The following is a 115343-nucleotide window of genomic DNA, read 5'->3' as shown; positions in this document are numbered from 1 at the left end:
AGAGTAGTAAACGAGTAAGCCAGAGAATAGAAAGGCCGTAAAAATAAGAACATATTTAATTGAAAATGTGATACTGATCCAAAAAACGAGTACGCAAAACAGAAGAAATAAAAGAAGTATAACGAGAGTCATCATAACAATGTCTGTCCTTTGTTTCCAATTTGCTCACGTGAAATTTTTATATCTCGGATTGCTTCAGCTGCAAGCCATTGCTCCATTTTTGGCTTTAGGCGGTTCATTACAATATCAGCACCAGCTTCATTTGTGTTTTGTAATAAAATAACTAGCGTATTATTATCATATTCAGCAGCAAGGTCAAAATCATTCCTTACGGTTTCAACTAATAAGGAAGCTACACGGTCCATAACACTTTCCTTCGTATATTTACTAAAGGAAGTGAAATCAAAGTAAACAATAAAGCCTGTTTCGTTACGACGATTCATTGCAGTCGTTAATAAAGCTTGGCGTCTCTCGAATTCTTGTCTCGTTAGTAATTTTGATTCTCCAATATATTGTTCCAACGTTCTCACACGCTCAGTCAAAGTTTTATTTTCATGAATCACTTTTTTCAATAGGTGAGTTGTTATGTATACAATGAAGAAGTTAGCTGCCATCAGGAAGTGGGTAATCATATATTGCCATTGAACTGATGTACTCCATAAATGAAGCCATGCTTCATAAAATAAATAAAATACGGAAATGATGGTTCCTAGTATGAAGAAAATAAATGCTGTTTTGTCAGCTAAAAATAAGAATAGTACATTTACGATTACGTATATTATTGTAAAAATGAGCGCATGCTCATAATTCGTCACATGTACAGTAGTAAAATAAAATACAATTTGTAGAATCCACATAGAGAGGATTTTATAGAACTTATCTTTCACAAAACTTTCCTCCTTAAAGCTATTTCATCCATAGATACTTGTAGTATGCGCAATTATTAAGAAATTGACTATGTCGTTAAATTCTTTTGAAGGGCAACAACAAGTAGTATTTCTATTTTCATCAGAAAAATAAAAAGATCTAAACATTATTGTATCATAATGTTCTTATATTTGGGATAAGGTGGTTGATAGATATATATAATACGTTTGGATTGCATGAAAAAAGTCTTCTCTTGGAGAAAGAGAAGACTCTATATAAGTTTATAGGAACATCATACCTGCAACTGCTGCGTTTAAGAAGTTCGCTAATGTACCAGCGATAACTGCTTTAATCCCTAATTGTGCAATTTGTTTACGGCGAGTAGGAGCTAAAGTTCCTGTTACACCTAATTGAATTGCGATAGAAGAGAAGTTTGCGAATCCACAGATTGCAAATGTTAAAATTAGATTTGTTTTGTCAGAGAACTCTGCCATGTGTGGCCCTAAGTTTGCGTATGCAACGAATTCGTTGATTGCAAGTTTTTGACCGATAAAGCTTGCTGCTTGTACAGCTTCACCTGGAGAAACACCGATTAAGATTGCAAATGGTGATAATAAGTAACCGAAGATTAAATCAAGGCTAAGTTTAATATCGAACCAAGAACCAACCCATCCTAATAATCCATTTAATAAAGCGATTAATGCGATGAAAGCCATTAACATTGCTGCTACGTTAATAACAAGTTGCATACCTTCAGATGCACCGCGTGCAGCTGCATCGATAACGTTTGCATCTTCACGTTCTGTAGAAAGTTCAACGTTATTATCTACTTTTTCTGTCTCTGGCATGATTAGTTTTGCAATTAATAAGCTTGATGGAGCTGCCATAATTGCAGCTGCTAATAAGTGCTCTAACGGAATACCCATTGCTGCATAGCCGACAAGAACGGATCCAGCAACAGCTGTCATACCGCTTACCATAATAGTGAAGAATTCACTATTTGTTAAGCGTGCTAAGTAAGGTTTAATTAAAATTGGAGCTTCAGTTTGTCCTAAAAATACAGTCGTTACTGAGTTTAAGCTTTCTGCTTTAGAAGTACCAAGAAGTTTACTTAATGCACCACCAACGACGCTAACAAATTTCTGCATAATACCGAAATGATATAAGATTGCTACTAATGAACTAATAAATACGATTGGAAGTAGTGCTTGAATAAAGAATACAAATCCCCAAGGTCCTTTTGCGTTGACTAAATCCCCAGCAACGAACTTAATTCCCTCGTAAGAAAAATTAATTAATCCTTGAACACCGTCAGCAGCGTGTTTTAAACCTGCTTTACCAGCATCCCATCGTAATACGATAAATGAAAATGACATTTGTAATGCTAGCGCAATTAAAATTGTGCGCCAATTAATAGCTTTGCGGTTGGAAGATAGTAAGAAAGCAATTGCTAATACTCCAATCACGCCGCCAATTCCCCATAAAAGATTCATGCAGTGTATGCTCCTTCCTCATAGTAAAAAAAGTGTATAAACCAGTTGTCTATACTTTTGCGAATATACATCTTAAGTAACTTATCATAATGGACATCGGAGGTCAAACGTCTAACGAAAAGTTTAAATAAAAAGAAAATTCTTCAAAAAAACACATATGAAATGAATGGACATGAAATAGGTTATGTTTTTTATGAGAATATATACATTATGATAACGTTATGGATTATTTTTGCAGAATAAAGTGTATGAAATGGAAGAATGGATACATTATTTTTATAGAGAGAAGGTAGGAGAAAGGGAGTAATATGTTGAACTCATAGCAAAAAGCCTTCTAGTAAACTAGAAGGCTTGGAAACTATTAATTAAGGTGCTTTCGTGTATCCTAAGAAGTGGCTCTTCCAATAAGAGTTACTTAATGAAGCGATTGCTACACCTTTATCTCCAGCTTGGATAAATGATCCGCCCCCAAGGTAAATACCCATGTGAGAAGGACCTGATTTATAAGTGTTTTGGAAATAAATTAAGTCACCTGGTTGTGGATTTGAAGTTTGTGGTAGGCTACTCCAATATCCCGCAACACTTTGACGGCTAATGTTATGACCAAATTTCTTAAATACGTGGTAGATGTAGCCACTGCAGTCTACGCCGTTAGCAGAAGTTCCGCCCCAAACGTATGGTACACCTTGCATTGATTTTGCATATGCAAGTACGGAAGAACTGTCGCCACTATTATTGCCTGTATTATTATTGTTGTTATTGTTTTGATTGTTATTTTGGTTATTGTTAGGCTTATTATCTACTGCGCCTCCAACTGGTGTTTTAGATAGGTAACGTGTTCCGATATAACCATTTTGACCGTTGTAGTTAATTTTGCTCCATCCAGAGTTTTCAGAGATTACTTGAACCTTCTGACCTTGTGGAAGTGCGCCTATGATTCTATAATTTGTACCTTCGCCGCTACGTACATTTAGTGCAGAAGCATTAATGTAATAGTCGCCAATTGCACCTTGGTTAGGTTTTTCAGGTTGTTTTGGTTGCTCAGGAGTAGTAGTGCCACCTTTAACGAATTTTACAAATTCGCTACTAACAAATCCTGTTTTTCCTTGGTAATTTACTTTAAACCAACCGTTTTCAGATCCAACTACGTTTAATGTTGTACCGTTTAAAACGCCACCAATTACACTATGGTAAGCGGCAGGGCCTGTACGAACACGTAAAGATGTAGCGTTAACTACGTAAGAACCACCAGTTTGAATAGTTCCATTATTATTGTTTTGCTCTTGTTTGTTGCCTTCTGTAACGTTTTCGTTAGAACCGCCTTTTGTTACGTAGTCTTTGCTTATATAAGCAGTTTGTCCTGCGTAATTGATTTTGAACCAATCTTGAACTTCGCCGACAACTTGTACTACTTGTCCTTTTTTGACAGAACCTACAGTTGTGTGAGAAGTGCTAGGACCTGTACGAACGCGAAGGGAAGATACATTTACTGTATAGTTTCCGCTTGCTGGTTTTACTTCTTGGTTGTTATTATTCGTATTGTTGTTTGAAGAACCCCCATTAGAAGAAACGCCAGATACGAATTCGCCACTTACATAACCTACTTGTCCATTATGGTTAATTTTCACCCAACCATTTTCTTGTCCAATTACGTTTAATGTTTGTCCTTCATATACACGTCCAGAAACAGAACTAGAAGTGTTAGGAGCTGTACGTACACGTAATACATCAGCAGTAACTTTATTGTTTCCACCTGTGCTTACATTGTTGTTTGCTGCTCCACTTTTTGATACAAATTCGCCACTAACAAAGCCTGTTTTTCCGTTAATGTTAATTTTGAACCAACCATTTTCTTCGCCAATCACGTTTAGTGATTGACCGCTATAAACGCGTGAGATGATGTCGTGAGAAGTGCTTGATCCTGCACGAACATGTAATACGCTCGCGTTTACCTTATAAGATGAGTCGTTTGATGCAGAAGCTTGGACAGTTGTAGCAGCTTTTTGTGTATTTTGTTCAGGTGCAGCTTGAACACTATCAAGTGTAGGTGCTGCTCCCCCTGCTACAGACACTGCCGCAAGACCGGCAAGGTACTTTTTCATAATTTGTCGATTCCTTTCTGTCTGTAATGTAGTGAAGAAATATTTACCAACTGTTAAAAATTCTAAAGAGCATGTCGATTACTGTCAAGACTTATATAGGAATCTGAATATGACAAAAAGATTACAAGAAAAAAATCAAGGCATAAAATTACACCTTGATTTCCATTTAAATGCATATATTGAATATGAAAGGACAGAAATTATTCGTGTTTAAGAAGATGCCATATTGGATTGTAACAAGATTTGATTAAAAGATTTTTGCAGTTTTTTGGTGATAGGTCCAACTTGCCCATCTTGAATCGCGGTTCCATCAAGGTGGGTCATTGGTAAAATTTCAATCGTTGTGCCTGTAAAAAAGCATTCATCTGCTTGATAAACGTCACGAACGCTGAAAAGTTCTTCCTGTACAGGAATGTGAAGAGTATTCGCTAAAGAAAGGACATATTGACGAATAATACCATTTAAAATAAGGTGATTGGCTGGATGTGTGTAAAGAGTTCCGTTTTTAATTAAGAAGAAGTTGGAATGGCTTCCTTCCGTTACAATACCATTCCTTACGAGAAGTGCCTCTTTACAGCCTTTCCGTTCAGCTTTCGTAGCAGCTAGTACGTTTGGTAATAAATTTAATGATTTAATGTCACAGCGTAGCCATCGTGTATCGGGTTCTGATATAGCGCGTATACCATATTCGATCCATAACGCTGGCCTTTCTTTTTTTGTAATATAGGCATAAATTGTCGGAGGGTTGTCATATGAAAATATATGTGTGCGAGCTTGTACACCGCGAGATACTTGCAAATAAATTGTGCCATCTTCGTGGAAATGGTTTCTTTCAATTAATTTGTAAAGTAAAGTGATGAGTTCAGCTTTTGAGAAAGGGAGCGATAATTCTATTTCTTCCATGGATCGATATAATCTCGTTATGTGCGGATCTAATAAGTGAAAGTTCCCTTTATATAGGCGAATAACCTCGTAGACACCATCTCCGAACTGCAAACCTCTTTCTTCAAGTTCTATGTACGTTTGTTGTTTTGTTGTATCAATAACTTCATCATTCCAAAGTACAAATTTTTCGTATGCCAATTTCCGTCCCATCCTTTCGTAAGTACGTAAGTAACGTGAAACTTTCATTCATGCGAGATAAGAATCACTATAGTAATTTTTATGTAAGTAATTCTCTACATATGCCCGTAAATGCCCGATTGGTGAGGGCTGATTAAAGTTTCACTTTACAGCATTTTGTATATACAAATTCGAAAATAAGAATGAGAATCCTGCTTTTAAATAAAAAAAAGCAACATTCTTATGGAATGCTGCACAAGGAGGGTAGCTATCTTTCGTAGGGACATTGTCTCGTTGAATGCTTTGTGTATGGAAACAAAACATGTTGAAAGACAATTATAAGAAAGTAGAAACAAAAGATTTACACATTTCTTTAAGGGATCTTACGAAAGATGAGAGATAAGAAATATGTAGAACCTTGTTTACATATTTTATTATAGAGATTCTCCATTAACACTATGTGAATATTTGGTAAAGGTTATGTAATTTTAAAGTTAATGAATATAAGTAGTTGTATGGAAGAAAATAAAAAAAGAGGCTGAGATTACTCAGCGCTCTTCTTTTCTTCTTTAATAGCTGTTTTTACTTCACCAGTTTTGATCTTATTACTTTCAGAGAAGCGAAGTAAGTCACCTTCAATGATTTTATCAGACATGTTCAATTCATTTTGGGCACGATCAATTAGTGGTTGAGATTCTTCTTTCGGTAATTGTACAACTTCGCCAGTAGCACGGTCGTAGAATGTACTGTTTGTGTACATGTATTTATCTGTAACGAAGCTACCGTCACGAAGAACAACAAATCCTTTATTATCAGGTGAGAATACATCATGACCGAATCGAACGTCATTTGTAGAATCTACACCAAGTAAGTTTAGAATAGTTGGTTTAATGTCAATTTCACCAGTTGGTTTCGAAATTGTTTTACCTTCTTTTTGACCTGGAACGTGAATAAACATCGGTGTTTTTTGTAAGTTCATATGGTCAAATGCAGTGATTTCTTCTTTTCCTAAGAACTGTGCCATTGCACGGTTATGGTTTTCAGAAATACCGTAGTGGTCACCGTAGAATACGATTACTGAGTTGTCGTAAATACCTTCTGCTTTTAGACGCTCAATAAAGTGTTTCATTGCTTCGTCTAAGTAACGAGCAGTTACCATGTAACGGTCAAATACTCCATCACCAGAATTATATTCGTCGATTAATTTTGTACTGTCATCGTAAGTGAATGGGTAATGATTCGTTAAAGTAAGGAAGCGAGTATAAAATGGTTGCTTCACTTCTTTCAACATATCAATAGATTGATCGAAGTATTCGATATCTTTTAATCCCCAGTTTAATTTTGTTTCCGGCGTAATCTTGTAATCAAGCTCGTTGTAGTAACGATCATAACCAAGTGCTGGATACATAATGTTACGGTTCCAGAATGTTGCGTTGTTTGCGTGGAATACCGACGTGTGATACCCTTGCTGACGTAAAATTTCTGGAGTTGCTGTATATTCATTGTTACCGTGTGTGAAGAATACAGCACCGCGGTCTAGTGGATATAAAGAAGTATCTACTAGGAATTCAGCATCAGATGTTTTACCTTGCCCAGTTTGATGGAAGAAGTTATCAAAGTAATAACTTTCTTTCGTAAATTGGTTTAAGAATGGTGTAACTTCTTGTCCGTTAACTGTTGCGCCAATTAAGAATGTTTGTAATGACTCAAGAGAGACAACAATTACGTTTTTCCCTTTTGCAGTACCGAACATATTTGGATCTGGTTTACTTTGTGTTGTTTTCACGTAGTTTTCTGTTTCTTGTAATTTACTACCGTCAGCGAATGCTTTTTGTGAACTTGATTTCGCTTGTAAGCCAAGATCGTATACTTGGTGTACATATAATCCTAAGTTTTTAACAAGCATAACGCGGTCGAATGAACGTGTTAATAGTTCTGGGCGTTCAGCTTCTGCAAGTCCTAAGTTTGCGAAGAAAATAGCAACTGTTGATACGAAGTATAGAGAACGCATCGGGCGTGCTACACGCTCTGTAGGTGCAAAGTTTTTCATTTTCTTCAATAGAACGAAGAATATGATAATGTCTGCAAATGCAAGAATAATTTTGTAGTTAAATAATTCTTTCACACTAGAACCTAAACTTCCGAAGTTAGATGTTTGTCCGAGTACTGGTAAAGTAACGAAGTCATTGTAGAATCCGTAGAACATTACGTTACCAACAAGAACGATTGTTAAGATAAAATTAATTCCAAGTGCTATATAGTTACGTTTTTTCCCTTTTGCAAATAATGCAAGACCAACAAGCAGTAATGATGCTGCTAATGGGCTAAGGAATAAAATGAATTCTTGCATGAAAGATTCAAGTTTTAAATCAAAGCTTGTGCGTGTAATAATGTAAGTTTTCAGCCATAAGGCTAATGCTACGAATACAGTGAAACGCACATTTTGAAATTGTGATTTCAAGGTTTCTTTCATTCATTTCCACCCTTTCTCTATCAGGCTTGGTCGATTTTGGAGCGAAAAATGCTAAAATAAAAAATACATAGTTTTCTTGGCCATAATTAAAGGTTCTATATTCACCCATATACGACTATAACTATGCATACCCTTTTGGTTTCTTTTGTTGCTCATAAGCATAACGTCATTTCTGTATTATACAACAAAATTCATTTCTGAGAAACACTATAACATTTTACATTTTTTGTATAAGATTTGTCACTACCAGAGAAAACTTTAACATTCGTTTATATGTCCGTCAACTAGAAAATATAACAAAGATAGAGCAGAATGTTAAGTAGAAGTGAAAATTTTCTTTGTTGAGAAATAAGAAACGAAGATGGGTAAGGGTTATCTAGAAATCTATTATATGAAGGAAATTGTGTAAAAATTAACGAACACTTGTTCTTTTTCGGTTTGTTTGTTACAATGAAAGTTCATTGATAGGTTTTGTGTAATTTCTATGAACTTTTACTGATAACATATTGTAGCTTATTTCTTTTTAAAAATAGGGAGGCTTTTACATGAAACAAAAATTTTCAGTTGAAGCGTTTTGGAAGAAAGTAAAACATGTTGCAAAGCAAGCAGGGCAGTCGGTCATTTATACAAGTTTATTACTGTTTTACGTTTTGCAAAGACCCGATGTTCCAAAACGAGTGAAAATTATTGTAATTGGAGCACTTGCTTATTTTATTGCACCGATTGATGCGATTCCAGATTTCATTGCTGGAATTGGCTATACGGATGATTTAGGGGCGTTAACGGCCGCACTAATACAGGTGTCGTTATACGTCAATGAAGATGTGAAAGATAAGGCACGAGTGAAGTTGGCAGAATGGTTTGGTTCGGATATAGACACAACATTTATCGATCAGAAATTAGGTCAATAGGTGAAACCTGTCATAAGGTGACAGGACGAACGTAAGCGAGGAAGTGCATTATGCCATCAGGAAGAACGCATACGAAAATAAACTTAATATCCCTTCCGGTTGTTTTGTTTTTGCTTTTTTCGTATGGATTAACAAATTTTGATTTTTTATTAACTTTTGCAATTGGTTTTTTAGTAGGTACTTCATTTTTAACACCGGATTTAGATACGTACAGTAATGCTTATAACAAATGGGGTTTCTTACGTATATTTTGGTATCCTTATAAAAAAGTAATGCCGCATCGATCTTTCTTTACGCATACGATTATACTTGGTGATGTGATTCGTATTGCGTACATGTTAATCGTCTTTTCTCCATTTTTATTCCTATTAAATGTAATCGCACTGGATGGTAATTTAATAGAAATTGCGAAGAAACATGAGGTTGAAATTGTAACGTTCTTAATGGGAATTGTTGTGGCAAGTACGCTCCACATTATAGCGGATAAAGTGAATACGCGCCGAAAGAAAATGATGAGAAAAAAGAAGAAACGCAGAAGATAAAGTGAACGGAAAAGGACCCTTGCAATTTGCAAGGGTCCTTTTTTAAACAAACGTTTGTTTAAAATTAAGCTTTCAGTACTTTAATTCCTTTTACAATGTTCCAGATGAAGTAGTATAAGCTGATGATTCCGCAAATAGCTAAGACAATCATTGATCCAATTCCAAGTGTTACATCTGGTTGATCAGATCCAAGACCCATAATTCCTAAAATAGTTAAGCCAATGAATGTAGCGATACTTGGAATGATGTGTGTCCATAGAGCACGTTTTGCATGTGGTTTTGTTTCAGCGTCTCCTACAATCCAAACGATAATAGGGAATAAGATAGGGGCAAATAGTACACTAAAGTATGATAACGCAGCTAATATTTTATTTCCGTTCATATATATCACCTCATGAATAATTTCTGTTGTTATACTATTATTATGCAATAATTTTGGCAAACTTCCTATCGATGAACATTACAAGAACGTGACGATTTTGTAAGATTTCCTGTTAAATAATAAAATTTTCAAAAAAATCTTTTTTAATAGAAATTGTTATGGTACAGTATAAATGGAAGTTTTTGAAAACGTTTTCTTAAATGTTTTTTTATTTTTAGACTTAAAGGTATGATGACCTGATAGTCTATTGATAAGGTTGTATTTATTTAAAAGGGGATTCTTTAGGGGGAGAGGACAATGAACACATGGACACAAGTTTATGATCCGTTCGGTAATATTTGGATTTCAGCAGCAGTAGCACTTATTCCGATTATCTTTTTTTTCTTAGCTTTAGCAGTTTTCCGCATGAAAGGGTATGTGGCAGGATTTATTACAGTTGTACTTACAGTTTTAGTAGCGTTATTCGCTTATAAAATGCCGTTCACGATGGCAATGGCAGCGACCGGATATGGTTTCTTATACGGATTATGGCCGATTGCTTGGATTATCATTATGTCGGTATTTTTATATAAAATTTCTGTAAAAACAGGTCAATTCGATGTGATTCGTGCATCGGTATTATCGATTACGAACGATCATCGTCTACTCGTTATTTTAATTGGATTTTCATTTGGAGCATTTTTAGAAGGAGCGGCAGGATTTGGAGCACCAGTAGCGATTACAGCAGCGCTTCTTGCGGGGCTTGGGTTAAATCCTTTATACGCAGCAGGTCTTTGTTTGATTGCAAATACTGCACCAGTGGCGTTCGGAGCGATGGGAATTCCGATTACAGTTGCTGGACAAGTAACGGGTATTGATCCACATAAAATTGGACAAATGGCTGGACATCAATTACCGTTCCTATCATTATTTGTTCCATTCTTTATCGTATTTTTAATGGATGGATTTAAAGGGATAAGACAAACGTGGCCTGCGTTACTTGTAGCGGGTAGTTCATTTGCAATTACGCAGTTCATTACAGCGACATTTTTAGGGCCGGAACTTCCGGATATTACATCGGCACTTGTAAGTTTAATTAGTTTAGCGCTGTTCTTAAAAGTTTGGCAGCCGAAAGAAATCTATCAATCCGAGCAAGCAAATAGTGAAGTAGCAGCAACAACGACAGCAGCATCGATGCCGAAATTAACGTTTGGAAAAGTAGTAAAAGCATGGTCTCCATTTATCGTATTAACGGTTATGGTAGTCATTTGGAGCCAAAGTTTCTTTAAGGCATTATTCGCTCCAGGAGGGGCTTTAGCAAGTCTTGTATTTAAGTTTGAAATTTCAGGTCTGCATAATCTAGTAATGAAAGCAGAGCCGATTGTAAATAAACCAACGCCTTACGAGGCAATTCTGAAGTTTGATGTATTATCAGCAACCGGAACGGCGATTTTAATTGCTTGTATCATTTCCATGTTTATTTTGAAAATGAATGTAAAAGATGCAGTAGTGACATTTAAAGAAACGTTAAGTGAATTAAAAATGCCAATTCTATCAATCGGATTCGTACTAGGGTTTGCATTTATCGCAAACTATTCTGGTCTATCTTCTACGTTAGCGTTAGCACTAGCAGGAACTGGCGGACTATTCCCGTTCTTCTCGCCTTTCTTAGGCTGGATTGGCGTATTCTTAACAGGGTCTGATACGTCTGCGAATGCACTGTTCTCGAATTTACAAGCCATTACAGCGCAGCAAGTCGGCGTATCTGAAGTGCTTCTTGTTGCAGCAAATACAACAGGCGGTGTAACAGGTAAAATGATTTCTCCGCAGTCGATTGCGATTGCTTGTGCAGCAGTTGGTCTTGCTGGAAAAGAATCGGATTTGTTCCGTTTTACAGTGAAGCATAGTTTGTTCTTCGTAATTATTGTTGGTATTATGACTTATGTTCAGGCTTATTATTTAACGTGGATGATTCCATAAACAACAAAAGAAATAAACTTTTATTTTTCCAAATTATGGTGTATGATGGAAAAGTATTGAAAATTAAATCAGTGATAAACTAGGGGTGCCTAACGTATGCGTAGGCTGAGAGAGAAGCGCGTGAACTTCTTAACCCCTTTGGACCTAATCTGGCTCGTACCAGCGTAGGGAAGTTAACGGCTTTACATAATGATGTCTTTATGAGCCAGGTCCTTATTTTTTTATGGACCTGGCTCTTTTTATGGAAGATGCGCAAATTGGGAATACCGACAGTAGTGGATAGGGTTGTTCAACAAGCAATCAGTCAAGTGCTTGGTTCAATATTTGAAAAACAATTTAGCGAATCTAGTTACGGCTTTAGACAAGGGCTCTTTTATGTTTGTATTTCGGAACTTCATCATATTTCTCTAAATAAGAAGCACGGTAAGTAGCTTCACGAAGTTGTACAGAGTTGGCAGCTTCAACCATGTAATAACGAAGATACTGGTTTCCCGTTCGTGTCATGGGTGTTCGTTCCGATTCAAAGTTTCCAGATTGCGATTTTTTCCAGTAAAGACCGGTGTATTTGGCCAATTGTGCTTCGTTCTCAAAGCGTTCAATTTGTCCAACTTCCGCAATGATTCCCGCGGCGTATACGACTCCAATGCCTGGAACACTTGTTAAATATCTCGCTTCTGGAATGGCTTCGAAAAAAGCAGTAATGCTTTTTTCTATTTCTTTGATTTGTTTTTTCAATGTTTGAATCAATCGTGCATAAGTGGCTAATACAACGTCCACAGAGTCTTGAACGACCTTACCTAGTCGGTAGGATTCACGTATGGCTTTCTTGATGGTTTTCGCTAAATCTTCCGGGTCGCTAAAGCGTCCTTTCCCCTTTTTCTGAAGAAGAGTAGCGAGTGCTTCTAGATCCATTTCTGCGATTTCATCCAACGAAAGGGAATCTGAGAGTATTTCCATCATCGTCGCACCAAAAACAGAGGTATTTAACTCTTTCGATAACGTATTACATTTGTAGTAAAGGTTCTTCAGAAAGTGTTGCTTACATTCTGTTTGCTGGTGAACGAGTTGATATCTAGATCGTGTTAAACGTTGAAGGGCAACGTATTTTTCCTCCTTGATAAGAAACTTATTATACCGTCCGATTCGTAAAAAATCGGCAATACGGAAAGCATCTATTTTATCGGTCTTATCTTCTTCAAAGAGTTTTTTATACCGATGGATGGCTTTTGGATTTTGTACGACCACTTCCACGTCTAAAGCCCTCAAATCCTTATCTTCCGTTAGGAACATGGAAGGATGGAAACTATAGACGGAAGTAGATTCCATGCCAATGACAATTTTTTTATAGTTGTACAACTGGTGAAAATGGAGAACATCCTCCTTAATGGCGTTGGCACCATTCACATCGTTTGAAAGACAAATTTCTTTCAAAACAGTGTCATGACTGTCAAGAAAACATACATCAAGTTTTTCAGAGCTTACATCAATAGCTACGAATAATCTCAAAGAAAGGACCTCCTTTCTTTGAATAGTATTTGGAATGAGCTTGGATACTGTGGGATCTTCCTAGAGTCCAAAACATAGCCACAACCTCGCGTATGAGTATTCAATGATTGCCTTCATCTAAGCTGCCCTCCCACCACTATGAGAGGTAAGTGAAGGAAACCGATACAGCTTGTGCGTATGCAGTGCATTTTGGTCTGGGTCACAGTCTTTTAACGTGGTCGAACTACAGGAGGAGTAAGCATATTCCCGATGGGTCCATTTCTGCACTTCCATTATCTGGAGAAATCCCCCAGTATCCAAGACTAAATTTTACCCATACATCATTTTTTTGATGTAGCTCTTGAAGATAAAAACTATTTAATTTTCAAGGAACAGTTATTAACTTAAAACTTATTATACGAGGAGGGTGTATCATGAAAAAAATATGCTTTGTATTAATTGTCGACGCTGGTATAAATTATGGTTCAATATTTTCTCTACCATTTTTAAGGAATCAGAATGATTTGAAGGAATATTTTTCTAAGTATTATGATGTTTCAATTAATTATATCAGGGATAAAAACTCAGTTGACTATTTGGTAGTTCCCAAACCGTGTCCAGCTTTTGATAATGAAAATAATCTTCCAATAATTGAAGTACCAGCAATCTTATTTATGGAAAAGAATTTTGAAAAAATAAAGACTTATATAGACAATTATTTTTCTAATAACTCATAAAGAAAATAAAAGTACAGTAAAAAGAAGTCCGATAAAAAACGAGTGGTGTAGAATATTTCTATTAATCATTCGTTTTTTATTATATTTACATATATTTTTTAAAAGAGGATTATAGACGTTCTGAAAAAAATTAATTATAACAAGAACAGTGTTCGTGCTACTATCTACGGTTATTTTTTGTACTAAGTACCCCTTTAACTAACAAGACAACAAAAAATAATTAACGTATTAAGGAAAAATGTTACAATAAATGTAAGAGTTTTTTCTTTGAGTTTTAGCTCTGAATAATAAAGGTAGTTAAATCACTAAATGGAGGAGCAGGTCAATTTTGTTCCTTGTATAGTAAATTGTTACCTATCTCTATTGCAGGTTGTATGGCAGGTAGCAGTTGTAGCGAAATGCAGTAGAGACAAAGGCTCTTTGTCAAACGGGACTGATGAATGTATTTGGCAAGTAAAAAATGGTTCTTTCCGGAGTTGGTTGAAAAGTCTCATTCTCTCCAAAAGTAGAATCTTTGTCCGCAATGTGGAGAATTTGCATCGACCATACATGATTCTTTTAATAAGCTTTAACTTGTTTATGCTCCCTTCGGCAAGACCATTATTATTCTCATAAGTTACCGCATTTCTGACAGCTTCAATATCCCCGGCTAATCCATTCGTAAAGCTCTTAAACTCTTGTATATTAGTATTCTTCATTTTCTCAATACAATGGTCGAAATTCTCAACACTCTTTGTGGTGAAGATGTTTTTAAACTCCCATGTTAAGTCATAAACTATTTTTACAATAGGGTGTTCTTCGTAATTATTGTTGGTATTATGACGTATGTTCAAGCATATTATTTAACGTGGATGATTCCATAAAGAGAAAAAGAAATAACCTTTGCATTTTTCAGATTATCGTGTATGATGGGAAAGTATTGAAAATTAAATCAGTGATAAACTAGGGGTGCCTAACGTATGCGTAGGCTGAGAGAGAAGCGCGTGAACTTCTTAACCCTTTGGACCTGATCTGGCTCGTACCAGCGTAGGGAAGTTAACGGCTTTACATAATGATGTCTTTATGAGCCAGGTCCTTATTTTTTTATGGACCTGGCTCTTTTTATTTTGGCATGCGCTGGCCATATCTCGTCCTTGTCACGAACAGGGGGGCAATAAAATTTATGAAACAATCTGTTTCAGCTGAGCAAATTGAATTGAAATCGAGTTTACCAGGGAGTAAGAAAGTATATGTGGGTGGACCACGAGAAGGCATGAAAGTACCGATGCGTGAGATTAAACAAAGCGAAACAAATGGCGTTCCAAATCCGCCAATTCGTGTGTATGATACGAGCGGACCTTATACGGATCCTGAGTATAAAGTGGAGTTAGAAAAGGGGATTCCAACGCCGCGCCATTCTTGGATTCTGGGGCGTGGTGATGTAGAAGCATACGAAGGGCGTGAAGTGAAACCAGAGGATGACGGTGTGAAAGTGGCTTCGAAACATACACCTGTTTTCCCGCAGATGGATCGCAAGCCACTTAGAGCAAAGCAAGGTGCAAACGTTACGCAAATGCACTATGCACGTAATGGCATTATTACGTCTGAGATGGAGTATGTTGCGATTCGTGAAGGGGTAGAGCCGGAGTTTGTTCGTAAGGAAATCGCAGAAGGCCGCGCTATTTTACCAGCGAATATTAATCATCCAGAAGCTGAACCGATGATCATCGGGCGTAATTTCCATGTGAAGGTAAACGCGAATATCGGAAACTCAGCTGTATCTTCTTCGATTGCAGAAGAAGTAGAGAAGATGACATGGGCAACGCGCTGGGGTGCAGATACGATTATGGATTTATCTACAGGTAAAAATATTCATACGACGCGTGAGTGGATTATTCGTAACGCGCCTGTACCAGTTGGAACTGTACCGATTTATCAAGCGCTGGAAAAAGTAAACGGAATTGCAGAAGATTTAACGTGGGAAGTATATCGTGATACGTTAATTGAGCAGGCGGAGCAAGGCGTTGATTACTTTACAATTCACGCTGGTGTATTGCTTCGTTACATTCCAATCACGGCAAAGCGTACGACAGGTATCGTTTCGCGCGGTGGTTCGATTATGGCGCAGTGGTGTCTATTCCATCATAAAGAAAACTTCCTATATACTCACTTTGAAGAGATTTGTGAAATTATGAAGCAGTACGATGTTTCGTTCTCTCTTGGAGATGGATTACGTCCAGGGTCTATTGCAGATGCAAATGACGAAGCACAGTTTTCTGAGCTTGAAACACTTGGCGAATTAACCAAAATTGCTTGGAAACATGATGTGCAAGTTATGATTGAAGGACCTGGACACGTACCGATGCACTTAATTAAAGAGAATATGGAGAAAGAGCTTGATATTTGTCAGGGCGCGCCGTTTTACACACTTGGGCCGCTAACGACAGATATTGCACCAGGTTATGACCATATTACATCTGCAATTGGAGCTGCTATGATTGGCTGGTTTGGAACAGCGATGCTTTGTTATGTAACGCCGAAAGAACATTTAGGTTTGCCAAACAAAGATGATGTACGCACGGGTGTTATTACGTATAAAATTGCAGCGCATGCGGCTGATCTTGCGAAAGGACATAAAACGGCTCATCAGCGTGATGATGCACTTTCAAAAGCACGCTTCGAATTCCGTTGGCGCGATCAATTTAATTTATCTTTAGATCCTGAACGTGCGATGGAATATCATGATGAAACGTTGCCGGCAGAAGGGGCAAAGACAGCTCACTTCTGTTCAATGTGTGGACCGAAGTTTTGTAGTATGAGAATTTCACATGATATTCGTGAGTATGCAAAAGAAAATGATTTAGAAACGACAGAAGCAATTGAAAAAGGAATGAAAGAGAAAGCAGAAGAATTTAAAGAAGCTGGTAGTCATTTATATCAATAATATGTTACACCTCTTTACTTGATTGATCACACTGTAGTACCTAACTTTATTATAGAAGAAGCCCCATTTGCTAAGACGGTAGCAAATGGGGCTTCTGTTGTTTATAAGGCGAAGAAGAGATGTACCCAGTAGAATAAGAGGAATAGTGTGACGACTGTTGTGAGCGGGATAACGATAAGGGATACACTTAAATAGTCTTTCCATTTTACTTTAATTTTGTTTTGTTTCAGAATATACATCCAAATGAGTGAAGCTAGTGTACCAATTGGTAGTAATAGTGAGCCGATGTCACTACCAATGATGTTTGCAAGATAGATTGTTTTTAATGTGACTGGATCTAGTCCCATTTCTGTTAATGTAATTGTACCAATCATAAGGGCAGGATGGTTATTGAAGACGTTAGAGAGGATGGATACAAGTCCACCCATTGCAAAGCTAGCATAGAGTAGATGCTGATTCACAATTGGCTCGAGCCATTGTACAAGTGCAGCTGTTAATCCTGCGTTGTGGAGTCCGTAAATAATGACGTACATAGAGAAGGCGAAAATTAAAATGTGCCATGGTGTCTTTTTCAAAATGTCGACAGGATTTGTTCGTAAGTAGTACCATCTCCAAATGAGAAGAACGAGTGAACCAAGTACTGCAACGATTTCAATTGGGATGGATAAGAAGGATGCAACGAATAGAAGACAGCGCATAAGGAAGACGAAACCTAATACTTTTAACATGAATCTTGTCCGTTTTTGTTTCGTATCAACAGAATTATTTCCTTTTAGTGGATGGAAGTTTTTCGTGAAGAAAATTTCTTCAATATCATATGAAGAAACAGGCAATTTTTTCGGAAGTTTTTTCTTCAAAACTGTATACATGAGCCATGACATAAATAATAAGCCTAATGTTGCAGGTACAAACATCATAGCAGTATGCATATAAAGAGTCATATTAACGATATTTAATGCGATTAAATTTACGATATTACTTACACCAATTGGTGCACTAGATGCCGTAGCGATTAAAGCACCACTTAATAAATAAGGAATTTGCTGATGAGGTTTTAATTGAAGATTTTTTAGAAGAAGAATTAAAATTGGAGTTGTAATTAAAATACTACCGTCGTTATTGAATAAAAGAGTCATGAGAAAACATAATAATTGAATATACCAGTATAAGCGGCGTCCAGAACCCTTTGCTAAATTTGCTAGTTTCGCTGCGGACCAATGGAAAAAGCCGAAGCTTTCTAATATAACTGCCATGACGATGGTCGCTAATATTGTTATGGAAGCACCGCCAATTTTACTTATAATATCCATGACGTCTGGTTTTGATACAAGTCCAGTAATTATGATGATACCAGCTCCGATTGCTGCTGGCCACGCCTCATTTAAACCTCGAGGCCGCCAAAAGATAACAATCATCGTTAAGAAGAATACAATAATAGTAATCCATATTTCAATGCTCATATTTTGCCTACCTTTCTATTTTCCCTTGAATAGATGTAGCTTGTCTCAAGGTTATATTGGTAGTATATTCAGCAAAAAATAAGAAGAACTAGACGTATAACGAGATGAAGCGAATATGTGTTTTTCATGCTAAAGGACAAGTGTCACTCGTAGTGAAATAACTATTGTGATAGGAGTCTATTAATTGATTGGGCAGTAAGGTAGTAAATGAGATTTATATCAGCGTAACTGAAAATATATCAGCGATTATTGAAATATATCGGCGTAACTCAAAATATATCAGCGATCATTGAAATATATCGGCGCAACTCAAAATATATCAGCGATTTTTAAAATATATCGACTTATCGACAAAACATGACAAAAGGAGCCCATCCCAAAATGCCTTTTGGAACAGACCCCAAGACTATATTATTTTTCCTTCAAAAAAGTACGATCCTTCAAGAATAAATTCCAGAAGAAAATAAATCCTGGTAATAAAATTGCAATCCCAATTGCGTATAGAATGAGCAGTGCATAGAACGTTTCTGTCGTTGTAAAGCTTGTAAATACAGTTACGTCAGGATAAATAATATAAGGTAAATGCGCGACGCCGTAAGCGTAGCTTGCAAATGCATATTGAGCGACGACAGCTAAAACGGCAATGCGAGGATATCCTAGTGTATTGTACTTTTTGTTTGTCCACCAAAGGGACGAGTATCCGATAACGAATAAAACAATAGAAACTGTAAACCACGGGAATTGCTTTATTAATCCTTGCATAAGCCAATGTGTTTCAGGATCCATTACAACGAGGGCGATGATTGCCGTAACGAGCGTTGCAGGACCAAGGATGATGGCATTTCTTCTATAAATTCTATACGTATCTTCTGAACTTTGTTCTCTCGCAAAATCAGCAAGAAAGAGAGAGGAGAGAAATAGTTCAGACGTTATTCCGAAGAGCATATAGCAATAGATAACCGGGCTAGAAAGAAGTTTTCCATACAGGAGTACTTCTTTCCCTTCAGACATTGTAATATAGGCTCCCTCTGTAACGGGTAAAACGGTAATTAATAGTGCTGGAATTAAGAGACCAGTAATACCTGAAATAACCCGAAGAAGGTACTGATATTTCGGCAAGGAGTAAGCAAACACCATAAATGTACTACGTACTGCAACGAGCACTAAAATTAACATAACTGGTACGAACATTACTGTCGCAAGGGTAAAGGCCGCTTTCGGAAAGAAGCCGAGAAATGCGACAACGACGAAGACGAGAAACGTATTTGTTACTTCCCAAGTTGGGGATAAGTACCGATTCGCAAGTTTGGCAGCGAGCGTTGGATGTTTTGCGTATACCATGCCCCAAAAACCAGCGCCAAAATCGATGGACCCTAATATACTGTATACGAAAATAAGGGCCCATAAGATGATGATTGCAATACTTTCCTCATGCATGAGAATCGCCTCCTTGGTGTTGTAAATCATTCTTTAATGGATGTCTTCTAAAGAATGTACGTAGAACAAAGACTGTTAAAATAGCGAGTCCAATATATAAAATGATGAACAAAACAAATAAAGGACCGACGAAATCAGCGCGTGTAGATGCATCGACGGTACGTTGCATACCATAAATTGTCCATGGTTGACGACCGCTACAACTGAAAATCCAGCCGAATTCAATACCGAGCATCATAATTGGTCCGCATGCAGCAGCTCCCCAAAGTAGCCACTTCGGTAGTTCTGTTCCCTTTTTTCGGTAAACGAAGTACCAATATAAGAGCGCAATTGCTGCAACTGCAAAGGTGAACGCAGCGGTGCCGACCATTAAGTTGAATAGTGTATGTGTATAAAATGGTGGCCATGTTTCTTGTGGGAATTCGTTTAGACCTTTTACGACAGTGCTAGGGTCTAGTCCCACTAATAAGCTAAGCATGTTTGGAATTTCAAGTGCATAGTTTAGTTCAAGTGTATTAGGATCCACAACTCCGCCAATGGATAGCGGTGCGTGTGATGTCGTTTCAAATAAAGCTTCAGCAGATGCAAGTTTTTCAGGTGAGTGTTTATGTAAGGCAATCGCTGATTCATGTCCTGAAAGCCACATCGTAGCGCCTGTAATAAATGTAACGACAAGCCCTAATAGTAGCCCTTTTTTATGATAAGCAATTTCACGTGTACTTAAATTTTTCTTCAATAATTTAAATCCAGCGATAGAAGCAATGACAGCCGCACCAGTTGCATAAGCCGTAATAACAACATGGAATGCACTTGTGCCAAAACTTGGATTAAAGAAAGCTTTCCACGGATCAACGTTAAAAACAGATCCATCTGGATTCATTGAAAAGCCTGCTGGTGTATTCATCCATGTATTTGCTGATGTAATAAGCACGGCGGATGCTGTGGCACCAAGCATGACGAAAAATAGCGAGATTAATCTCATAAATGGAGGAAGTTTATCGGCTGCATATACGTAAATCGACATGAATAAAGCTTCCAAAAAGAAGGCGAAAATCTCAATTTGGAAGGGAACAGAGATAACTTGCCCAACAATTTTGGCGAAACCAGGCCAAAGAAGTGAGATTTGCACACCAACAATTGTTCCAGTTGGAATTGCTACACCGAGAAGAATAGCAAACGCCTTTGTCCATCTTTTCGCCATAATGGCATAGTCGGAGTCTTTCTTCCAGTGATAGAGTATTTCGCTTATAAAAATCATCAATGAAAGTCCGACGCCAAGTGTTGCAAAGATAATGTGGAATGCTAATGAAGAACCAAAAAATGCTCTTGCTAATGTTACCGTATCCATATGTAAACTCCTCTTCTTTTTTGCCATTATTTTCTGATTGAATTGGAAGATTTATTCAAAAAAACTACCAAAAATATATATGTATTTAAAAAGTGAATATGATAATATAATGTTGTAATATTTTGAATAGAAAGAAATAAATAGTTGGTCATGTTTTGTTTGTTTTTTGCTCAGGAATCTTTTATAATCTTTTATGCGAACATAAGTTCTGTTTTTCGGAATCAAGAAGTTTATGTGAAATGGAGAGGGTGTTTTATGTATCCTGAAGTCATTAAAAAGATGGCATTTTCAAAAGAGCATAGAGATTTATTATTGAAGCTATATAATAAAGAAATTACGCGTCGTGAATATGATCGACTTGTACAATCGCTATATAAACCTTCTAAAGAGGTTTGCGGGGGATAGAAATGGGGGAGACAATCTAATAGATTGTCTTTTTTAAATTTATGTATGTTCTGATAAAATTAAGGTTAGCCTTACTAGGGAGGTGAAAAGATTGCGGAAACGTTTATATATAGGGATTGGAGTTATCTTCTTAATCGCTTTAGGTGGAATTGTATTTTGGTCAGCTTTACAAGGAAACCGTACAGAAAATTTTATTTTAAGACATATGGTGAATGACAATGGAACACTTGCCACGTATCGTTTGGTAGATACTAAGGCAGGTACGGGTGAAGCTAAGGGACGTGAAGCTTTATCAGAATCGGCGGGATTATGGTTACAGTATACACTTGATAAAGATGATCAGGCGTTATTTGATGAGCAAGTAAAGGTTATTCAAGATAATTTCATATATAAGAATCATATCGTTTTATGGAAACTCTCTGAAAAGGGAGAGAGGCAGTCAGCTACAAATGCACTTATAGATGATCTTCGTATTATAGAACAATTATATCGTGCTTATGAAATGTATAAGGAAGAGCGTTATAAAAACCTTGCCGATCAATTAAGTGATGCTGTACTTCGTTATAATAAAAAAGATAATTATTATGTTGATTATTATGATGCAGATGCAGGGAAACAAAATAATTTTGTAACAACATCATACATAAATCCGCGTGCATTCTCCTATATGAAGAAGTACGGCAAAGTTTCTGCTCAGCAATATCAGGAAGTTGTTCAATTTTTAGCAGATTATCCAAGGCATGGCTGGGCATTCCCAAAAGAGTATAAAGAAGATGGTACATTTACGTACGATAAAGAAGTGAATCTTATTGACCAATCATACGTTGCATATCATCGGAGTTTAGGAGGTCTTTCATCAGCTGCTTATTTGGAATTTATAAAGAAGAAGTTCCAAGCGGATGGAAAGCTATACGGTCGTTACAATTTAGAAACGGGAAAACAAACTGTGAATTATGAATCGCCAGCCGCTTACGGACTAACGATTTTGTACGTACTACAAACAGGTGATACAAAGTTTGCGAAGGAATTGTATGATCATATGTCCACATTCCGAAATGACAACGTATTTAGTAGATATTACGGTGGATATGTAACAGGTGAAAATAATAATACGCATATTTTTGATAATGTACTACCACTTTTAGCTGAAATGGAATTAAAAAAGAGTGAACAATAAAAAGTGCCACCATATGAGGGTGGCACCTTTTATTTGTTCATATAATTTTACGTCCTAATATTAGAGAAATAGTCAATCACGAATTCACGGAATTGCTGAGCTGTTTTTGATAAGTAGCGTTTTTTTGACCAACTTAATCCGATGGTTCGCTGACAAGTGGGTTCAATAATACGCAACTTGCTTGATGCTAAAGTAGAGTTTTTTAATAAAGTTAAACTTGGAACAAAAGCGATGCCGAGACCTTGCTTAATGAGGTCGCTAATCACGGTCGGTTCATCTACTTCAAAAGCAATATGCGGAGTGAAACCAGCTTCTTTACAAAATTCATCCGTTAAGTGCCGAAATCCGTAGCCAGTGTTCATACTAATAAACGGTTCGTCTTTTACTTCATGCAGGTGGATATTTTCTCGGCCGGATAAACGGTGGCCTGAAGGGACGACTAAGAAAATTTCTTCTGTAATAAGTGGTTCCCAAACAACCTCCTCACCTTCAATTGGCACAGAGGAGATACAAAAGTCAATTTCTATATTATCTAGTTGTCGTTTCATAGAAGGAGTGGATGCAAGAAATTGTTGGAACCGAACGTTAGGATGTTCTAGTAAAAAAGAGCCAAGTAGTTCTGGTAATATTCTCGGAATAGAAACGGCCAGTGTAATAGAGCTTTGTTGTAATTCGGCTAAATCTTTAATTTCTCGTTCCCCTTCACTTAATTCATGAAAAATACGCTCTACTCGTTTTAAAAATACTTTTCCGAAAGAATTTAAAGTAATCTGTCGGCCTTGGCGATCAAATAAAGGGACTCCTAAATCCTTTTCGAGTCTAGCGATTGTTTTGCTGAGTGAAGGTTGCGCGATATGCAATTCTTCAGCTGCCTTTGTCATATGTTCTAGTCGTGCAACTGTCTGAAAGTATTTTAACTGGAGCAGTTCCATTTCGAATCTCCTTTCTATAGACCAAAAGGAATGAATTGATAATTAAAGATGTATTATACAGTATGGAAAGTGACGTGTATAGTAAATCTGTTAAACCATTCTAATGGTGTTAAATTCGGAGAAGGAGTATGTTTCATGAAGGGAATTCAACTTATATTTAAAGATTGGAAAGCGATGTGGCACCATAAACATGGACGTATCGCTTTAATTTTTTTATTAATCGTTCCGTTAATTTATTCAGGATTCTTTTTAGCTGGATATTGGGATCCGTACGGAAGATTAGATAAATTACCTGTTGCAGTTGTGAACTTAGATAAGGGTGCTATGATGGATGAAAAAACAATTCATGCAGGAGACGATTTTGTTAAAAATTTAAAAGAGAATAAGGAACTAGCTTTTCATTTCGTATCAGAAAAAAATGCAGATGAAGGGTTAAAAGAAGATAAATATTATATGGTTGTTACGATTCCAGAGAATTTCTCTAAAAAGGTAAGTACACTTATGGATGAGAAACCAGAGCCGGCAAAGTTGCAGTACAAAGTAAATCCAGGTAAAAACTTTGTAGCAGCTCAAATTGGAACGACAGCTGTTGAAAATATGAAAACAAAAATCTCAAATAGTATTACGAAATCTTATACAGAAGGTGTCTTTTCAAAGTTCCAAGATTTGGCACAAGGATTGAGTGATGCAAGTAATGGTGCTGAGAAGTTACATGAAGGAACGACCGATGCAAAAAATGGAGCGAATCAGCTTGCGGATGGTATTGATCGTTTAAGTGATGGGACATCGAAATTGAAAGAAGGAAGTGACAAGCTTGCATCCAGTCAATCTGCTTTAACTGGGGGAGCAAATGAGCTGAGTCAAGGAGCGACATCACTTCATAGTGGTATGGAATTACTAGTACAAGGTGAAAAAACGTTACAATCAGGAATTAGTGAATTAAGTGCTGGTACAAATGAATGGGTGAATGGAAATGAAAAACTTGCTGAAGGGCAAGCGAAAGCGGACAATGCGGCAAATAGTGTAAAACAACAATTAGAAGAGTACGTGAAAAATCATCCAGAAGTGCAGCAAGATCCCGCTTTTCAAAAAATTGTTGCTACGTCTAATGGACTAGCTAAAGCAACAAGTACGTTAAATAATAGCCAACAACAATTGACACAAGGTGCGAAGAAGCTTACTGACGGTCAACATAAGATTGAAGAAGGCATAAATACATTCGGAGTTAAGTTAAATGAAGCTACTGCTGGAACGCAAAAGATAGCAGATGGTGCATCGAATTTGGCTGATGGATTTACGAAGTGGGGAAATGGATTTACATCATTGCAAGAAGGTGTAAACCAGCTTGCGAGTGGTGGAACGGAGCTGAATAACGGTGCTGGTAAATTAACAAATGGACTTGTTAAACTTGATGATGGTGCGAAAGAACTTTCTACGAAATTGGGAGAGGGTGCAGAGAAGATAGCGAATGTTCGTAATGATGATGCACGCAATACGATGTTCTCAGAGCCAGTTCAGTTAGTGAAGTCAACAGTTTCTGACGTTCCTAACTACGGTTCAGGCATTGCACCATATTTCTTATCGCTTGCATTTTATGTTGGCGGAATTATGGCATCGAATATTTTACCGCTTGGTCGTAGACAAAATATGAAGGTAAGTGGAACGGTACATTTTATTAATAAACTAGGATTGGTATATTTAATTGGACTTATTCAAGCGCTACTCGTAGATGTAGTTGTGCTAGGTGTTATGAAATTAGAAGTTGCCAGTGTACCACTTTTTGTTTTATCAAGTATTGTGATTTCCTTTACGTTCATGACATTTATTCTTATGTTAGTAACAGTATTTGGTCTTGTTGGAAAGTTCTTAGCAGTAACGCTTCTTGTCTTGCAATTAGCGACAAGCGGGGGGACTTTCCCAGGAGAATTAAACATAGCTATTCTTAGCAAAATTGGGCAGTTTCTCCCAATGTCTCATTCTCTTAGAGGATTACAAGATGTTATCTCTTTAGGAGATTGGTCGCAATTAAAAATACAAATTTTAATATTGTTATGTTATCTCATTGTTGCCGGTGGAATTGCTTGGATCACGAGCCATATACAGCATAGAGAAACGAATGTAGAACAAGTTTCTTAAAATGAAATAAGCTATCCGATTTTTTCGGATAGCTTATTTTTTATTTACGTTCCATTACTGCAAAGTAATTATTTTCATTATCAGCAAAGTTGAATGCTCTACCAGTAGGTAAATCTACAACCTGTCCAACTGTGACATTTTTCTCAGAAAGATCTTTATATAGACGGTCTAAGTCATTTGAGAAGAACATAAGTGAAGGTGTATTAAGGTTTAGTTCAGGTTGCATCTTCGCGATTAACGCTTTATCGTGAAGGACGATGCTTGTTCCTGCTTCTTTCGCCGGTGCAATTTCAATCCAGCGGAATCCGTTTCCGTTATTCTCTTCCGCAATGATTTGGAACCCTACTTTTTCTGTCCAAAATTGTACTGTTTCGTCTTGATTATTTACATATAGCATAATTTGTCCAACTTGATTAATCATAGGTGTCTCTCGCTTTCTTTTTATATGCGTATCATTATATCAAATATATGGCTTGAATAGTTTTTTATGATTTTTTCGGAATACAACCTTCGTCCATTTCATCTTTGTTGTAGGAGAAGGACCTGTAATCCAAGTATGAAATGGTATTGTGCTACAAATGAACATTGTTGAAATAGAGATAATAGCCGTTAACACAAATAGTAATAGGCTATATAATATAGTATTTTCTTGCAGTGTGAATAAAGAAAGAAACTTTGTGCATAGTTGCAAGAAGAATAAGTGAGCTAAATAAGCACCATACGTGTAATTTCCAATGAAACGTAACGTTTTATATAAGAAACCACGACGCTGTACTATCATAATAGATAACACATACAGTATGATAATTTCGCATACGATATATAAAAACATAGATGGTTTTAAATAGGTAGAAACAGTTAAATGAATAGAGTTTGCTCCGTAAAAACTAAACAACTCATAATTGATGAATAAAAATAAGATGAAAAATAATATTGTTATAAGCGGGATATGTTTCATGACGAATAGACGCCAAGTTTTTAGTGCTACAGCGGCAATGCCACCCATAACGAAATAGAATGAGTAGAATAGAAATGATCGATCTGTATAATGTAAAATTGTTGAACTTGTTAATTTTTCTCCATTAAAAATATAGTGAGAAGAGAACCACATTAATAGAAAATATAGGCAAGCGAAAAAGGTCATATATTTATATATGTCTTTTTTATTTTCTGTTCGTTTTTGAAACCAATAAAAAAGTGTGCATAGTAAAGGGAACAATAAGTGAATTTGGAACATCATAATAACGTACCAAAGATGGGGCGCGGCTGTTCCGAGTAATAAACTTTTTATTCCGCCTTGTAATGTAATAAGATCATTTGTTGTTAATAAGTAAAGAATAGACCAAAAGAAATAAGGAATGAGTAAGTGTGTCGCTTTTTCAGAAATATATTCTTTATATACTAATTGCTTCGTATAGTGACGAATTAAGTGAAATCCAACGATAAATATGAATGCTGGTGCTGAGAATTTTGCAAGATTAAATAGCATGCCCATAATGAGGGATTGCTCAAGTAAGACATTTCCTTGCTTCATTGTATATAATAAGGAACTTTGCAAAACGACAGCGAGAAATGCAATGCTTTGCAAAACTTTAAATTCAGGTGCGCTTTGTGTCATTATTTCCATCTCCTTTTCCATACATGATTATAGTACGGAGAATGGATAATGAATGTGGAATATTTGTGAAGATTTTAACAAATTTGTGGCGAGAGGAAATATCAACTTATCAACAAATAACGACAAAAAGAGGATGCTCGTTTAGAGCATCCTCTTTCTAGCTATTAAGCAAATTTGTTTTTGATCCAATTCTTACCTTCTACAAGGCGAGCTGTCATTACCGCACAAGCGTTATCTGCTGTTACGTTTAACATCGTTGCAGGTGGATCAATGATTGTACTAATTGCTGCGATAATTGGCAGTGCTTCTGGCGGGAAACCGTATAGAGATACGATTAACATTTCACCGATCATACCACCGCCTGGAATAGCACCCATTACTGTTCCTACTAATAGAGAAACAACAAGTGCGATTGCTAATGTTTTCGGTCCTTCGAATTCCATGTTGAAAATACCGAATAAGAAAGCAATTTTTAATACGCCACCTAAAACAGAGCCGTCTTTATGAAGTGTAGAACCAAGAAGGACAACTGTTTCACGAACGTCTGAAGAAATACCCATTTTCTTCGTTGCTTCTAAGTTCGCTGGAATACTTGCGGCACTACTACAAGTTGCAAGTGATGTAACTGTAGGAGAGACCATGTTCTTCCAAAATACTTGTACACCTTGTTTGCGACCTGCAAGGTATGCATAGAACGTGAAGAATACAAAGAAGTAGATAAGAGAAGCTGGATAGTATACCATTGCTGCTCGGAAGTAAGTTCCAAGAAGTTGTGGTCCGAATTCACCAACTAATGCTGCGAAGTAAGCAGCAAGTCCGATTGGAGCGTAGTACATAATGAAAGATACAACCTTCATTGAAATCTCTGCACCAGCTTGTAGGAATGTAGCGAATGGTTTTCCTTTTTCGCCAACTGCTGAAGTTGCAATCCCCATTAAGATAGAGAAGAAAATAAGAGCTAACATATTTTCACGAGATAGTAACTTCGAGAAGTCAGATACTGTTAAAATACCGACGATTTGATCTGCAACACTAACAGCTTTGCCGGCTTTGTCAGGTTGTGTTAGTTCTAGTACAACACCTTGTGCTGGCGGGAATACTTTCACGACAATAATCATAAAAATAGCAGCTAAAATACTTGTAAATAAGAAAGTCCCAGCCATACTAGACATAATTTTACCGAAACGTTTTAATCCATCCATATTAGCAATAGACGATGCGATGCTAAAGAACACTAGAGGTACAACAATCGTAAACATTAAGTTTAAGAAAATATCACCAAGCGGCTTTAAAGCAACTGCATCGGCACCCATGAAATAACCAATGAAACCACCAATTAGGATAGAAGATAATAAAATAAGTGGAAAGCGATATGCCTTCATAAATATATCCTCCTATCAATTAAAAAAATCATACTGAATCATTATAGCGAGTTAGAGTCCTCTTTACTAGGAGAATACGGATAAATGGAATAGCGTGAAAACCAAGAAATTTTTGTTTTTAAGCTCGGCATACAGCAGGAAATCTAGACATATATATTTGTAACCTAGTGGTGGCAAGGGATGCACCATAACTTAGGTTTAGAAAAAGGGGGAGGGAAGCGGAATGAATATTTTACTTTGCTGTGCAGCGGGAATGTCTTCCAGTTTGATTGTTACAAAGATGGAGAAAGCAGCAGAGGCAAGAGGGATAGAAGTGAAAATCTGGGCAGTATCAGGTTCTGAAGTGAATAGTCATATTGATAAAGCTGATGTACTTTTACTTGGACCGCAAGTACGTTATTTATTACCGAAAATGAAAGAATTATGTAAGGATAAAGGGATACCTGTTGATGTTATTCAATCCGTCCATTACGGACTTTGTAATGGGGAAGCTATCTTGCAAGCAGCTTTGTCAATGAAACCATGAGGAGAGTGGGATAGATGATACGGTTTTTAGAGAAGTACGTGATGCCAGTAGCAGGGAAGGTTGCAGAGCAGAGGCATTTACAAGCAATTCGAGATGGAATTATTTTAACGATGCCTTTCTTAATTATTGGATCGTTTTTCCTCATTATTAGTGCACTGCCGATACCCGGATATAACGAGTTTATGGCAGGTTTGTTTGGTGAGAATTGGCAGAGAGCTTTAGGGTATCCAGTTAGTGCAACTTTTAATATAATGGCTTTAATAGCTGTTTTTGGAATCGCTTACAGGCTTGGAGAGTATTATAAAGTGGATGCTTTAGCATCCGGGGCATTGTCGCTTGTGACGTTTTTACTTGCGACGCCATTTCAAGTTGCATATATTATACCAAGTACAAAAGAAAGTGTACTTGTAGAAGGCGCTATTCCAGCTGCATTAATGGGAAGCCAAGGGTTATTTGTAGCAATGATTATTGCACTTATATCTACTGAACTGTATCGATTTATTGTACAAAAAAAGATAATTATAAAGATGCCAGAGACAGTTCCACCAGCTGTCACGCGTTCATTTGCCGCACTTGTTCCAGGATTTATTGTTGTAACAGTTATTTGGATTTTACGCTTAATTATAGAAAATACTTCTTTTGGCAGTATCCATAATATTGTAGGACAAATTTTACAGGAACCACTTAGTGTACTTGGTGCTAGTCTTTGGGGCGCAATAATAGCAGTTATTCTCGTTCATGTTCTTTGGTCGTGTGGAATTCATGGTGCTACTATTGTTGGTGGTGTAATGAGCCCAGTTTGGTTGTCGTTAATGGATCAAAACCGAGTTGCTTTTCAAGCTGGGCAAGATGTACCAAATACAATTACGGCACAGTTTTTTGACTTATGGATTTATATGGGCGGTTCTGGAGCAACGCTTGCTCTAGTTGTCGGAATGTTACTATTTGCACGAAGTCAACAATTAAAAAGTTTAGGGAGATTGTCAATTGCACCTGGTATATTTAATATTAATGAGATGGTAACTTTTGGCATGCCGATTGTAATGAACCCACTTTTACTAATTCCATTTATATTAGTTCCAGTTGTGTTAACAATTGTTTCTTACTTTGCAATGGAATGGGGATGGGTCGCACGTCCGAGTGGGGCCGCTGTACCTTGGACGACACCTATTCTTTTTAGTGGATATTTAGGGTCGGGCGGGAAAATTTCAGGTGTTATTTTGCAACTTGTTAACTTTGCGCTAGCATTCTTCATTTATTTACCGTTCTTAAAAATATGGGATAAACAAAAACTGGCGGAAGAAAAGGGGGAGTAAAGAACTAAAATGGATACGATAGAGACGAAAGCTTTTCATTTAATCTTGCATGGAGGAAACGCGAGAAGTTGTTCAATGGAAGCAATTGATTGTGCGAAGCGTGGGGAGTTTACAGAAGCTGAAGCTAAATTACAAGAAGCACTAGAGGAATTAAAAGAGGCGCACCGTGTACAAACGGAGCTTATCCAGAAAGAAGCTGGTGGTGAAAAGACCGAAGTTACTCTTTTAATGGTACACGCACAAGACCATTTAATGAATGCAATTACGGTGAAAGAATTAGCGAGTGAGTTTGTAGAGTTATATAGGAAGATGTCGGTGGATGAATGAACCTTGCTTATGCAAGGTTTTTTTATCTAGAATTAACGGGCAGTAAAACTCCCACTAATTAAAATTTCATTTTATGTATGTGCCTGTACCATCAGTGGAATGTTCATCCCACTGATGGTATTTACAATCCTCCTTTTTTCGGATGAGTAAGAGTTATAATTAATCGGTAGTAACAATTTCTCCTATACCACGAATTAATCTTTTTATATGCATCCGTTCCGGTTTTAATATATTTACGATATAATCAATCGCTATTTTTGGTTCAACGGTTGTACCGCAAGTATAACAGTCAATAGCTGCAAAATTTTGTTCCGGGTAAGTGTGAATGGAAAGATGGCTTTCTGATAATAACACTAATACAGTAACACCATATGGCTGGAACTCTTTTTTACTTACGTTTAAAACATGGGCACCAGAGTAATCTGCAGCGTTAACTAAATGGTATTCTAAAAAGTGAATATCATCTAATAGGGAAAAATCCACTCCCCATAAATCTACTATTATATGCTTGCCAAAGGTAGAGTATTCCATAGGGCAGCACTCCTTACTATTAATATCGTCAAAACTTCATTTCCTGTTTGTAGCATTGATGTAAGATAAGATTTGATTCTGAATTTAAAAGAGCGAGGTTACGTTGTTCTAGATGTTCTTCTTTAAATTGAAATAAAGGAAAAAGAAGAGAAGGCAATGTTCGAGGAGTTGGTACTACATATAATTGCTCAATTTCATTGAGTACATAGGCAGAATTAGTAGCAAGATGAAATCCCCAATCAGTTCCGAAAGAAGGAACTATCGTATGATAACTCTTCACAGTTAATCCAGCGTGTTCAATTGTATTACCGATACTCCAATATACTAGAGGTGCATCGGCAGGTGAATTAGATTGACAGACGAAAGCACCATCTTTTGTTAAGAATGTAGCTATACGAGCAAATAGTTCGCTTGTATATAAAGTACTTAACAACTCTGTCGCTGGGTCTGGAAAATCAATAATGATTACATCATATAAAGATGAAGGTGAATTTAGAAATTCTTTTGCATCGCATACGTGCACGTTCACTCGATTATCAAAAAAAGCATTTTTGTTTAAAGATACTATTTCTGGAACATTACGTGCCATATTAATCATCGCCTCGTCTAAATCAACAAGGTCTACATGTAGCACAGTTTCATATTTCAAAACTTCTCGTAAGGCAAGACCATCGCCACCACCTAATATGAGAACACGTTTTGGATCGATTACTTTTGACATAATTGGATGTACAAGTGCTTCATGATAGATTTGCTCATCAACGGAACTAAATTGTAGTTGCTTGTCCAAGTATAAGCGAACATCGTTTACTTGGACTAAATTAATATTTTGATAATTACTTTTTTCTTCAAATAGGTTCGTATGTTCACCAGCTTGTATTTCTTTTAGAGAAATTTCATCCCACACATCTAAGCTGTGTGAATCTGTAGGTACTATAATTACATTTTCTGATTGTACTTGCTTATCTTGCTTATTCTGCTCATTCTGTTTGTCCTGTTTATCTTGTTTGTCTTGTTTGTCTTGTGTATCATGCTTGTCCTGCTGTTCTAGTTCAAATTTGTCAGAGTCTAATTCAGAACGCTTGTCCTTTTTATAGCTTGTTATTCTATAAATCTTTATTTTGCTTTGTTTTCTATGTTTTGGCATAGGAATCCCCTTTCGAATTGTGTTATTTTATTCTATTTTATTTTATGTAATTTAGTAGAGTGTGCTTGGACAATAGAATAGATAGAAGACTGAGATCAAGAAAATGTTGTTTTTTACTAGATTTCTACGATAAAAAAATTTTTTTAGTGTTTTTTCATATTAAACATAACTAGACAACTAAACACTAATCTATTTTCATACAGTTATGTGTTAAAAGCGTGTTGTTTTATAACACACTGTGTGTTTTTTGGACGACACACTAATTGAAAGCGTTAACACACAAAGAAAATGCTCGAAAAAGCACTGATTTTAGTGGTTTTAAAAAGTTGGCACGCTAATTGCATTAATAAATAGCGTAAAGAAAAATAAATAAACATAAATTTTTTATACTACACAAGGGGGATTTTCAAATGAATATTTTATTATGTTGCTCAGCGGGGATGTCTACAAGTTTACTAGTTACAAAAATGGAAGCGGCTGCAAAAGCTCGTGGTTTAGAAGGAAAGATTTGGGCTGTATCTGGGGATGCAGTAAAAACGAATATCGATCAAGCAGATGTATTATTACTAGGACCACAAGTTCGTTACATGCTCTCTTCAATGAAAACGCTTGCTGACGAGAGAAACGTTGGAATCGACGTTATCAATCCAATGCACTACGGCATGATGAATGGGGAAGCAGTTTTAGATCACGCATTAACACTTAAAAAATAATTAGGGGGGAAGCAAAATGCAAAAGTTTATTGCATTTATGGAGAAATATATTGTTCCTGTTGCTGGTAAAATCGGATCGCAACGTCACTTAGCTGCAATCCGTGACGGATTTATTGCAGTTATGCCACTTATTTTAGTTGGTGCACTGGCATCACTAATTAATGGTTTTCCGTCTGAAGCTTTCCAAGATTTCATGAAAGGTATGTTTGGTGAAACGTGGAAACAAGTCGGCGGTGGAATGTGGACTGGTTCTTTCGCGATTCTAGCACTAATCATAGCATTTACAACAAGTTATAACTTAGCAAAATCTTACGGCGTTGATGGTTTGTCAGCAGGTATTATTTCATTTGGTGCGTTAATTATTCTTACGCCAACAACACCGAAAGAAGGCGGATTGAACTTAGCTTGGACAGGTGCACAAGGGTTATTTGTAGCAATTATCGTGGCACTCCTTGTTACTGAAGTATTCCGTTTCTTTGTACAAAGAAACATTACTTTTAAAATGCCTGATGGAGTACCACCAGCAGTTTTAAGATCTTTCGCAGCTATAGTTCCAGCATTTGTTATCTTAACAGTAGTTGCAGGTATTCAATTAGCAGTGAAATTAGCTGGTACAAGTGTTCATGAATTTATCTTTAATACGATTCAATCACCACTACAAAGTTTAGCAGGGACATTACCAAGTGCAATTGTCATTGTACTCCTTGTTCATCTTCTTTGGTTCTTCGGCTTACATGGTCCAAATATCGTTGGTGGTATTATTGAGCCATTATACTTACCGGCATTAGAGAAAAACATGAAGTTATTCCAAGGTGGTACATCTGCATTTGATGTTCCAAACATTATTACAAAACCATTCTTTGATACTTTCGTATATCTTGGTGGTTCTGGTGCAACATTAGCATTCTTGGTAGTGGTATTACTTGTAGCAAAAAGTGCACAGTTACGCGGTGTATCTCGCTTATCGATTGGACCAGGTGCATTCAATATTAATGAACCGGTAATATTTGGTACACCAATTATTTTAAATCCAGTTTTATTCTTACCGTTTATCATAACACCAATTGTATTAGTAATCACTTCTTATACAGCTATATCTATTGGCTGGGTACCAAAAACAGTTGCGATGATCCCATGGGCAACACCACCAATTATTAGTGGTTATCTTGTAACAGGTGGACATCTTTCAGGTGCAATTCTACAGTTATTCAACTTTGTAATTGCGATGGTAATCTATTATCCATTCGTTGTATTATGTGACCGTTCAGTTGTTCGTACTGAAAAAGAAGCAGCGCAAGGAAACAACAACTCTGTACCTATGTAACATAGAGATTGTTCTCGCAGACAACGGTGTCTGTGAGAACAATTACCTTTATATCATGTTCAAAAAGATGAAAAACATCTATATGAACACTAAACTATCATTAATAAATTCATACTTTAATAGACATGTTCAAACTGAAGGGGTATTTAAATCGGTTGAACCTTATAGAGAGGGCGGTAATTATGATGACTACAGCAGAACAAATTCCATTCCAATTGATTTTAAATAGTGGTAACGCACGAAGCTTTGCGATGGAGGCACTTCAATTTGCCAAACAGGGGAAAATGGCAGAAGCAGATGAAGCGATGGTAAAGGCGAAAGAAGCGATTAATGAAGCGCATCATTTCCAAACAGAGCTCATACAATCAGAAGCAAGAGGAGAAAAAACAGAGATTAGTGTTCTTTTAATTCACGCACAAGATCATTTAATGAATGCGATTACAGTGAAAGAATTAGCAGCAGAGTTTATCGATCTTTATAAAAAGCTTGAAGCGAAAGGGGAATAAAGCATGACTGGAATTAAAATTGCTACAATCGGCGGTGGATCTAGTTATACACCAGAGTTAATTGAAGGATTTATTAAGCGTTATGATGAGCTTCCTGTTCGTGAAATTTGGTTAGTAGATATTGAGGCAGGAAAAGAAAAGTTAGAAATCGTTGGTAACTTAGCGAAACGTATGGTGAAAAAATCAGGCTTACCAATCGAGGTACATTTAACACTTGATCGCCGTGAAGCATTAAAAGATGCTGACTTCGTAACAACACAACTTCGCGTTGGTTTATTAGAAGCACGTGCAAAAGATGAAGCAATTCCGTTAAAGTATGATGTAATCGGTCAGGAAACGAATGGTCCTGGTGGTTTATTCAAAGCGTTGAGAACGATTCCTGTTATTTTAGATATTTGTAAGGATATGGAGGAGCTCTGTCCGAATGCATGGTTAATTAACTTTGCAAATCCAGCTGGTATGGTAACAGAGGCTGTCCTTCGTTATACAAATATTCAAAGAGTAGTTGGTCTATGTAACGTTCCAATCGGAATTCGTATGGGTCTTGCAAGATTACTTGAAGTAGATGCGAGTCGTGTTCACGTTGATTTCGCAGGTTTAAATCATATGGTATACGGACTAGATGTATACTTAGATGGTGTAAGTGTAATGGACCGTGTGTTAGAGCTTGTGACAGATCCAGAAAAACAAATTACGATGGAAAATATCGCAGCGCTTAACTGGGAGCCAGACTTTATTCGAGGACTTCGTGCGATTCCATGTCCATACCATCGTTATTACTACAAAACACGTGAAATGTTAGAAGAAGAGAAAGAAGCTTCTGTTGAAAAAGGTACACGTGCAGAAGTAGTAAAACAATTAGAAAATGATTTATTTGAGTTATATAAAGACCCGAACTTAGATATTAAACCACCACAATTAGAAAAACGTGGCGGAGCTTATTATAGTGATGCAGCATGTAGCTTAATTACGTCTATTTACAATAATAAAGGTGATATCCAGCCTGTTAATACACGAAACAACGGAACAATTGCAAGCTTACCACATGATTCTGCTGTTGAAGTGAACTGTATTATTACGAAAGAAGGTCCAAAACCAATTGCAGTGGGAGATCTTCCAGTACCAGTTCGCGGTTTAGTACAACAAATTAAATCATTCGAGCGCACAACAATTGAAGCTGCTGTTACAGGGGATTATCATAAGGCGCTGCTTGCTATGACAATCAATCCACTTGTACCATCAGATAAAGTTGCAAAACAAATTTTAGATGAAATGTTGGAAGCACATAAAGAATATCTTCCACAGTTCTTTAAAAAGGTAGAGAAGTAAAAGCGGCGCTATTTAGCCCGCTTTTTTTATTCTATTAGGAGGTATTAGGATGATTAAGTTAATTGTAAATGCAGATGATTTCGGTCTTACAGAAGGTACAAATTACGGCATTATTGATGGGCATATAAATGGACTTGTAAATTCAACGACGATGATGATGAATATGCCAGGAACAGAGCATGCGGTACGCTTAGCGAAAGAGTATAACCTACTCGGAGTAGGCGTACATCTCGTATTAACGGCAGGAGAACCACTGTTAAAGGATGTACCGTCACTCGTAGGGGGAAACGGATCGTTTCATAAACAAAGTGTTGTAAGGGAAGGGAATATAAATCCAGAAGAAGTTGAGAGAGAATGGACTGCTCAAATTGAGAAGTTTTTATCTTACGGATTAACACCAACTCATTTAGATAGTCATCATCATGTGCATGGTTTACCGATTTTACATGATGTTCTTGAGAGATTAGCGGCTAAATATAATGTTCCGATTCGTCGTTGTGAGGAAGATAGAGCGGTGCATCCATTTTCTGATGTGTTTTACAGTGACTTTTATGCGGATGGTGTGACGGAAGATTACTTTGTGAAGTTAAAAGAAAGAGTACAAGGTGAACAAACGGTAGAAATTATGGTTCATCCAGCTTATATTGATCCAGAGCTTGTGAAGCGTTCTTCTTACGTAATGGATCGTGTGAAGGAATTGCGTATTTTAACAGAGAGTGAGTTGCCAGAAGGAATAGAGCTTGTGAGGTTCTAATAGAAAAAACGACGGCTACATCATGCCGTCGTTTTTTCTATTTATAAAATGGACAGAATATATCCGCCAAAGGCTCCGAGTATAACGATAACCCAAGGTGGTGTGTTCCAAAAAGCTAGTAAGCAAAAAAGAAGCGAAGCGAAAACGAAATCTGAAGCATTTATAATTGTACTCGTCCAAATGGGATCGTAAAAAGCGGCAATTAAAATACCGACAACAGCTGCATTGACTCCAAGTAGTGCGCCTTGTATGAATGATATTTTTCTCACACTGTTCCAAAATGGTAAAACACCAATAACGAGTAAGAAAGCAGGGAGGAAAATCGCAATTGTTGCGAGTATTGCCCCAAGCGTCCCGTTTAACACTGCTCCTATATACGAGGCGAATGTAAATAGTGGTCCTGGTACTGCTTGTGTTAATCCGTATCCAGCTAGGAACTGTTCTTTCGTCATCATGCCGTTTTGTACGAACTCACCTTCAAGAAGGGGCAGCACGATGTGTCCTCCTCCAAATACAAGTGCGCCAGAGCGATAGAAACTATCAAATAAAGCGATGTAATAAGAGAAAGGTCTTAATATTGGTAGCAGTAGTAATAGTCCAAAGAATAAGACGAGACAAGAAACTGCTATCTTTTTTGAAATAGGTACTTTTATATGTTGAGATTGGCTAATTGGTTGGTTGCGATATAAAAACCAGCCGATAAAGCCACATATTATAATGAGGATCACTTGCGTCCAGCTACTTGGCCATAATAAGGCGATTGCGGCAGTTACAATCGCAATCGTCGCACGGTTGCGATCTGGAGTTAACTTTTGCGCCATTCCCCATATGGCGTGAGCGACAATAGCGACTGCTACAAGTTTTAGTCCATGAATCCAGCCAGCACTCCCAAGATCGAACTGATTAAGGAATGAGGCGAAGAAAACTAAAACAAGGACAGACGGTAAAGTGAATCCAATCCATGAAATAATAGCTCCTAAAAGCCCACCTCTTAATAATCCAACCCCCATACCGACTTGACTGCTGGCAGGACCAGGAAGGAATTGACATAGCGCTACTAAATCTCCATAGCTTCGTTCATCCATCCATTTTCTTTTTTGCACGTATTCGTGGTGAAAATAGCCGAGATGAGCGACAGGACCGCCGAATGAAGTAAGTCCTAATTTAAATGAGACGAGAAAAATCTCTAATAATGCGTGAAAGGTGTGTTTGTTTTTTTTCAAAATAACCTCCTAGAATGTTTTTGCTATGTGCATTATACAAGAAGTGGTAAAGCAAAAGGAACAAATCTAATGTAAAGATTTTGTGAATCTTTTCTTTGTAATTAAAATTGAAAAAGTCATAAATGATTATGTCTAAACCATAAAGTAGTAGAAGTAGTGCTGGGAAATTTATATAAGGAGAATGCCTTATGACAACACATTTCTTTGCCAGGTTAACAGGTAAGAGGGAAGTGCCTCCTGTAAATACAGAAGCTTTTGGGGTAGCAGAGTTTATTTTTAGTGATGATTTAACGAAATTGCATTACAGAGTAATACTAAAAAATATAGAAAAGGTTACATCGTGTCAAATTCATTTAGGGAAGTCTACTCAAATTGGTCCTGTTGTTTTATATTTGTATGGTCCACTGGAGCAAGGGATTAGCTTGAACGAGGGAAGTATTACTGGTGTAGTGAATGTGGAGGATTTTGAGGGACCTTTACAAGGGAAATCATTTGTACATTTACTTCAAGAAATTATTCAAGCAAACGTATATGTTAATGTTCATACGAAATCACAAAAAAGAGGAGAAATAAGAGGGCGAGTTAGAAAAGTAAAGAAGTAGAGGAAAAGGCTGTCCATATGTTGGAACAGCCTTTTCTCATTATATAAGGTGCTAGTTTTAGCGATTATTGTCGGTAAATCGATATATTTTGAAAATCGCTGATATAACTCGCGTTACGCCGATATATTTCAATAATCGCTGATATAACTTGCGTTACGGTCGATATTTTTAAAAATTGCCTCGATTAATTTTTCACAGGTTGATTTTTAATAAAGAAGTCCATAACGTAAAATACTTCGTCATCAGGTATTTGTATTTCAAATGTATTTTCAATTGGTTGCAATGCTTTTTTTACTTTCATATACATCCAGTATTCATCTTGTCTTCTTTTCTCTTTATCAGGGTGAGGAAGAAGGCTTTCTCCTTTTTGAAGACGGTCAACCATACAGCTCATATGCAGAATAACACCCATTAAGCTATCAGGAGTTAGCTGTAAGGAAATTAATTCCTGAATTGTATTTAATGCGTAACGAATTGTTTTAATAAGTAATGCCCCATCGTTACGCTGCATTTGTTGTTCAAGAATATCCGCCATTTTTGCATATGTTTCTTCATACGTAATTAATTCTTGAATGGGCTGAATCGCTGTGTAGTTTACGATGTCTTGGAAATGATATGTTAAGCATGGTACTTGCACATCGAAATTCGTAACGATACAAATGATGTTACGCTCTTTTTTTATGTTCTCGATCATTTTCGTTAAATCTTTTTCATGGACGATACTAATCGGAATAATTTCAATTAAGTCTTTATCAAATCGTAAATAGTTCTCTAACATTTTTTGAATAGCTAAAGCACTTCCTTCACCAGTTAAACAAGCTGTTAAAATAACAGATTTCATTGGAGAGAGAGGTTTTTTCTTTTCTTCTTGTACGTTTAAGTAAAATGGTGTTAAATTTTTTACTGTTTCATATAGCGCATCTAATGAATAACCGAGCTGAGCTTTTCGAGCTGCTTCTAGTGCATGTGGTGTGCTCGTCATCGAGAGAACACGTACAGGGATTTTGAACTCCGTTTCTAATATGTCACCGATATAAGCAAGTGACCCCATATCGACAAGTAAGAGAAGCCCATTTACATTTTGTAGTGTTTTCATATACACTTTCACACGTTCCAAGAAATCTTTCGGTGATTCGTGTAACGGCATATCAATACCGGTTACTTCCTCAATGCCGAGAAGTTCGTTTGCAACGTTTGCCATTTCAGTTGCGATGCCATTACCGTGTGCTAATATTAATACTTTTACTTCTGTTTGTGAGGCAGGAATTGGATCAACAACGAAGAACATTGTTAAAAAGCCAGCTTCATCAATAGGCATTGTTATTTGTAATTCTTCCTCCAGTAGTTGAATGCATTGCATAGCTACGGAAAAAGCTTCTTTATATTTCGTACGAATTTGATTTAATTGTGGGTGATGTATTTGTTTTCCGCTTTGTAAACGTTGTAGAGTTGTCTGTACATGTAAACTTAAAGCGAGAAATACTTTTTCATCAAACGTCTTAGATAAATGCTTTTCAGCAAGTTCCGCTATTTTTTCACATACGGAAACGATATTACGATCCACAATTTTAAAAACATTTTCATGGCTTGTTTTTTTTGATATTTGGTTAAAATATTGTACGAAAAAGCTTTGAACATCATTTTCTATTAGTAATTCTAATTCTTCCTCTTCAATACCACGTGCTTGAAGTTCTTCGTATTTATAGTCAATATAATCGTAAATAGAAGATCGTTTTTCATCTTCTGTTTTATGATTACTCCAACCTTCCTCACCTGTAAATACAAATGTTTCATTTGGTATTTGGTATAAGTGACGGCTCTTCCTTTCAATGAACAACCCTTCTTTCATATACCAAGGTAAATCTGTACTTGAAACATAGACAGAATCACGTTTCTTTGTGACCAAATCAGAATAGGCTTTCGCACAGGCAATTTGAACATCTGTTTTTAATTGACCAATGTTATTGGGACAATTGTAAAAGACGAAAGCACGCATTGCATTTGGGCTAACGTGAATGTCTTTTCGCAGACGAATTGCTTCATTTGTGAAAAATAGCTGTAGTAAAGCAAAGCGCTCTTTATGTGTACGCTCACGAAGTGGTGGCAGCGTAACAGTCATCGGTATACGTCTTGTAAATGTTTTTAATAAAAAGGAATTTGGTTCTTCTGTTGTTGCAGTAATGATTAATACTTGTGCTTTACGTTCGTTCTCTGTTTCTCCAAGGCGGCGGTACACTCCGCGGTCAATAAAGGTGAAAAGCATTTCTTGTCCCTCTGGAGGTAGGCGATGTACTTCATCTAAGAAAAGAATTCCTTCATGTGCTTTTTCAATTAACCCTTTTTGATCACTTGCTCCTGTGTAAGCTCCTTTTTTAATCCCAAATAACTGTCCAAGTAGTAGTTGTGGATTGTTTGCGTAATCAGCACAGTTAAAGACGATAAATGGTGCATTTTTGGGAAGCTGTTCAACTTCAATTGCATATTCGTGCATTAAAGAAGCAAACATAGACTTTCCGACCCCTGTTTCTCCCAGTAGTAAAGTATGCATACCGTTTGGAGGGTAGAGAATAGAAGCTTTCGCTTTTTCAATTGCGATTTTAAGGCTCGTATTTTCAATTGCAAATGTATCTAATGAAGTTATGTCTTTTGAATGCGTTTCCAACGAAGTGTTCGTTTCTATGTAAAAACGAACAGGTCGCGTATTTGTTTTTAATAACCGTTTATCTTTTACAAGTTTGTTTAAGTCGCTACTTACATTGGCGCGATCTAGTTGTAGAAATGTAGCGAGTTCTGATGCGGTTACACCTTCTGTATAATTTCCTTCTTGTATTGCATTAAAAATGAGATCTATTCGTTTCATTTCCATTCACCTCGAAACTTCATCACTATTTAAAAGTTTACACAAAAATGGGAAGGGTGGGAAGAGAAAAATAAAACAGCTTTAGTCTAGAAGTACTAAAGCTGTTACAATCTTGTGTCTTTCCAAAAATTTACCTCGAGATGAGAAGATGGATTATAGGGAAGAAGTTTGTATCCTTGTGACTGTAAATAATCAATTACTTTTGGCAGTATTTGTACGGTCACACTCGAATCATGCATTAAAATAACTTCGACTTGTTCATCACTTTGATTACGCACTCTTTCGAGTATGGCAGAAGGATTATCATAGCTTTTCCAGTCATAAGTATCGATCGTCCAATCCCACATTTTATACTGGGCTGATACAAGTGCGTCACGGTAATTCTTTTTTAAGTAAGGCATACTACCATATGGAACGCGAACGAGATGTGTATTTAATTTCGTAACTTGCTGGACAATGCTTTGTGTTTGTTCCATTTCTGCAATTAAAGTGGAAGGGTCACCAGTGTAAAGGCGTTTTACATCATGTGACATGCTATGGAGCCCGATATAATGTCCTTCTTTAATTAATCGTTGCATCGTTTTTCTGTAATGCGGCACTTTTCCGCCAATAACAAAGAAAGTTGCTTTTCCGTTCTTTTCTTTTAAGATGTTTAAAATTTGTGTAGTATATTTGTTTGGACCGTCATCAAATGTTAAGTACGCAATTTTTTGTGTAGGAGAAGTTGTTTCAGTATTTGGATGATGTTCAGCAGGAATAACGGTTGTTGCTTCAGTATTAGATGATGCGTACATAGTAATTGTTAAGAATAAAATAATACATTGAAATACTCGCTTGATCATAACATTCACCCTCAGTTTGACAATCAAGATGTAAAAAAACTTGATACTTTTCTTATTATGTATATCTTTCTCCAATAGAGGAACTCTCAAACAATCTATATTTTGGAAATATAAAATAAGGAATAAAAAATAGCATCCTAAAGGATGCTATTTGAATATTTCATAATGGTAAAGGCTATACTACAATTAGTCTTCGCGTTTTTTCACTTTTTTATAAAAGGAAATAAGTGGTTTGTAACGTTCATGTACAAGACCGATTATTTCAGCAATGATTTCTGTGAAGAAAATCAAAGCGAAAAGAAGAATAATGGATAACCATAACGTTGCACTAGTGAAAATAATGGCATTTACACTAAAGAAAATACCGAATGCGTATATAATTAGTACCGTTTTACGATGAGAGAATCCCATTGCAAGTAAGCGGTGATGTAAATGCGATTTATCTGGTGCTGAAATAGGTTTTTTATTTACGATACGACGGATGATTGCAAATATCGTATCAAATATAGGTACACCTAAAATGATAATTGGAACGATAAAACTGAATAACGTTACACTTTTGTATAATCCAAGTAACGATATAACAGAAATACAGTATCCTAAAAATAGTGCTCCTGTATCTCCCATGAAAATTTTTGCTGGATGGAAGTTGAAGAATAAAAATCCAATTGTACTTGCTAATATAATTAATGCGAGTGGCAAGATAATAGCTGTTCCAGTACCCCATGGGCTAGTGAAGGCCATATATGCTAGCGTTGCAAGTACGATAGATGAAATACCAGCAGATAATCCATCTAATCCGTCAATTAAGTTGATTGCATTCGTAATACCTACAAGCCAAAATACTGTAATTGGATAAGCAAGCCATCCAAGTTCAGTATCCCCAAGGAATGGGATATATAATACTTGCACTAATAATCCACTTTTTACAATCATAATGGCAACTAACAGTTGTCCACCGAATTTTACTTTTGCAGATAACTCGTACATATCATCTAAAATTCCGATGATTACAATGATAATCGCACCTAGTGTTATCGATAACATTCTTTGCTCATATAAGCCGCCGACAACAAATCCTACAGCTACACCAATAAATATTGCTAACCCGCCAAGACGTGGCATAATCTTTTGGTGCACTTTACGTGCGTTTGGCTTATCTGTCGCTCCTATTTTAAAAGCTAATTTAATAACTAAAGGAGTAACGACGAGTACAGTGATGAAAGATGCCAAAATGGCATAAATCACTTGTGAGTCCATTAATACCCCACCCTTTATATTCTAACGTAATTTTTTTTTTGAAGATATATTTATCTGAAAATTATGATGTTTATTTACAGGCTCATAACATATGGTATCACAAAAAGATTAGAATTCAATCTTTTTTTCTCTTTACGGTTAATGGAAGCGGATAGAATATATGACAATTGTATATAGAATGTTGCATCATATGAGAAGGTTAATCGTACTGGACTTTGGAATATGACATTTCCTTTTTTTCTTCGATAGTGAATACTTTTAGTTCAGTATTATAAGTGTTACACGTAGAAATGAGTAAGTTTCATGTTAAAATGTGGGAATTTATCTCGCGTCAACTAGTAGCCCCGTTCCTACTAATTAAAGTTTTACTTTATCCCGCATTAACGGACAGTAAGACCCCCACCTCAAAATTCAGCGAAGCAAAGAAGTTAGGTGGGGATCAACTGCCCGTAAAAGCCCCACTGATTAAAGTTTCACTTTATATTATAGTGCATTTAATTTTACAAAAACTTTAAAAAGAATGAGGGAAGTAATTCATATAATGAAGAAGGAAAAGGGTTTTCTCATTTTTAATGTGAGAGGGGGAAGCACAGGGAGAATTCTGTATTTCATATCTTTTCTATTGTAAATTCCTGTGCGAAAAGGAAATGAAAATTACGATAATAGGTACTGGATATGTTGGATTGATTACAGGAGTAGGATTGGCAAAGTTGGGGCATTCAGTTACATGTTTTGATATAGATGATGAAAAAATTGAACGGATAAAACAAGGGGATTTACCTATTTATGAGGTTAGATTACATGAATTAATAAATTATGCATATGAGAATAATGCTTTAACTTTTACATCAAATAAAGAAGAGGCATTTGATGATGTAGAGTTTATATTTATTGCAGTTGGAACACCATCTTTATTAGATGGGACGGCGGATTTAACGTATATTCAGAGTGCTTGTAAAGATATTGGATTATATGCGACAAACGATATTATTGTTGTTACGAAAAGTACAGTTCCAGTAGGTACAAATGATGTAATGAAGGGATGGATTGAGGGGAATTTAAAAGGGAGGCATACAGTACATATCGTATCGAATCCAGAGTTTTTGCGTGAAGGTTCAGGTATTTATGATTTCTTTCATGGAGATCGTATTGTAATTGGAGCGGATAGTGAGGAAGTAGCAAGAAGAGTAGAGAGTTTGTATAGCCAATTATGCTTAGAAACGTATGTTACAGATATTAAAAGTGCAGAGATGATTAAATACGCATCGAATGCCTTTTTAGCTACAAAGATTAGTTTCATTAATGAAATTTCAAATATATGTGAGAAGGTAGGCGCAAATGTATTGGATGTTGCCAAAGGGATGGGAATGGATAAGAGAATTGGTGCATCTTTTTTAAATGCGGGCATTGGATATGGGGGATCATGTTTCCCGAAAGATACGAAAGCACTGGTGCAAATTGCGGGAAATGTTGCTCATGATTTTCGTTTGTTAAAAGCGGTTATTGAAGTAAATAATAAGCAACAGCTGCTATTGATTGAAAAAGCGAAAAAAGTTATGAACATGAATAAAAAGCGGATTGCAGTTCTTGGCGCGTCATTTAAACCGAATACGGATGATATTAGAGAGGCATCATCTCTTATTATAATAGAAGCATTACTTAATATAGGTGCAGAAATTGTTCTGTACGACCCAAAAGCAATTCAATATGTGAAAAATATATTTGGAGATGCTATACAATATAGTAGATGTATAGATGAATCGATTCGAGATGCGAGTGCGGCTTTTATCGTAACAGAATGGGAAGATATTCAAACTTATCCGTTAGAAAAGTACGTACAACTTATGAGAGAGCCTATTTTATTTGATGGGAGAAATTGTTATACTGATGAAGATGTTAAGAAACAAAAGATAGATTATTATTCAGTTGGCAGAAGAAGTATTTGTAATAGACATGTTTCTATTATGCGTTAAAAAGGGATGTACTCATCCATATTTTTATATGTCATAATAGAAGCTGTAAATAGTGAAAGAAAAGAGGCAATCACATGACTGAACGTTTAAAAGTAATGACAATTTTCGGGACACGTCCAGAAGCAATTAAAATGGCACCTCTTGTATTAGAGTTGCAAAAACACCCAGAAAAAATTGAATCGATTGTGACTGTAACAGCACAGCATCGCCAAATGTTAGATCAAGTATTAAATATCTTTGGAATTACGCCAGATTTCGATTTAAATATCATGAAAGACCGCCAAACTTTAATTGATGTTACAACACGCGGTTTAGAAGGTTTGGATAAAGTAATGAAAGAAGCGAAGCCGGATATTGTACTTGTACATGGTGATACAACAACAACATTTATTGCAAGCTTAGCTGCTTTTTATAATCAAATTCCAGTAGGTCATGTTGAGGCGGGCCTTCGTACGTGGGATAAGTATTCTCCATACCCAGAAGAGATGAATCGTCAATTAACAGGCGTAATGGCGGATCTTCATTTCTCACCAACAGCAAAATCAGCAACGAACTTACAGAAGGAAAATAAAGATGAGTCACGTATTTTCATCACAGGAAATACAGCGATTGACGCGTTGCAAACGACTGTAAAAGAAACATATAGTCATCCTGTACTAGAGAAACTTGGAAATGATCGTCTTGTACTTATGACAGCTCACCGTCGTGAAAACTTAGGTGAACCTATGCGTAATATGTTCCGTGCAATTAAGCGTCTTGTTGATAAGCATGAAGATGTACAAGTTGTGTACCCTGTTCATATGAACCCTGTTGTTCGTGAAATAGCAAATGAAATTTTAGGTGAACATAATCGTATTCATTTAATTGAGCCGCTAGATGTAATTGATTTCCACAATGTTGCAGCTCGTTCATACTTAATGTTAACGGATTCTGGTGGTGTACAAGAAGAAGCTCCATCACTTGGGGTACCAGTTCTTGTTCTTCGTGATACAACAGAGCGCCCTGAAGGTATTGAAGCAGGTACGCTGAAATTAGCAGGAACAGACGAAGAGACAATCTTTGGTCTTGCAGATGAGTTGTTATCAGATAAAGAAGCTCATGATAAGATGGCGAAAGCATCTAACCCTTACGGTGATGGTCGTGCATCAGAGCGCATTGTAGAAGCGATTTTACAACACTTTAATAAGTAAATAAAAAAGGCCCAATCGGATAGATTGGGCCTTTTTGTTACGGCTGATTGCGCATAATCCACTCTGCATGAGCATTTGTAGAAGGTGGCGGATCAGTTGGTGTTTTATTTTGGTTTGTTTCTTTTTTTGCTTGTTCGTTAGAATTAGAATTAGAACTTGAATTTGAATCAGGATTTGAGTTGTTTTTTGTAGTTGGATTTTTTGCTTTTTCCCCTAATTCTTTTTCAATTTCGTTACGCACCGTTTCTACACTGATTGGATCTGGAAGGAAGTAATAAATACCGCCTATCTTTTTGTCTTCGCCTTCAAGCTTTAACGTTTGCATTGTAGAAGGATCAAATCCAGAAAGTTTATTGTAAAGAGCAAGTCCGTCTGAAATAGGAATGTCGGTTTTTATATATTTTCCAACGACAGCTGTTAAATCTTTAATTTTAAATACAGTAGAGGTGGAGTTTAACTTTTGGGCAACAGCGGCTAGTAATTGTCTTTGTCTAGCAGCTCGACCATAATCGCCATTTGGATCTTGTTTTCGCATACGGACGTAAGCAAGTGCTTCTTCACCGTTTAAGTTTTGCTGTCCTTGCTTAAATTGAATTTTTTTGTAGTAATCTACGTCAGAGCGCTCCCAGAAATCGAAGGGTACGTCAACCGTAACGCCGCCGACAGCATCAACGATACCTTTAAAGCCTTGGAAATCAATTTTAAGATAATGGTCTACAGGGACTTTTAGAAAGCCTTCGACAGTTTTGATTGCCATTTCTTCTCCGCCGTAAGCATGGGCAGCGTTAATTTTGTCTTCCTTATTTTTACCAACAATTTTAACTCGAGAATCACGAGGAATACTCATAAGTGAAATCTTTTGCGTTTTCGGATTGACTGTTGCAAACATTAATGAGTCTGTACGACCATTTTGACCGTCTGTCGCATAATCTTCTATACCCATAATGAGAATTGTAAAAGGTTCCTTTGTAATTTCTACATCTTTGTTTCTTAAATCCGATTTTTCACGAGTAAAACCACTATACATCCCCATAAGAGAAGAGTAAGAATTTAACACATAAACTCCTATGCTGCCAAATAAAAATGCGAAAATAAGGAAGAAGAAAAGTTTCCTTCTTCGCTTCTTTTTTATTCTGCTATTTTGGAGATGATAATAACGTTCTTCCATATATAATCTCCTTAGTTCGTTAGTTCATTTGTAGGGAAGTAATTCACTACATTAATCTTTGAAGGTGATAAAAGAGTTATGCTTAGATAACATCTTGTTCTAAGTACAACATATCTCCTTCTGTAATTGTACATTTCCCGTTTGTTAATTCAATCATCCAATTTGTAAATGCTTGTTTGCCGTCTTCTTCTACATAAGTATCAAATGTGACATTTTCTAGATAATGTATATCTTTAATGGCATATTTTGAATTACGTAATTCATTTTCTACTTTGCCAAGTAATGTGTAATCAATCTCGGTTTGCATCACACGCATTAGTTTTCGCTGGACTACACCGACATGATTAATGCCTTCGCTTGTACACTTTCCATATGCACGAATTAATCCACCTGCGCCAAGTTTAATGCCACCAAAATAGCGTGTTACGACAACGACGGTATCTTTTAGCCCACGTTTTTTTAGTACTTCTAGCATTGGTACGCCAGCTGTACCGCTAGGCTCGCCGTCATCATTTGCTTTTTGAATATGATCTTGTTCGCCAATTAAATAAGCGGAACAATTATGTGTTGCATTCCAATGCTGTTTTTTTATTTTTTGTATAAATTCTTGAGCCTCTTCCTCAGTCGTTGCTCGGCTAATATAACAAATAAATCTTGATTTTTGAATGACGATTTCGTGTTCGCCGTAGTCTTTGATTGTTAAATATTGTAATAGCACTTGTATACGCCCCTATCTATCAAAATGACTAGTACTTTCCATTTTAAAAGCGAGCCTTTTTATATTCAAACATTTTTTCTAAATAGGCTGAAGTTTTTGGTGAGTATTTTATCTTTTTGTTGTAATTTGTCGAGATGGTGAGTATAATTTCAACCGGCATTTCCCTGTATGGATGCACCATTTGTAGTTTTCGTGTAAAATTAGGAAATAAAACTTTTTATAAGGCAGGTACGAAAATGAAAATAGCTATTGTTACTGATAGTACAGCATATATACCGAAGCAAATCCGTGATGAACTCAATATATATATGATTCCATTAAACGTTGTGTTTGGAACAGAATCTTATCAAGAAGAAGCTGAAATTTCAGCAGATGATTTTTATGTGAAAGTACGTGAACAAGAGGAACTTCCAAAAACTTCTCAACCAGCAATCGGAAAGTTTGTTGAGCTATATGAAGAACTAGCTAAAGATTATGATGCAGTTATTAGTATTCACCTATCAAGTGGAATTAGTGGTACATATCAAACATCAACGACAGCTGGACAGATGGTAGAGGGTATTGATGTATACACGTATGACTCTGAAATTAGTTGTGAAGTACAAGGATTTTATGTGCGTGAAGGTGCAAGGTTAGCAAGTGAAGGAAAGAGTCCAAAAGAGATTATTGCTCGTTTTGATGAAATGAAGAAAACGATGGACGCCTATTTTGTAGTTGATGATTTACATCATTTACAACGTGGTGGTCGATTAAATAGCGCGCAAGCTTTCATCGGCAGTCTGTTACAAGTGAAGCCAGTTTTATATTTTAGAGATAAAATCATTATTCCGTTTGAAAAGATTCGTACACGTAAAAAAGCATTAAAACGTATCATTGAAATTTTTGATGAGCAAGCAAGTAAAGGTGTACCTATGGAAGCAGTTATCATTCATGCGCAACGTGAAGAGGAAGCGAATGAATGGAAGAAAGAATTAGAAGCAAAATATCCTCACGTCACAATTCGTACAGGTTATTTTGGAGCTGTAATTGGTACGCACTTAGGTGAAGGTGCATTAGGTCTTGGATGGTATACGAAGTAATAAAGATATAAAAAGCTCTCTTTTTAAGAGGGTTTTTTTACGGGTATGTTACGTTTAGTTGACAAGTTAATATTTGGAAATGGTAAAATGTACGTAAAATAAAATAATGAGGAAAGTTTTATAACTTACTTTTTACAAGAAACTATATTATAATAGAAGAGAGGTGAAACATATGGAGCATAATTCTTGTTTATGTCCAAAGTTTGAGTCAGCTTTTACTCTGCTTAGTAAGAAGTGGACTGGCTTAATTATTAAATCTTTGCTTGAAGAGTCGAAACGTTTTAGAGAAATCGCAGATATTATCCCAAATATGAGCGATCGTATGTTGTCAGAGCGTTTGAAGGAATTGGAAAGCGAGGGCATTGTAGTTCGTAATGTCTATCCAGAAGTACCAGTTCGAATCGAGTATGGCTTAACTGACAAGGGAAAAGCGTTAGAAAGTGTTATGGATGAGGTCCAAAATTGGGCTGAGAAATGGATGAAGTAGCATTTCATTTGTATTCGTATATTTAATAAAACGTAAGGGATTCCTTACGTTTTTTCTTTGTTTATAGAAGTAAGAAAATTATATAAATTTCTACACACACATACAAAAATATACGAATTTTGCGCTAGAGCTACATATAATATTACATTTGTTTTACAAAAACGTAACATTAGCAAAAAAAATCCCGAATTATGGTATAAATTTTATAGGTTATATACGGAAAAAGAAAAAAGAAAGCGGTGTAAAAAATAAAATGAAAAAGCTAAAAATGGCATCTTGCGCATTAGTTGCAGGGTTAATGTTTTCAGGGCTAACACCAAATGTATTTGCAGAAGATAAAATTTCTGACGTGAAATCACAAATTAATACACAAAATGACACTTTACATAAACAACAACAAGAACGTGATGAATTACAAAAACAAATGAATGAATTAAACAAAACAATTCAAGGTTTAGATAAGTCTGTTCAAGAGAATGCTGCAAAGCTTGATGAAACAACGAAAAAAGTTTCTGATACTGAGCAATTAATTGAAAAGAAAAATAAAGATATTGCAGAATTACAAACGAAGATTGCAAAACGTGAAGAGTTATTAAGAAAGCGTTTAGTTGCACTTCAAGAACAACCAAATACGAACGTTGTAACAGAAGTTCTTGTAAACTCTAAAAACGTTGCAGATTTAGTTGATCGTTTAACTTCTGTCTCTAAAATTCTTGAGTCTGATGAAGATATCATGAAAACACAGCAAGAAGACCAAGCTAGTGTGAAAAAAGATGTTGCAACGGTAAAAGAGAAACAAAAAGAATTAAAAGAAGCACAAACTCAAATTGAAACTGCTAAGAAAGAACTTGACGCTGAAAAAGAGAAAAAAGCAACAGCGGTAAACGATTTAAGCGGTAAAATGGATACAGTTGTAACTACAATGACAAGTACAGAAGGTCAATTGAAAGAGCTTGAAAAACAAGCGTTACAATTACAACGTATTGCAGAAGAAGAAGCACAAGCAAAAGCTGCACAAGAAGCTGCTGCTCAAAAACAAGCAGAGCAAGCTGCTAAAGCTGCGCAAGCTCAGCCAGCACAAGCACCTGCAGAGCAAGCTGCACCAGCAAACAATGGTGGACAAGCTCAAAAAGAAGAGCCTAAAAAAGAAGAACCTAAAAAAGAGGAACCAAAAAAAGAAGAGCCTAAGAAAGAAGCACCTAAACAAGAAGAGAAAAAGCCAGCTCCAAATGTGGGTGGCGTAATTGGTAAAGCGCAAAGCTACTTAGGTTTACCATATGTTTGGGGAAGTGCATCTCCATCAAACGGTGGTTTTGATTGTAGTGGATTCATTTCTTACATTTTTGGTGTAGGTCGTCAAGACGTTGCAGGTTACTGGAACTCAGTTTCTAAAGTAGGTAGCCCACAACCAGGAGATTTAGTATTCTTCCAAGGTACTTATAAAGCAGGTCCATCTCACATCGGTATTTACGTTGGTAATGGCCAAATGATTCATGCTAGTGATAAAGGAATTGCGTACGGTGATATTAACAGCTCATATAACCAAAAACATTTCTTAGGTTACGGTCGATTCTAGGATTTATAAAAGAATAAAAAACGTGTATAAAGTCGATAGCTTACTATTTTATAAGTAGGTTATCGGCTTTTTTGAGTTTTTACGGGATTTGAAGAAGGGTTTATAGTAGTGCTGGAGGTGATTGTCGATGCTACCGGGGAAACAGTTGCTATTAGACGAACTTTCTTCAGATTTACAGAGGGAATTAAATGATTTGAAAAAGAAGGGAGAGGTCGTGTGTGTACAAGGTGTAAAAAAGAAGGCTTCTAAATATGTATGTCAGCGTTGTGGAAATATAGAACAGCGGCTATTTGCGTCGTTTTTATGTAAAAGGTGCAGTAAAGTGTGCACATATTGCCGGAAGTGTATAACGATGGGGAGGGTAAGTGAATGTGCTTTACTTGTTCGCGGGATTGCTGAAAGAAAGAGAGAAAAGAATTTAAACTTGTTACGGTGGAGCGGAACGTTGTCTACTGGTCAGAATTTGGCGGCGCAAGGAGTTATAGAGGCTATTAAGCGAAAAGAATCATTTTTTATTTGGGCTGTATGCGGGGCTGGGAAAACAGAGATGTTGTTTTACGGTATTAACGAAGCGCTTCAAAAAGGAGAAAGAGTTTGTATCGCAACGCCGCGAACGGATGTTGTTCTGGAATTAGCACCGAGATTACAAGAAGTATTTCCATATATAAAGGTAGCGGCTTTATATGGAGGGAGTGTGGATAAAGAAAAAGATGCAGTACTAGTCGTTGCAACCACGCATCAATTATTGCGTTATTATAGGGCGTTTCATGTCATGGTTGTAGATGAGATAGATGCTTTTCCATATTGTGCAGATCAAATGTTACAGTATGCGGTAAAACAAGCGATGAAAGAAAGAGCGGCGCGTATTTATTTAACTGCGACTCCAGATGAAACGTGGAAGCGAAAATTTAGAAGAGGTGAACAAAAAGGTGTTATTGTTTCTGGACGATATCACCGTCATCCTTTGCCAGTTCCTTTGTTTTGTTGGTGCGGGAATTGGAAAAAAAGCCTCATTCATAAAAGAATTCCTCGAGTTTTACTACAGTGGTTACAAACGTACTTAAATAAAAAATATCCTATTTTTTTATTTGTTCCCCATGTGCGATATATAGAAGAGATAAGCCTGTTGTTAAAGTCATTAAACAAGCGAATTGAAGGTGTACATGCAGAAGATCCGGGTAGAAAAGAAAAAGTAGCGGCTTTCAGAAAAGGAGAAATCCCATTATTAGTTACAACGACAATTTTAGAGCGAGGCGTAACAGTAAAAAATTTGCAAGTAGCGGTTTTAGGGGCGGAAGAAGAAATATTCTCAGAAAGTGCACTCGTACAAATTGCGGGCCGAGCAGGGCGGAGCTTTGAAGCACCGTATGGAGAGGTCGTTTATTTTCACTATGGTAAGACAGAGGCGATGGTGCGCGCGAAAAAACATATTCAAGGTATGAATAAAAATGCGAAAGAACAAGGATTGATCGATTAATGCATTGTTTACTTTGTGATGAGTGTTTTGTAGAAACGGTTAGTTGGTACAATTTTTTTGTAAAGTGTCATAGAAAATATATATGTGATAGATGTGAGCAGAAACTTTCCTATATTATAGGAGAAATTTGCATGGAGTGTGGGCGGCCTTTAGAATATGTTCCTGCCTCATTTCAAGAAGACGGTATTTGTATAGATTGTCTAAGGTGGATGAAAGAGGCGAAGTATCGTTCTTTTAAAAACCGTTCGTTATATATGTATGATGATGAGATGAAAGAAATAGTAGCGCAGTTTAAGTTTCGGGGGGATGCAGAGTTAGTGCGCATTTTTTATCGTCCTTTTCGAAGTTTATTTCAAAAGTATTTTGCTAATGTTTCAACCGTTATCGCTGTTCCGCTTAGTAAGGAAAGGGCAGTTGAACGTGGTTTTAATCAAGCTGAGTTATTAGCAACTTGTTTACCTGTCAAAATTTCTTATCCATCATTAAGAAGAAGGGAAACAGAAAAGCAAAGTAAGAAGACACGTAAAGAAAGGGTGTCAGGAAGCAATCCTTTTTATTTTCAGGGAGAAGAGATGTTTTCTGGGCAACATATTTTACTCGTTGATGATGTGTATACGACTGGAATTACAGTTAGGCAAATCGGAAGTTTGTTATATGAAAGAGGGGCAAGGGAAGTATCTAGTTTGACACTTTGTAGAAGTTAATATGGCAGTGTCGAAAGGGATAATAAAAAGGCGATAAGTCTTCTTTGACTTCATATGTTGTCATTCGTTATAGTCAAAATATGGGGCGAATGCCCTGATTTTTAGAGTGAAGGGAATGGAATGAACATGCAAGGAAGAGTGAAATGGTTCAATGCAGAAAAGGGATTTGGGTTTATTGAGCGTGAAGATGGTGACGATGTATTTGTCCATTTTTCTGCTATTCAACAAGATGGGTATAAGTCATTAGAAGAAGGGCAACAAGTAGAGTTTGACATTGTAGATGGAGCACGTGGACCACAAGCAGCTAATGTTGTGAAACTGTAGGGGATATTGTTTTGGGAAGAGAAAGCTGCGTTTGTGGCAACGTTATATATATGTAGTAGAACCTCTTGTTTTTCGCAAGGGGTTTTTTGTTATAGGGTAAGTTGTCAAAAAGTTGTTTCTTTTCTGTAACGAATTGTCCACAGTTATATTCGTTATTCACGATGTTAATAGGATAAAATAAAGATAGAAACGATGCATCTTTTCATTTCAACAAAAAACGATAAAAAAATCGCAATTCCACTAATTTTTTTAAAAAAGTTAGAAGGAGTTTTTAAGCCAGTGTCGAAATTATAGTACATAGGCTTGAAAGGAGGAATTCATCTATGAAATTCAACATTCGTGGTGAAAATATTGAAGTAACTCCAGCATTAAAGGAATATGTAGAGAAAAAACTAAGTAAGTTAGAGCGTTATTTTGATACATTCCCAGAGATTAAAGTTAATTTAAAAGTATACTCTGACAAGCAACGTGTCGAGGTAACAATACCATTTACTGATTTATTACTTCGTGCAGAAGAAACTAATAGCGATATGTACGCTGCTATCGATTTAGTAGTTGATAAACTTGAGCGACAAATTCGTAAACATAAAACAAAGGTAAATCGTAAGTTACGTGAGAAAGGTTCTGTGAAAACGAACTTTATCCTTCCAGAAGCAGTAGCTGTTCTGGATGCGGTAGAAGAGGATGAATTAGAACTTGTACGTACAAAACGATTCGATTTAAAACCGATGGACGTTGAAGAAGCGATCCTACAAATGGATATGCTAGGACATAATTTCTTCGTCTTCACAAATGCTGATACAAATGAAACTAATGTTGTATATGGCCGTAAAGATGGGAAATACGGTTTAATCGAAACTAAATAATAATTCAAAAGCGCAGCCGAAATGGCTGCGCTTTTTTGTATTGAGATTTTGAATGTGATTATCTCCATAAGTATGTACTTGTTAGGAGTATACTAATTTTGTTTAATTTAACAATATTTTATAATTGTAAATAAAATATTAAGTTTTCTGGAATCAATTGATAGTGTATTTTGCTTTTGTTATCTTTAAATTGCATTATATAGATTTACTTTGTTTCTTTAGTAAAAAAATAAAATCGATATAATGCTACAAATTATCGGAGGTGCTTTTAGTGAGCATTAAGAAAAAAAGTCGTTTTATGTTTGGATCTGTTTTATCGTTAGGTATTTTAGCTAGTACTTTTGCTTTAACCGAACCTGCTAAGGCTGATACAAAGGATGATCATGTAGAATTTACCTTTAGACTTTGGAATGCATATGATTTTACTAATGCACGTCCTAAAGAGACACCTACTTCTATGTATATGCGTGTAAAGAGTAGTGAGAAGGGCGGTGGTTCTTTTAACGTTTGGACAGAAGCTGATAAAAATAAAGGTAAAGGTAATAGAGATTGGGTAAATGTTTCAGGTGAGTCGGGTAAGCATGAAGGAACGGTGAAACCAGGTAAAACGTATCTTTTCCAAAATTACGCATATGAAAACTATGGGAAAAATGTACCTGTGAGATTTGGTGGTTATTCTAGAGAAAATAATGCTTATCCTACTGCTTGGAGTCCTGATAGTGTAAGACCGAGTGGACCTTACACTGAATATTGATTTAGAAATTATAAATTGAAATTATTTATTGTGTAGTACTAGAAAAAGTCGTATAGTTCCGAGTCTTGATTATACGGCTTTTCCTGCTATTTCATTTTTAAAATAGGAGGAGTTGTAATGAGGTTTATCTCAAGATATATTTTAGTTTGTTTTTTTATATTGAGTATTAGTTTCTTAGTTTCTTGTCAAAAGAAAGTAGATGAACCGATTGTAAATATTGAAGATACTTTAACGGAAAAAGATAATTTGAAAAGTATTCAGTTACAAGAAATTAAGAAAAATACTATTGTTGAACAAGTGTTTTTAAAAAGTGAAAATGGTCATGATTTCTTTCAAGGTCAAATAGAAAGAAATGATAGCTTAATAGAGGATAAGCTTTCAAATAAAAAATTAAAGTCAGGAGTTATACCAGAAAATTATTATGTTTTTTTAACGGGTGTGACGAATAAGAAAAAACCAACGTATCTTTTGGGACGGATTGAACAAATTGATGGAAAAATAATTCAGTGGAAACAAGAAGTTAAGAGTGTAAAAAGAAAAGGTACAAATGATGTTTATCAGTATGAAGTTGAGTTTCCTAAATTTGAAGGAGAGAGAGCAAATGTTTCTTTTCGTTACATTTGGTTAAATAAAGAAAATAAATGTTATGGTGTTGCGGATCAACTTTTCATATTAAAAAAGATTTAAATTTCATTAATGGTTTATGGAGGAGTTGTAGATGAGTTACTTTTTAGGAAGGATTTTAAAAGGTAGGATGTTTTGGTTGTCTGTATTTATTATGTTAGTAATTGTCATTGCTCAATATATTGCTATGTGTGTAACAACGAAAGGATTTAATGATGCTGGGATTATAAAGGTATCTCCATATTTATCTAACATTTTACATTTTAATAGACTACCATTTTATAGTGAATTTTATCTACTTATATTTCCTATGATTTCTGCAATGGCTGTAGCTGGGATTTATAGAATTGATAAAAATTATGGATTTATTTATCCTGTCATTTCTAAGATGGGAACGCGTCATTATTTTAGATTACTTTATTGTATTAATTTTATAGTATCTTTTTTTATTATAAGTGTCCCTTTACTATTTCATTTTTATTTATATGCGATGACTTATCCGACAGTTGCTCCGCATCCGATATTAAATTATATGGCGGCTACTGTTTCACCAACAGCTCAATTTAATACGGTTTATTATGAGTATCCTACTTTATATTTTCTAATGTATGTATTTTTAAATAGTTTATACGGTGCGGTTTTTTCGAGTTTGGCTTTATCAATTTCGTTTTTTATAAAACGAGTTTATTTTATTTATTTAGTTCCATTTGTTTTACATATTTTTTGGCTTGGTATTGGAAAAGGGATTCTCAATCCTAAAGATTATTTAATTAAAGATTTTGGCTTTTTTGAATTGCAAATCTTTCTTAGTGTCCTGTTATGTATTTGGTTTTGTTCTGTAGTTCTTTATTTACGGGGGAGTAGGAAGCATGTTCTTTTATAATGTAATGAAAGAAACTATAAGGATGAAATATGTTGGGTTAAGTATTCTCTTTTTACTTAATGTTAGTATCATTGGTTGCTTGTTCAATTATTTTGAACAGGGCATTGTAAAAGAGAAAATGAACGAATTGGAAACTTTGTATAAGGTTATGTCGTTTTATAATTTGTCGACTATATTTATTCCTTTAACAATTGTTTTTTCTGTATATTCTATGTCGAATTTTTTTAGTATTTATGTTGTTTACAGAGTGAATAATGTATTGAAATTAGTTTCCATATATTATATAAAGTTATTCGTTTTTGTTTCCTTTTTTGCTGGGAGTATGATTTTACAGTTGTTTTTGATGTCAAATAGGATGGCTATAACTAGTGTTGATGTAAATTATCCATTATTATTTTGCATTCAATTATTTGCGAGTGTTTTTATATGTATGATAAGTGCTTTATTGCAATTATTTTTACCTAGTTTACTTGTAATAATATGTATGATTACTGCTGTTTTATTAGATAGATTTATATTACATGGATTTTTATTTACAAATGCTTTTTATATAAATGTGTTTGAAGATGCTACTGGTTTATTTATACGCTTATTTGGCTGTTTTTTTATCTTTTTTATAAGTGTATGGATTTTATCTAAAAAAAGTTATATTTCTATGAATGATGAGACAGAGGTGATCTAGTTTACATTATGATCTTATATTATTTGTTAAAAAGAGATTTACATGTAAGGTTTCGAGATTCCATCAAGATAATGGCTTTTTTATTCTTAATTTACGCTATTATTGCAATTGCTTTTTTATACAATCAGCCTCTTAGTAAGGGTAAAGAATCTGTATTAGTAGATGTTACCTTTTATCGATTTTTTCATGGAGTAGACTTTGTGGATTTATCTTATTTTTATAAGGAGGGGCGATTTTCTATTCCTTTTTATTGGATATTCTTTCAAATCACTCCTTTGTTGCTTGTAGGGAATTTTGCTTTTTCAGATATTCAACAGAATGGTGTTTATTTATTTCCTCGTGTTAAGAAGAAGCATTTTCTGTGGTTAACGAAAATGCTATCTTTGTTTTTTTACATAGTTTGTATTTGGGTTGTTATGTATTTTATTTGGTTTACGGTGTACTATTTGCTTACTTTTGGCGAGAGTTCTTTATATAGTCAATTTTCTTATAAAATATTAGGTACTATGCTAATTCAAATAATTATAAGCTTTTTATTAGCTTTGATTTTTGAGTTTTTAACGTTTTATATACCAATAACTATTGTTTTTGTACTAATGTTGTTGTACCTGTTTTTGTCTATTTTCTTTCATAGTATTTATTTTTTAGGCTCTTTTGTTATGCCAAATCGTTGGTATTTTGTTGATCACAGTTCAATTCAATTGACTTTAGGTAATAATCAATCTATTCAATGGAATGATTTACTCCTAATAGGGGTAGTAATTGTTGTTGTAATGATTTTATTAGGTAGTTTTTGTTTTAAAAAACTAGATGTGATAGGTGAATAATTTATGGACAATTATATTAAATGTGAATGTATGACGAAAAGATTAAAAGGAAATATTGTGTTAGATAATATTAATTTGTCAGTAAAAAAAGGCGAATTTTTAGTTTTGAAGGGGCATAATGGCTCTGGTAAAACGATGATTTTACGCGCTATATCAGGGTTAATGCGTTTGAATTCTGGAGTTGTTTATGTAGATAATGAAATAATTGGAAAACAAAGGCAATTCCCTGATTCTATGGGGATATTGATTGAATATCCAAGTTTTATTCCAGCGTATACTGGTTTTCAGAACTTGAAATTTTTATCATCGATTAACAATAAAATCTCTGATGAGGAAATTTATAATATTATTCAGAGGGTTGGACTTGATAAAACAGATAAGAGAAAGTATAAAAGATACTCTTTAGGTATGAAACAACGTTTAGGGATAGCGCAAGCTTTAATGGAACAACCAAAATTATTGTTATTAGACGAGCCAACTAATGCTTTAGATAGTGATGGGATAAAAGATGTTTTAGATATTTTGGAAGTAGAAAAATCTAAAGGAACGACTATTATAGTAGCTAGTCATGATGTGCATGTCCTGGATAATGGTATAGTAGATCGCATTGTACATGTTAATAATGGAAAGTTGGTAGATTAAGAGTGACAAGAAATCATGTCTTAATAATCATTGGATTGTGTCTGTTGCTATGTATATTTGCTAGTTTATTTAGATTTAAAACATTAAATCTAAATAATGAATCTTATAAAGTGGTAAAAGATGAATTTTTATCTAATAGAACTTTTGAAGATGGACAAGGAGTTACGTTTCATGCTCTTGATCCTCTTGATCCTACAAAAGTTTATGATCCTTATGAAGACCGTGAAGTAGTGACGTATGTTTTACCTTTAAATATTACAAATACAACAAATCGGGATATTAACTTGCTTAGTAATGAGTCTATTTCCGATACATTGTTTTATTCTAAAATAGGCGAGTTTTATAATGTAATTCCGTATGCAATGGAGTTACCTAAACAATATCAGTTTGATCCTGTAATACCTGCTGGTAAAACAGTACGAGGATATATAGGGACAAATTATTTTATAGGAGATGACCCTTATAAAAATTATAAAAACTTTTCAAATGAATCAACTAAGGTGAAATTTATTTCTTTTATGAAGGATAAGAAAGGGAAATATCATGAATTAGAAATACCAATAAATTAATAAAATTCGTGATTGATCCAGATATATTTTAAGGGTGTTTTTTGCTGTGGTTGAGTAGATCTTGCAACATAACAGTATCGTTTAAAGTCGGAGTTGTTTCGCAGGTGTAAGTATCTATGGATGCTGCACCTGCGGAATTTCCGGCTTTTTGTAATTGTTCATTTAAAACTAATAGATTTCCTTCGATTATCCTCTTTTAAAGTGGGATATTTAATACGGAATTTGCAATAGAGGGATAGAGAAAAGACATATTAGTTTGTTGGAACAAATGAAATGAAAACTTTTTTGAATATAAGGCCTGACATTCGGCCGATTGTTGTCATAGTTATAAGACAAGTGTTACAATTATCATTAGGTATATACATTTTAGTTTTTTTAATTAGGAGAAAAATTGGCATAACATACATTTGATTTTTACAACGACTGATTGTAATAGAGAAAAAGAAAAACAATCGGAAGTTTTATTTTAATAAAAGAGGAGCGTATTTCCTATGATCGGTATTTTAAAAAAGGTGTTTGATGTAAACCAACGCCAAATTAAACGTATGCAAAAGACAGTTGAGCAAATTGATGCATTAGAGTCATCTATTAAGCCACTAACTGATGAACAATTAAAAGGAAAGACGCTTGAATTTAAAGAACGTCTAACAAAAGGTGAAACAGTAGATGATCTACTACCTGAAGCTTTTGCAGTTGTTCGCGAAGCGGCAACTCGTGTTCTTGGAATGCGTCCATATGGCGTACAGTTAATGGGTGGTATTGCCTTACATGAAGGGAATATTTCTGAGATGAAAACGGGTGAAGGTAAAACGTTAACATCTACATTACCTGTATATTTAAATGCTTTAACAGGAAAAGGTGTTCACGTTGTTACAGTCAATGAATACTTAGCACAACGTGATGCGAACGAAATGGGACAACTTCATGAGTTCCTTGGCTTAACGGTAGGAATTAACTTAAATAGTATGTCACGCGAAGAGAAACAAGAGGCTTATGCTGCTGATATTACGTATAGCACAAATAATGAGCTTGGATTCGATTACTTACGTGACAACATGGTTTTATATAAAGAGCAGTGCGTTCAACGTCCACTTCACTTTGCTATTATCGATGAAGTCGATTCTATTTTAGTCGATGAAGCGCGTACGCCGCTTATTATTTCGGGACAAGCTCAAAAATCAACAGAGCTATACATGTTTGCAAATGCATTCGTTCGTACGTTAGAAAATGAAAAAGAGTATTCATTTGATGTGAAAACGAAAAATGTAATGTTAACAGAAGATGGTATTACGAAAGCAGAGAAAGCTTTCCATATTGAAAACTTATTCGATTTAAAACATGTAGCACTTCTTCACCATATTAATCAGGCGCTTCGTGCACACGTTGTTATGCATCGTGATACAGATTATGTTGTACAAGAGGGCGAAATCGTAATTGTAGACCAATTCACTGGTCGTCTTATGAAAGGTCGTCGCTATAGCGAAGGTTTGCACCAAGCGATTGAAGCAAAAGAAGGTGTAGAAATTCAAAATGAGAGTATGACGCTTGCGACAATTACATTCCAGAACTACTTCCGTATGTATGAAAAATTATCTGGTATGACTGGTACAGCGAAAACGGAAGAAGAAGAATTCCGTAGTATTTACAATATGAATGTTATCGTAATTCCAACAAACAAACCGATTATTCGTGATGATCGTGCCGATTTAATCTTTAAATCAATGGAAGGTAAGTTCAATGCAGTTGTTGAGGATATTGTGAATCGTCATAAACAAGGGCAACCTATTCTTGTAGGTACAGTTGCAATTGAAACTTCAGAGCTTATTTCAAAAATGTTAACGCGTAAAGGTGTACGTCATAACATTTTAAATGCGAAAAACCATGCGCGTGAAGCAGATATCATTGCAGAAGCTGGTATGAAAGGTGCTGTAACGATCGCAACGAATATGGCTGGTCGTGGTACAGATATCAAGCTTGGAGACGATGTGAAAATCTTCGGTCTAGCAGTTATCGGTACAGAACGTCATGAAAGCCGTCGTATTGATAATCAGTTACGTGGTCGTGCTGGTCGTCAAGGGGACCCTGGTGTGACGCAGTTCTACTTATCAATGGAAGATGAATTAATGCGCCGATTTGGTTCAGATAATATGAAAGCAATGATGGATCGTCTTGGTATGGATGATTCTCAGCCAATTGAAAGTAAAATGGTTTCTCGTGCGGTAGAGTCTGCACAAAAACGTGTTGAAGGAAATAACTATGATGCACGTAAGCAGTTATTACAATACGATGATGTACTTCGTCAGCAACGTGAAGTTATTTATAAGCAACGTCAAGAAGTAATGGAATCGGAAAACTTACGTGGCATTATTGAAGGTATGATGAAATCTACAGTAGAACGTGCTGTTGCGCTTCATACACAAGAGGAAATTGAAGAGGATTGGAACATTAAAGGTCTTGTTGACTACTTAAATACAAACCTTCTTCAAGAAGGAGACATAAAAGAAGAAGAATTACGTCGCCTTGCTCCTGAGGAAATGAGCGAACCGATTATCGCGAAATTAATAGAGCGTTATAATGACAAGGAAAAGCTTATGCCAGAAGAGCAAATGCGTGAGTTTGAGAAGGTTGTTGTATTCCGCGTTGTAGATACGAAATGGACAGAGCATATTGATGCGATGGATCACCTTCGTGAAGGTATTCATTTACGTGCTTACGGTCAAATTGATCCACTTCGTGAGTACCAAATGGAAGGATTCGCGATGTTCGAGTCAATGGTTGCTTCTATTGAAGAGGAAATTTCTCGTTACATTATGAAAGCTGAAATTGAACAAAACTTAGAACGTCAAGAAGTTGTTCAAGGTGAAGCTGTTCATCCATCTAGCGATGGCGAAGAAGCGAAGAAAAAGCCAGTTGTAAAAGGTGACCAAGTGGGCCGCAACGATTTATGTAAATGTGGTAGCGGTAAAAAATATAAAAACTGCTGTGGTATTGTTCAGTAATATAGGGCGGTAGCTTTGGCTGCTTTGCAAACTTTTATATCAAAAATGTATAATTAAGAAGAATTAAACTCTCTCCGTAATAAGTGGAGAGAGTTTCCCTTGTTTTCATACGAAAGTAACAGCAATTACATAGAGGTGAAGGAAATGGAATTAGTAGAAATTAGACAGGAATTAGAGAAAATGGCTAAGCGATTAGCGGCTTTTAGGGGGTCTCTTTGACCTCCCTACTAAGGAGAACCAAATTGCAGAATTAGAAGAAAAAATGATGGGCGCAGGATTTTGGGATGACCAACAAGGCGCACAAGTTGTAATTAATGAAGCGAATGCGTTAAAAGATATGGTTGGAAGTTTCCGTCAGTTAGATGAGACGTTCGAAAATTTAGAAGTAACGCATGAGCTTTTAAAAGAAGAATATGATGAAGATTTACATGAGGAATTAGAATCAGAAGTAAAAGGCTTAATTCAAGAAATGAATGAGTATGAGCTTCAGTTACTATTAAGTGATCCTTATGATAAAAATAATGCGATTTTAGAATTACATCCAGGTGCAGGTGGAACTGAGTCACAAGACTGGGGTTCTATGTTATTACGTATGTATACACGTTGGGCTGAAAAACGTGGATTTAAAGTAGAAACGGTTGACTATTTACCAGGTGATGAAGCTGGTATTAAGAGTGTAACTTTATTAATTAAAGGTCATAACGCTTACGGTTACTTAAAAGCAGAGAAAGGTGTACATCGTCTTGTACGTATTTCACCATTCGATTCTTCAGGTCGTCGTCATACATCATTTGTATCTTGTGAAGTTGTACCAGAGTTCAATGATGAAGTTGAAATCGAAGTACGTACAGAAGATTTAAAAATTGATACGTACCGTGCAAGTGGAGCGGGTGGGCAGCACGTAAATACGACAGATTCAGCAGTTCGTATTACACATACACCGACAAATACAGTTGTAACGTGTCAGTCAGAGCGTTCACAAATTAAAAACCGTGAGCATGCGATGAAGATGTTAAAAGCGAAATTATATCAAAAGAAACTAGAAGAGCAACAGGCACAATTAGATGAAATCCGTGGGGAACAAAAAGAAATCGGATGGGGTAGCCAAATCCGTTCTTACGTATTCCACCCGTATTCTCTTGTAAAAGACCACCGTACAAATACGGAGGTTGGTAACGTACAAGCAGTTATGGATGGAGAGATTGATCCATTTATTGATGCTTACTTACGTTCTCGCATCTAATAAGCGAAAAAAAGCCAACAAAATTGTTGGCGCATGCTGAGGATATAGAGGATATAAGGCATTTGATTTTATTTTTATAGATGAAGTAAAGAGGAAGAGAAGTTGGAAACGACAACTTCTCTTTTTGATGGGATTATATGTAGATTACAATGCTGTATATTGTTTTGTAAAAAGTAGAGAATAGTAAAATAGAGCGGTAATAGGGTGAAGATTTATATAGAACTTTTCTAATTTTCCTTTTAAAAAGGATTCTTTATAGAAGTTTTTTAAGTTGTTCACAGAATTGAAACAACTTATGAAAGCTTTATTTTATCAAGGTTCTCACTGTATTTTTGAGGAATATGAAATACACCTTAGTTTTTCTATATAAAGATAATGCTTATAATGAAAATGAGTGTGTTAGGAATAAAAAGAATATCAACAATGGGGAGCGATAGAAGTGAAAAAGAAATTGTTGGCTATTGCGCTAGGGACATCGGTTGTTTTTACTTTAGGAGCATGCGGAAATAAAGAAGAGAGTAAGTCTTCGAAACAGTCTGCAAGCACAGACAGCGCAGAACAAATTTTCCAAAGAAGTTGTGCTGGATGTCACGCAACAGATTTATCAGGGGCAACTGGACCTGATTTAAGAAAAGTGGGCGGTAAGTACGACGCCGCAGATATCGAAGAGATTATTAAAAAAGGCCGCGGTTCAATGTCACCAGGACTTATTCAAGGTGAAGATGCGAAAAAAGTATCTGAATGGTTAGCAGAACATAAATAAAAAAGGTGAAATGGACGAGTTGATAATATATTCAACTCGTTTTCCTTTTTCTGGAATGTAACATAACTGTAACAAAAATGTATCCAAATTGGAAACCGTTTGATGTTACAATGGGGTTTGTAGAATTTTGCTGAAATATATTACATAGAGTGGTATTGCTTATGAGAAAGCATAAGTAAACTACCTTCAACAAGGATGAATAAGTGAAAATGAAGGATGTCTTTTATTTTCAGATGTACAGAAAAGTATTTCGAAAAAAATCATTAAGTATTGGGTGATAAATAATGATAAAAATGACGAATGTTTATAAGGAGTACCCGAATGGTATGAAAGCCATTGCTGGTCTTACAGTTAACATTAAACAAGGTGAATTCGTATACGTAGTTGGACCGAGTGGAGCCGGAAAATCTACATTTATTAAAATGATGTATCGTGAAGAGAAACCATCTACAGGATCTATTAATGTAAATGGACTTACTATCGAAACATTGGCAGAAAGAGACGTTCCGTATTTTCGTCGTCAATTAGGCGTAATTTTCCAAGATTTTAAATTGCTACCTAAATTAACGGTATATGAGAATGTTGCGTTTGCTTTAGAAGTAATTGAAGAAGAACCGGATGCAATTCGTGAGCGTGTAACAGAAGTTCTAGGTCTTGTAGGCCTTGAAGATCGTGCAGACGCACTTCCAAGTGAGCTTTCGGGCGGGGAGCAACAACGTGTGGCTATTGCAAGAGCAATTGTAAATAGACCAAAGGTTGTAATTGCCGATGAGCCAACAGGTAACTTAGATATTGAAACAGCTCTTGATATTATGAATATTTTTACTCGCATTAATGAGCGCGGCACAACGATCGTTATGGCGACGCATAATGCAGATATCGTAAATACAATCCGTCATCGTGTAATCGCGATTGAAGGCGGAAAAATTGTTCGAGATGAGATTGAGGGAGGATACGGATATGAAGGCTAAGACCCTTAGTCGACATTTGCGAGAAGGTGTAAAGAATCTATCACGTAACGGATGGATGACATTTGCTTCTGTTAGTGCAGTAACAGTTACATTATTACTTGTAGGTGTCTTTTTAACAGCGATTATGAATATGAACCATTTTGCGACGAAAGTAGAGCAAGATGTAGAGATTCGTGTACACATTGATCCAGCTGCAAAAGAAGCGGATCAAAAGAAATTAGAAGAAGATATGAGTAAGATTGCAAAAGTAGATTCTATTAAATATTCTTCTAAAGAAGAAGAGTTAAAACGTTTAATTAAAAGCTTAGGTGATAGTGGAAAAACGTTTGAGTTATTTGAACAAGATAACCCACTTAAAAACGTATTCGTTGTAAAAGCAAAAGAACCAACAGATACAGCGACAATCGCGAAGAAAGTTGAAAAAATGCAGTTTGTCAGTAATGTTCAGTACGGAAAAGGGCAAGTTGAACGATTATTTGATACTGTAAAAACTGGTCGTAACATTGGGATTGCGTTAATTGCTGGTCTTTTATTCACAGCGATGTTCTTAATCTCTAATACAATTAAAATTACAATTTATGCTCGTAGTACAGAAATTGAAATTATGAAACTTGTTGGTGCAACAAACTGGTTTATTCGTTGGCCATTCTTGCTAGAGGGATTATTCTTAGGAGTATTAGGATCAATTATTCCAATTGGCCTAATTCTAGTTACGTATAATTCGTTGCAAGGTGTGTTTAACGAAAAACTTGGCGGAACAATTTTCGAGCTTCTACCATACAGTCCTTTCGTATTCCAATTAGCTGGTTTACTAGTGTTAATCGGTGCTTTAATCGGTATGTGGGGAAGTGTAATGTCAATTCGTCGCTTCTTAAAAGTATAAAAAGTTGCAAACATAATTCGTACAAGCTTATCATATAGTAGAAATAGGTAAAGGCATCACACACTGTGTGATGCCTTTTGCTACACCACCTGTGTGTTTTGGAAAGGGGAATTCCGCATTGAAACGTAGAGTTGCAATTATTGGAATGGTTGTTGCATTTTTAATTGGTGCTGGCGGAATGTTTGCAGGCATGTCTGTATTTGGGGTTACCCCAGCAGAAGTAACGCAAACAATTTCGAGTGGGAATGCTAGCACTGCGCAAGGGAATTTGGCAAAAATTAATGAGGCGTATGCACTAATTGATTCACGTTATGTGGAAGACGTGAAAGATGAAAAGTTAGTTGAAGGTGCAATACAAGGTATGTTGTCTACGCTGAAGGACCCTTATTCCACGTATATGGATAAAGAAACAGCCAAACAGTTTAGTGAATCGCTTGATCCTGAATTAGAGGGGATTGGGGCTGAGGTGAACAAGACGGACGATAAGCTTATTATCGTATCGCCAATTAAAGGTTCACCAGCAGAAAAGATAGGAATTAAACCGAATGACCAAATTTTATCTGTAGATGGAAACAGTGTGAAAGACTTATCACGTGAAGAAGCGGTATTAAAAATTCGTGGTAAAAAGGGAACGACTGTCGCAATTGAAATTAAACGTGCGGGAGTAACTGATCCGATTGTATTTAAAATTAAGCGTGAAAAGATTCCAATCTTTACAGTGTTTAGTTCTGTGAAGCAAGAGAGTGGAAAAGATATCGGTTATATGCAAATCACTTCTTTTGCTGAGAATACAGCGAAGGAATTTAAGGATCAGTTAAAAGAGTTAGAGAAGAAAAATATAAAAGGCTTAGTTATTGACGTGCGTGGTAATCCTGGTGGCTATTTAAATAGTGTAGAAGATATACTAGGGGAAATTATGACGAATAAAAAGCCAATGCTACAAGTAGAGCAACGAAATGGTGAGAAGAAGAAATTCTCTACGGAACTGAAAGAGAGAAAACCATATCCAATTTCAGTATTAATTGATAATGGAAGTGCTTCTGCTTCAGAGATTTTAGCGGGTGCGCTGAAAGAAGGAGAAGGATACGATTTAATTGGTGAAAAAACATTTGGTAAAGGTACTGTCCAGCAAGCTGTTCCATTTAAAGACGGCAGCAACATTAAATTAACAATGTTTAAATGGTTAACACCGGATGGGAACTGGATTCATAAAAAAGGAATCGCACCAACAGTAGAAGTGAAGCAACCAAATTATTATCATGCGACACCAATTCAAATTGAAAAAACACTTTCATACAATTCAAATGATGTACAAGTAAAACATGCTCAAGAAATGCTTAAGAGCTTAGGGTATGTACCAGGTCGTGAAGATGGATACTTTAGTAAAGAGACAGAATCGGCGCTGAAAGCATTCCAAAATGCGAATGAGATGGAAGCGACAGGACAGCTTGATAAAAAGACAGCTGAAGCGATTCAAACTAAAATTATCGAAAAAATCCGTTCTGGAGAAAATGATTTACAATTACAGTCAGCATTAAAGTTAATGGCAAAATAAGAAGAAATACAGGCAGTTTGCTGCCTGTATTTTTTTGTGTTAAACAAACGTTTGTTTAGTTGTGATAATATAAAAAGAAAGAATGATATAAATGGTGGTGAATGAGTTCGTGGAGGCGTGGATTTTTGAAATAATGCGGGCAGTTGGACGTTTTTTCTTACACCCTGCTGTCTATATATTTGTAATAAGTAGTATCTTCGTTGGATACTTACGTATGTTAAGAGAACGAAAGGATTTTTCTTTTAAAGTTTATGATATTTGGTTTGAACTGCGAACCTCTCTATTTGCAGGGATTGGATACGGATTAGTAGTATCTATTATTACGATTGGGCTTGGACTTGTTGTTTCTAAAGCAAGCTTATGGGCTATTTTAATTTGGACATTACTATTTGGATTAACGGCTATGTATCGATATTTATCGGCAGCTTATACATTTAGCATTGCGATTGTATGTGTTCTATTACCTTCTAAGCTACCAGTTTCCTTCTTACAGCTTCGAGAAGGTGAAGAGAATACCATCGTATCCCTTGCTATTTTACTAGGCGTTATGCTTATTGTAGAAGGTTTATTGATTTCTAAAAACGCGGTAGGATACTCTACACCGAAGATTAGGAAGGGGAAGCGTGGATTAAAGATTGGTTTACACGAATCAAAGCGTTTATGGATCGTTCCTATTTTTATTCTTGTACCGGGTGATGCGGTAACGCAGTTTATTTCATGGTGGCCTGTCGTTTCAATAGGTTCAAATACATATTCTCTATTCCTCGTTCCATTTTTAATTGGATTTATGAGAAAGATTAAAAGTTATGAGCCGACGGAAGCTTTATTATTTACAGGAAGACGTGTTTATGGATTAGCAGGACTTGTGCTCGTTTTAGGAATCGCAAGTTACTGGTGGCACGTACTTGCAATTATCGCGATGGGAGTCGCGATGCTTGGGCGTTTCACAATTTCGATGCAAGAGAAAATTGCCGATGAAACAAGACCAGCGTATTTTGCTGCACGCAATGATGGGCTCGTTGTACTAGATACAATTCCAAATACAATTGGAGCAGAGCTGAAATTACTGCCTGGAGAAATTATTACGAAAGTAAATGGAGTCATTCCAAAAAGCGCCGAGGAATTTTATGATGCGCTTCAAACGAAGACGACAGGAGCATTTTGTAAATTAGAAGTATTAGATACAAATGGTGAGCTTCGTCTTGCACAAACTGCATTATATGCTGGTGGACATCACGAATTAGGTATTGTATTCGTTGAACAGGAGCATGAGTGGGATTCAGAAGCGATGTAATAGAAGGAATGGTATCACCTTGTGGTGGTACCTTTTTTGTTTTTTTTGGGGGAGGGTAGTTAGTAAATGAAATTTATATCGGCGATTTTGCAAATATATCAGCGTAAATCGAAATATATCGGCGATTATTCGAATATATCGACTTTCCGGCCAAAAACGACAGCTATCGCAAAGCTTATTTTCAGTTTCATAGACGGATAACTTGAATAATTATTTGATAATGGTTATCATTTAGGGAGTCTTTTTAATTTTGGAAAATGGAGGTAAGATATGCTGCGTAAATTTTTCTCGTACTATAAACCGTATAAAGGTTTATTTATACTCGACTTTTCTTGTGCGGTTGTCGCAGGATTATTAGAACTCGGCTTCCCGCTTATCGTAAATCAATTTATTGATAAGTTATTGCCAGGGCAAAACTGGACGCTTATTTTATGGGCTTGTTTCGGTTTACTCGCAGTTTATATGTTAAATGCAGGCTTACAATATGTCGTTACATATTGGGGACATATGCTTGGTGTTAACATTGAAACAGATATGAGGCAGAAATTATTTGATCATATTCAAAAGCTATCATTCAGATTTTTTGATAATAATAAAACAGGTCATTTAATTTCGCGCCTTACAAACGATTTAATGGAAATTGGGGAAATTGCTCACCATGGACCAGAAGATTTATTTATCGCCGTAATGACTTTAGTTGGGGCATTCTCATTTATGATGATGATCAACTGGAAGTTAGCGTTATTAACGTTCTTCGTCATTCCATTCCTATTATGGTTAGCACTTTACTTCAATAAAAAAATGACAGGTACATTTAGACGTTTATTCTCAGACGTTGCTGATTTCAATGCATGTATTGAGAACAACGTTGGTGGTATTCGCGTTGTACAAGCATTCGGAAATGAAAAGTTTGAGAAAGAGCAATTCGCTGTGAACAACGCTCGTTTCCGTACAACGAAATTAATGGCGTATAAAATTATGGCTTTAAATTCATCGATTAGTTATATGCTCATGCGTCTCGTAACGCTCTTCGTATTAATATGCGGTACATGGTTTGTTCTGCAAGGAGAATTAACATACGGTGGATTTATCGGATTCGTTCTATTAACGAATATTTTCTTCCGTCCAATTGAAAAAATTAACGCGGTAATCGAAAGCTATCCGAAAGGAATCGCTGGTTTTAAAAGGTATGTAGAGCTTCTTGAAACAGAGCCTGACATTGTAGACTCTAAAGATGCAATGGAAGTTAAACAGGTACATGGTGATATTCAATATAACAACATTACGTTCGGATATGAAAATAAAGAACCGATTTTAAATGATATTAGTTTGAACATACATGCAGGTGAAACGGTTGCGTTCGTTGGACCATCAGGAGCAGGGAAAACGACGTTATGTAGCCTGTTACCACGTTTTTATGAGCAATCATCTGGATCAATTCAAATTGATGGTATTGATACGAAAGATATGACATTATCTTCACTTCGTAAGCAAATTGGAATTGTGCAGCAAGATGTGTTCTTATTCTCAGGAACAATTCGTGAAAATATTGCTTACGGGAACTTAAAGGCGTCAGAAGCTGAAATTTGGCAGGCAGTAAAACGTGCGCAGTTAGAAGACTTAATTTACTCACAACCAGACGGTTTAGATACTGTTATCGGTGAGCGTGGTGTAAAACTTTCTGGTGGACAGAAGCAGCGTCTAGCAATTGCTCGTATGTTCTTGAAAAACCCGCCAATTTTAATACTAGATGAAGCTACTTCCGCACTAGATACTGAGACGGAACTTGCAATTCAAAAATCACTTGCTGAATTAGCAGCTGGCCGTACAACGTTAGTTATCGCTCACAGACTTGCAACGATTAAAAATGCAGATCGAATTGTCGTTGTAAATAAAGACGGTATTGCAGAACAAGGTTCACATGATGAATTAATTGAGCAAGGCGGAGGATACAGTAGGTTATACGAAGCTCAGTTTAGTTCGTAAATATAATTTGTACTGAATTAGTGCACCATAAGTAGGTAAAAATCTCATATGGGAGGCTATAGAGTATGATTGTAACAACAACGTCTACAATTCAAGGAAAAGAAATTATTGAGTATATCGATATCGTCAATGGAGAAGCGATTATGGGCGCGAATATCGTTCGTGACCTCTTCGCTTCTGTCCGTGACGTTGTCGGCGGTCGTGCGGGTGCTTATGAAAGTAAATTAAAAGAAGCACGTGACATCGCAATGGAAGAGATGAAAACTTTCGCAAGACAAAAAAATGCAAATGCAATTGTTGGTATCGACGTGGATTACGAGGTAGTTCGCGAAGGGATGCTAATGGTTGCTGTGAGCGGGACTGCTGTTCGTATATAAAGTGAAACTTTAATCAGTGGGGGTGTTTGTTCCCCACTGATTATTAGTTGAACCAATCGGGCATTTACGGGCAGTTGGTCTCCCATCTACCTTCTTTGCCTTAACCGAATTTTGAGGTGGGAGTCTTACTGCCCGTTAATGCGGGATAAAGTAAAAAGCCGTGCTGATGCATGGCTTTTTACTTTATATGTCGAAGTTTCAATATTTCTTGGGAAATGCGGAAGGTCCCGTCGATATATAGGGAAGACATTAGAGCGCTTCTTTACATTTCCGTATTTGAACTAATAATGTTTCGTATTCTTGGTTGAGAGATGTGATGTCATCGTGATGATTTTGTATGGAAACTCGGCCAATGATTTCTGTTAGTTTTGTTTGTAATCGTAATAGTTCTTGTTCAGTAACGTTTACAGAATCCCCCGTTGTTCTTTTTGTGTATTGTTCGTAATTACCGTGGAATACCCTTGGTTCACTCTCGTCTACTTGTAGAATATGGTCTGCAACAGAGCGAATAAAGGCACGATCATGGCTAATGAAAAGTATTGTACCAGGGTATTCTTGTAACATGATTTCTAATTCTTCTTGCGTCGCTAAGTCTAAATAGTTTGTCAAACTTATTTCAGCTTGTGATTTTTGAATTCGTTATTATAAACTTGTGCCTTAGCTATCGCCTCAGCATCATTTTGAATTTCATCTAACCCATTCGCATCTCCAATAACATAACCTTCAAATGAAGAACCAACAAAATCAAAGATATATTGGAATTGAGCAATAAGCGGTAATGCTTTTAGCTTTGGATTATCCCCGCCAACGATGACAACATACATCTTTTTATCTTTCATTTTCTCTTTGAAATGAAGAGATGTATCGCGCAAGCTTTGTGACCAGCGATCAACAAAGTTTTTCATATGTCCACTCATTCCGTACCAATATAATGGTGTAGCAAAGATAATTGTGTCGTGCTCTAACATGCGTTTCGTTAACTGCTCGTAGTCATCATTTACAGGTTGGAATCCTTCTGCATCATGACGCTTATCTGTAATAGGATAGACTGTGTGATCACGTAAATAAATTTGTTCTGTTTCAATTCCATCAATCATCATATGTGTTAAAGCTTCCGTATTTCCGTTTTGTCTTGAACTGCCATGTATAACAAACATGTAATCATCCCTTTTCTTTTGCTTGTTTTAGGAGTGAAACGTGTTTTTGCAAATTCGTTTGGATGTTGGAAAGTAATGTGATTTGCTTTGTTACTTCATTGAGTTTATCTTCGTAAAGCGTAAGGATACTGCTGCACGGATTGTCGTACAGGTGCGGTTCAATTTCAAGGCAGCGCAGCATCCTTGCCGTCTCTTCTAAATTTAAGCCAATTTGTAAGTACATTTGAATAAGCTCCACTTTTCCGATGGCACTTTCATCAAAATCACGGTAGCCATTTGCGAGGCGCTTAGAAGGGAGTAATCCCTTTTCTTCGTAATGTCTTAGTGATCTTTCACTAACGCCAGTTTCTTTTGATAATTCTCCAATTCGCAATGTGTTTCACTCCTTTTACATGTATTGTAAACCTTCACACTAATGTGAAGGTCAATGCTGTTTTTTCGCAAAAGAATTTACATGATTTAAGAACACTTGAATGGCTTTAGAGGGAATGAAATATTTGCCGCGCACGATGGAGAACGGACGGATTAGTTGTTCATTTGGAACCTCGATGTGGAATAGTTCTTTTGCTAGTAGCTCTTTCCGTACAGTCCAATCAGAAAGTATAGCGATGCCAAGACCGGCGGCGACGGCTTCCTTCACACTTTGAATACTGCTAAATGTAAAGAATCGCTTCATTTTTAAATGGTGTTGATGAATAAATCGATCGCTATAAGCACGTGTACCAGAACCACTTTCTCTTAATACCCATACTTGGTCTTGGAGTGTGCTTTCATTTATTTCCTTTGTGCGGAGCAATGGATGATTTGGCGGAACGACGAGCTTCATTTCATCTTGCATAAATGTTTCAACGTTAACATCAGCGTATACGACTTGCCCTTCCACTAAGCCGATATCAATTTGATTAGAGCGAAGACTTTGCAAAACTTCTTCTGTATTTGAGATAAAGGTATGCACTTCGACGCGTGGATTTTCATTCGCATAGTTAGCGAGTATTTTTGGAAGTAAGTATTCGCCAATTGTAAAACTAGCACCGATGCGAAGTGTTCCTGTTACAACGTTATGTAGTTCATTAATTTCTTGCTTAGCATCTTCGTAAAGAGAGAGCATTTGCTTTGCATGTATATATAATATGTTTCCAGCTTCCGTAACTTGGACATGCTTCGGGGAGCGTTGAATAAGTGTAGTGCCAAATTCGTTTTCTAAGTTGCGTATATGCATACTTACTCCGGGCTGTGAAAGGTTTAATAATTCTGCTGCACGGGAGAAGTGTTTCTGTTCAACGACAGTAACAAAAATTTTTAAAATGTCTACGTTCATATAATGGGCTCCTTTCTTTTCTATCATCTTATCATAAGTATTTCTGATGATAGAGATTTGGTATTGGTATTAAACTTATTATAGAAACTCTCTTATAATGTAAGTAGAAAGAACATGCATGTTCCAATACGATTGTTGGGGTGGTACAAGGTGGAACAAACACTTGTTATACAAAAGAAGAAGGGCTTTGGATTTTCGCAAGGAATTGGGATTACATTATTAATCGCAATTGCCGCGAAATATTTAGCAGAGCTTCCATTTTTAAATATTATGGGACAATTAGTAATTGCTATTCTAATTGGGATGGTTTGGCGCGCTGCAATTGGAGTTCCTCATGATGCGATTGCAGGAACGAACTTTGCGAGTAAGAAGTTACTGCGCTTTGGGATCATCTTACTTGGAATGCGATTAAATCTTGTTGATATTGCGAAGGCGGGGCCGAAAGTATTGGTCATCGCGGCGGTTGTTATTACATTTACTATTTTTGTTGTATACGGACTAACGAAAGTATTTAAAGTAGAAAAGAAACTTGGGATTTTAACAGCATGCGGTACGGCAATTTGCGGCGCGGCCGCGGTCGTGGCAATTGCACCGCAAGTGAAAGCAAAAGATGACGAAACAGCAGTTGGAGCGGCGATCATTGCAATTTTAGGTACAATATTTACGCTTATTTATACGTTATTATATCCAGTGCTTGGCCTATCTCCATACGGATATGGAGTGTTCTCAGGGGCGACACTGCATGAAATTGCTCACGTAATTGCGGCTGCGGCGCCAGGAGGAAGCACGGCTGTAGATATCGCAGTTATCGTGAAACTAACGCGCGTTGCAATGCTTGTACCAGTAGCGATTTTAATCGGATTATGGTTTGGTAAGAGTGAAGGTAGCGAGGAAAAAAGATCATGGCGCGACCTTCCAATTCCGTGGTTCATCTTCGGGTTTTTAGCAATGAGTGCAGTGCATTCGCTTGGGATTATTCCAGAAGTTGTTGCGGGATACATTGTTGTCGTTGCTTATATGCTAATCGCAATGGCGATGGCAGGGCTCGGTTTAAATGTAGAGTTTAAAACTTTTCGTAAATTAGGAAGTAAAGCATTCGTGGCAGGGCTGATTGGCTCGGTTTGCTTATCGGTTCTTGGATACGTTCTTGTATGGGGATTAGGATTTATATAAGCATAAGAAAGAAGCTGTTCCAAAAGATATTTTGGGGCAGCTTCTTTCTTATGCTTATGGTGTTACTGATGTCGATATATTTGGGAAATCGCCGATATAAATGGAGTTGCGCTGATATATTTGCAAAATCGCCGATATATTTTAAGTTGCGCTGATATAAATTGAATTACTCTTGTACTTTGTTAGAGAAGATATGCAGTGAAATGTTTTTCTAAAATTTGTAAAGATATCTTTACTTGTAACTGGAAAATATTTATAATTTAAGTAAAGATATCTTTACTTTTGAAGGTGGATCCTATGGGTGTGAAAAATAAAATAAAAGAGTTAAGAAAGCAAAATCATATAACACAAGTTGAAATGGCAAAGGCGATGCAGGTGACGCGGCAGACGATAGTGGCGATTGAAAATCATCATTACAATCCGAGTCTAGAGTTATCCTTAAAAATCGCCAAGTATTTTGGAGTGAAGGTGGAGGAAATCTTTACGCTGGAGTAAGGGGAGAGAAATGGTAGGAAAACGAGCATAGCGATAGGGGGAATAAAAAATGCAGGATGAGTTTGAGAGATTTCAGTCAGATAAAGCGTTTAAATATGTAGGGTTATTTTTTACGATTAGTTTAGCGATATGGAGTTTATATAATTTAATTGTTGATGGAAATGCTGGTATGCCGTTTGTTTTATTTGTACTAGGGCAGTGGGTGTATTTTCTTGTGAACTATTGGCCGAAGTGGAAATATAGAAATCGAAAAGAGGCTGATCATGTATGAGTAAGAGAGAGGTCATGAGATTCGTAGGGAGTTTGCTTGTAGCAGGAATTCTTTTAAATACGAGTTTAATGATTTTAAGTATTTCGTGGGGAACTATTTTTATATCGAATGTAGCGCTAGTCATTTTATATGGAATTTCGGAATATAAAGAGCAGAAGCGTTTGAAAGAAGAGGGAGTACCATCGATTGATGAGCGAGTTGTGAACAAGATGAAGTCATATTTTATGATTTGTATTACAAGCTTCGTTTTCTTGTTCATTATGTATCTTTGTGTAAATAAGTATTTAGATAGGCAAGCAGTACATGTAACTGAGCTATTATATATTGCTATTTTTGGTGTATTAATAAGTATCGCATCAACGAGCGTGTTAGCAACAAAGAATAATAGATAGAAAAAGGGGAACTGGGATGGGATTACCGGTGTTATGTGTCGCTACAGCTATATTTGCGCTTCTTTGGGGAATGCAAAATTTTTCTCGTAATCCAGTGCCGAGTATTTGTATTATGATTGGTACTGTAGGTTTATCGTATTATTTATTATTATTAGCCCATTATCATAAAACGGCAACGAGTGTTGTTGTTGGAGCACTTATTTTATTTTGTGGGCGCGCCATACAAAAGGGGTTATTTCCATAAAAGCTGTTTATACACTTTGTATAAACAGCTTTTTGTATTTTTTTTACAAAACACTTGAAAGTTACGTAACGTCATCTTCTATAATGAGGGGGAAGAGGTGATGGTAGTGATTTCAATACAAGAATTGACGAGAGAAACAGGGGTTACAGTACGTACACTACGTTATTATGATCAAATAGATTTATTAAAGCCGAGCGGAAAAACAGAGGGTGGGCATCGGTTATATAGTGAAAATGACGTTATTCGTTTGCAACAAATTTTATTTTTAAAAGAAATGGGATTTTCATTAAAAGAAGTTGCGAATATGTTAGTAAAAGGTGAGCTGGATTTGAAAAAATCACTTGAAAACCAACTTCGATTTGTACAAGAAGAGCAAAAGAAGTTCAATCGAATGGAGCGTGTTTTACAAGCGGTTGTTTATTCGGTAGATGTAGAGGGAGAACTTGATTGGAAAGTTATGTTTGAACTTATTCAGCTTTCAAAACAGTCTCCTCGTATACGTGAAATATTTCAAAATGAAGTATTTTCAAAGGAAGAACAAAAGTTGCTTCATAATTTGCCGAATATGAGTGAGGAAGATCCGAATGTTTTAGAATGGGTAGATTTATTAAAGCAATTACGTATTTTTATGAAAGAGGGTAAAGAAGCCACTAGTGATGAAGTACAAAGGGCAATGAAGAGATTAATGCAGAAGTGTTTAGAAATGGCTAATGGTGACGAAGCGTTTTTAGATAAGTTATGGGAAGTTAGAAAATCAAAGGAAGATTCACAGAAAATGAGCATGTATCCAATTGAAGAAGAGTTTTTATTATATATGGATGAAGCTTTTCGTATTTATGATGAAAGGGAGAAGGATAAATGAGCATACTCGCAGAATATCGTTGGTATTTTTTAATTGGAGCAGAGATCGTATTTTGGTTATCGGCTATCGGTTTCTTTTTACTCCGTTACGGATTCCGTTTGAAGAAGGCGAGCTTTATTATGGGGATTGTACTCCTCGTAAATGAAGTGTTTATTTTAACATTAGGGGCAGTGGACTATTATCAAACAGGAAAGTTCTCTAATTTTCAAATCATTACTGTAATTATTTTACTGTATGCGGTTTTCTACGGGAAAAAGGATTTGAAGAAGCTTGATATATTTGCGCAAAAGCTAGTTGCGAAATGGCGTAATGAACCGGCGCCTATTATTGAAGAACAGGTAGAATTAACAGGTATGGCCTATGCAAAGCAGGAAATAAAAAATTGGGTATTACATCTTGTTTTATTCGTTGGTGTGCACATATTCTTTTTCTTCGCGTATGGATTTATTCCATTTGAACAATGGGGTAATTGGTTAGAATCGGGAATCGTTTTAAATAAAGCTGCAAGTCGCGTGAGCCAAGTGTGGGCAATTATATTTTTAGTTGATACAGCGATTTCATTTTCATATGTGGTTTTTCCGAAGAAGGAGAAAGGAAAAGAAAAGCTACTTTCATAGTTGAAAGTAGCTTTTCTGGTATACAAATAATTTTTATAGGAGAGGATGACAATAGAAAAAAGAACCAGCTTTATATGTCTATTTCTCTTTAGTTTAGTAGCATGCTCATCATCTAACACTACAATTGATAAGAAGAACGATGTCATTGTAAAGGGAACCAGGATTTCCAATCTAGATAAATTTGAAAATTTCGTTTTGAATGTCGAACAAAGGGAAGTTGATAAAATAAGAATTGTACAGTATACCCTTGAAGGGGACCCGATTTTTCAAACGTTAGAGTATAGTGGGAACGATATATTTTATGTTTCAGATAATAGAAAAGACAAATTTGCTGGGAAGGATAAAGGGTTACATAAAGATAGTTGTAAAAGTATTGTTAAAGAGCAGCGCGAATCAGAAAGTACTTATCGGTTAATAGATTGTACGAATGAAGCTGGGCGCAATGGATATGACTTAGTATATGTACCTAAAAAATAGAATTAGTAGAGGAAGGAAGTATTTACTCCTTCCTTTTTCTATGTGTATATTGTCGAAAACTTTACCGAATATCTGTTCGTTTTTTTAGGTTTTTTATAGGCATTCGTGGTAAAATAATAATACAGATTTTTATGAGGAGGTCGGATTTTACTTGGAACATCAATTTGAAATTATATCAGCGTATTCCCCGCAAGGTGATCAGCCGGTAGCTATAGAGAAGCTTGTAGAGGGAATTAATAGTGGAAAGAAAAAGCAAGTGTTGCTTGGAGCGACAGGAACGGGTAAGACATTTACGATTTCAAATGTCATTAAAGAAGTGCAAAAGCCAACACTTGTTATGGCTCACAATAAAACGTTAGCAGGACAGTTATATAGTGAGTTGAAAGACTTTTTCCCGAATAATGCAGTTGAGTATTTTGTTAGTTATTACGATTATTATCAGCCGGAAGCGTATGTACCACAAACAGATACGTTTATTGAAAAGGACGCGCAGATTAATGATGAAATTGATAAATTGCGTCACTCGGCAACGTCTGCATTATTTGAACGGGACGATGTAATTATCGTTGCGAGTGTATCGTGTATATATGGTTTAGGTTCTCCTGAAGAATATCGCGAGTTAGTTGTATCACTTCGAGTTGGTATGGAGAAGGACCGCAATCAATTGCTTCGTGAACTTGTTGATGTACAGTATGGACGTAATGATATTGATTTCAAGCGTGGTACATTCCGTGTGCGCGGAGATGTAGTTGAAATCTTCCCAGCATCACTTGATGAGCATTGTATTCGAATTGAATTTTTCGGCGATGAAATTGATCGTATCCGTGAAGTAAATGCGTTAACAGGTGAAGTATTAGCAGAACGTGATCATGTAGCAATCTTCCCAGCATCTCACTTCGTTACACGTGAAGAGAAAATGAAGGTCGCTATTGAAAATATTGAAAAAGAATTAGAAGAGCGTTTAAAGGATTTAAATGATAACGGTAAGTTGCTAGAAGCACAGCGTATAGAGCAACGTACACGTTATGATTTAGAAATGATGCGCGAGATGGGCTTTTGTTCAGGGATTGAAAACTATTCCCGTCATTTAACACTTCGTCCAGCGGGTGCAACACCGTATACGTTATTGGACTATTTCCCGGAAGATTTCTTAATTGTTATGGATGAGTCGCACGTATCAGTGCCACAAGTAAGAGCGATGTATAACGGGGACCAAGCACGTAAGCAAGTGCTTGTGGATCATGGATTCCGTCTGCCGTCAGCTTTAGATAATAGACCGCTCATGTTTGATGAGTTTGAGGAGAAAACAAATCAAGTTATTTACGTTTCGGCGACGCCAGGACCGTACGAGTTAGAGCAGTCACCAGAAGTAATAGAACAAATTATTCGTCCAACAGGGCTTTTAGATCCACCAATCGATATACGACCTATTGAAGGGCAAATTGACGATTTATTAGGAGAGATTCAAGATCGTATTGCAAAAAATGAACGTGTATTAATTACGACTTTAACGAAGAAAATGTCAGAGGATTTAACGGACTACTTAAAAGATGTAGGAATTAAAGTTAACTATCTTCACTCTGAAATTAAAACGTTAGAACGTATTGAAATTATCCGCGATCTTCGCCTCGGTAAGTTTGATGTACTGGTCGGTATTAACTTATTACGAGAAGGATTAGATATTCCAGAAGTATCACTTGTAGCGATTTTAGATGCTGATAAGGAAGGGTTCTTACGTTCAGAGCGCTCATTAATTCAAACAATTGGTCGTGCCGCGCGTAATGAAAACGGCCGCGTTATTATGTACGCAGATCGTATAACAAGATCAATGGGAATTGCAATTGAAGAAACGCAGCGTCGTCGTACTATACAAGAAGCCTACAATAAAGAGCATGGTATTACGCCGAAAACGATTCAAAAAGGCGTACGTGATGTAATCCGTGCAACGACAACTGCTGAAGAGACAGAAACATACGAAGCAACTCCTGCTAAGAAAATGACGAAAAAAGAGCGTGAAAAGACAATTGCGAAGATGGAAGCAGAGATGAAAGAAGCAGCAAAAGCGTTAGACTTCGAGCGTGCAGCTGAACTAAGAGATTTACTATTAGAATTAAAAGCGGAAGGGTGAAAAGAGTGAGTAAGAGCAAGGATTTTATCGTTGTAAAAGGTGCTAGAGCACATAACTTAAAAAATATTGATGTAACCATTCCGAGAAATCAGCTTGTCGTTGTAACGGGATTGTCTGGTTCGGGGAAATCATCATTAGCATTTGATACGATTTATGCAGAAGGGCAGCGCAGATACGTAGAATCGTTATCTGCGTATGCGCGCCAGTTTTTAGGACAAATGGATAAGCCGGATGTAGATACGATTGAAGGATTGTCACCAGCGATTTCAATCGATCAAAAAACGACGAGTCGTAATCCACGTTCAACTGTCGGAACGGTAACGGAGATTTATGATTATTTACGTTTATTATTTGCGCGAATTGGTACGCCAATTTGTCCAAATCATGGGATTGAAATTACATCACAAACAGTAGAGCAGATGGTAGACCGTGTTCTTGAATATCCTGAACGTACGAAATTACAAGTGTTAGCTCCTATCGTTTCTGGGCGTAAAGGTGCACATGTGAAAGTACTTGAAGATATTAAGAAGCAAGGATATGTTCGTGTACGTGTTGATGGTGAAATGCTTGATGTGTCTGAAGAGATTACGTTAGATAAAAATAAGAAGCATTCTATTGAAGTTGTAATTGACCGTATTGTTGTAAAAGAAGGAATCGCAAGCCGTCTTGCTGATTCACTTGAAAGTGCATTAAAGCTTGGCGGAGGCCGAGTGTTAATCGATGTAATGGGAGAAGAGGAACTTCTATTTAGTGAACATCATGCTTGTCCGCATTGTGGTTTTTCAATCGGAGAATTAGAGCCGCGTATGTTCTCATTCAACAGTCCGTTTGGAGCATGTCCTTCTTGTGATGGACTTGGTTCAAAGCTAGAGGTAGATTTAGAGCTTGTTATCCCGAACTGGGATTTATCATTAAATGAACATGCGATTGCACCTTGGGAACCGACAAGTTCACAATACTATCCACAACTTTTACAATCTGTATGTAATCACTACGGCGTTGATATGGATATGCCTGTGAAAGATATACCGAAAGATTTATTTGATAAAGTGTTGTACGGAAGCGGGGAAGAGAAGGTTTATTTCCGCTATGTAAATGAATTCGGTCAAGTAAAGGAAAATGAGATTTTATTTGAAGGTGTTATTCCAAACATTGAACGTCGTTATCGTGAAACGAGTTCTGATTACATTCGTGAGCAAATGGAAAAGTATATGGCAGAACAAGCTTGTCCGAAGTGTAAAGGCGGCCGCTTAAAGCCTGAAAGCTTAGCTGTTTTTGTTGGTGATAAAACGATTGCTGACGTAACGAAGTATTCAGTTCAAGAAGTACAAGAATTTTTCTCGAATGTAGAGCTAACGGAGAAGCAACAAAAAATAGCTCATTTAATTTTAAGAGAAATTCAGGAGCGCGTTGGATTCTTAGTGAACGTTGGTTTAGATTATTTAACGCTAAGTCGTGCGGCTGGTACGTTATCAGGTGGTGAGGCGCAGCGTATTCGCTTAGCGACGCAAATTGGTTCTCGTCTAACTGGCGTACTTTATATTCTTGATGAGCCTTCAATTGGTTTACACCAGCGCGATAACGATCGTCTTATTCGTACATTGCAAGAAATGCGCGATTTAGGTAATACATTAATCGTTGTTGAGCATGATGAAGATACGATGATGGCTGCTGATTATTTACTTGATATCGGACCAGGTGCAGGTATTCACGGTGGGCAAGTTGTATCGGCAGGGACACCAGCTGAAGTGATGCAAGATGATAATTCGTTAACAGGAAAATATTTAAGCGGTAAAGAGTTTATTCCAGTTCCACTTGAAAGACGTAAAGGTGACGGACGTAAAGTGGAGATTGTCGGCGCAAAAGAGAATAACTTAAAGAATGCAAAAATGTCATTCCCACTCGGTACGTTTGTAGCGGTAACAGGTGTATCTGGATCAGGTAAAAGTACGATGATTAATGAAGTACTATATAAATCGTTAGCGCAAAAGTTATATAAAGCGAAAGCGAAGCCAGGTACTCATAAAGAGATTAAAGGTCTTGAACATTTAGATAAAGTAATTGATATTGATCAATCGCCAATTGGTCGTACACCACGTTCTAATCCAGCGACGTACACAGGTGTATTCGATGATATTCGTGATGTGTTTGCACAAACGAACGAAGCTAAAGTGCGCGGATATCAAAAAGGACGTTTCAGCTTTAACGTAAAAGGTGGCCGTTGTGAAGCGTGCCGTGGTGATGGAATTATTAAAATCGAAATGCATTTCTTACCAGATGTGTATGTTCCGTGTGAAGTTTGTCACGGTAAACGATATAATCGTGAAACGTTAGAAGTGAAATATAAAGATAAGAATATTTCTGAAGTGTTAGGGATGACAATTGAAGATGGAGTAGAATTCTTCGCCAATATTCCTAAAATTAAGCGTAAACTTCAAACGCTTGTAGATGTTGGGCTTGGTTATATGAAATTGGGTCAACCAGCAACAACATTATCTGGTGGGGAAGCACAGCGTGTGAAATTAGCTTCTGAATTACACCGTCGTTCTACAGGTCGTACGTTATATATTTTAGATGAGCCAACGACTGGGTTGCATGCGCATGATATTGCACGTCTTCTAGAAGTGCTGCAACGTCTTGTTGAGAGTGGTGAGACGGTACTTGTAATTGAACATAATTTAGATGTGATAAAAACAGCGGATTATATCGTTGACCTTGGACCAGAGGGCGGAGACAAAGGTGGACAAATCGTTGCTTCCGGAACGCCAGAGCAAGTAGTGAAAGAAGAGCGCTCGTATACAGGTAAGTATTTAAAAGAGATTTTAAATCGTGATAAAGCAAGAATGAAAGAGAAAATAAAAGAAGTAGAGTTGTCGCAATAAGTTTATTGATGAAAACCGAGTGGAAATGACGCTCGGTTTTTATTGTATAGGGGGAGAAGATGGAGTTTTTAGAGGTGTTAAGAAAGAAAAATATGAAGGTAAGAGAATTTCAAAGTTGGGGTGTATATTTTCGAAAGCGCTGGGAGGATCACTTTGCAAATCATTTAAGTGATAAAGAAAAAGAAGATATTTTTCTTCATGGAGATAGGTATGCATGTGGTTATCTATGGCACATATTTAGTTATGAGAAAAAGAAGTGTTTAGAGGGTAAAGAAGCGGAAAACGAGTTTCATGATGAAGTGAAAAAGGATTGCTACATTTTCTACCAACACTGTGATGAGGTACTGTTAATAAAGGATGCGAGTTTGTTACATATGGATGATATATTGTGTGAGACAGAAGATGCGTATAAAGGTGATATCTATATCGTAGATAAAGATTTCACTTGGACCTTTGTAAAAACTCATGAACATAGGTGGTGTGGTCCTTATTTTGCGAGGAAGTGTTAGTAGGTATACAAGCATGAAAGATAGAATAAGTTGATATAAGTGTTTGTATCATACTTGCGTTTATTATCTATTAGCGTATGATGAAATATATATGTTTAAAAGGATGTGTAACGAAATGAGATGGATTGTATCACTTCTTGTAAATAGCGTTGTGTTAATCGCTGTATCGGGGCTTTTAAAAGGGATTGCACCAGATGCATTTTACGTAGCAAATATACAAACTGCAATTATTGCGAGTATTATATTGGCGGTTTTAAATGTGTTCGTAAAGCCGTTTTTAATTTTAATTACGCTACCAATTACTGTTGTAACTTTCGGCTTCTTCTTAATTGTTATTAATGCGATTACGTTAAAAATAGCAGATTCATTATTAGGAGATGCTTTTAATATATCAGGATTTGGTGTAGCGATTGTTGCGGCAATTTGTATTTCAATTTTTAATATGATTATTGAGAAGGCAATTGTGGAACCTCTATATGAAAAAAAGAGAAAATGACAAAAAGAAAAACATTTCATTATTCGTATGAAATGTTTTTTTCTATTTATTAGAAACCGTATTTCTTGTTTCCAGAAAAAAATGGTACAATATCCGGTAGAATGGAATTTTACATCAAACGAGACTGAACCCGCAGCGGAGTGGAGGTTTATACATATGCCAAAAGTAAGGACAAAAGATTTAATTGAACAATTTCAATTGGAGTTAATAAGTGGTGAGGAAGGAATTCATCGTCCGATTGATACAAGTGATTTATCACGACCTGGAATTGAAATGGCAGGATTCTTTACATATTATCCAGCTGATCGCGTGCAGCTTCTTGGAAAAACGGAGCTTACGTTCTTTGATACGTTAACAACAGAGCAAAAACAAGAGAGAATGAAAGCGCTTTGTACCGAGGAGACGCCATGTATTATTATAACTCGTAATCAAGATGTACCAGATGAGTTATTACAAGCATCACGTGAATCAGGCATGCCTTTATTACGTTCTTCTCAAACGACAACGAGATTATCAAGTCGTTTAACTAATTATTTAGAAGGTAAGCTAGCACCAACAACTGCTGTTCATGGTGTATTAGTAGATATTTACGGTGTTGGTGTTTTAATTACAGGTCAAAGTGGTGTTGGTAAAAGTGAGACAGCTCTTGAACTTGTGAAGCGTGGTCACCGCCTTGTTGCGGATGATAGTGTAGAAATTCGCCAAGAAGATGAAGACACATTAGTAGGAAGCTCACCAGATTTAATTGAGCATTTATTAGAAATTCGTGGTCTAGGTATCATTAACGTTATGACGTTATTCGGTGCAGGGGCAGTGCGAAATTATAAGCGTATTACACTTGTTATTAATCTTGAAATTTGGGATCAAAAGAAAAACTATGATCGCTTAGGTCTTGATGAAGAGAAGATGAAAATTATTGATACAGAACTTACGAAGATTACACTTCCAGTTCGTCCTGGTCGAAACTTGGCTGTTATTATTGAAGTAGCAGCGATGAACTTCCGTTTAAAGCGTATGGGAGTCAATGCAGCACAGCAGTTCTCAGAACGATTAATGAGTGCGATTGAGTTAGGGAATCAGGAGTAAACATTGGAGAGGGAGGTCATACATATGCTGTTAGGTTCTGTACCGCAGCTTGACCGCGTAGCTGTCCAACTTGGGCCGTTTCCTGTTTATTGGTACGGGATTATTATCGGTACAGGTGTGCTATTAGGTCTTTGGCTAGCAACTCGCGAGGGAGAAAGGCTAGGTATTCCAAAAGATACATTTGTTGACCTTGTATTAATTGCAGTACCGATCGCTATTCTATTTGCGAGAATGTACTATGTTATTTTTGAATGGGAATATTACGCGCAAAACCCGAGTCAAATTATTAATATTCGTCAAGGTGGCTTGGCGATTCATGGTGGTTTAATCGGAGCGGTTATAACAGGGATTCTTTTTGCAAAGCGACGCGGGGTTTCATTCTGGAAGTTGGCGGATATTGCTGCACCAAGTATTTTATTAGGACAAGCAATTGGCCGATGGGGAAACTTTATGAACCAAGAGGCGCATGGTGATGAAGTAACGAGACAGTTTTTAGAAGGTCTTCATTTACCAGATTTCATTATTAATCAAATGTATATTGAGGGTGTGTACTATCATCCGACGTTTTTATATGAATCATTATGGAATTTTGCAGGTGTAATTTTACTACTTGCATTAAGAAAAGTGAATTTACGCCGTGGGGAATTATTCTTCACATATTTAATTTGGTATTCAGTAGGACGCTTCTTCGTAGAAGGCTTACGTACAGATAGTTTAATGCTAGGACCACTTCGTATTGCACAAGTAATGTCAATTGGACTTGTTGTTATTTCTATTATTTTCATTATTGTGAGACGAAAAATGGGGCAAGCTGATAAAAGATATTCGGAAAATTAGAGAAAAGTAGCATCTTATTATAAGATGCTGCTTCTTTCATATTCAGGAAGGCGAAAGGACTAAGGCAATGAGAATAAATACAGTGTTATTTGATTTAGATGGAACTTTAATTAATACAAACGAACTTATTATTTCTTCTTTTTTACATACTTTAAATACGTATTATCCAAATCAATATAAGCGTGAAGATGTGTTGCCATTTATCGGTCCATCTTTGCATGATACTTTCAGTAAGATTGATGAAAGTAAGGTTGAAGAGATGATTACAAGTTATCGCGAATTTAACCATGATCATCATGATGAATTAGTAGAAGAATATGAAACTGTATATGAAACAGTTCGAGAGTTGAAGAAGCAAGGTTATAAAGTTGGTATTGTTACAACGAAAGCGAGACAAACCGTTGAGATGGGATTACAGTTGTCAAAGCTTGATGAATTTTTTGATGTTGTCGTGACAATTGATGATGTAGAGCATGTGAAACCACATCCAGAGCCACTTCAAAAAGCGCTTGAATTATTAGATGCAAAACCAGAAGAGGCATTGATGGTTGGAGATAATCATCATGATATTGTCGGTGGTCAAAATGCGGGGACGAAAACAGCTGCGGTTTCATGGACGCTGAAAGGTAGAGCGTATTTAGAGGCTTACAAGCCGGACTTTATGCTAGATAAAATGAGTGATTTGCTACCGATTTTGTCTAATATGAACCGTTCATAAAGGTCCAAGTAAGTTAGTAGAGGAGCGAGCTAAGTGCGACGGACAACGCGCTATCCTGTTTCAGGAGAAAATTCATTATGGAATGTGTATAAAACAGTGTCTTTTTGGAAGGTAATGAAAAACTTTATTATTATCCAAATTGCGCGTTACACGCCAGTTTTATCTGTGAAGAATTGGTTGTACCGCACTTTTTTACGGATGAAAGTAGGAAAGAAAACATCATTTGCGCTTATGGTAATGCCGGATATTATGTTCCCGGAAAAGATAACTGTGGGAGAGAATTCGATTATTGGCTATAACACAACGCTTTTAGCGCATGAATATTTAATTCGTGAATATCGACTTGGGGAAATCGTCATTGGAAATGAAGTGATGATTGGAGCGAATGTAACAATATTACCAGGTGTGAAAATTGGAGACGGTGCGACTGTCTCAGCTGGCACACTTGTTCATAGAGATGTACCGAGCGGTGCTTTCGTAGGTGGAAATCCAATGCGTATTATTTATACGAAAGAGCAAATGACCGCAAGAGAAGGTTCATGGTGAAAATGTAACATTTCTCCTCTTTTTTTATGAATAAAAAGGAAATAATTGAGTATAATATACTGTTTTGTTTTTTACGGAATCGTTTATACTTATAGATAGAAGAATGTGTGAGCGAAGAAAACAAAAAACTGGAGGATATATGGGGAAAAATCAAAGGATATATAAGGAGAACGGACAAGTTATCTCTTTTAATCAATTAGCGGACTTCTTTTATAAAAAAGGGATGAGAGCTTACAAAGGGCAAAAATTGCAAGATGCAATTAAATATTTTCGAAGAGCGGCACAAAGTGAGAAGGAGCCGTTTATTTTATGTCAATTAGCAACAGTATTATCTGAGGCTGGTGAATATCAAGAGTCGAACCAAATCTTCTTAAAGTTAGTTAGATCTAATCCAGAACTTGAACAGTGCTATTATTTTATTGCAAATAATTATGCATATATGGGGTTATTTCAACAGGCGAAGAAATATGCGGATCGTTATTTAGAAGTTGCAAAAGAGAAGGAATTCGTAGAAGATACATTAGAACTTCTTGAGATTATGGAAGAAGAAGCAATGGGTGCGGAAGAGATTGAAGATGAAGATGATTTAATTGTTATGCAGGAAGAAGCGAATCGTTATATTCGTAATGGACAATTGGAAGAAGCAATTGCTACATTAGAAATTGTTACGAAAGATTATCCGGAATTTTGGTCAGGTCATAATAATTTAGCCATTGCACATTTTCAATCGGGTAATGTAGACAAAGCACTGAAGTTAACAGAAATGATTTTAGAGAAAAATCCTGGTAATATACATGCGCTTTGTAATACGCTTATTTTTCTATATTCAATTGGAGAGCATAAACAAGTAGAAGCGTTAGCGGGACAGCTAGTTTCGGTATATCCGATTTCATTTGAACATCGTTTGAAACTGGGAACTACACTTGCAACAATTGGTTATTTCGAGCATGCATATAAATGGTTCAAACTATTAAAGCGTCAAGGGTACGAAGGAGACGTTAGTTTTTATTATTGGTTTGCATATTCTGCGTATATGGTGAAAGATCAGCAACTAGCTGAAAAAATGTGGCAACATGTCGTGGAATTGCATCCTGATAAAAAGGGAAAAGAACCGTGGAATGCGCTGAATTTAGCAGATGAAGGACAAAACGTGTTATTTGAAGAATTACGAAAATCATTTCAGCAAAGTGCGACGCTAGAAGAACAAATGCTAGCTTTATATTTAATGAATGAATTGTCAACGCCGGAGAAGGTTGGATTCTTCTTTGATATAACGCAAGCGAAGAACGGTGTTCCCATCGTATCGCAACTTGCAAAGTACTTCTTTTTACTTAATAGTCATAAGAGTATTCCAGCTGATTTACAACAATTTGAGCAGTGCGCGAGAATCGCGGATGCCTTATACAATTATACGAAAAAAGATGATGAATTAATTGAAGAGTGTTTACACTTTTGGTTTTGTACGTTCATACGTTTATATACATCTGGAGACATATTTACAAATGTGTACGGCTGGTCAGCTGCGATTGAATACATTGTACGCGGCGAACAAGGAAATAAAATGACACAGTCGGAGCTTGGAGATGTATATAATGTATCTGTAGCGACTGTCCGAAAGTATGTGCAAGCTGTTAAGCGTACGCACACATAAGATAAGCAAATCATTGGGAAAAAAATGATGCTAACAGTATAATGAGGGTAACTTAATTGTGTAGGAATGGATAGGAGTGAATAGTGTGTCAGAAGAAAAAATTTATGATGTCGTTATTATTGGTGCAGGACCAGCTGGTATGACAGCTGCAGTATATACATCTCGTGCAAATTTAAGCACATTAATGCTTGAGCGTGGTATTCCAGGTGGCCAAATGGCAAACACGGAAGATGTAGAAAACTACCCAGGTTATGAGTCTATTTTAGGACCAGACTTATCAAATAAAATGTTCGAGCATGCGAAGAAATTTGGTGCTGAATATGCATACGGTGATGTGAAAGAAGTCATCGATGGTAAAGAATACAAAACAATTATTGCTGGTAAAAAAGAATATAAAGCACGTGCAATTATCGTTGCAAGCGGTGCAGAGTATAAAAAAATTGGTGTACCGGGTGAAACAGAACTTGGCGGCCGTGGTGTATCATATTGTGCAGTATGTGATGGGGCATTCTTTAAAGGAAAAGAACTTATCGTAATTGGCGGTGGAGATTCTGCTGTTGAAGAGGGTGTGTTCTTAACGCGCTTCGCATCAAAAGTAACGATCGTTCACCGTCGTGACACGCTTCGTGCACAGAAAATTTTACAAGACCGTGCTTTCCAAAATGAAAAAGTAGATTTCATTTGGAACCACACTATAAAAGAAATTAACGAAGCAAGCGGTAAAGTAGGAAGTGTAACACTTGTAGACGTAAACAGTGGAGAAGAGAAAGAAGTCAAAACTGACGGCGTATTCGTATACATCGGTATGTTACCATTATCAAAACCATTTGTTGAACTAGGTATTACAAATGAAAATGGTTACCTTGAAACGAACGAACGTATGGAAACTAAAATCCCTGGTATTTTCGCAGCTGGTGATGTTCGTGAAAAAATGCTTCGTCAAATTGTAACAGCAACAGGTGACGGTAGTATTGCAGCACAAAGTGCACAACATTACGTAGAAGAATTATTAGAGGAATTAAAAACTGTATCAGAAAAATAAGGGATAATATACCTTGTGAGAAGAAAGCTACCGACAGGAGCTTTCTTCTTTTTTTGTGTGAAAATGTCAAAGTATTGTCAAAAAATATAAGGATTATAAGCTTTCTTATTGATATACTGGACTTTACGGAAAAAATCACTATAAGAAATGAGGAATTTATTCAGTATGGAATGGCGTAATATATATCGTGGATTTTGTATGGGCGTTAGTGATTTAATTCCTGGTGTGAGCGGCGGTACAATCGCTGTTGTGTTAGGGATTTATGAACAATTGCTTGCGGCAATTAGTGGATTCTTTAGTCGTGAATGGAAAAAACATTTAGGGTTTTTAATTCCACTTGCAGCTGGTGTGGCAGCAGCGTTTTTAACGTTAAGTCATGTTATTAAATATTTACTTGCAAATCATTATGAACCGACTCAATTTTTCTTCCTCGGTTTAATTATTAGTATATTACCGATGTTAATGAGAGAAGCTGATGCAAAGTCGTCGTTTAAAGGTAAGCACATTGTTTTATTAATAGTTGCAGCAATTCTTGTTGCGATCACAGCTTTCTTTAAACCAGATAAGGCAGCAGATCCAATTACGACGTTAACAATTTTAAATGCAATTGGTTTATTTTTCGCAGGATGGATGGCTAGTATGGCTATGCTACTTCCTGGGATTAGTGGATCGTTTATTTTATTAATTATTGGTGTGTATCCAACAGCAATTAACGCTTTAACTACACTTAACTTACCTTTAATCGTGGTTATCGGTGCTGGTGTTATGGTTGGATTTGTTGTAAGTAGTAAAGGCATTAGTTTTTTATTAGATCGTTATAAAAGTATGACATTTGCGGCAATTATTGGACTAGTTATCGGTTCGATTGTAATTGTGTTCCCTGGTATTCCAACCGGCGGATTTTCAATTATAAGTTCAATTATTACCTTTATTTTAGGATTTGCGATTGTTACTTATTTCGGTAAGAAATAAGGGCTTTAATCCCCTTGGCGATAAAAATCGTTAAGGGGATTTTTCATGCTATTCATTAAAAGTCTAAGCATTTACATTGCTTGTTATGGAAAGCTTTTTTAAAATTGTTGAGTAGCATATGCTTAGCGAAAGAGGACTGGCTCCTTCGTTGTAGCAAACTGTTTTTGATAGTATAATGAAAGAAGTATGCAGTGAGAAATTTTACTGCAAGTAGCTGAGGTGAAGAAACATGCAAAGAGTGACAAACTGTGTGTTAATTAGAGATAATGAAGTACTCTTACTCCAAAAACCTCGCCGAAATTGGTGGGTTGCACCAGGCGGGAAAATGGAGCGTGGTGAGACTGTAAGAGATTCCGTTGTTCGCGAATATCGCGAAGAAACAGGTATTTATTTGAAAAACCCAGCGTTAAAGGGGGTCTTCACCTTTGTCATCCAAGAAGGTGATAAAGTTGTTTCTGAATGGATGATGTTCTCCTTTTTAGCGACAGATTTTGCAGGAGAAAACAAACTAGAGAGCGAAGAAGGCATCATTGGTTGGCATACATTTGATAAAATTGATGATTTAGCAATGGCGCCAGGAGATTATCACATTATTGATTATTTAATTAAAGGAAATGGCATAATCTACGGTACATTTGTATATACCCCAGATTTTGAGTTGCTTTCATATCGATTAGATCCGAGTTAAACCGTCAAGGAGAGGATACAATGACAGAGAATAATGATATAAAAATGGTAATTATTACAGGGATGTCTGGAGCTGGAAAAACAGTAGCTTTACAAAGTTTTGAAGATTTAGGATATTTTTGTGTAGATAATTTACCACCGATGTTATTGCCAAAGTTTATTGAGCTTATGGCGGATTCAAAAGGGAAAATGAATAAAGTGGCACTTGGCATTGATTTACGTGGCCGCGAGTTTTTCGAACATTTATGGGGAGCACTTGATGATTTATCAGAACGTACATGGATTATTCCTCATATTTTATTTTTAGATGCGAAAGATAGTACGCTTGTAACTCGTTATAAAGAAACGAGACGTTCGCATCCACTTGCACCAACTGGTTTGCCGTTAAAGGGAATCGAAGCAGAGCGCAATTTATTAACAGATATGAAGGCACGAGCAAATATTGTGCTTGATACATCGGATTTAAAACCGAAAGAATTACGTGAAAAAATTGTTCACTTGTTCTCAACAGAAACTGAGCAAGCATTTCGTGTAAATGTTATGTCATTTGGATTTAAGTACGGTATTCCAATTGATGCAGATTTAGTATTTGATGTTCGTTTTTTACCAAATCCATATTACATTCCACATATGAAGCCATTAACAGGACTAGATGAAGAAGTTTCTTCGTATGTACTGAAATTTAATGAGACACATAAGTTTTTAGAGAAGTTGACGGATCTGATTACTTTCATGCTGCCTCATTATAAAAGAGAAGGCAAAAGTCAACTTGTAATTGCAATTGGATGTACAGGTGGACAGCATCGTTCTGTTACGCTTACAGAATACCTTGGGAAACATTTGAAACCAGAGTATAGTGTTCATGTATCTCATCGTGATGTGGAGAAGAGAAAGGGCCATTAAGGGATGAAAAAAGAGAGAAAGCCTAAAATTGTCATCATGGGAGGCGGAACTGGACTCTCTGTTTTATTAAGAGGATTAAAGCAATATCCTGTTGATATTACAGCAGTTGTTACAATTGCTGATGATGGTGGCAGTTCGGGTCGATTACGTGATGAGCTAGAAATTCCACCTCCAGGTGACATCCGTAACGTACTTGTTGCGTTATCGGATGTAGAGCCACTGGTGGAAGCTTTATTTCAGCACCGTTTCACAACAGGAGACGGACTGAAAGGTCATGCGTTAGGAAATCTATTGTTGGCAGGTATGACCTCGATTACAGGAGACTTTTTCCATGCAATTACGGAAACAAGTAAAGTATTAAATGTCAGAGGACGTGTATTACCAGCAGCGAATCAAAGTGCGGTACTTCATGCGGAACTTGAAGATGGGGAAATTGTAACAGGTGAATCAAAGATTCCTTATTACGGAAAGAAGATTAATCGTGTCTTTTTAACTCCAGAAGATGTAGAGCCATTGCATGAAACATTGGCTGAGATTAAACGAGCTGATTTACTTGTTTTCGGCCCAGGAAGTTTGTATACGAGTATATTACCCAACTTAGTTGTTAACAAAATTGGGGACGCTGTTCTTGCTGCAAAGGCGAAGAAGGTATATGTATGTAACGTTATGACACAAGCGGGTGAAACGATGGGATATACTGCTTTTGATCATGTGCAGGCGTTACACGATCATTTAGGGCAACCATTTATTAATACTGCAATTGTAAATAACCGTGAGATTCCTTGTGAATTACGTAAGTTATATGAGGAAGAAATGTCTACACCAGTTGTAGTGGATGAAGAACGTTTTGCTGAAAATAATATTGATGTTATTCAAGAGGGATTAGCGAAGTATGATGATCGTGTTGTAAGGCATGATACGTTAAAGTTAGCTTCGATTTTATATTCATTGTTATAAATGTGCGTTGCCTCGTTTGAGGTGGCGCTCCTCATTCATATAGGACAAGAATTTTGTTCCATAATAATCGTATAAGGAGGTGTTGACTGTGTCATTTGCATCAGAAACAAAGAAAGAGTTGACGAATCTTGAAGTGAAAGAATGCTGTGAGAAAGCAGAATTATCGGCGTTACTTCGAATGAACGGATCGCTTTCTTTTTCAAACCGTCGTCTATCTATCGATATTCAAACAGAAAATGCGGCAATTGCAAGAAGGATTTATACGCTTTTGAAAAAAGGATATGATGTGACGGTAGAATTACTTGTTCGTAAAAAAATGCGATTGAAGAAAAATAATGTATATATCGTAAGGCTTGTTGAAAAGTCTCGCGAAATATTAGCCGATCTTCATATCGTTCGAGATGACTTTTCATTTATTCGAAATATATCACAAGAATTGATTGAGAAGAAGTGTTGTAAACGATCGTATTTACGCGGTGCATTTTTAGCAGGTGGTTCAGTAAATAACCCAGAAACATCATCTTATCATTTAGAGATCTTTTCGTTATATAAGGAACATAATGATGCTATATGTGAACTGATGAACGGATTTGATTTAAATAGTAAGACGTTGGAAAGAAGAAAAGGGTACATTACGTATTTGAAAGAAGCGGAGAAAATTACGGAATTTTTAAATATTATTGGTGCTCATAATGCACTTTTAAGGTTTGAAGATATTCGAATCGTACGTGATATGCGTAATTCCGTAAATCGTTTAGTGAACTGCGAAACAGCTAATTTAAATAAAACAATTGGTGCAGCGCTAAGGCAGATTGAAAATATCCGCTATATTGATGAGACGGTTGGTCTTGATATATTGCCAGATAAACTACAAGAGATTGCGCAACTACGAAGAGATTATCAAGATGTAACATTGAAAGAGTTAGGTGAGATGGTATCCGGGGGGAAAATTAGTAAATCGGGTATTAATCATCGTTTGCGTAAAATCGATGAAATTGCAGAGAAATTACGCGCGGGGGAAACGGTAGCAAAAAAATAAGAGGTTAAAGGGGAAATGGAGCTGTGGTTCAAAAACGAGTTCAGGTTTCATTAAAAAACGGTTTACAAGCACGTCCGGCTGCGTTGTTTGTACAAGAGGCAAATCGCTTTCATGCAGATATCTTTATTGAGAAAGATGGAAAGACAGTAAATGCAAAGAGCATAATGGGGATTATGAGCTTAGCAATTGGAACTGGAAGCATGATAACAATTACAACAGAAGGTTCAGATGCAGAAGAGGCTTTAGAAGCATTAGCTGCATATGTACAATAAAGAGCTATCGCGTATATGCGATAGTTTTTTTGTTTTGTTGTTTGTGCGGATTAGCGGGGAGGGGTATTTAGCTGGTTTGTCCTTGTCGGAGATTGTCGGTAAATCGATATGTTGTGTCGAACCGTTGATATATTAAAAAAATCGTTGATATAATTTGAGTTTTGTTCGATATAATTGAAAAATCGTTGATATATTTAGAGGGATACTGGATGGGGTATGTGAGCGGGGAACAATATATAAAAGAAGCGCCCAATTATAGGGCGCTTCCACTTTTAGTTATATCTAGCTCCAGCGGCTAGAATCTCCGGTTGTTTCGCCCCTTCATTCGAGGCAAAAAGCGCCTCGGAATCAGGGGCTCCATCGCCCTGCGATTCTAAACGAGCCGCTTTCGCTTTTAAGTATTAACGATTTGTAAAGATCTTATCGATTAAACCGTATTCTAAAGCTTTTTCTGCTGTCATGAAGTTGTCGCGGTCTGTGTCGCGTTGTAGTACTTCAAGTGGTTGACCAGTGCGGTCAGCAAGAATTTGGTTTAGTTTTTCACGTAAGAATAGGATACGTTTTGCAGCGATTTCGATTTCAGTCGCTTGACCTTGTGCTCCACCAAGTGGTTGGTGAATCATTACTTCACTGTTTGGAAGTGCATAACGTTTTCCTTTTTCACCTGCTGCAAGTAAGAATGCACCCATAGATGCAGCCATACCGATACAGATTGTTGATACTTGTGGTTTAATAAACTGCATTGTATCATAGATTGCCATACCCGCTGTGATAGAACCACCAGGGCTGTTGATGTAGATGTGAATATCTTTTTCTGGATCTTGAGATTCCAAGAATAAAAGCTGGGAAACGATTGAGTTAGCTACGTTGTCATCAATTGCACTACCAAGCATAATGATGCGGTCTTTTAATAGTCGAGAGTAAATATCGTAAGCGCGTTCTCCACGATTTGTTTGTTCAATTACTGTAGGAATTAAATTCATCTGTTATTTCCTCCTTATAAAGCTTTCTTAGTCTTATAATACAATTATGGTCAATAAAGGTCAAACGAAACCACTTTAAATCAAAAAAATATGTAGTTGTATCATGAAATATTCGCTATGTTTTCGAAATTCCCTGCTTATGTATCTTCAACATCATAACCGAATTACATAAATTTAAACGTTATGAAAACTGGAGAAAAAAGAAAAGAACGCCTTTTAACTGAAGCGTTCTTTCGATAATTAGTCTTTTAAAAGATAGGTTACTTTATTTAAAATCTTTTCAATTTGTTTCGCGTTTTTACTATACATTTCGCTTGCTGATTTCGACTTTGTTTCTAGGGAAAATAGTTCAAGATCAGCATGACATTTTTTTAAAGATGCTAATAATAAAGGTTTGTTTTGAGGAGAAGGCATTTGGAGTTTGTCATTGTAAATGTCGATAGTAAGTTGTCCGTATGAATCCACTTGACCGAGGAAGACATTTTCAATAACAACACCGAGTTTTTCTAATTCTGAATGTAGCCAAGCGCGGTTATGTCCGCTTGCTGAAAGAGGTTCATCTAGTACATTTCCATCCATAATAACAGTTTGTGGTTCTTTCTCGTTTGGTACTTTTAAACCGATGTCTTTTGCTGTAAGTGGCTGGGAATCTTTCTTTAATAATACATTTAATTCTCCGCTCGGTTCTAAGACAGCAAATTCGACTTCAGCTACGCTGAACGCACTTTTTCCGCGGAGAAGTTCCAGTAATTCGTCACTCGTATATTTTTCTTTCTTTAAGTTATCTTCGAGTATCTTTCCGTCTTTTATTAATACGGTAGATTTCCCTTCAAAGAAGTCCCGAGCTGTTTTGTTCTTTAAAGAGAGGATTCCTGTTAAAAAAGGTACCACAGCGAAAATGAGTATCGCAAAGACGCCGTGAAAAAATTTTGAATCGAGCCCTGTAGATACTTGGGCAGCGATGTCACCAATCGTCATTCCGGCTATGTATTCAAAAAAGGAAAGCTGAGAGATTTGTCTTTTGCCTAACCATTTCGTAATAGCGAATAAAATAATTAATATGAATACAGAGCGAAGAATGACAAGTGTCCATTCCGGCAGGTGAGACATAGTCGTTTCCTCCAGTCTACTTAAAACCCTTTATATTGAGGTTCTTCACGTTCTAATACTGAAATTCTATCCTTTAAATCAGCGATGACGCTGTCCATTTCTAACATACATTCATGAAATACGCGTTTTGATTCTTCGTCTTGTGAATTTAATGAAAGGGAGCTTAAACTTGCTTGAGCGCCCCTTACACTAGCAAGGCAAGTTTTTACGCTAGCGATAACAGTCATATAAACACCTCTTATCCTTTCGGTTTGAATAACAATGCTCCAATGAAGCCGAAAATAATAGCCGCTGATACACCGGCGCTCGTTACTTTAAACATGCCGGTAATAACGCCAACGATGCCATGTTTTGCAGCTTCTTCCATTGCGCCATGAACGAGGGCATTACCAAAGCTTGTAATAGGTACAGTTGCCCCGGCTCCAGCGAAATCAATTAATGGCTCATACAAATTAAATCCATCTAATATAGCTCCAGCAACAACGAGTGTTGCCATTGTATGAGCAGGTGTTAGTTTGCCGACATCAAACATAAGTTGGCCGATTACACATATAAGTCCGCCAATGACGAAAGCCCAGAAAAAAATCATTGCGTTGCACCTCCAAATTCAATCGAAACGGCGTGAGCGATACACGGAATCGTTTCTTCTTGTTGGAATGTAAGTGGAGATAGTAAAGCGCCTGTCGCAACGACAAGTATTTTTTTGAACTCTCCTCTTTTCATTCGGTTTAATAAATGACCGTATACGACTGTTGCGGAACATCCAGGTCCGCTAGCACCAGCTATGACAGGTTGTCCTTCTCTATAAATGATAATTCCGCAATCTTGAAATTGTTCGCTCGTTACTTTCGTTCCGTGTTTATGTAGTAAGTCATAAGCAATTTCGCGTCCTACATGTCCGAGATCGCCTGTTACGATTAAATCGTAGTAAGAGGCATCAATTTGACGTTCACGTAAATGGGCTTCAATTGTATCAACTGCAGCTGGAGCCATTGCGCCTCCCATATTAAATGGATCCGTTAATCCCATATCAACCACTCGGCCGATTGTTGCAGAGGTTACTCTTGGACCGTGTCCAGTATCGCTTAAAATAGCGGCTCCTGCTCCGGTTACTGTCCACTGTGCAGTAGGCGGCTTTTGTCCACCGTATTCGGTAGGGTAGCGGAACTGTTTTTCTACAGCTGTATTATGGCTTGAAGCTCCAGTTAATAAATATTTTGCACCTTTTGCATTTACGATACTTGCCCCAAGTGCTAAACCTTCCATAGAAGTAGAGCAAGCCCCGAATAATCCGAGATAAGGAGTCCCAAGTGTGCGGCAAGCAAAGCTTGTTGGAGTAATTTGATTAATTAAATCTCCTGCGAGTACGAATTGAATATCATCTTTACGAAGCTCTGCTTTTTCAGTAGCGCGACTACAAGCTTCTTCGAATAAAATCTTATGTGCTTTTTCATAGGAATCTTGTCCGAGCCATAAATCTTCATGAAGGATATCGAAGTCTTCTGGGATGTTCCCCTTTGCTTCAAATGGTCCACCGACAACCCCTGTTGAGATAATGACTGGTTTGTTTTCAAATACCCACGTTCGGTGTCCTTGTAACATTTATAGCCCTCCCCATTGAACGAGAATAGTTTTAATAAGTGCGATGACGAAAGCGGAAAATACACCAAATAAAATAACAGAACCAGCTAGTTTAAACATATTGCCGCCAACGCCAAGGACAAATCCTTCCGTTCGATGCTCAATACATGCGGCAATAACAGAGTTACCAAATCCAGTAACAGGTACAGCTGTACCAGCACCGGCAAACTGTCCAAAACGATCGTATATACCAAATCCAGTTAGTAACATGGAGATGAAAATGAGCGTTGCGACTGTTGGATTGCCTGCTGAGCGTTCAGTGAAATCAAAATATGTGATGTAAAAAGTAGAAATGAGTTGTCCGATGAAGCAAATAAAACCACCGACGAAAAAGGCTTTTATACAATTTTTTAAGACAGGTCGTTTCGGTTCGCGTTCTTGTTCGAATTTTTTATACTCCTGTTGTACAGGGGTTAAGTTTTTATCTTTACTAGACATTGCAATCCTTCCTTTTCTTTTAAAAAGCGTTAAGTGTTAGACTCCATTTTTTTACCAATGAATTTTAATTGTTTATTAATTTCATCTTTAGATACTTCTTTTTCCTTAATTTTTCTTTCGAGTTTTTCGAGTAACATAAAGATTTTTTTATCTGTACTGACACGAACATCGAAAGTAGGGTGCTCATCACTTAGTTGCTTTTGAAGTTTGCTGCGCAACGGCTTTAATCCAAACCTTTCGTGATGCTCAGGTGTAACTGCTATGTAGAGATCTAAATTTGAATTCACTGCTGTGCTTTTTATAATTTCATCCATAGCGAGAGCTCTTTTCTTCGCTCCTTGTGATATAGATTGATTAAAGGATTCCGTACTCGTCTTTGTTAACTTTGGACCTTTTTCTTTCTCCGTTCGTTTTGCTTCTTCTTTCACTTTTTTATCTAAAGGACTATTATCACATCCGGTAAAAGAGCTAAATAGAAGTGCAAATAATGCGGTTATGAGGCCGAGTTTTCGCATAATTATCATTCCATTTCTATTGCAATATGTAATGTGATAGAAAAAGGATGACTGCATATCATCCTTTTTCTATTTCACAGCAAGATTGGTTCGTTATTGCTGTGAGTATTGTGGTTCTTCTTGTTGGACTTCTTCAACACGTGGGTTTAAAGAATCGATAATCGTTTGTGTTTGCTGCGCAGCTGTTTGGAAAAGTTGCTTAGCTTGTTGGTTATCCGTATCAAGAGCGAATCCCTCTAAGCTAGCTTGGGCACTTTTTAATCCAGAAACAGTCTGCTTTAATTTTGTAATTACAGTCATTGAATGAAGCCCCCTTTGGAATATCAATTCAAAGATTATAATTTGTGAGTTGGGGTGAATTTATGATTGGAAAATTTAGGGGTGAAATAGATTTTATATGCTTTTAGCTAAGATGCATAAGGTATTACGGGGATATTTTTATTGATTTAGATGGATTTTATTGCTATTATTATGAGAAGAAAATGAAGTGTTTTCTATAATCATGCGCCCATAGCTCAGTCGGATAGAGCGGTGGTTTCCGGTACCACGTCTGCCGGGGGTTCGAATCCCTCTGGGCGCGTTAAAAAGTCCTAACTTACGTTTTGTAGGTTAGGACTTTTTTTATTTATCTCATTATTTAAGGGTTAAACAAAACAAACTGATGGAAGTTTCATTTTATATGTGTACTTTCAAAATGCCTTGTCTCATTGCTTCTGTTAAAGCTTCGGAGCGTGATCCTACTTTTAATTTTTTGAAGATTTTTGTTAGGTTGTATTCTACAGCTCTTGAACTCATGTACAGTTCATCAGCAATTTGTTTATTGCTACTTCCTTTAGAGACGGATTCTAAGATTTCTAATTCTTTTTGTGTAAGAAGAGCGGTTTTATTTTTAAGTTGTTGAGTTGTTATATCGTCTGTACGTAGTTGACGTAATAACGAAATAGGAAGTAAAGTATATCCGTTTACAGCTGCACGAATTGCCATTAATAGCTCTTGTTGAGAAGCTGATTTACTAATAATGCCGCTGATACCAGAGTTTATTAATAAATTGAATTGGGATACGTATTCAAAACCTGTATATAAAATGATTTTTGCATCTGTTTGAATATGTAATATTTTCTGAGCGAGTTCAATACCACTACAATTGGGCATATTCATATCCAAGAGGTATACGTCAAAAGGTGTAGCGTCACTTTTTATGAGTGCTTCCTGTTCATTTAAAATATATTCTGCTTGCATATCTTCTTCTAATTCAATCATGCTCTTTGTTCCTTCGCCTACAATTTGATGATCATCTACAATTAATACTCGAATCATTATTTACCACCTCGGAACTGTAATGTTTATTTGAAGTCCTTTTTTAGCTTCGGATACTATATGTATTTCTCCACCAATTGATTGAAGCCTTCCTTTTATACCGGAAAGCCCCATATGCTGCTTAGGAGAGTAGGGAGTGTCTATATTAAAACCTTTGCCGTTGTCTCGGTAGTCTAGGAAAATACAGTTATTCTCTTCCCATAAAAAAATCGATACGATGGTTGCCTCGGAATGTTTATCTGCGTTTGTTAGTAGTTCTTGAATGATACGATATAAAGATAAAATTTTGTCAAAATCGTAATGATGTTCTTGAATTGATTCATGATCAAATTGAATTTGAAACTGCACACGCAATTGTGTTTGGGCTAGCAATTCTCTTAATGCACCAATTAAACCAGCATCTGATAAAAGTGATGGACGCAATTCATTACATGTGTCGCGAATTTGTTGTATTACATCGTGCATACCGAAATGGATTTTTTTTAGTTCATTTTTTAATTCTAGTGGAACGGATTTGTTTTTTAATAAAGAGTCTAGTTTGCGGTACCATACAATTTGATCTTGTAATGCAGAGTCGTGTAAATCTGAAGCAAGTCGGCGCCTTTCTTGTTCAGAAATTTGAAAGAGTAGGCGTGATAAGCTTGCAGAATTTGTTTTGGATTCTAAACTCTCCTGCTCTAGAGAATGAATAATTTCATTAATGGTATACAAGTTTTCGTAAATAAGACGGACGTATGTCGTGACAGTGATGAACCATGATTTTTCATGCGTATTATATTTAATATTATTCACTTTTGTTCCAATCCAGATGTAGTGTTTTATATGTTTAGTAGAGTATAAGTAAATACCGATGCATCCATCATCCTCTAATAAATCATTAATTAGTAATGCTGCCATACTCCATTTTTTCTTTTTAGAAAGTGTGAAATCTTTCGTTTGTCCATATCCGTTGCATTGTGTATATGTGTTTTCTTTCATATCATATTGAACAAATTGAATAAAAGAAGGTTTCAACATTGAAACGATTTCATTAGTGAATTTTTTCTCTAACTCTTCTGTTTTCATAATAGATGATAGCTGTGCGGTAAACTGTTCAATGTTTACGTATAAGTTTGTTTTAGTCCGAAAGAGGTGATTACGAAATGTAAAATCTAATCTTTCTTTTAATATGAGAAATAGAATATTTAACGGAAAAATAATAATAAAACTTTGCAGCAGTCGAGAGAGAAAATTGTCTTTGTAATAAATGCTCCAGCTCGTAATGATTGCAATTAATAGAGTTGGAATTAGTGACAGAAATGCGTAATACCGTAAACGATCAAATACAAACTCTATATCAAAAATCTGCTTCGTCGCTACTAAATAAAAATAACCGATTGGAAGAGCGATTAGGAACATAGCGCCAATATCTGCTGAGAGAATCGGTGTTCTGAATATTGCATCTGGAAGAGCATAGAGTGTAACGAACGGAAAGAAGGCAATGGAATGAATCGTGAGCATTAATTTTAAAAATGGTTTATGTACTGTACTGTGATATTTGATATAGGCACGGATTAAAAAATATATACAAAAGATAATATTTATTGAAAGGTAAATTAGTTCTAATCCATCGGTATTAACTATTGGAAATGGAATGAACATCGTTAAATTAGAGAGTAATAGTAAAATAATTCCAATTGCAATATCGATTTTTAGAAATCTCATAGAAATGACGTATAGTTGCTTTTTCTTGAATAATTCATTCAACAATAAAATGAGAGACATAGGTGTACCTTGAAATACAATACTTAAAATAATGAGAGCGATAAAATCACCTTTACCAGATTCAACTGCAATTAGAAGACTTGAGGAAGTCATGAATAGAAACGTGATCAAAAAGAATGTTTCTCGGTTCAAAGGCTTCTTTGTATAAAGAAAAATAGATAACCCTAAACAAATAAAAGCGAGTAGGAAGGGGAAGTATACAGAAATGATTTTGTCACGATAATCAATGAAATGTTGTGTTCCTTTATAGGCTTGGGTGATATCGTCTTTTTTAATTTGTATTTCAGATGCATTTAGTGATTGGTTTTGATATTCAGGAAGTATTCCTAAATGAGGCTTTTCCTTATTAATCGAATAGATTATATCTCCTTCTTTTAAGTCCGTATGAAAAGCCCAACCGGAGGATTTAATTTTTGCTATTGTGTATGTAGCTGAGTCTGTTTTAGAAATAAAAACTCCACTATATGGTTGGTTTATTTTATATAAGATATAGCCTTGTAAGCAAAAATACAGGATAGTTACACATAAAATGAAAACGAAGTTACGTTGTATCTGCAACGGTTTGGACACCTCTCTTTGTAGGTATATCATTTAATTTCTGAATATTTTTATAATAACATTTAAGAAGTTTTCATACAATCAACTTCATCTGTTGAAATTGCGGTGAACCACATAAGAGTGGTTCGCTTTTTTACGGTAAATACAGTACGGATTGCGGACAATAGCATCAGAAAGAAGTCTATGATAAAGATACAACTTAACAAGTAAATGAAGGAGGCAATAGTGATGAAAAAGTTTTTTTTGATGATAGGCGGGATTGTATTAGGAATGGCGGTTATTTATTTCGTAAAAAGCTAAAAGGAGCTGTTATGGATGGCATTTGAAATTCAAGGATTAAATAAAACATTTGGTGAATATAAAGCCGTTAATGATTTAAATATACGTGTAGAAGAAGGTGGAATTTTAGGGATGCTGGGCCGAAATGGTGCTGGTAAGACGACAACGATTCGTATGATCTTAGATTTAATCAAACCGGATAGCGGCCAAATTCTATGGAATAATCGCCCTTTTTCAAAGAAAGACCTATCTATTGGCTATTTACCAGAAGAGCGTGGATTATACCCGAAAATGAATGTAGTGGAGCAATTGGTGTATTTCGGCAAGTTAGAAGGAATGCCAGCTAATCTTGCAAAAAGGCATGCGTTACAGTGGCTAGAAAAATTAGAAATGACACCACATTTAAAGAAGAAAACAGAGGAATTGTCAAAGGGAAATCAACAAAAAATTCAATTGATTTCAGCGATATTGCATAATCCGGAATTCATCATACTAGATGAACCATTTAGTGGATTGGATCCTGTAAATGCAGAGATGTTAAAAAATGTTGTGCTCGAGTTAATCGCGCAAAGAAAAACGATTATCTTCTGTAGTCATCAAATGGACAGTGTAGAAACGTTCTGTGAGGAAATTTGTATTATGAAAAATGGTCAACTTGTATTATCGGGTGCCTTGTCAGATATTAAGAAAAGTTATCAATACAAATATATGACGTTGCAAACGGAAGGGGATATTGAACCTATTCTTAAGAAGAAAAATTTCAATTTTGAAAAAGTTAATCGTACGTTCATGATTAAAGTTAATGATGGAGAGGATGCATTTTCGCTGCTTGAAGACATTAAAACTAAACAATATATCCGAGATGTTTCTATTAAAGAACCTTCTTTACATCAAATCTTTGTTGAAAAGGCGGGTGCATAAGTAATGAGGAATTTCTGGATTGTTTTAGGGCAAACGTATTGGGATCGTGTGAGGACGAAAATATTTATTGGGATGACATTGTTATTAATAGGGGGAGGGATATTCTTATTCTCCTTTCCAACTTTAGTACAAAAGTTTTCTGGAGAGAAAGAAAAAGCAAAAGTTGTATTTATTTCCGAAGCACCTAATGTTACTTTGGATCAATCTAATCTTAGTAAAGCTCTTCCAGAATGGGATTGGTCTTTAGGCGATAAAACAAAATTAAATCAATATAAGCAAGATTTGTTAGATAAGAAAGTCGAAGCGCTCTTTATATTAAAAGAGGGTGCGGGTGCTGAACCAGTATTAGATTACTTTATGAAGGTGGATAATCCTAAGTTGATTCAAAGTGCGCAGGTCTTTGTACAAAATCAGTATTTTCAAAGTGCAGTAGTTAAACAACAGTTATCAGAAGAGGCTGTGAAATCACTGACGATGAACGTGCAAGCAAAAAAGCAAAACTTAAATAACGAAGAAACAAGCTCATTCTTACTGGTGTATTTATTAGTAGCGATTATGTACTTAGCAATTACTTCGTATGGAAATGCGATTGCTACAGCGGTAGCGTCAGAGAAGGCGTCGCGTGTTATGGAAGTGATGGTAACGAAGGTGTCGCCTGTTCACATGGTCTTTGGGAAGATATTAGGAGTCGGTCTTGCTAGTTTGACACAGTTATTTATTTTCTTCCTTATTATGGCGCTATATATTAAATCTGGAATTTTTAAGGTATCGGATTCGTTTTTTGGAGTGAATATTGATGTAAATATGATTACAGGTGAGCATGCTGCATATTTCTTGTTATATTTTGTTCTCGGTTACTTCGTTTATGCGGCACTTTTCGCAGTGTTTGGTTCTATGGTAAGCAGGCCAGAAGAATTATCCGGAACAACGATGCCGATTACTCTTATATTGATGGGAAGCTTAGTGGTGGAGTTATTAGTAGTACTTGATAACCCTGAAGGGCTAGTATCAAGGGTGACATCATATGTTCCGTTTACAGCTCCAATTAGTATGGTAGTTAGGATTATTAATGGGTCTGTGAGTGGTATGGAAATTGCAATGTCTATATTGGTTTTGTTAAGTAGTATTAGCCTGATTTCTTTATTTGCTGCGAAAGTATATCCAAAGGGTATTTTGCGAAGTGGTAAGAGCTTGAAGTTATTTCAGCTTTTGAAAAATAGTTGATTAGTGGAAGAGAAGATGGGATCTTCTCTTTTTTGTTGCTCATTTTAACATCTTGTATTAATATTTACTATTAGTACTTAGTGTTAAATTTTAATGTTATTATTTTCTTTCAATATTATTCAAATTTAGGTTGTAAGTTGTAAATCTCATTAATACATATAAATTAATAATATTTTGGAATGGGTGTCTGTGATAGCATTCTCCTTTTACCAAACTTATTGTACAATAGAAACAAGGGGGAGATTAGTTTGAAGGCAAGTCTTTTACAAGAACAAAGCTTACGTTTGGCAATGACACAAGAGTTAAGGCAAGCGATTACAATGCTCCAGTATAATGTACAAGAATTATCGGAGTTTTTGTATGAGCAATCGTTAGAGAATCCCCTTATTGAGTTAGGTGGTTTTGAGAGGGAGAAGAAAAAGAGCTCTAACAACAGTAAAAGTACCAGCAAACAAGTCGAGAATCAGATGGAGATCTACAGTGTGGATTCTACAACGATTCAGCAACATTTATTAAATCAAATACAGTATTATAAAATAGATGAAGAAGAGCGAAAAGTAGCTTCTTTCATTATTATGAACATGGATGGAAATGGATATTTACAAGAAACGAATGAAGAGTTAGCAGAGCTCCTTTCTGCGCAAATTCATGTAGTCGACCGCTCTGTAGAGCTTGTCCAATCACTGGAACCAGCAGGGGTAGGGGCGCGTAATATTCAGGAATGTTTAACCTTGCAATTGAAGCGCTTACAAAGACGGAATGGATTAGCAGAAGAGGTTGTAGAAGATCATTTCGCTTATTTTGTGAAGAAAGATTGGCGAAAGCTCGTTCAAGTGTTGAAATGTAGTAATGAGGAATTACAGAGTGCGGTAAATTGTATAACGTCATTACAACCAAAACCAGGTCTTGCGTTTTCTTCAGATAAACCACTTTATATTGTGCCTGATATGGCGGTGAAAAAAGATGGCGATCGCCTCGTTTTACAAATGAATGAGAGAAATATGCCGAGAATTGAAATTCATTCTGAATATAGTGCGCTTCTTAATAATAGTGAAAGTGAAGTAGCATCTTACGTATCAGAAAAGTATCAGCATGTGCAGTGGATTATGCGCAGTTTGAAGCAGAGAAAACAGACGCTGCTGCAAGTGATGAATATTATTATGGAAAAACAACGTGATTTCTTCTGGAAAGGTCCAGAGTATTTAAGACCTCTCGCTTTAAAAGAGGTAGCGGAAGAGTTAAGTGTGCATGAATCAACAATTAGTCGTGCGACGCGAAATAAATATGTGCAAACACCACACGGTTTATTTGAGATGAAATCGTTCTTTAGCAATGCCGTTTCGACGACTGAAGATGAAGCAGTTTCTACAAAACGTGTAAAACAATTTATTCAAACGCTAATTGGGGCAGAGGATAAGAAAAAGCCACTTTCAGATCAAAAGATTTCAAAATTATTAGAAGAAGAGCATGAAATTGTTATTTCTCGAAGAACAGTGGCGAAGTATAGAGAACAAATGCATATCCCAGCTTCGTCATTACGAAAAACGATCGGATAGGTGAAGAAGATGAAAGTTGTACTGTATACTAAAAAAGATTGTGGCCTTTGCGTGAAGGCGAAACAAGTTTTACAGGAAGTACAATGTGAATATTCTTTTCAAATCGAGGAAATAGATATATATGAAGATAATGACCTTTTAGAAAAATATCACTTAATGATTCCGGTTGTAGAAATGGACGGAAAACAAGTAGAATATGGTAACATTCACAAAGGTGTCATAATAAACTATATAAAGAATGCAGTTAAGAGTTGAATAAGTTTCTATCTCCTGTTACAATAATACACGTAGCAGGGATTATTTTTTTAACCTATGTGGGACACAAAATGTCACTACGGGACGTAAAGTGACCACAAGGGAAAATGAACCAATGTAGTGAGGAGAAAAGATATGCGCTCATGGATTCAGAATACAAAAAAATTATTACCTGATCTGCTACCTGTTATGCAAACGAGAATGCAAATTCTTCAATACATTAGGCTCATGCAGCCGATTGGAAGAAGAAACTTATCAGCAAGCCTCGGTATGACAGAACGAGTATTGCGAAGTGAAGTTCAAGTTTTGAAAGAACAAAACTTAGTTCACGTCGCTTCTTCTGGAATGACTTTGACAGAAGAAGGAACAGCTTTAGTTCTTGCTTTGGAAGACTTTATGAAAGAAATTTCCGGGTTAAAGGTTTTAGAAAAGCAACTTAAGGAAACATTAGACTTGGATGAAGTTTTCGTTGTCCCTGGTGATAGTGATGAATCACCTTGGGTCAAACTGGAGATGGGCCGTGCTTGTGTGACTTGTATAAAAGACCGTCTGACAGCGAATAATATCGTTGCTGTGGCTGGAGGAACTACGCTAGCTGCTGCTGCGGACATGATGCAACTTGATTGCAAAGATTTACATATGCTATTTGTCCCAGCACGTGGTGGAATTGGAGAAGGTGTTGAATTAGAAGCCAATACCATTTGTGCCAAGATGGCGCAAAATACGATGAGTAATTATCGCTTATTGTATGTTCCAGACCATGTTAGTAGCGAAGCATATGCGTCTATTGTGACAGAGCCTTCCGTGAAAGAAGTTCTTGAGTTGATTCGATCTTCCAATATCGTCATTCATGGAATAGGTGATGCGTTAACAATGGCACGTCGCAGAAGTACTTCAGAAGCAGATTGGTTAAAGATTCAAGCAAGCGAAGCAGTTGGCGAAGCTTTCGGTTACTACTTTAATGAAGAAGGAAATGTTGTTCATAAAGTAAGAACAGTTGGTATGCAACTTGAGGATTTACAAAATGTATCTCACGTTGTTGCAGTCGCTGGAGGTTCTTCAAAGGCAAAAGCAATACAGGCTGTAATAAAGCAAGGGCACACTTCAATTCTAATTACAGATGAAGGTGCAGCAAAACAATTAACAAAGGGTTTTACCCTTTAATATAATCCCCCAAGGAGGAAATTCAAATGACTAAAATTGGTATTAATGGATTTGGACGTATCGGACGTAACGTATTCCGCGCAGCTCTTAACAACTCTGAGGTAGAAGTAGTAGCAATCAACGACTTAACAGATGCTAAAACATTAGCTCACCTTTTAAAATATGACACAGTTCACGGAACTTTAAATGCAGAAGTATCTGCTAACGAAAACAGCATCGTTGTTAACGGTAAAGAAATTAAAGTTATCGCTGAGCGTGACCCAGCTCAATTACCATGGAGCGACTACGGAGTAGAAGTAGTAGTAGAATCTACTGGCCGTTTCACTAAAAAATCAGACGCTGAAAAACACTTAGGTGGATCAGTTAAGAAAGTTATCATCTCAGCTCCAGCTTCTGACGAAGATATCACTGTAGTTATGGGTGTTAACCATGAACAATACGATGCAGCTAACCACAACGTAGTATCTAACGCTTCTTGTACTACAAACTGTCTAGCTCCATTCGCTAAAGTATTAAACGAAAAATTCGGCGTAAAACGCGGAATGATGACAACAATTCACTCTTACACTAACGACCAACAAATCTTAGACTTACCACACAAAGATTTACGTCGTGCTCGTGCAGCAGCTGAAAACATGATCCCAACATCTACTGGTGCAGCTAAAGCTGTAGCATTAGTATTACCAGAACTTAAAGGTAAATTAAACGGTGGCGCTGTACGTGTTCCAACTGCTAACGTTTCTCTTGTTGACTTAGTTGTTGAACTTGACAAAGAAGTAACAGTTGAAGATGTAAACGCAGCATTCAAAGCAGCAGCTGAAGGCGAATTAAAAGGTATCCTTGGATACAGCGAAGAGCCATTAGTATCTATCGACTATAACGGATGTACAGCTTCTTCTACAATCGATGCATTATCTACAATGGTAATGGAAGGTAACATGGTTAAAGTACTTTCTTGGTACGATAACGAAACTGGTTACTCTAACCGCGTAGTAGACTTAGCAGCTTACATGACTTCAAAAGGTCTTTAATTCTTAATTATATAAGTTATCAATGACAAAACGAGGGAGAGGGTTTGTTCCCTCTCTCTCTTCTTTCGTTTTAAAAGCAAATGTGTTAAGCTTTTGAATGGGTTTTGTCAATCCTAACTAGTAGTCGGAGGGAAATCCAATGAACAAAAAATCAATTCGTGACGTAGATTTAAAAGGTAAGCGTGTATTTTGCCGCGTTGATTTCAACGTACCTATGAAAGAAGGCAAAATTACAGATGAAACTCGTATCCGTGCAGCTCTTCCTACAATTCAATATTTAGTAGAGCAAGGTGCGAAAGTTATTTTAGCAAGCCACTTAGGCCGTCCAAAAGGTCAAGCAGTAGAAGAATTACGTCTTACTCCAGTAGCAGCACGTTTAGGCGAGCTTCTTGGTAAAGATGTTAAAAAAGCGGACGAAGCATTCGGACCAGTTGCACAAGAAATGGTTGCAGCAATGAACGAAGGCGACGTATTAGTTCTTGAAAACGTACGTTTCTATGCGGGCGAAGAAAAGAACGATGCAGAACTTGCGAAAGAATTTGCAGCACTTGCTGACATCTTCGTAAACGATGCATTCGGTGCAGCTCACCGTGCTCATGCTTCTACAGCAGGTATCGCAGACTACCTACCAGCAGTATCTGGTCTATTAATGGAAAAAGAGTTAGATGTACTTGGTAAAGCACTTTCTAACCCAGAACGTCCATTTACAGCTATCATCGGTGGTGCGAAAGTAAAAGATAAAATCGGTGTAATTCGTCATCTATTAGACAAAGTAGATAACTTAATCATCGGTGGCGGACTTGCTTACACATTCGTTAAAGCTTTAGGTCATGAAATTGGTCTATCTCTATGTGAAGACGACAAGATTGAACTAGCTAAAGAATTTATGCAACTTGCAAAAGAAAAAGGCGTAAACTTCTACATGCCAGTTGATGTTGTAATCACTGAGGAATTCTCTGAAACTGCAACAACTAAAATTGTTGGTATCGACTCTATCCCTTCTAACTGGGAAGGCGTGGACATCGGTCCTAAAACACGTGAAATTTATGCAGATGTAATTAAAAATTCTAAGCTTGTTGTATGGAATGGACCAATGGGTGTATTCGAAATGACTCCATTCGCAGAAGGTACAAAAGCAGTAGGACAAGCATTAGCAGATGCAGAAGATACATACTCTGTTATCGGCGGTGGTGACTCTGCAGCAGCTGTTGAAAAATTCGGTATGGCTGATAAAATGAGCCACATTTCTACTGGCGGCGGTGCGTCATTAGAATTCATGGAAGGTAAAGAGCTTCCAGGTGTAGTTTGTCTTAACGACAAATAAGTAGCAGCCAAAGAAAAAGGACGGTGCAAAGCATGCGTAAACCAATTATCGCAGGTAACTGGAAAATGAATAAAACTCTATCTGAAGCAGTTAGCTTCGTAGAGGAAGTTAAAGGTCAAATCCCAGCAGCTTCAGCTGTTGATGCAGTAGTTTGCTCTCCAGCTCTATTCTTAGAGCGCCTTGTAGCAGCAACTGAAGGAACTGACTTACAAGTAGGTGCACAAAACATGCACTTCGAAAAAAATGGTGCATTCACTGGCGAAATTAGCCCAGTAGCACTTAGCGACTTAAAAGTTGGCTATGTAGTACTTGGCCACTCTGAGCGTCGTGAAATGTTTGCTGAAACAGATGAGTCAGTAAACAAAAAGACTATCGCAGCATTTGAACATGGTTTAACACCAATCGTATGTTGTGGTGAGACTTTAGAAGAGCGCGAAAGCGGAAAAACATTTGATCTAGTAGCAGGTCAAGTGACAAAAGCACTTGCAGGTTTAACAGAAGAGCAAGTTAAAGCAACTGTTATCGCTTATGAGCCAATCTGGGCTATCGGTACAGGTAAATCTTCTTCTTCTGCAGATGCAAACGAAGTATGTGCGCACATCCGTAAAGTTGTTGCAGAAGCTGTTTCTCCAGAAGCTGCAGAAGCTGTTCGTATCCAATACGGCGGTAGCGTAAAACCAGAAAACATTAAAGAGTATATGGCACAATCTGACATCGACGGCGCTTTAGTTGGCGGTGCTAGCTTAGAGCCTGCTTCGTTCTTAGGTCTTCTGGGGGCGGTAAAATGAGAAAGCCAACAGCTTTAATCATTCTTGACGGTTTCGGACTTCGTGAAGAAACTTACGGGAATGCTGTAGCACAAGCTAAGAAACCTAATTTTGATGGTTACTGGAACAAATTCCCTCATACAACGCTTACAGCTTGTGGCGAGGCGGTAGGTCTTCCAGAAGGTCAAATGGGTAACTCTGAGGTTGGTCACTTAAATATCGGTGCTGGCCGCGTAGTATATCAAAGCTTAACACGCGTTAACGTTGCAATTCGTGAAGGTGAGTTCGATAAGAACGAAACTTTCCAAAATGCAATTAAAAGCGTAAAAGAAAAAGGTACTGCACTTCATTTATTCGGTTTACTTTCTGACGGTGGTGTGCACAGTCACATGAACCATATGTTTGCTCTTCTTCGCTTAGCAGCAAAAGAAGGCGTGGAGAAAGTTTATATCCATGCATTCTTAGACGGCCGCGATGTTGGACCACAAACAGCAAAAGGTTATATCGATGCAACGAATGAAGTAATTAAAGAAACAGGAGTAGGACAATTCGCGACTATCTCTGGTCGTTATTACTCTATGGACCGTGACAAGCGTTGGGATCGCGTAGAAAAATGTTACAGTGCTATGGTGAATGGTGAAGGCCCTACTTATAAATCAGCAGAAGAGTGTGTAGAAGACTCTTATGCGAACGGTATCTATGATGAATTCGTATTGCCGTCTGTAATTGTTAACGAAGATAACACGCCAGTTGCAACAATCAATGATGATGATGCAGTTATCTTCTATAACTTCCGTCCAGACCGTGCAATTCAAATTGCTCGTGTATTTACAAACGAAGACTTCCGTGAGTTCGATCGTGGTGAAAAAGTACCTCACATTCCAGAATTCGTATGTATGACACACTTCAGTGAAACTGTAGATGGTTACGTGGCATTCAAGCCAATGAACCTTGATAACACTTTAGGTGAAGTTGTTGCGCAAGCGGGATTAAAGCAACTTCGCATCGCGGAAACTGAAAAGTATCCGCACGTTACATTCTTCTTTAGCGGTGGTCGTGAGGCTGAATTCCCAGGAGAAGAGCGTATCTTAATTAACTCACCAAAGGTTGCAACGTATGACTTGAAACCTGAAATGAGCATTTACGAAGTAACGGACGCTTTAGTAAATGAAATCGAAAATGATAAACATGATGTTATCATTCTTAACTTTGCGAACTGTGATATGGTTGGCCATTCTGGGATGATGGAACCAACAATTAAAGCAGTAGAAGCAACTGACGAATGTTTAGGAAAAGTTGTAGAAGCGATTCTTGCAAAAGATGGTGTAGCACTTATTACTGCTGACCATGGTAATGCTGATCAGGAGTTAACTGCTGATGGCGGTCCTATGACAGCTCATACAACTAACCCGGTTCCTTTCATCGTTACAAAAAATGATGTAGAGCTTCGTGAAGGTGGTATTTTAGGAGATATCGCTCCAACAATGCTTACACTTTTAAATGTGGAACAACCGAAAGAAATGACAGGTAAAACAATTATTAAATAATTTGCTTATATAAAAAGGAGAGAATTTATTATGTCAACAATTATTGATGTTTATGCTCGCGAAGTCCTTGACTCTCGTGGTAATCCAACTGTAGAAGTAGAAGTTTACACAGAAAGCGGCGCTTTCGGACGCGCTATCGTACCAAGTGGTGCATCTACTGGTGAGCACGAAGCAGTAGAATTACGTGACGGTGACAAATCTCGTTACCTTGGTAAAGGTGTTGTTAACGCAGTAAACAACGTTAACGAAATTATCGCTCCAGAAATCGCTGGTTTCGATGTAACTGACCAAGCTGGTATCGACCGTGCTATGATCGAATTAGATGGCACTCCAAACAAAGGTAAACTAGGCGCTAACGCTATCCTTGGTGTATCTATGGCAGTAGCTCACGCAGCAGCTGACTTCGTAGGTCTTCCATTATACCGTTACCTTGGTGGATTCAATGCAAAACAATTACCAACTCCAATGATGAACATCATCAACGGTGGTTCTCACGCTGATAACAACGTTGAC

115 protein-coding genes, 1 tRNA gene, 1 pseudogene and 2 riboswitches (2 of these 119 only partly in view) are annotated in these 115343 nt (G+C 36.6%); of the genes and pseudogenes, 79 read left to right on the top strand and 38 right to left on the bottom strand.

Features of this window, described 5'->3' with window-relative positions:
* From AC1Q51_RS16815 to AC1Q51_RS16790, 6 genes are all read right to left on the bottom strand, one after another.
* Window positions 1-135, bottom strand: partial view of a glycosyltransferase family 2 protein gene (locus AC1Q51_RS16815; RefSeq protein WP_000988755.1) — the 5' end (the start) only. It extends 1167 nt beyond the left edge of the window; only the first 135 of its 1302 coding nucleotides appear in the window; the start codon lies at window positions 133-135; the stop codon falls past the left edge of the window.
* Window positions 132-887 carry a nucleotidyl cyclase domain-containing protein gene (locus tag AC1Q51_RS16810; protein ID WP_000653228.1) on the bottom strand — a complete coding sequence of 252 codons (756 nt, stop codon included), beginning with the start codon at window positions 885-887 and terminating at the stop codon, window positions 132-134. The genes AC1Q51_RS16815 and AC1Q51_RS16810 overlap by 4 nt, the downstream gene beginning before the upstream one ends.
* A gap of 261 nt (window positions 888-1148) precedes the next feature.
* Window positions 1149-2360 carry a NupC/NupG family nucleoside CNT transporter gene (locus tag AC1Q51_RS16805; RefSeq protein ID WP_001051020.1) on the bottom strand — a complete coding sequence of 404 codons (1212 nt, stop codon included), beginning with the start codon at window positions 2358-2360 and terminating at the stop codon, window positions 1149-1151.
* 365 nt (window positions 2361-2725) lie between these two features.
* Window positions 2726-4462, bottom strand: coding sequence for a C40 family peptidase (locus AC1Q51_RS16800; RefSeq protein ID WP_098566681.1), 1737 nt, complete (start codon window positions 4460-4462; stop codon window positions 2726-2728).
* 210 nt (window positions 4463-4672) lie between these two features.
* Window positions 4673-5557, bottom strand: a complete 885-nt coding sequence (locus AC1Q51_RS16795; RefSeq protein ID WP_074593743.1) for a D-amino-acid transaminase — start codon at window positions 5555-5557, stop codon at window positions 4673-4675.
* A gap of 511 nt (window positions 5558-6068) precedes the next feature.
* Window positions 6069-7997, bottom strand: coding sequence for an LTA synthase family protein (locus tag AC1Q51_RS16790; RefSeq protein ID WP_000665343.1), 1929 nt, complete (start codon window positions 7995-7997; stop codon window positions 6069-6071).
* Between the two features lie 545 nt (window positions 7998-8542).
* Between AC1Q51_RS16790 and AC1Q51_RS16785 the strand changes: the two genes are divergently transcribed.
* Together AC1Q51_RS16785 and AC1Q51_RS16780 are read left to right on the top strand one after the other, a co-directional pair.
* On the top strand, window positions 8543-8908 hold the full coding sequence (locus AC1Q51_RS16785; RefSeq protein ID WP_000810378.1) for a YkvA family protein: 366 nt from the start codon (window positions 8543-8545) through the stop codon (window positions 8906-8908).
* 50 nt (window positions 8909-8958) lie between these two features.
* Window positions 8959-9450, top strand: coding sequence for a metal-binding protein (locus AC1Q51_RS16780; RefSeq protein WP_001139059.1), 492 nt, complete (start codon window positions 8959-8961; stop codon window positions 9448-9450).
* Between the two features lie 64 nt (window positions 9451-9514).
* On the opposite strand, the gene AC1Q51_RS16775 is transcribed toward AC1Q51_RS16780, so the two are convergent.
* Complete coding sequence (locus AC1Q51_RS16775; RefSeq protein ID WP_001014092.1) at window positions 9515-9832, bottom strand: magnetosome magnetite crystal formation protein family; 318 nt, start codon at window positions 9830-9832, stop codon at window positions 9515-9517.
* Between the two features lie 297 nt (window positions 9833-10129).
* Between AC1Q51_RS16775 and lldP the strand changes: the two genes are divergently transcribed.
* Window positions 10130-11791, top strand: coding sequence for an L-lactate permease (gene lldP, locus AC1Q51_RS16770; protein ID WP_098566680.1), 1662 nt, complete (start codon window positions 10130-10132; stop codon window positions 11789-11791).
* Between the two features lie 71 nt (window positions 11792-11862).
* Window positions 11863-11979: riboswitch (TPP riboswitch) on the top strand.
* A 169-nt stretch (window positions 11980-12148) separates the two neighbouring features.
* Here lldP and AC1Q51_RS16765 read toward each other — a convergent pair.
* Window positions 12149-13297: an IS110 family RNA-guided transposase gene (locus tag AC1Q51_RS16765; RefSeq protein ID WP_492331609.1), complete on the bottom strand. Its 1149-nt coding sequence runs from the start codon at window positions 13295-13297 to the stop codon at window positions 12149-12151.
* Window positions 13298-13710: 413 nt separating this feature from the next.
* On the opposite strand from AC1Q51_RS16765, the gene AC1Q51_RS16760 reads away from it, so the two are divergent.
* Window positions 13711-14013, top strand: coding sequence for a hypothetical protein (locus AC1Q51_RS16760; protein WP_089171997.1), 303 nt, complete (start codon window positions 13711-13713; stop codon window positions 14011-14013).
* A gap of 350 nt (window positions 14014-14363) precedes the next feature.
* Here AC1Q51_RS16760 and AC1Q51_RS16755 read toward each other — a convergent pair whose 3' ends face one another.
* Window positions 14364-14759 carry a transposase gene (locus tag AC1Q51_RS16755; protein WP_426824774.1) on the bottom strand — a complete coding sequence of 132 codons (396 nt, stop codon included), beginning with the start codon at window positions 14757-14759 and terminating at the stop codon, window positions 14364-14366.
* A gap of 45 nt (window positions 14760-14804) precedes the next feature.
* Here AC1Q51_RS16755 and AC1Q51_RS16750 point away from each other — a divergent pair.
* Window positions 14805-14876, top strand: a pseudogene (locus tag AC1Q51_RS16750) (L-lactate permease); the annotation flags it as partial.
* 71 nt (window positions 14877-14947) lie between these two features.
* A riboswitch (TPP riboswitch) is annotated at window positions 14948-15063 on the top strand.
* Window positions 15064-15175: 112 nt separating this feature from the next.
* Window positions 15176-16936, top strand: a complete 1761-nt coding sequence (thiC, locus tag AC1Q51_RS16745; protein WP_492331608.1) for a phosphomethylpyrimidine synthase ThiC — start codon at window positions 15176-15178, stop codon at window positions 16934-16936.
* Window positions 16937-17037: 101 nt separating this feature from the next.
* Here the strand turns inward: thiC and AC1Q51_RS16740 are convergent, their stop codons facing one another.
* From AC1Q51_RS16740 to cydA, 3 genes are all read right to left on the bottom strand, one after another.
* On the bottom strand, window positions 17038-18396 hold the full coding sequence (locus AC1Q51_RS16740; RefSeq protein WP_000021123.1) for an arsenic transporter: 1359 nt from the start codon (window positions 18394-18396) through the stop codon (window positions 17038-17040).
* A gap of 411 nt (window positions 18397-18807) precedes the next feature.
* Complete coding sequence (locus tag AC1Q51_RS16735) at window positions 18808-19833, bottom strand: cytochrome d ubiquinol oxidase subunit II (RefSeq protein WP_000544183.1); 1026 nt, start codon at window positions 19831-19833, stop codon at window positions 18808-18810.
* Window positions 19826-21181, bottom strand: coding sequence for a cytochrome ubiquinol oxidase subunit I (gene cydA / locus AC1Q51_RS16730; protein ID WP_075717055.1), 1356 nt, complete (start codon window positions 21179-21181; stop codon window positions 19826-19828). The genes AC1Q51_RS16735 and cydA overlap by 8 nt, the downstream gene beginning before the upstream one ends.
* Before the next feature lie 255 nt (window positions 21182-21436).
* Between cydA and AC1Q51_RS16725 the strand changes: the two genes are divergently transcribed.
* Both AC1Q51_RS16725 and AC1Q51_RS16720 read left to right on the top strand, forming a co-directional pair.
* On the top strand, window positions 21437-21586 hold the full coding sequence (locus AC1Q51_RS16725) for a hypothetical protein (RefSeq protein WP_000283180.1): 150 nt from the start codon (window positions 21437-21439) through the stop codon (window positions 21584-21586).
* A gap of 91 nt (window positions 21587-21677) precedes the next feature.
* Window positions 21678-22763 carry a transcriptional regulator gene (locus tag AC1Q51_RS16720; RefSeq protein ID WP_065229573.1) on the top strand — a complete coding sequence of 362 codons (1086 nt, stop codon included), beginning with the start codon at window positions 21678-21680 and terminating at the stop codon, window positions 22761-22763.
* Between the two features lie 47 nt (window positions 22764-22810).
* Here AC1Q51_RS16720 and AC1Q51_RS16715 read toward each other — a convergent pair whose 3' ends face one another.
* Window positions 22811-23695 (bottom strand): LysR family transcriptional regulator, encoded by an 885-nt coding sequence (locus tag AC1Q51_RS16715; protein WP_000421929.1) that lies wholly within the window; start codon window positions 23693-23695, stop codon window positions 22811-22813.
* A 135-nt stretch (window positions 23696-23830) separates the two neighbouring features.
* On the opposite strand from AC1Q51_RS16715, the gene AC1Q51_RS16710 reads away from it, so the two are divergent.
* The gene (locus AC1Q51_RS16710; RefSeq protein WP_492331607.1) at window positions 23831-25831 is read left to right on the top strand and encodes a YhgE/Pip family protein; all 2001 of its coding nucleotides are present in this window, start codon (window positions 23831-23833) and stop codon (window positions 25829-25831) included.
* 40 nt (window positions 25832-25871) lie between these two features.
* Here the strand turns inward: AC1Q51_RS16710 and AC1Q51_RS16705 are convergent, their stop codons facing one another.
* The 3 genes from AC1Q51_RS16705 to AC1Q51_RS16695 form a co-directional block, all read right to left on the bottom strand.
* Complete coding sequence (locus AC1Q51_RS16705) at window positions 25872-26252, bottom strand: VOC family protein (protein ID WP_000610162.1); 381 nt, start codon at window positions 26250-26252, stop codon at window positions 25872-25874.
* Window positions 26253-26291: 39 nt separating this feature from the next.
* Window positions 26292-27449, bottom strand: coding sequence for an acyltransferase (locus tag AC1Q51_RS16700; RefSeq protein WP_053563355.1), 1158 nt, complete (start codon window positions 27447-27449; stop codon window positions 26292-26294).
* Window positions 27450-27613: 164 nt separating this feature from the next.
* Entirely contained in the window at window positions 27614-28831 is a 1218-nt protein-coding gene (locus AC1Q51_RS16695; protein WP_000649376.1) for a dicarboxylate/amino acid:cation symporter, read from the bottom strand.
* A gap of 223 nt (window positions 28832-29054) precedes the next feature.
* Here AC1Q51_RS16695 and AC1Q51_RS16690 point away from each other — a divergent pair, with 223 nt between their 5' ends.
* The 3 genes from AC1Q51_RS16690 to AC1Q51_RS16680 are packed head-to-tail and all read left to right on the top strand — an operon-like array spanning window position 29055 to window position 31000.
* Window positions 29055-29357: a PTS sugar transporter subunit IIB gene (locus AC1Q51_RS16690; protein WP_001023543.1), complete on the top strand. Its 303-nt coding sequence runs from the start codon at window positions 29055-29057 to the stop codon at window positions 29355-29357.
* A 14-nt stretch (window positions 29358-29371) separates the two neighbouring features.
* Entirely contained in the window at window positions 29372-30673 is a 1302-nt protein-coding gene (gene celB, locus AC1Q51_RS16685) for a PTS cellobiose transporter subunit IIC (protein WP_000617789.1), read from the top strand.
* 9 nt (window positions 30674-30682) lie between these two features.
* Window positions 30683-31000: a PTS sugar transporter subunit IIA gene (locus tag AC1Q51_RS16680; RefSeq protein ID WP_000379645.1), complete on the top strand. Its 318-nt coding sequence runs from the start codon at window positions 30683-30685 to the stop codon at window positions 30998-31000.
* 159 nt (window positions 31001-31159) lie between these two features.
* Here the strand turns inward: AC1Q51_RS16680 and speD are convergent, their stop codons facing one another.
* On the bottom strand, window positions 31160-31531 hold the full coding sequence (gene speD, locus AC1Q51_RS16675) for an adenosylmethionine decarboxylase (protein ID WP_492331606.1): 372 nt from the start codon (window positions 31529-31531) through the stop codon (window positions 31160-31162).
* A 28-nt stretch (window positions 31532-31559) separates the two neighbouring features.
* A complete protein-coding gene (locus AC1Q51_RS16670; RefSeq protein ID WP_492331605.1) occupies window positions 31560-32678 on the bottom strand; it encodes a polyamine aminopropyltransferase in 1119 nt (372 codons plus the stop codon).
* A 410-nt stretch (window positions 32679-33088) separates the two neighbouring features.
* Here AC1Q51_RS16670 and AC1Q51_RS16665 point away from each other — a divergent pair, with 410 nt between their 5' ends.
* From AC1Q51_RS16665 to chbG, 5 genes are all read left to right on the top strand, one after another.
* A complete protein-coding gene (locus tag AC1Q51_RS16665; protein WP_001023569.1) occupies window positions 33089-33391 on the top strand; it encodes a PTS sugar transporter subunit IIB in 303 nt (100 codons plus the stop codon).
* Between the two features lie 16 nt (window positions 33392-33407).
* Window positions 33408-34715 carry a PTS cellobiose transporter subunit IIC gene (celB, locus tag AC1Q51_RS16660; protein WP_065229567.1) on the top strand — a complete coding sequence of 436 codons (1308 nt, stop codon included), beginning with the start codon at window positions 33408-33410 and terminating at the stop codon, window positions 34713-34715.
* 182 nt (window positions 34716-34897) lie between these two features.
* A complete protein-coding gene (locus tag AC1Q51_RS16655) occupies window positions 34898-35221 on the top strand; it encodes a PTS lactose/cellobiose transporter subunit IIA (RefSeq protein ID WP_000989050.1) in 324 nt (107 codons plus the stop codon).
* A 3-nt stretch (window positions 35222-35224) separates the two neighbouring features.
* On the top strand, window positions 35225-36550 hold the full coding sequence (gene celF / locus AC1Q51_RS16650) for a 6-phospho-beta-glucosidase (protein WP_000145762.1): 1326 nt from the start codon (window positions 35225-35227) through the stop codon (window positions 36548-36550).
* A gap of 49 nt (window positions 36551-36599) precedes the next feature.
* Entirely contained in the window at window positions 36600-37304 is a 705-nt protein-coding gene (gene chbG, locus AC1Q51_RS16645) for a chitin disaccharide deacetylase (protein WP_098566820.1), read from the top strand.
* Between the two features lie 41 nt (window positions 37305-37345).
* Here the strand turns inward: chbG and AC1Q51_RS16640 are convergent, their stop codons facing one another.
* Window positions 37346-38527, bottom strand: coding sequence for a chromate transporter (locus tag AC1Q51_RS16640; RefSeq protein WP_098566819.1), 1182 nt, complete (start codon window positions 38525-38527; stop codon window positions 37346-37348).
* Between the two features lie 188 nt (window positions 38528-38715).
* On the opposite strand from AC1Q51_RS16640, the gene exsM reads away from it, so the two are divergent.
* Window positions 38716-39129, top strand: a complete 414-nt coding sequence (gene exsM / locus AC1Q51_RS16635) for an exosporium regulatory protein ExsM (protein ID WP_000207046.1) — start codon at window positions 38716-38718, stop codon at window positions 39127-39129.
* Between the two features lie 184 nt (window positions 39130-39313).
* Here exsM and AC1Q51_RS16630 read toward each other — a convergent pair whose 3' ends face one another.
* The 3 genes from AC1Q51_RS16630 to tagO form a co-directional block, all read right to left on the bottom strand.
* Entirely contained in the window at window positions 39314-41989 is a 2676-nt protein-coding gene (locus tag AC1Q51_RS16630) for a sigma-54-dependent transcriptional regulator (RefSeq protein ID WP_000820950.1), read from the bottom strand.
* Between the two features lie 104 nt (window positions 41990-42093).
* Window positions 42094-42831 carry a polysaccharide deacetylase family protein gene (locus AC1Q51_RS16625; protein WP_016513232.1) on the bottom strand — a complete coding sequence of 246 codons (738 nt, stop codon included), beginning with the start codon at window positions 42829-42831 and terminating at the stop codon, window positions 42094-42096.
* 186 nt (window positions 42832-43017) lie between these two features.
* On the bottom strand, window positions 43018-44091 hold the full coding sequence (gene tagO / locus AC1Q51_RS16620; protein ID WP_000378306.1) for a UDP-N-acetylglucosamine--undecaprenyl-phosphate N-acetylglucosaminephosphotransferase TagO: 1074 nt from the start codon (window positions 44089-44091) through the stop codon (window positions 43018-43020).
* A 647-nt stretch (window positions 44092-44738) separates the two neighbouring features.
* On the opposite strand from tagO, the gene AC1Q51_RS16615 reads away from it, so the two are divergent.
* Both AC1Q51_RS16615 and wecB read left to right on the top strand, forming a co-directional pair.
* Window positions 44739-46064, top strand: a complete 1326-nt coding sequence (locus AC1Q51_RS16615; RefSeq protein WP_492331604.1) for a UDP-glucose dehydrogenase family protein — start codon at window positions 44739-44741, stop codon at window positions 46062-46064.
* Window positions 46065-46138: 74 nt separating this feature from the next.
* Window positions 46139-47254 carry a non-hydrolyzing UDP-N-acetylglucosamine 2-epimerase gene (gene wecB, locus AC1Q51_RS16610; protein WP_000140121.1) on the top strand — a complete coding sequence of 372 codons (1116 nt, stop codon included), beginning with the start codon at window positions 46139-46141 and terminating at the stop codon, window positions 47252-47254.
* A 37-nt stretch (window positions 47255-47291) separates the two neighbouring features.
* On the opposite strand, the gene AC1Q51_RS16605 is transcribed toward wecB, so the two are convergent.
* Complete coding sequence (locus AC1Q51_RS16605) at window positions 47292-48422, bottom strand: LCP family protein (RefSeq protein ID WP_000392801.1); 1131 nt, start codon at window positions 48420-48422, stop codon at window positions 47292-47294.
* Window positions 48423-48504: 82 nt separating this feature from the next.
* Window positions 48505-49140, bottom strand: a complete 636-nt coding sequence (locus AC1Q51_RS16600) for a YigZ family protein (RefSeq protein ID WP_000926670.1) — start codon at window positions 49138-49140, stop codon at window positions 48505-48507.
* A 236-nt stretch (window positions 49141-49376) separates the two neighbouring features.
* Here AC1Q51_RS16600 and AC1Q51_RS16595 point away from each other — a divergent pair, with 236 nt between their 5' ends.
* The 24 genes from AC1Q51_RS16595 (at window position 49377) to AC1Q51_RS16480 (ending at window position 72705) form a co-directional block, all read left to right on the top strand.
* Window positions 49377-50219 carry a DegV family protein gene (locus AC1Q51_RS16595; RefSeq protein WP_000684727.1) on the top strand — a complete coding sequence of 281 codons (843 nt, stop codon included), beginning with the start codon at window positions 49377-49379 and terminating at the stop codon, window positions 50217-50219.
* A 172-nt stretch (window positions 50220-50391) separates the two neighbouring features.
* Window positions 50392-50706, top strand: coding sequence for a winged helix-turn-helix transcriptional regulator (locus tag AC1Q51_RS16590; RefSeq protein ID WP_000400857.1), 315 nt, complete (start codon window positions 50392-50394; stop codon window positions 50704-50706).
* Window positions 50707-50854: 148 nt separating this feature from the next.
* Window positions 50855-52282: a C40 family peptidase gene (locus AC1Q51_RS16585; protein ID WP_000499491.1), complete on the top strand. Its 1428-nt coding sequence runs from the start codon at window positions 50855-50857 to the stop codon at window positions 52280-52282.
* A 127-nt stretch (window positions 52283-52409) separates the two neighbouring features.
* Complete coding sequence (comFA, locus tag AC1Q51_RS16580; protein ID WP_090978133.1) at window positions 52410-53759, top strand: ATP-dependent helicase ComFA; 1350 nt, start codon at window positions 52410-52412, stop codon at window positions 53757-53759.
* Complete coding sequence (locus AC1Q51_RS16575; protein ID WP_090978131.1) at window positions 53759-54463, top strand: ComFC family protein; 705 nt, start codon at window positions 53759-53761, stop codon at window positions 54461-54463. The genes comFA and AC1Q51_RS16575 overlap by 1 nt, the downstream gene beginning before the upstream one ends.
* A 126-nt stretch (window positions 54464-54589) precedes the next feature.
* Window positions 54590-54787 carry a cold shock protein CspC gene (gene cspC / locus AC1Q51_RS16570; RefSeq protein WP_001990088.1) on the top strand — a complete coding sequence of 66 codons (198 nt, stop codon included), beginning with the start codon at window positions 54590-54592 and terminating at the stop codon, window positions 54785-54787.
* Between the two features lie 323 nt (window positions 54788-55110).
* Complete coding sequence (gene hpf / locus AC1Q51_RS16565) at window positions 55111-55653, top strand: ribosome hibernation-promoting factor, HPF/YfiA family (RefSeq protein WP_000671193.1); 543 nt, start codon at window positions 55111-55113, stop codon at window positions 55651-55653.
* A gap of 271 nt (window positions 55654-55924) precedes the next feature.
* Complete coding sequence (locus AC1Q51_RS16560; protein ID WP_000023374.1) at window positions 55925-56407, top strand: DUF2712 domain-containing protein; 483 nt, start codon at window positions 55925-55927, stop codon at window positions 56405-56407.
* 117 nt (window positions 56408-56524) lie between these two features.
* Window positions 56525-57094, top strand: coding sequence for a hypothetical protein (locus AC1Q51_RS16555; RefSeq protein ID WP_001211060.1), 570 nt, complete (start codon window positions 56525-56527; stop codon window positions 57092-57094).
* Window positions 57095-57125: 31 nt separating this feature from the next.
* The gene (locus AC1Q51_RS16550) at window positions 57126-57914 is read left to right on the top strand and encodes a hypothetical protein (RefSeq protein ID WP_000120050.1); all 789 of its coding nucleotides are present in this window, start codon (window positions 57126-57128) and stop codon (window positions 57912-57914) included.
* The gene (locus tag AC1Q51_RS16545; RefSeq protein WP_016513226.1) at window positions 57901-58596 is read left to right on the top strand and encodes a hypothetical protein; all 696 of its coding nucleotides are present in this window, start codon (window positions 57901-57903) and stop codon (window positions 58594-58596) included. Before AC1Q51_RS16550 ends, AC1Q51_RS16545 begins: the two co-directional genes overlap by 14 nt.
* 71 nt (window positions 58597-58667) lie before the next feature.
* A complete protein-coding gene (locus AC1Q51_RS16540; RefSeq protein ID WP_492331624.1) occupies window positions 58668-59423 on the top strand; it encodes a hypothetical protein in 756 nt (251 codons plus the stop codon).
* A 3-nt stretch (window positions 59424-59426) separates the two neighbouring features.
* Complete coding sequence (locus AC1Q51_RS16535; RefSeq protein ID WP_029443606.1) at window positions 59427-60065, top strand: ATP-binding cassette domain-containing protein; 639 nt, start codon at window positions 59427-59429, stop codon at window positions 60063-60065.
* Window positions 60066-60106: 41 nt separating this feature from the next.
* Entirely contained in the window at window positions 60107-60634 is a 528-nt protein-coding gene (locus tag AC1Q51_RS16530) for a hypothetical protein (protein ID WP_029948375.1), read from the top strand.
* A 491-nt stretch (window positions 60635-61125) separates the two neighbouring features.
* Window positions 61126-63633: a preprotein translocase subunit SecA gene (gene secA / locus AC1Q51_RS16525; RefSeq protein ID WP_000579372.1), complete on the top strand. Its 2508-nt coding sequence runs from the start codon at window positions 61126-61128 to the stop codon at window positions 63631-63633.
* A gap of 144 nt (window positions 63634-63777) precedes the next feature.
* A protein-coding gene (prfB, locus tag AC1Q51_RS16520; protein ID WP_096001455.1) for a peptide chain release factor 2 occupies window positions 63778-64876 on the top strand; the annotation gives its coding sequence in 2 pieces (ribosomal slippage) (window positions 63778-63849 and window positions 63851-64876; 1098 coding nt in all).
* 439 nt (window positions 64877-65315) lie between these two features.
* Window positions 65316-65639 carry a cytochrome c551 gene (gene cccB, locus AC1Q51_RS16515; protein WP_000727975.1) on the top strand — a complete coding sequence of 108 codons (324 nt, stop codon included), beginning with the start codon at window positions 65316-65318 and terminating at the stop codon, window positions 65637-65639.
* Window positions 65640-65923: 284 nt separating this feature from the next.
* Window positions 65924-66610 carry a cell division ATP-binding protein FtsE gene (gene ftsE, locus AC1Q51_RS16510; protein WP_000594319.1) on the top strand — a complete coding sequence of 229 codons (687 nt, stop codon included), beginning with the start codon at window positions 65924-65926 and terminating at the stop codon, window positions 66608-66610.
* Window positions 66600-67493, top strand: a complete 894-nt coding sequence (ftsX, locus tag AC1Q51_RS16505; RefSeq protein ID WP_000645028.1) for a permease-like cell division protein FtsX — start codon at window positions 66600-66602, stop codon at window positions 67491-67493. The genes ftsE and ftsX overlap by 11 nt, the downstream gene beginning before the upstream one ends.
* A gap of 118 nt (window positions 67494-67611) precedes the next feature.
* Window positions 67612-69048 carry a S41 family peptidase gene (locus tag AC1Q51_RS16500; RefSeq protein WP_000830318.1) on the top strand — a complete coding sequence of 479 codons (1437 nt, stop codon included), beginning with the start codon at window positions 67612-67614 and terminating at the stop codon, window positions 69046-69048.
* 91 nt (window positions 69049-69139) lie between these two features.
* Complete coding sequence (locus AC1Q51_RS16495; protein WP_098834900.1) at window positions 69140-70342, top strand: PDZ domain-containing protein; 1203 nt, start codon at window positions 69140-69142, stop codon at window positions 70340-70342.
* 66 nt (window positions 70343-70408) lie between these two features.
* Window positions 70409-70543: a hypothetical protein gene (locus AC1Q51_RS16490; protein ID WP_492331603.1), complete on the top strand. Its 135-nt coding sequence runs from the start codon at window positions 70409-70411 to the stop codon at window positions 70541-70543.
* 69 nt (window positions 70544-70612) lie between these two features.
* Window positions 70613-72328, top strand: coding sequence for an ABC transporter ATP-binding protein (locus tag AC1Q51_RS16485; RefSeq protein WP_071731497.1), 1716 nt, complete (start codon window positions 70613-70615; stop codon window positions 72326-72328).
* A gap of 65 nt (window positions 72329-72393) precedes the next feature.
* Window positions 72394-72705 carry a heavy metal-binding domain-containing protein gene (locus AC1Q51_RS16480; RefSeq protein ID WP_000637523.1) on the top strand — a complete coding sequence of 104 codons (312 nt, stop codon included), beginning with the start codon at window positions 72394-72396 and terminating at the stop codon, window positions 72703-72705.
* Window positions 72706-72954: 249 nt separating this feature from the next.
* Here AC1Q51_RS16480 and AC1Q51_RS16475 read toward each other — a convergent pair whose 3' ends face one another.
* From AC1Q51_RS16475 to AC1Q51_RS16460, 4 genes are read right to left on the bottom strand one after another with little or no spacing between them, the layout of a single operon-like run.
* A complete protein-coding gene (locus tag AC1Q51_RS16475; RefSeq protein WP_090978125.1) occupies window positions 72955-73314 on the bottom strand; it encodes a macrolide transporter in 360 nt (119 codons plus the stop codon).
* A 2-nt stretch (window positions 73315-73316) separates the two neighbouring features.
* Window positions 73317-73862 (bottom strand): flavodoxin family protein, encoded by a 546-nt coding sequence (locus AC1Q51_RS16470; protein WP_053563368.1) that lies wholly within the window; start codon window positions 73860-73862, stop codon window positions 73317-73319.
* Window positions 73863-73866: 4 nt separating this feature from the next.
* Window positions 73867-74235 carry a MerR family transcriptional regulator gene (locus AC1Q51_RS16465; protein WP_001219209.1) on the bottom strand — a complete coding sequence of 123 codons (369 nt, stop codon included), beginning with the start codon at window positions 74233-74235 and terminating at the stop codon, window positions 73867-73869.
* A gap of 51 nt (window positions 74236-74286) precedes the next feature.
* Window positions 74287-75180, bottom strand: a complete 894-nt coding sequence (locus tag AC1Q51_RS16460; protein ID WP_001100006.1) for a LysR family transcriptional regulator — start codon at window positions 75178-75180, stop codon at window positions 74287-74289.
* 150 nt (window positions 75181-75330) lie between these two features.
* On the opposite strand from AC1Q51_RS16460, the gene AC1Q51_RS16455 reads away from it, so the two are divergent.
* The 24 genes from AC1Q51_RS16455 (at window position 75331) to AC1Q51_RS16340 (ending at window position 96436) form a co-directional block, all read left to right on the top strand.
* On the top strand, window positions 75331-76353 hold the full coding sequence (locus AC1Q51_RS16455; RefSeq protein ID WP_492331602.1) for a YeiH family protein: 1023 nt from the start codon (window positions 75331-75333) through the stop codon (window positions 76351-76353).
* 297 nt (window positions 76354-76650) lie between these two features.
* Entirely contained in the window at window positions 76651-76848 is a 198-nt protein-coding gene (locus AC1Q51_RS16450; RefSeq protein ID WP_000538364.1) for a helix-turn-helix transcriptional regulator, read from the top strand.
* 49 nt (window positions 76849-76897) lie between these two features.
* A complete protein-coding gene (locus AC1Q51_RS16445; RefSeq protein WP_001150199.1) occupies window positions 76898-77119 on the top strand; it encodes a hypothetical protein in 222 nt (73 codons plus the stop codon).
* On the top strand, window positions 77116-77511 hold the full coding sequence (locus AC1Q51_RS16440) for a hypothetical protein (protein WP_025710206.1): 396 nt from the start codon (window positions 77116-77118) through the stop codon (window positions 77509-77511). The genes AC1Q51_RS16445 and AC1Q51_RS16440 overlap by 4 nt, the downstream gene beginning before the upstream one ends.
* Before the next feature lie 16 nt (window positions 77512-77527).
* Window positions 77528-77755 carry a hypothetical protein gene (locus AC1Q51_RS16435; RefSeq protein ID WP_000524131.1) on the top strand — a complete coding sequence of 76 codons (228 nt, stop codon included), beginning with the start codon at window positions 77528-77530 and terminating at the stop codon, window positions 77753-77755.
* A 100-nt stretch (window positions 77756-77855) separates the two neighbouring features.
* Window positions 77856-78617, top strand: coding sequence for a MerR family transcriptional regulator (locus tag AC1Q51_RS16430; RefSeq protein WP_139213317.1), 762 nt, complete (start codon window positions 77856-77858; stop codon window positions 78615-78617).
* Window positions 78614-79234: a hypothetical protein gene (locus AC1Q51_RS16425; protein ID WP_000025200.1), complete on the top strand. Its 621-nt coding sequence runs from the start codon at window positions 78614-78616 to the stop codon at window positions 79232-79234. The genes AC1Q51_RS16430 and AC1Q51_RS16425 overlap by 4 nt, the downstream gene beginning before the upstream one ends.
* A 45-nt stretch (window positions 79235-79279) precedes the next feature.
* Complete coding sequence (locus AC1Q51_RS16420; protein WP_000151278.1) at window positions 79280-79711, top strand: DUF4362 domain-containing protein; 432 nt, start codon at window positions 79280-79282, stop codon at window positions 79709-79711.
* 151 nt (window positions 79712-79862) lie between these two features.
* A complete protein-coding gene (uvrB, locus tag AC1Q51_RS16415) occupies window positions 79863-81839 on the top strand; it encodes an excinuclease ABC subunit B (protein ID WP_000400987.1) in 1977 nt (658 codons plus the stop codon).
* 5 nt (window positions 81840-81844) lie between these two features.
* A complete protein-coding gene (gene uvrA / locus AC1Q51_RS16410; protein WP_000045587.1) occupies window positions 81845-84721 on the top strand; it encodes an excinuclease ABC subunit UvrA in 2877 nt (958 codons plus the stop codon).
* 59 nt (window positions 84722-84780) lie between these two features.
* Window positions 84781-85230, top strand: a complete 450-nt coding sequence (locus AC1Q51_RS16405) for a DUF4275 family protein (RefSeq protein ID WP_090978117.1) — start codon at window positions 84781-84783, stop codon at window positions 85228-85230.
* Between the two features lie 115 nt (window positions 85231-85345).
* Complete coding sequence (locus AC1Q51_RS16400; RefSeq protein ID WP_001267308.1) at window positions 85346-85726, top strand: phage holin family protein; 381 nt, start codon at window positions 85346-85348, stop codon at window positions 85724-85726.
* A gap of 156 nt (window positions 85727-85882) precedes the next feature.
* A complete protein-coding gene (gene hprK / locus AC1Q51_RS16395; RefSeq protein ID WP_001127251.1) occupies window positions 85883-86812 on the top strand; it encodes an HPr(Ser) kinase/phosphatase in 930 nt (309 codons plus the stop codon).
* A 24-nt stretch (window positions 86813-86836) separates the two neighbouring features.
* The gene (gene lgt, locus AC1Q51_RS16390) at window positions 86837-87649 is read left to right on the top strand and encodes a prolipoprotein diacylglyceryl transferase (RefSeq protein WP_000924240.1); all 813 of its coding nucleotides are present in this window, start codon (window positions 86837-86839) and stop codon (window positions 87647-87649) included.
* A gap of 67 nt (window positions 87650-87716) precedes the next feature.
* On the top strand, window positions 87717-88367 hold the full coding sequence (gene ppaX / locus AC1Q51_RS16385; protein WP_001222403.1) for a pyrophosphatase PpaX: 651 nt from the start codon (window positions 87717-87719) through the stop codon (window positions 88365-88367).
* Window positions 88368-88400: 33 nt separating this feature from the next.
* On the top strand, window positions 88401-88913 hold the full coding sequence (locus AC1Q51_RS16380; protein ID WP_075717075.1) for an acyltransferase: 513 nt from the start codon (window positions 88401-88403) through the stop codon (window positions 88911-88913).
* Window positions 88914-89052: 139 nt separating this feature from the next.
* Entirely contained in the window at window positions 89053-90564 is a 1512-nt protein-coding gene (locus AC1Q51_RS16375) for a tetratricopeptide repeat protein (protein WP_000517723.1), read from the top strand.
* An 85-nt stretch (window positions 90565-90649) separates the two neighbouring features.
* Window positions 90650-91606, top strand: a complete 957-nt coding sequence (trxB, locus tag AC1Q51_RS16370; RefSeq protein WP_001288078.1) for a thioredoxin-disulfide reductase — start codon at window positions 90650-90652, stop codon at window positions 91604-91606.
* 165 nt (window positions 91607-91771) lie between these two features.
* A complete protein-coding gene (locus AC1Q51_RS16365) occupies window positions 91772-92578 on the top strand; it encodes a DUF368 domain-containing protein (RefSeq protein WP_000455196.1) in 807 nt (268 codons plus the stop codon).
* Window positions 92579-92807: 229 nt separating this feature from the next.
* Complete coding sequence (locus tag AC1Q51_RS16360; protein ID WP_001190080.1) at window positions 92808-93266, top strand: NUDIX hydrolase; 459 nt, start codon at window positions 92808-92810, stop codon at window positions 93264-93266.
* A 20-nt stretch (window positions 93267-93286) separates the two neighbouring features.
* Window positions 93287-94168 carry an RNase adapter RapZ gene (gene rapZ, locus AC1Q51_RS16355; protein WP_000138459.1) on the top strand — a complete coding sequence of 294 codons (882 nt, stop codon included), beginning with the start codon at window positions 93287-93289 and terminating at the stop codon, window positions 94166-94168.
* 3 nt (window positions 94169-94171) lie between these two features.
* Window positions 94172-95125 (top strand): gluconeogenesis factor YvcK family protein, encoded by a 954-nt coding sequence (locus AC1Q51_RS16350; RefSeq protein WP_000712187.1) that lies wholly within the window; start codon window positions 94172-94174, stop codon window positions 95123-95125.
* Between the two features lie 88 nt (window positions 95126-95213).
* On the top strand, window positions 95214-96164 hold the full coding sequence (gene whiA, locus AC1Q51_RS16345) for a DNA-binding protein WhiA (protein ID WP_000006566.1): 951 nt from the start codon (window positions 95214-95216) through the stop codon (window positions 96162-96164).
* Between the two features lie 23 nt (window positions 96165-96187).
* Window positions 96188-96436: an HPr family phosphocarrier protein gene (locus tag AC1Q51_RS16340; protein WP_000250307.1), complete on the top strand. Its 249-nt coding sequence runs from the start codon at window positions 96188-96190 to the stop codon at window positions 96434-96436.
* A 401-nt stretch (window positions 96437-96837) separates the two neighbouring features.
* Here the strand turns inward: AC1Q51_RS16340 and clpP are convergent, their stop codons facing one another.
* From clpP to AC1Q51_RS16300, 8 genes are all read right to left on the bottom strand, one after another.
* The gene (clpP, locus tag AC1Q51_RS16335) at window positions 96838-97419 is read right to left on the bottom strand and encodes an ATP-dependent Clp endopeptidase proteolytic subunit ClpP (RefSeq protein ID WP_001049162.1); all 582 of its coding nucleotides are present in this window, start codon (window positions 97417-97419) and stop codon (window positions 96838-96840) included.
* A gap of 240 nt (window positions 97420-97659) precedes the next feature.
* Complete coding sequence (locus AC1Q51_RS16330) at window positions 97660-98529, bottom strand: DUF421 domain-containing protein (protein ID WP_000018924.1); 870 nt, start codon at window positions 98527-98529, stop codon at window positions 97660-97662.
* Between the two features lie 20 nt (window positions 98530-98549).
* Window positions 98550-98756, bottom strand: a complete 207-nt coding sequence (locus AC1Q51_RS16325; RefSeq protein ID WP_000215909.1) for a DUF1657 domain-containing protein — start codon at window positions 98754-98756, stop codon at window positions 98550-98552.
* An 11-nt stretch (window positions 98757-98767) separates the two neighbouring features.
* Complete coding sequence (spoVAE, locus tag AC1Q51_RS16320; protein ID WP_000575919.1) at window positions 98768-99118, bottom strand: stage V sporulation protein AE; 351 nt, start codon at window positions 99116-99118, stop codon at window positions 98768-98770.
* The gene (gene spoVAD, locus AC1Q51_RS16315; RefSeq protein ID WP_000938972.1) at window positions 99115-100131 is read right to left on the bottom strand and encodes a stage V sporulation protein AD; all 1017 of its coding nucleotides are present in this window, start codon (window positions 100129-100131) and stop codon (window positions 99115-99117) included. Before spoVAD ends, spoVAE begins: the two co-directional genes overlap by 4 nt.
* Complete coding sequence (gene spoVAC / locus AC1Q51_RS16310) at window positions 100132-100608, bottom strand: stage V sporulation protein AC (protein WP_000095399.1); 477 nt, start codon at window positions 100606-100608, stop codon at window positions 100132-100134. It lies immediately after the preceding gene.
* 29 nt (window positions 100609-100637) lie between these two features.
* Window positions 100638-101123 (bottom strand): YhcN/YlaJ family sporulation lipoprotein, encoded by a 486-nt coding sequence (locus tag AC1Q51_RS16305; protein WP_001228546.1) that lies wholly within the window; start codon window positions 101121-101123, stop codon window positions 100638-100640.
* A gap of 93 nt (window positions 101124-101216) precedes the next feature.
* A complete protein-coding gene (locus tag AC1Q51_RS16300; RefSeq protein WP_000216166.1) occupies window positions 101217-101423 on the bottom strand; it encodes a DUF1657 domain-containing protein in 207 nt (68 codons plus the stop codon).
* Window positions 101424-101627: 204 nt separating this feature from the next.
* Here AC1Q51_RS16300 and AC1Q51_RS16295 point away from each other — a divergent pair.
* A tRNA-Arg gene (locus AC1Q51_RS16295) sits at window positions 101628-101703 on the top strand.
* 95 nt (window positions 101704-101798) lie between these two features.
* Here AC1Q51_RS16295 and AC1Q51_RS16290 read toward each other — a convergent pair.
* Together AC1Q51_RS16290 and AC1Q51_RS16285 are read right to left on the bottom strand one after the other, a co-directional pair.
* Entirely contained in the window at window positions 101799-102440 is a 642-nt protein-coding gene (locus tag AC1Q51_RS16290) for a response regulator transcription factor (RefSeq protein ID WP_098235684.1), read from the bottom strand.
* Window positions 102441-102443: 3 nt separating this feature from the next.
* Window positions 102444-104795, bottom strand: a complete 2352-nt coding sequence (locus tag AC1Q51_RS16285) for a sensor histidine kinase (protein WP_400606304.1) — start codon at window positions 104793-104795, stop codon at window positions 102444-102446.
* Between the two features lie 282 nt (window positions 104796-105077).
* Here AC1Q51_RS16285 and AC1Q51_RS16280 point away from each other — a divergent pair, with 282 nt between their 5' ends.
* From AC1Q51_RS16280 to eno, 10 genes are all read left to right on the top strand, one after another.
* Window positions 105078-105962 (top strand): ABC transporter ATP-binding protein, encoded by an 885-nt coding sequence (locus AC1Q51_RS16280; RefSeq protein ID WP_000863493.1) that lies wholly within the window; start codon window positions 105078-105080, stop codon window positions 105960-105962.
* A 3-nt stretch (window positions 105963-105965) separates the two neighbouring features.
* Window positions 105966-107186: an ABC transporter permease gene (locus AC1Q51_RS16275; RefSeq protein ID WP_098250817.1), complete on the top strand. Its 1221-nt coding sequence runs from the start codon at window positions 105966-105968 to the stop codon at window positions 107184-107186.
* Between the two features lie 248 nt (window positions 107187-107434).
* A complete protein-coding gene (gene rpoN, locus AC1Q51_RS16270; protein ID WP_098235681.1) occupies window positions 107435-108742 on the top strand; it encodes an RNA polymerase factor sigma-54 in 1308 nt (435 codons plus the stop codon).
* A gap of 9 nt (window positions 108743-108751) precedes the next feature.
* Complete coding sequence (locus AC1Q51_RS16265; RefSeq protein WP_000869730.1) at window positions 108752-108997, top strand: glutaredoxin family protein; 246 nt, start codon at window positions 108752-108754, stop codon at window positions 108995-108997.
* A gap of 135 nt (window positions 108998-109132) precedes the next feature.
* The gene (gene cggR, locus AC1Q51_RS16260) at window positions 109133-110161 is read left to right on the top strand and encodes a gapA transcriptional regulator CggR (protein WP_001258185.1); all 1029 of its coding nucleotides are present in this window, start codon (window positions 109133-109135) and stop codon (window positions 110159-110161) included.
* Between the two features lie 26 nt (window positions 110162-110187).
* Complete coding sequence (gene gap, locus AC1Q51_RS16255) at window positions 110188-111192, top strand: type I glyceraldehyde-3-phosphate dehydrogenase (protein WP_000161234.1); 1005 nt, start codon at window positions 110188-110190, stop codon at window positions 111190-111192.
* Window positions 111193-111331: 139 nt separating this feature from the next.
* Complete coding sequence (locus tag AC1Q51_RS16250; protein ID WP_001036331.1) at window positions 111332-112516, top strand: phosphoglycerate kinase; 1185 nt, start codon at window positions 111332-111334, stop codon at window positions 112514-112516.
* 32 nt (window positions 112517-112548) lie between these two features.
* A complete protein-coding gene (gene tpiA, locus AC1Q51_RS16245) occupies window positions 112549-113304 on the top strand; it encodes a triose-phosphate isomerase (protein WP_001231038.1) in 756 nt (251 codons plus the stop codon).
* Window positions 113301-114830 (top strand): 2,3-bisphosphoglycerate-independent phosphoglycerate mutase, encoded by a 1530-nt coding sequence (gene gpmI, locus AC1Q51_RS16240; RefSeq protein WP_001231158.1) that lies wholly within the window; start codon window positions 113301-113303, stop codon window positions 114828-114830. The genes tpiA and gpmI overlap by 4 nt, the downstream gene beginning before the upstream one ends.
* A 30-nt stretch (window positions 114831-114860) precedes the next feature.
* A protein-coding gene (gene eno / locus AC1Q51_RS16235; RefSeq protein ID WP_000103951.1) for a phosphopyruvate hydratase crosses the window boundary here: on the top strand, window positions 114861-115343 show its 5' end (the start). It continues 813 nt past the right edge of the window; the window shows 483 of its 1296 coding nt (coding positions 1-483); the start codon lies at window positions 114861-114863; its stop codon lies beyond the right edge, outside the window.

Source organism: Bacillus sp. MT94, assembly GCF_058792475.1.
The sequence above is the reverse complement of the archived record's forward strand: the minus strand, read 5'-3'. Positions and strand labels throughout refer to the sequence as shown.

Coding starts and splice junctions, on each gene's coding strand:
- AC1Q51_RS16805 (WP_001051020.1), bottom strand. CDS start 2,360: ATGAATCTTTTATGGGGAATTGGCGGCGTGATTGGAGTATTAGCAATT.
- AC1Q51_RS16300 (WP_000216166.1), bottom strand. CDS start 101,423: ATGACTGTAATTACAAAATTAAAGCAGACTGTTTCTGGATTAAAAAGT.
- ppaX (WP_001222403.1), top strand. CDS start 87,717: ATGAGAATAAATACAGTGTTATTTGATTTAGATGGAACTTTAATTAAT.
- AC1Q51_RS16285 (WP_400606304.1), bottom strand. CDS start 104,795: ATGATATACCTACAAAGAGAGGTGTCCAAACCGTTGCAGATACAACGT.
- AC1Q51_RS16595 (WP_000684727.1), top strand. CDS start 49,377: ATGAAAATAGCTATTGTTACTGATAGTACAGCATATATACCGAAGCAA.
- AC1Q51_RS16710 (WP_492331607.1), top strand. CDS start 23,831: ATGAAGGGAATTCAACTTATATTTAAAGATTGGAAAGCGATGTGGCAC.
- rapZ (WP_000138459.1), top strand. CDS start 93,287: ATGACAGAGAATAATGATATAAAAATGGTAATTATTACAGGGATGTCT.
- AC1Q51_RS16440 (WP_025710206.1), top strand. CDS start 77,116: ATGAGTAAGAGAGAGGTCATGAGATTCGTAGGGAGTTTGCTTGTAGCA.
- AC1Q51_RS16535 (WP_029443606.1), top strand. CDS start 59,427: ATGGACAATTATATTAAATGTGAATGTATGACGAAAAGATTAAAAGGA.
- clpP (WP_001049162.1), bottom strand. CDS start 97,419: ATGAATTTAATTCCTACAGTAATTGAACAAACAAATCGTGGAGAACGC.
- AC1Q51_RS16605 (WP_000392801.1), bottom strand. CDS start 48,422: ATGGAAGAACGTTATTATCATCTCCAAAATAGCAGAATAAAAAAGAAG.
- gpmI (WP_001231158.1), top strand. CDS start 113,301: ATGAGAAAGCCAACAGCTTTAATCATTCTTGACGGTTTCGGACTTCGT.
- AC1Q51_RS16725 (WP_000283180.1), top strand. CDS start 21,437: ATGTATCCTGAAGTCATTAAAAAGATGGCATTTTCAAAAGAGCATAGA.
- AC1Q51_RS16450 (WP_000538364.1), top strand. CDS start 76,651: ATGGGTGTGAAAAATAAAATAAAAGAGTTAAGAAAGCAAAATCATATA.
- AC1Q51_RS16425 (WP_000025200.1), top strand. CDS start 78,614: ATGAGCATACTCGCAGAATATCGTTGGTATTTTTTAATTGGAGCAGAG.
- AC1Q51_RS16365 (WP_000455196.1), top strand. CDS start 91,772: ATGGAATGGCGTAATATATATCGTGGATTTTGTATGGGCGTTAGTGAT.
- AC1Q51_RS16615 (WP_492331604.1), top strand. CDS start 44,739: ATGAAAATTACGATAATAGGTACTGGATATGTTGGATTGATTACAGGA.
- chbG (WP_098566820.1), top strand. CDS start 36,600: ATGATTAAGTTAATTGTAAATGCAGATGATTTCGGTCTTACAGAAGGT.
- AC1Q51_RS16495 (WP_098834900.1), top strand. CDS start 69,140: ATGGTGGTGAATGAGTTCGTGGAGGCGTGGATTTTTGAAATAATGCGG.
- celB (WP_065229567.1), top strand. CDS start 33,408: ATGCAAAAGTTTATTGCATTTATGGAGAAATATATTGTTCCTGTTGCT.
- AC1Q51_RS16785 (WP_000810378.1), top strand. CDS start 8,543: ATGAAACAAAAATTTTCAGTTGAAGCGTTTTGGAAGAAAGTAAAACAT.
- AC1Q51_RS16775 (WP_001014092.1), bottom strand. CDS start 9,832: ATGAACGGAAATAAAATATTAGCTGCGTTATCATACTTTAGTGTACTA.
- AC1Q51_RS16760 (WP_089171997.1), top strand. CDS start 13,711: ATGAAAAAAATATGCTTTGTATTAATTGTCGACGCTGGTATAAATTAT.
- AC1Q51_RS16790 (WP_000665343.1), bottom strand. CDS start 7,997: ATGAAAGAAACCTTGAAATCACAATTTCAAAATGTGCGTTTCACTGTA.
- lldP (WP_098566680.1), top strand. CDS start 10,130: ATGAACACATGGACACAAGTTTATGATCCGTTCGGTAATATTTGGATT.
- tpiA (WP_001231038.1), top strand. CDS start 112,549: ATGCGTAAACCAATTATCGCAGGTAACTGGAAAATGAATAAAACTCTA.
- AC1Q51_RS16670 (WP_492331605.1), bottom strand. CDS start 32,678: ATGCCAAAACATAGAAAACAAAGCAAAATAAAGATTTATAGAATAACA.
- AC1Q51_RS16540 (WP_492331624.1), top strand. CDS start 58,668: ATGGCTTTTTTATTCTTAATTTACGCTATTATTGCAATTGCTTTTTTA.
- AC1Q51_RS16780 (WP_001139059.1), top strand. CDS start 8,959: ATGCCATCAGGAAGAACGCATACGAAAATAAACTTAATATCCCTTCCG.
- gap (WP_000161234.1), top strand. CDS start 110,188: ATGACTAAAATTGGTATTAATGGATTTGGACGTATCGGACGTAACGTA.
- AC1Q51_RS16700 (WP_053563355.1), bottom strand. CDS start 27,449: ATGACACAAAGCGCACCTGAATTTAAAGTTTTGCAAAGCATTGCATTT.
- AC1Q51_RS16490 (WP_492331603.1), top strand. CDS start 70,409: ATGAAATTTATATCGGCGATTTTGCAAATATATCAGCGTAAATCGAAA.
- AC1Q51_RS16375 (WP_000517723.1), top strand. CDS start 89,053: ATGGGGAAAAATCAAAGGATATATAAGGAGAACGGACAAGTTATCTCT.
- hpf (WP_000671193.1), top strand. CDS start 55,111: ATGAAATTCAACATTCGTGGTGAAAATATTGAAGTAACTCCAGCATTA.
- tagO (WP_000378306.1), bottom strand. CDS start 44,091: ATGGACTCACAAGTGATTTATGCCATTTTGGCATCTTTCATCACTGTA.
- AC1Q51_RS16280 (WP_000863493.1), top strand. CDS start 105,078: ATGGCATTTGAAATTCAAGGATTAAATAAAACATTTGGTGAATATAAA.
- speD (WP_492331606.1), bottom strand. CDS start 31,531: ATGGAATACTCTACCTTTGGCAAGCATATAATAGTAGATTTATGGGGA.
- AC1Q51_RS16350 (WP_000712187.1), top strand. CDS start 94,172: ATGAAAAAAGAGAGAAAGCCTAAAATTGTCATCATGGGAGGCGGAACT.
- AC1Q51_RS16360 (WP_001190080.1), top strand. CDS start 92,808: ATGCAAAGAGTGACAAACTGTGTGTTAATTAGAGATAATGAAGTACTC.
- lgt (WP_000924240.1), top strand. CDS start 86,837: ATGCTGTTAGGTTCTGTACCGCAGCTTGACCGCGTAGCTGTCCAACTT.
- AC1Q51_RS16555 (WP_001211060.1), top strand. CDS start 56,525: ATGAGGTTTATCTCAAGATATATTTTAGTTTGTTTTTTTATATTGAGT.
- AC1Q51_RS16435 (WP_000524131.1), top strand. CDS start 77,528: ATGGGATTACCGGTGTTATGTGTCGCTACAGCTATATTTGCGCTTCTT.
- AC1Q51_RS16690 (WP_001023543.1), top strand. CDS start 29,055: ATGAATATTTTACTTTGCTGTGCAGCGGGAATGTCTTCCAGTTTGATT.
- AC1Q51_RS16705 (WP_000610162.1), bottom strand. CDS start 26,252: ATGATTAATCAAGTTGGACAAATTATGCTATATGTAAATAATCAAGAC.
- AC1Q51_RS16695 (WP_000649376.1), bottom strand. CDS start 28,831: ATGAAGGCATATCGCTTTCCACTTATTTTATTATCTTCTATCCTAATT.
- AC1Q51_RS16545 (WP_016513226.1), top strand. CDS start 57,901: ATGTTCTTTTATAATGTAATGAAAGAAACTATAAGGATGAAATATGTT.
- AC1Q51_RS16275 (WP_098250817.1), top strand. CDS start 105,966: ATGAGGAATTTCTGGATTGTTTTAGGGCAAACGTATTGGGATCGTGTG.
- cydA (WP_075717055.1), bottom strand. CDS start 21,181: ATGGATACGGTAACATTAGCAAGAGCATTTTTTGGTTCTTCATTAGCA.
- thiC (WP_492331608.1), top strand. CDS start 15,176: ATGAAACAATCTGTTTCAGCTGAGCAAATTGAATTGAAATCGAGTTTA.
- AC1Q51_RS16590 (WP_000400857.1), top strand. CDS start 50,392: ATGGAGCATAATTCTTGTTTATGTCCAAAGTTTGAGTCAGCTTTTACT.
- AC1Q51_RS16250 (WP_001036331.1), top strand. CDS start 111,332: ATGAACAAAAAATCAATTCGTGACGTAGATTTAAAAGGTAAGCGTGTA.
- AC1Q51_RS16290 (WP_098235684.1), bottom strand. CDS start 102,440: ATGATTCGAGTATTAATTGTAGATGATCATCAAATTGTAGGCGAAGGA.
- AC1Q51_RS16430 (WP_139213317.1), top strand. CDS start 77,856: ATGGTAGTGATTTCAATACAAGAATTGACGAGAGAAACAGGGGTTACA.
- spoVAD (WP_000938972.1), bottom strand. CDS start 100,131: ATGTTACAAGGACACCGAACGTGGGTATTTGAAAACAAACCAGTCATT.
- secA (WP_000579372.1), top strand. CDS start 61,126: ATGATCGGTATTTTAAAAAAGGTGTTTGATGTAAACCAACGCCAAATT.
- hprK (WP_001127251.1), top strand. CDS start 85,883: ATGCCAAAAGTAAGGACAAAAGATTTAATTGAACAATTTCAATTGGAG.
- ftsE (WP_000594319.1), top strand. CDS start 65,924: ATGATAAAAATGACGAATGTTTATAAGGAGTACCCGAATGGTATGAAA.
- AC1Q51_RS16630 (WP_000820950.1), bottom strand. CDS start 41,989: ATGAAACGAATAGATCTCATTTTTAATGCAATACAAGAAGGAAATTAT.
- AC1Q51_RS16625 (WP_016513232.1), bottom strand. CDS start 42,831: ATGATCAAGCGAGTATTTCAATGTATTATTTTATTCTTAACAATTACT.
- AC1Q51_RS16550 (WP_000120050.1), top strand. CDS start 57,126: ATGAGTTACTTTTTAGGAAGGATTTTAAAAGGTAGGATGTTTTGGTTG.
- AC1Q51_RS16485 (WP_071731497.1), top strand. CDS start 70,613: ATGCTGCGTAAATTTTTCTCGTACTATAAACCGTATAAAGGTTTATTT.
- wecB (WP_000140121.1), top strand. CDS start 46,139: ATGACTGAACGTTTAAAAGTAATGACAATTTTCGGGACACGTCCAGAA.
- AC1Q51_RS16665 (WP_001023569.1), top strand. CDS start 33,089: ATGAATATTTTATTATGTTGCTCAGCGGGGATGTCTACAAGTTTACTA.
- AC1Q51_RS16470 (WP_053563368.1), bottom strand. CDS start 73,862: ATGTTTGTTATACATGGCAGTTCAAGACAAAACGGAAATACGGAAGCT.
- comFA (WP_090978133.1), top strand. CDS start 52,410: ATGCTACCGGGGAAACAGTTGCTATTAGACGAACTTTCTTCAGATTTA.
- cggR (WP_001258185.1), top strand. CDS start 109,133: ATGCGCTCATGGATTCAGAATACAAAAAAATTATTACCTGATCTGCTA.
- AC1Q51_RS16265 (WP_000869730.1), top strand. CDS start 108,752: ATGAAAGTTGTACTGTATACTAAAAAAGATTGTGGCCTTTGCGTGAAG.
- AC1Q51_RS16460 (WP_001100006.1), bottom strand. CDS start 75,180: ATGAACGTAGACATTTTAAAAATTTTTGTTACTGTCGTTGAACAGAAA.
- celB (WP_000617789.1), top strand. CDS start 29,372: ATGATACGGTTTTTAGAGAAGTACGTGATGCCAGTAGCAGGGAAGGTT.
- AC1Q51_RS16575 (WP_090978131.1), top strand. CDS start 53,759: ATGCATTGTTTACTTTGTGATGAGTGTTTTGTAGAAACGGTTAGTTGG.
- spoVAE (WP_000575919.1), bottom strand. CDS start 99,118: ATGATTTTTTTCTGGGCTTTCGTCATTGGCGGACTTATATGTGTAATC.
- AC1Q51_RS16655 (WP_000989050.1), top strand. CDS start 34,898: ATGATGACTACAGCAGAACAAATTCCATTCCAATTGATTTTAAATAGT.
- AC1Q51_RS16680 (WP_000379645.1), top strand. CDS start 30,683: ATGGATACGATAGAGACGAAAGCTTTTCATTTAATCTTGCATGGAGGA.
- AC1Q51_RS16325 (WP_000215909.1), bottom strand. CDS start 98,756: ATGACTGTTATCGCTAGCGTAAAAACTTGCCTTGCTAGTGTAAGGGGC.
- AC1Q51_RS16420 (WP_000151278.1), top strand. CDS start 79,280: ATGACAATAGAAAAAAGAACCAGCTTTATATGTCTATTTCTCTTTAGT.
- AC1Q51_RS16400 (WP_001267308.1), top strand. CDS start 85,346: ATGAGATGGATTGTATCACTTCTTGTAAATAGCGTTGTGTTAATCGCT.
- celF (WP_000145762.1), top strand. CDS start 35,225: ATGACTGGAATTAAAATTGCTACAATCGGCGGTGGATCTAGTTATACA.
- AC1Q51_RS16330 (WP_000018924.1), bottom strand. CDS start 98,529: ATGTCTCACCTGCCGGAATGGACACTTGTCATTCTTCGCTCTGTATTC.
- cspC (WP_001990088.1), top strand. CDS start 54,590: ATGCAAGGAAGAGTGAAATGGTTCAATGCAGAAAAGGGATTTGGGTTT.
- AC1Q51_RS16305 (WP_001228546.1), bottom strand. CDS start 101,123: ATGCGAAAACTCGGCCTCATAACCGCATTATTTGCACTTCTATTTAGC.
- AC1Q51_RS16445 (WP_001150199.1), top strand. CDS start 76,898: ATGCAGGATGAGTTTGAGAGATTTCAGTCAGATAAAGCGTTTAAATAT.
- AC1Q51_RS16800 (WP_098566681.1), bottom strand. CDS start 4,462: ATGAAAAAGTACCTTGCCGGTCTTGCGGCAGTGTCTGTAGCAGGGGGA.
- AC1Q51_RS16405 (WP_090978117.1), top strand. CDS start 84,781: ATGGAGTTTTTAGAGGTGTTAAGAAAGAAAAATATGAAGGTAAGAGAA.
- exsM (WP_000207046.1), top strand. CDS start 38,716: ATGACAACACATTTCTTTGCCAGGTTAACAGGTAAGAGGGAAGTGCCT.
- AC1Q51_RS16735 (WP_000544183.1), bottom strand. CDS start 19,833: ATGCATGAGGAAAGTATTGCAATCATCATCTTATGGGCCCTTATTTTC.
- AC1Q51_RS16715 (WP_000421929.1), bottom strand. CDS start 23,695: ATGGAACTGCTCCAGTTAAAATACTTTCAGACAGTTGCACGACTAGAA.
- AC1Q51_RS16480 (WP_000637523.1), top strand. CDS start 72,394: ATGATTGTAACAACAACGTCTACAATTCAAGGAAAAGAAATTATTGAG.
- ftsX (WP_000645028.1), top strand. CDS start 66,600: ATGAAGGCTAAGACCCTTAGTCGACATTTGCGAGAAGGTGTAAAGAAT.
- AC1Q51_RS16740 (WP_000021123.1), bottom strand. CDS start 18,396: ATGAGCATTGAAATATGGATTACTATTATTGTATTCTTCTTAACGATG.
- spoVAC (WP_000095399.1), bottom strand. CDS start 100,608: ATGTCTAGTAAAGATAAAAACTTAACCCCTGTACAACAGGAGTATAAA.
- AC1Q51_RS16795 (WP_074593743.1), bottom strand. CDS start 5,557: ATGGGACGGAAATTGGCATACGAAAAATTTGTACTTTGGAATGATGAA.